Annotated in this window: 109 protein-coding genes, 1 pseudogene and 1 riboswitch (2 of these 111 running past the window's edge); of the genes and pseudogenes, 41 read left to right on the forward strand and 69 right to left on the reverse strand. The window is 47.3% G+C overall.

What is annotated here, in order from left to right; translation table 11 throughout:
* Positions 1-252 carry the 5' end (the start) of a TetR/AcrR family transcriptional regulator gene (locus PBN151_RS02030; RefSeq protein WP_072727430.1) on the reverse strand. Its footprint begins 330 nt before the window's first position, so the window shows 252 of its 582 coding nt (coding positions 1-252); it begins with the start codon at positions 250-252; its stop codon lies off the left edge, out of view.
* Positions 253-448: 196 nt separating this feature from the next.
* Here PBN151_RS02030 and PBN151_RS02035 point away from each other — a divergent pair, with 196 nt between their 5' ends.
* Entirely contained in the window at positions 449-1,558 is a 1,110-nt protein-coding gene (locus tag PBN151_RS02035; RefSeq protein WP_072727752.1) for an MGDG synthase family glycosyltransferase, read from the forward strand.
* A gap of 41 nt (positions 1,559-1,599) precedes the next feature.
* Positions 1,600-1,974 carry a hypothetical protein gene (locus tag PBN151_RS02040; protein ID WP_028531632.1) on the forward strand — a complete coding sequence of 125 codons (375 nt, stop codon included), beginning with the start codon at positions 1,600-1,602 and terminating at the stop codon, positions 1,972-1,974.
* A 166-nt stretch (positions 1,975-2,140) separates the two neighbouring features.
* Here the strand turns inward: PBN151_RS02040 and PBN151_RS02045 are convergent, their stop codons facing one another.
* The 18 genes from PBN151_RS02045 to PBN151_RS02125 all read right to left on the reverse strand — a co-directional run bounded on the left by PBN151_RS02045 (position 2,141) and on the right by PBN151_RS02125 (position 15,836).
* Positions 2,141-2,974, reverse strand: a complete 834-nt coding sequence (locus PBN151_RS02045) for a C40 family peptidase (protein ID WP_072727431.1) — start codon at positions 2,972-2,974, stop codon at positions 2,141-2,143.
* Between the two features lie 421 nt (positions 2,975-3,395).
* Entirely contained in the window at positions 3,396-4,304 is a 909-nt protein-coding gene (locus PBN151_RS02050; RefSeq protein ID WP_083544806.1) for a cation diffusion facilitator family transporter, read from the reverse strand.
* A 400-nt stretch (positions 4,305-4,704) separates the two neighbouring features.
* Entirely contained in the window at positions 4,705-5,421 is a 717-nt protein-coding gene (locus tag PBN151_RS02055; RefSeq protein ID WP_072727432.1) for an N-acetylmuramoyl-L-alanine amidase, read from the reverse strand.
* Positions 5,405-5,824 carry a phage holin family protein gene (locus PBN151_RS02060; RefSeq protein WP_072727433.1) on the reverse strand — a complete coding sequence of 140 codons (420 nt, stop codon included), beginning with the start codon at positions 5,822-5,824 and terminating at the stop codon, positions 5,405-5,407. The genes PBN151_RS02055 and PBN151_RS02060 overlap by 17 nt, the downstream gene beginning before the upstream one ends.
* 67 nt (positions 5,825-5,891) lie before the next feature.
* Positions 5,892-7,133, reverse strand: coding sequence for a pyocin knob domain-containing protein (locus PBN151_RS30945; protein ID WP_072727434.1), 1,242 nt, complete (start codon positions 7,131-7,133; stop codon positions 5,892-5,894).
* A 55-nt stretch (positions 7,134-7,188) separates the two neighbouring features.
* Positions 7,189-7,827: a hypothetical protein gene (locus PBN151_RS02070; protein WP_072727435.1), complete on the reverse strand. Its 639-nt coding sequence runs from the start codon at positions 7,825-7,827 to the stop codon at positions 7,189-7,191.
* Positions 7,820-9,004, reverse strand: coding sequence for a baseplate J/gp47 family protein (locus PBN151_RS02075; protein WP_072727436.1), 1,185 nt, complete (start codon positions 9,002-9,004; stop codon positions 7,820-7,822). The genes PBN151_RS02070 and PBN151_RS02075 overlap by 8 nt, the downstream gene beginning before the upstream one ends.
* Positions 8,976-9,344: a DUF2634 domain-containing protein gene (locus tag PBN151_RS02080; protein WP_072727437.1), complete on the reverse strand. Its 369-nt coding sequence runs from the start codon at positions 9,342-9,344 to the stop codon at positions 8,976-8,978. Before PBN151_RS02080 ends, PBN151_RS02075 begins: the two co-directional genes overlap by 29 nt.
* On the reverse strand, positions 9,341-9,613 hold the full coding sequence (locus PBN151_RS02085; protein WP_072727438.1) for a hypothetical protein: 273 nt from the start codon (positions 9,611-9,613) through the stop codon (positions 9,341-9,343). Before PBN151_RS02085 ends, PBN151_RS02080 begins: the two co-directional genes overlap by 4 nt.
* Before the next feature lie 100 nt (positions 9,614-9,713).
* Positions 9,714-10,511, reverse strand: coding sequence for a phage protein (locus PBN151_RS02090; protein WP_072727439.1), 798 nt, complete (start codon positions 10,509-10,511; stop codon positions 9,714-9,716).
* Positions 10,495-10,815: a phage baseplate plug family protein gene (locus PBN151_RS02095; protein WP_072727440.1), complete on the reverse strand. Its 321-nt coding sequence runs from the start codon at positions 10,813-10,815 to the stop codon at positions 10,495-10,497. The genes PBN151_RS02090 and PBN151_RS02095 overlap by 17 nt, the downstream gene beginning before the upstream one ends.
* Before the next feature lie 30 nt (positions 10,816-10,845).
* A complete protein-coding gene (locus PBN151_RS02100; RefSeq protein ID WP_227774300.1) occupies positions 10,846-11,436 on the reverse strand; it encodes a LysM peptidoglycan-binding domain-containing protein in 591 nt (196 codons plus the stop codon).
* A 70-nt stretch (positions 11,437-11,506) separates the two neighbouring features.
* Positions 11,507-13,393 (reverse strand): hypothetical protein, encoded by a 1,887-nt coding sequence (locus tag PBN151_RS02105; RefSeq protein ID WP_072727441.1) that lies wholly within the window; start codon positions 13,391-13,393, stop codon positions 11,507-11,509.
* A 4-nt stretch (positions 13,394-13,397) separates the two neighbouring features.
* Positions 13,398-13,616 carry a hypothetical protein gene (locus PBN151_RS30580; RefSeq protein WP_139070713.1) on the reverse strand — a complete coding sequence of 73 codons (219 nt, stop codon included), beginning with the start codon at positions 13,614-13,616 and terminating at the stop codon, positions 13,398-13,400.
* Positions 13,558-13,842 (reverse strand): hypothetical protein, encoded by a 285-nt coding sequence (locus PBN151_RS02110; RefSeq protein ID WP_005542653.1) that lies wholly within the window; start codon positions 13,840-13,842, stop codon positions 13,558-13,560. The genes PBN151_RS30580 and PBN151_RS02110 overlap by 59 nt, the downstream gene beginning before the upstream one ends.
* A 60-nt stretch (positions 13,843-13,902) precedes the next feature.
* Positions 13,903-14,307, reverse strand: coding sequence for a phage structural protein (locus tag PBN151_RS02115; protein ID WP_021254393.1), 405 nt, complete (start codon positions 14,305-14,307; stop codon positions 13,903-13,905).
* Between the two features lie 62 nt (positions 14,308-14,369).
* Entirely contained in the window at positions 14,370-15,368 is a 999-nt protein-coding gene (locus PBN151_RS02120) for a DUF3383 family protein (RefSeq protein WP_072727442.1), read from the reverse strand.
* A gap of 6 nt (positions 15,369-15,374) precedes the next feature.
* On the reverse strand, positions 15,375-15,836 hold the full coding sequence (locus PBN151_RS02125) for a hypothetical protein (RefSeq protein WP_021254395.1): 462 nt from the start codon (positions 15,834-15,836) through the stop codon (positions 15,375-15,377).
* Positions 15,837-16,191: 355 nt separating this feature from the next.
* On the opposite strand from PBN151_RS02125, the gene PBN151_RS02130 reads away from it, so the two are divergent.
* The 3 genes from PBN151_RS02130 (at position 16,192) to PBN151_RS32410 (ending at position 23,481) form a co-directional block, all read left to right on the forward strand.
* Complete coding sequence (locus tag PBN151_RS02130; RefSeq protein ID WP_021259509.1) at positions 16,192-16,656, forward strand: ArpU family phage packaging/lysis transcriptional regulator; 465 nt, start codon at positions 16,192-16,194, stop codon at positions 16,654-16,656.
* Positions 16,657-16,834: 178 nt separating this feature from the next.
* Positions 16,835-18,019 carry an MFS transporter gene (locus PBN151_RS02135; RefSeq protein WP_072727754.1) on the forward strand — a complete coding sequence of 395 codons (1,185 nt, stop codon included), beginning with the start codon at positions 16,835-16,837 and terminating at the stop codon, positions 18,017-18,019.
* A gap of 359 nt (positions 18,020-18,378) precedes the next feature.
* Positions 18,379-23,481 (forward strand): S8 family serine peptidase, encoded by a 5,103-nt coding sequence (locus PBN151_RS32410; protein WP_175560583.1) that lies wholly within the window; start codon positions 18,379-18,381, stop codon positions 23,479-23,481.
* Between the two features lie 107 nt (positions 23,482-23,588).
* Here PBN151_RS32410 and PBN151_RS02145 read toward each other — a convergent pair whose 3' ends face one another.
* Positions 23,589-24,353, reverse strand: coding sequence for a TrmB family transcriptional regulator (locus tag PBN151_RS02145; protein ID WP_021259512.1), 765 nt, complete (start codon positions 24,351-24,353; stop codon positions 23,589-23,591).
* Positions 24,354-24,703: 350 nt separating this feature from the next.
* Here PBN151_RS02145 and PBN151_RS02150 point away from each other — a divergent pair, with 350 nt between their 5' ends.
* Together PBN151_RS02150 and PBN151_RS02160 are read left to right on the forward strand one after the other, a co-directional pair.
* Positions 24,704-26,740: a peptidoglycan D,D-transpeptidase FtsI family protein gene (locus PBN151_RS02150; protein ID WP_227774302.1), complete on the forward strand. Its 2,037-nt coding sequence runs from the start codon at positions 24,704-24,706 to the stop codon at positions 26,738-26,740.
* A gap of 260 nt (positions 26,741-27,000) precedes the next feature.
* A complete protein-coding gene (locus tag PBN151_RS02160; protein ID WP_072727446.1) occupies positions 27,001-28,227 on the forward strand; it encodes an MFS transporter in 1,227 nt (408 codons plus the stop codon).
* A 110-nt stretch (positions 28,228-28,337) separates the two neighbouring features.
* Here PBN151_RS02160 and PBN151_RS02165 read toward each other — a convergent pair whose 3' ends face one another.
* The 4 genes from PBN151_RS02165 to PBN151_RS02175 are packed head-to-tail and all read right to left on the reverse strand — an operon-like array spanning position 28,338 to position 31,305.
* A complete protein-coding gene (locus tag PBN151_RS02165) occupies positions 28,338-29,009 on the reverse strand; it encodes a response regulator transcription factor (RefSeq protein WP_072727447.1) in 672 nt (223 codons plus the stop codon).
* Entirely contained in the window at positions 29,006-29,224 is a 219-nt protein-coding gene (locus tag PBN151_RS30585) for a hypothetical protein (protein WP_139295253.1), read from the reverse strand. Before PBN151_RS30585 ends, PBN151_RS02165 begins: the two co-directional genes overlap by 4 nt.
* Complete coding sequence (locus tag PBN151_RS02170) at positions 29,193-30,647, reverse strand: sensor histidine kinase (protein ID WP_072727448.1); 1,455 nt, start codon at positions 30,645-30,647, stop codon at positions 29,193-29,195. Before PBN151_RS02170 ends, PBN151_RS30585 begins: the two co-directional genes overlap by 32 nt.
* Complete coding sequence (locus tag PBN151_RS02175; RefSeq protein ID WP_175560600.1) at positions 30,640-31,305, reverse strand: response regulator transcription factor; 666 nt, start codon at positions 31,303-31,305, stop codon at positions 30,640-30,642. The genes PBN151_RS02170 and PBN151_RS02175 overlap by 8 nt, the downstream gene beginning before the upstream one ends.
* A 161-nt stretch (positions 31,306-31,466) precedes the next feature.
* Between PBN151_RS02175 and PBN151_RS02180 the strand changes: the two genes are divergently transcribed.
* The 3 genes from PBN151_RS02180 to PBN151_RS02190 all read left to right on the forward strand — a co-directional run bounded on the left by PBN151_RS02180 (position 31,467) and on the right by PBN151_RS02190 (position 34,773).
* On the forward strand, positions 31,467-32,441 hold the full coding sequence (locus PBN151_RS02180; RefSeq protein ID WP_072727450.1) for a hypothetical protein: 975 nt from the start codon (positions 31,467-31,469) through the stop codon (positions 32,439-32,441).
* Between the two features lie 217 nt (positions 32,442-32,658).
* Entirely contained in the window at positions 32,659-34,083 is a 1,425-nt protein-coding gene (locus PBN151_RS02185; RefSeq protein WP_072727451.1) for an ABC transporter permease, read from the forward strand.
* A 12-nt stretch (positions 34,084-34,095) separates the two neighbouring features.
* Positions 34,096-34,773, forward strand: coding sequence for an ABC transporter ATP-binding protein (locus tag PBN151_RS02190; RefSeq protein ID WP_072727452.1), 678 nt, complete (start codon positions 34,096-34,098; stop codon positions 34,771-34,773).
* Positions 34,774-35,085: 312 nt separating this feature from the next.
* On the opposite strand, the gene PBN151_RS02195 is transcribed toward PBN151_RS02190, so the two are convergent.
* From PBN151_RS02195 to PBN151_RS02250, 12 genes are all read right to left on the reverse strand, one after another.
* Positions 35,086-35,490 carry an Imm7 family immunity protein gene (locus PBN151_RS02195; protein WP_072727453.1) on the reverse strand — a complete coding sequence of 135 codons (405 nt, stop codon included), beginning with the start codon at positions 35,488-35,490 and terminating at the stop codon, positions 35,086-35,088.
* A 14-nt stretch (positions 35,491-35,504) separates the two neighbouring features.
* Positions 35,505-36,533 (reverse strand): restriction endonuclease fold toxin, encoded by a 1,029-nt coding sequence (locus tag PBN151_RS31710; RefSeq protein ID WP_227774303.1) that lies wholly within the window; start codon positions 36,531-36,533, stop codon positions 35,505-35,507.
* Between the two features lie 291 nt (positions 36,534-36,824).
* On the reverse strand, positions 36,825-37,424 hold the full coding sequence (locus PBN151_RS02205; RefSeq protein ID WP_072727455.1) for a hypothetical protein: 600 nt from the start codon (positions 37,422-37,424) through the stop codon (positions 36,825-36,827).
* An 11-nt stretch (positions 37,425-37,435) separates the two neighbouring features.
* A complete protein-coding gene (locus PBN151_RS02210; protein ID WP_175560584.1) occupies positions 37,436-38,416 on the reverse strand; it encodes a hypothetical protein in 981 nt (326 codons plus the stop codon).
* A gap of 107 nt (positions 38,417-38,523) precedes the next feature.
* Positions 38,524-38,763, reverse strand: coding sequence for a hypothetical protein (locus PBN151_RS02215; RefSeq protein WP_072727457.1), 240 nt, complete (start codon positions 38,761-38,763; stop codon positions 38,524-38,526).
* Between the two features lie 16 nt (positions 38,764-38,779).
* Entirely contained in the window at positions 38,780-41,854 is a 3,075-nt protein-coding gene (locus tag PBN151_RS02220; RefSeq protein WP_072727458.1) for a contractile injection system protein, VgrG/Pvc8 family, read from the reverse strand.
* Positions 41,855-41,929: 75 nt separating this feature from the next.
* Positions 41,930-42,358, reverse strand: a complete 429-nt coding sequence (locus PBN151_RS02225; RefSeq protein ID WP_227774304.1) for a DUF4280 domain-containing protein — start codon at positions 42,356-42,358, stop codon at positions 41,930-41,932.
* A gap of 75 nt (positions 42,359-42,433) precedes the next feature.
* Positions 42,434-42,955 (reverse strand): hypothetical protein, encoded by a 522-nt coding sequence (locus PBN151_RS02230; RefSeq protein WP_072727460.1) that lies wholly within the window; start codon positions 42,953-42,955, stop codon positions 42,434-42,436.
* Positions 42,952-44,139, reverse strand: a complete 1,188-nt coding sequence (locus PBN151_RS02235; RefSeq protein WP_072727461.1) for a pentapeptide repeat-containing protein — start codon at positions 44,137-44,139, stop codon at positions 42,952-42,954. The genes PBN151_RS02230 and PBN151_RS02235 overlap by 4 nt, the downstream gene beginning before the upstream one ends.
* 22 nt (positions 44,140-44,161) lie before the next feature.
* Positions 44,162-45,577 (reverse strand): phage baseplate assembly protein V, encoded by a 1,416-nt coding sequence (locus PBN151_RS02240; protein ID WP_072727462.1) that lies wholly within the window; start codon positions 45,575-45,577, stop codon positions 44,162-44,164.
* Positions 45,561-46,247 (reverse strand): hypothetical protein, encoded by a 687-nt coding sequence (locus PBN151_RS02245; RefSeq protein WP_072727463.1) that lies wholly within the window; start codon positions 46,245-46,247, stop codon positions 45,561-45,563. The genes PBN151_RS02240 and PBN151_RS02245 overlap by 17 nt, the downstream gene beginning before the upstream one ends.
* Positions 46,248-46,721: 474 nt before the next feature.
* Complete coding sequence (locus PBN151_RS02250; RefSeq protein ID WP_072727464.1) at positions 46,722-48,347, reverse strand: ABC-F family ATP-binding cassette domain-containing protein; 1,626 nt, start codon at positions 48,345-48,347, stop codon at positions 46,722-46,724.
* Positions 48,348-49,334: 987 nt separating this feature from the next.
* Here PBN151_RS02250 and rsgA point away from each other — a divergent pair.
* Positions 49,335-50,462 (forward strand): ribosome small subunit-dependent GTPase A, encoded by a 1,128-nt coding sequence (gene rsgA / locus PBN151_RS02255; protein WP_072727755.1) that lies wholly within the window; start codon positions 49,335-49,337, stop codon positions 50,460-50,462.
* Positions 50,463-50,722: 260 nt separating this feature from the next.
* Here rsgA and PBN151_RS02260 read toward each other — a convergent pair whose 3' ends face one another.
* The gene (locus PBN151_RS02260) at positions 50,723-51,808 is read right to left on the reverse strand and encodes an MBL fold metallo-hydrolase (RefSeq protein WP_072727465.1); all 1,086 of its coding nucleotides are present in this window, start codon (positions 51,806-51,808) and stop codon (positions 50,723-50,725) included.
* Between the two features lie 458 nt (positions 51,809-52,266).
* On the opposite strand from PBN151_RS02260, the gene PBN151_RS02265 reads away from it, so the two are divergent.
* The 7 genes from PBN151_RS02265 (at position 52,267) to PBN151_RS02295 (ending at position 58,360) form a co-directional block, all read left to right on the forward strand.
* Positions 52,267-53,412 (forward strand): virulence factor, encoded by a 1,146-nt coding sequence (locus PBN151_RS02265; RefSeq protein WP_072727466.1) that lies wholly within the window; start codon positions 52,267-52,269, stop codon positions 53,410-53,412.
* A 299-nt stretch (positions 53,413-53,711) separates the two neighbouring features.
* A complete protein-coding gene (locus PBN151_RS02270; RefSeq protein WP_065293918.1) occupies positions 53,712-54,104 on the forward strand; it encodes a GntR family transcriptional regulator in 393 nt (130 codons plus the stop codon).
* A complete protein-coding gene (locus PBN151_RS02275) occupies positions 54,101-54,802 on the forward strand; it encodes an ABC transporter ATP-binding protein (RefSeq protein WP_072727467.1) in 702 nt (233 codons plus the stop codon). The genes PBN151_RS02270 and PBN151_RS02275 overlap by 4 nt, the downstream gene beginning before the upstream one ends.
* Positions 54,803-54,817: 15 nt before the next feature.
* A complete protein-coding gene (locus PBN151_RS02280; RefSeq protein ID WP_072727468.1) occupies positions 54,818-55,564 on the forward strand; it encodes an ABC transporter permease subunit in 747 nt (248 codons plus the stop codon).
* Positions 55,565-55,584: 20 nt separating this feature from the next.
* Positions 55,585-56,508, forward strand: a complete 924-nt coding sequence (locus tag PBN151_RS02285; protein WP_072727469.1) for an ABC transporter ATP-binding protein — start codon at positions 55,585-55,587, stop codon at positions 56,506-56,508.
* Between the two features lie 57 nt (positions 56,509-56,565).
* Positions 56,566-57,717 carry an ABC transporter permease gene (locus PBN151_RS02290; protein ID WP_072727470.1) on the forward strand — a complete coding sequence of 384 codons (1,152 nt, stop codon included), beginning with the start codon at positions 56,566-56,568 and terminating at the stop codon, positions 57,715-57,717.
* Positions 57,718-58,087: 370 nt separating this feature from the next.
* The gene (locus PBN151_RS02295; protein WP_139170627.1) at positions 58,088-58,360 is read left to right on the forward strand and encodes a hypothetical protein; all 273 of its coding nucleotides are present in this window, start codon (positions 58,088-58,090) and stop codon (positions 58,358-58,360) included.
* Between the two features lie 31 nt (positions 58,361-58,391).
* Here PBN151_RS02295 and PBN151_RS02300 read toward each other — a convergent pair whose 3' ends face one another.
* Positions 58,392-59,678 carry a Gfo/Idh/MocA family protein gene (locus PBN151_RS02300; protein WP_072727472.1) on the reverse strand — a complete coding sequence of 429 codons (1,287 nt, stop codon included), beginning with the start codon at positions 59,676-59,678 and terminating at the stop codon, positions 58,392-58,394.
* A gap of 310 nt (positions 59,679-59,988) precedes the next feature.
* Positions 59,989-60,180: riboswitch (Lysine riboswitch) on the forward strand.
* Between the two features lie 110 nt (positions 60,181-60,290).
* Between PBN151_RS02300 and PBN151_RS02305 the strand changes: the two genes are divergently transcribed.
* Entirely contained in the window at positions 60,291-61,739 is a 1,449-nt protein-coding gene (locus PBN151_RS02305; RefSeq protein ID WP_072727473.1) for an amino acid permease, read from the forward strand.
* A 208-nt stretch (positions 61,740-61,947) separates the two neighbouring features.
* Here the strand turns inward: PBN151_RS02305 and PBN151_RS02310 are convergent, their stop codons facing one another.
* The 4 genes from PBN151_RS02310 to PBN151_RS02325 form a co-directional block, all read right to left on the reverse strand.
* Positions 61,948-63,054 carry a transglutaminase domain-containing protein gene (locus tag PBN151_RS02310; RefSeq protein WP_227774305.1) on the reverse strand — a complete coding sequence of 369 codons (1,107 nt, stop codon included), beginning with the start codon at positions 63,052-63,054 and terminating at the stop codon, positions 61,948-61,950.
* A 434-nt stretch (positions 63,055-63,488) separates the two neighbouring features.
* Positions 63,489-64,394 carry an alpha/beta hydrolase gene (locus PBN151_RS02315; RefSeq protein ID WP_072727475.1) on the reverse strand — a complete coding sequence of 302 codons (906 nt, stop codon included), beginning with the start codon at positions 64,392-64,394 and terminating at the stop codon, positions 63,489-63,491.
* A gap of 114 nt (positions 64,395-64,508) precedes the next feature.
* Complete coding sequence (locus PBN151_RS02320; protein WP_072727476.1) at positions 64,509-65,189, reverse strand: bifunctional 4-hydroxy-2-oxoglutarate aldolase/2-dehydro-3-deoxy-phosphogluconate aldolase; 681 nt, start codon at positions 65,187-65,189, stop codon at positions 64,509-64,511.
* Positions 65,190-65,240: 51 nt separating this feature from the next.
* Positions 65,241-66,215 (reverse strand): ROK family protein, encoded by a 975-nt coding sequence (locus PBN151_RS02325; RefSeq protein WP_083544867.1) that lies wholly within the window; start codon positions 66,213-66,215, stop codon positions 65,241-65,243.
* 402 nt (positions 66,216-66,617) lie between these two features.
* Between PBN151_RS02325 and PBN151_RS02330 the strand changes: the two genes are divergently transcribed.
* A complete protein-coding gene (locus PBN151_RS02330) occupies positions 66,618-66,827 on the forward strand; it encodes a hypothetical protein (protein ID WP_021254746.1) in 210 nt (69 codons plus the stop codon).
* Positions 66,828-67,010: 183 nt separating this feature from the next.
* Here the strand turns inward: PBN151_RS02330 and PBN151_RS02335 are convergent, their stop codons facing one another.
* The 3 genes from PBN151_RS02335 to PBN151_RS02345 form a co-directional block, all read right to left on the reverse strand.
* Positions 67,011-67,703, reverse strand: coding sequence for a YkyA family protein (locus PBN151_RS02335; RefSeq protein ID WP_072727478.1), 693 nt, complete (start codon positions 67,701-67,703; stop codon positions 67,011-67,013).
* Between the two features lie 23 nt (positions 67,704-67,726).
* Positions 67,727-68,587 carry a polysaccharide deacetylase family protein gene (locus PBN151_RS02340; RefSeq protein ID WP_021254750.1) on the reverse strand — a complete coding sequence of 287 codons (861 nt, stop codon included), beginning with the start codon at positions 68,585-68,587 and terminating at the stop codon, positions 67,727-67,729.
* 391 nt (positions 68,588-68,978) lie between these two features.
* Positions 68,979-71,126 carry a DNA topoisomerase III gene (locus PBN151_RS02345; protein ID WP_072727479.1) on the reverse strand — a complete coding sequence of 716 codons (2,148 nt, stop codon included), beginning with the start codon at positions 71,124-71,126 and terminating at the stop codon, positions 68,979-68,981.
* Between the two features lie 101 nt (positions 71,127-71,227).
* Between PBN151_RS02345 and PBN151_RS02350 the strand changes: the two genes are divergently transcribed.
* From PBN151_RS02350 to serS, 5 genes are all read left to right on the forward strand, one after another.
* Entirely contained in the window at positions 71,228-71,992 is a 765-nt protein-coding gene (locus PBN151_RS02350; protein ID WP_227774308.1) for a TraX family protein, read from the forward strand.
* A gap of 98 nt (positions 71,993-72,090) precedes the next feature.
* The gene (locus tag PBN151_RS02355; RefSeq protein ID WP_072727481.1) at positions 72,091-72,816 is read left to right on the forward strand and encodes a TraX family protein; all 726 of its coding nucleotides are present in this window, start codon (positions 72,091-72,093) and stop codon (positions 72,814-72,816) included.
* Between the two features lie 422 nt (positions 72,817-73,238).
* Complete coding sequence (locus PBN151_RS02360; protein ID WP_021254754.1) at positions 73,239-73,718, forward strand: glutathione peroxidase; 480 nt, start codon at positions 73,239-73,241, stop codon at positions 73,716-73,718.
* 21 nt (positions 73,719-73,739) lie between these two features.
* On the forward strand, positions 73,740-74,216 hold the full coding sequence (locus PBN151_RS02365; RefSeq protein WP_083544813.1) for a MarR family winged helix-turn-helix transcriptional regulator: 477 nt from the start codon (positions 73,740-73,742) through the stop codon (positions 74,214-74,216).
* A gap of 321 nt (positions 74,217-74,537) precedes the next feature.
* The gene (gene serS / locus PBN151_RS02370) at positions 74,538-75,821 is read left to right on the forward strand and encodes a serine--tRNA ligase (protein WP_072727482.1); all 1,284 of its coding nucleotides are present in this window, start codon (positions 74,538-74,540) and stop codon (positions 75,819-75,821) included.
* Positions 75,822-75,873: 52 nt separating this feature from the next.
* On the opposite strand, the gene PBN151_RS02375 is transcribed toward serS, so the two are convergent.
* The 3 genes from PBN151_RS02375 to PBN151_RS02385 all read right to left on the reverse strand — a co-directional run bounded on the left by PBN151_RS02375 (position 75,874) and on the right by PBN151_RS02385 (position 78,367).
* The gene (locus PBN151_RS02375) at positions 75,874-76,392 is read right to left on the reverse strand and encodes a VanZ family protein (RefSeq protein ID WP_072727483.1); all 519 of its coding nucleotides are present in this window, start codon (positions 76,390-76,392) and stop codon (positions 75,874-75,876) included.
* A gap of 13 nt (positions 76,393-76,405) precedes the next feature.
* The gene (locus tag PBN151_RS02380) at positions 76,406-77,371 is read right to left on the reverse strand and encodes a copper amine oxidase N-terminal domain-containing protein (RefSeq protein WP_072727484.1); all 966 of its coding nucleotides are present in this window, start codon (positions 77,369-77,371) and stop codon (positions 76,406-76,408) included.
* Positions 77,372-77,701: 330 nt separating this feature from the next.
* Entirely contained in the window at positions 77,702-78,367 is a 666-nt protein-coding gene (locus PBN151_RS02385) for a tetratricopeptide repeat protein (protein WP_072727485.1), read from the reverse strand.
* A 166-nt stretch (positions 78,368-78,533) separates the two neighbouring features.
* Here PBN151_RS02385 and maa point away from each other — a divergent pair, with 166 nt between their 5' ends.
* On the forward strand, positions 78,534-79,100 hold the full coding sequence (gene maa, locus PBN151_RS02390) for a maltose O-acetyltransferase (RefSeq protein WP_021254760.1): 567 nt from the start codon (positions 78,534-78,536) through the stop codon (positions 79,098-79,100).
* Positions 79,101-79,276: 176 nt separating this feature from the next.
* Here the strand turns inward: maa and PBN151_RS02395 are convergent, their stop codons facing one another.
* Positions 79,277-80,236: an MraY family glycosyltransferase gene (locus PBN151_RS02395; RefSeq protein WP_072727486.1), complete on the reverse strand. Its 960-nt coding sequence runs from the start codon at positions 80,234-80,236 to the stop codon at positions 79,277-79,279.
* A 252-nt stretch (positions 80,237-80,488) separates the two neighbouring features.
* Between PBN151_RS02395 and PBN151_RS02400 the strand changes: the two genes are divergently transcribed.
* Both PBN151_RS02400 and PBN151_RS02405 read left to right on the forward strand, forming a co-directional pair.
* Positions 80,489-81,409, forward strand: coding sequence for an aldo/keto reductase (locus tag PBN151_RS02400; RefSeq protein ID WP_072727487.1), 921 nt, complete (start codon positions 80,489-80,491; stop codon positions 81,407-81,409).
* Between the two features lie 267 nt (positions 81,410-81,676).
* Positions 81,677-82,303, forward strand: a complete 627-nt coding sequence (locus PBN151_RS02405) for a nitroreductase family protein (RefSeq protein ID WP_072727488.1) — start codon at positions 81,677-81,679, stop codon at positions 82,301-82,303.
* A 147-nt stretch (positions 82,304-82,450) separates the two neighbouring features.
* Here PBN151_RS02405 and pstA read toward each other — a convergent pair whose 3' ends face one another.
* The 7 genes from pstA to PBN151_RS02440 all read right to left on the reverse strand — a co-directional run bounded on the left by pstA (position 82,451) and on the right by PBN151_RS02440 (position 89,088).
* Positions 82,451-83,332 (reverse strand): phosphate ABC transporter permease PstA, encoded by an 882-nt coding sequence (pstA, locus tag PBN151_RS02410; protein WP_072727489.1) that lies wholly within the window; start codon positions 83,330-83,332, stop codon positions 82,451-82,453.
* Positions 83,329-84,282, reverse strand: a complete 954-nt coding sequence (gene pstC, locus PBN151_RS02415) for a phosphate ABC transporter permease subunit PstC (protein WP_065292828.1) — start codon at positions 84,280-84,282, stop codon at positions 83,329-83,331. The genes pstA and pstC overlap by 4 nt, the downstream gene beginning before the upstream one ends.
* An 82-nt stretch (positions 84,283-84,364) precedes the next feature.
* Entirely contained in the window at positions 84,365-85,228 is an 864-nt protein-coding gene (locus PBN151_RS02420) for a phosphate ABC transporter substrate-binding protein (protein ID WP_072727490.1), read from the reverse strand.
* 26 nt (positions 85,229-85,254) lie between these two features.
* Positions 85,255-86,697, reverse strand: coding sequence for a stalk domain-containing protein (locus PBN151_RS02425; RefSeq protein ID WP_072727491.1), 1,443 nt, complete (start codon positions 86,695-86,697; stop codon positions 85,255-85,257).
* A gap of 287 nt (positions 86,698-86,984) precedes the next feature.
* Positions 86,985-87,698, reverse strand: coding sequence for a methyltransferase domain-containing protein (locus PBN151_RS02430; protein ID WP_175560585.1), 714 nt, complete (start codon positions 87,696-87,698; stop codon positions 86,985-86,987).
* Between the two features lie 26 nt (positions 87,699-87,724).
* Entirely contained in the window at positions 87,725-88,354 is a 630-nt protein-coding gene (locus PBN151_RS02435) for an HXXEE domain-containing protein (protein ID WP_072727492.1), read from the reverse strand.
* A 128-nt stretch (positions 88,355-88,482) separates the two neighbouring features.
* Positions 88,483-89,088 (reverse strand): TetR/AcrR family transcriptional regulator, encoded by a 606-nt coding sequence (locus PBN151_RS02440; protein ID WP_072727493.1) that lies wholly within the window; start codon positions 89,086-89,088, stop codon positions 88,483-88,485.
* A gap of 244 nt (positions 89,089-89,332) precedes the next feature.
* Between PBN151_RS02440 and PBN151_RS02445 the strand changes: the two genes are divergently transcribed.
* From PBN151_RS02445 to PBN151_RS02455, 3 genes are all read left to right on the forward strand, one after another.
* On the forward strand, positions 89,333-90,091 hold the full coding sequence (locus tag PBN151_RS02445; protein ID WP_072727494.1) for a DeoR/GlpR family DNA-binding transcription regulator: 759 nt from the start codon (positions 89,333-89,335) through the stop codon (positions 90,089-90,091).
* Positions 90,092-90,113: 22 nt separating this feature from the next.
* Positions 90,114-91,388, forward strand: a complete 1,275-nt coding sequence (locus tag PBN151_RS32470) for an NUDIX hydrolase N-terminal domain-containing protein (protein WP_072727495.1) — start codon at positions 90,114-90,116, stop codon at positions 91,386-91,388.
* Positions 91,389-91,478: 90 nt separating this feature from the next.
* On the forward strand, positions 91,479-92,057 hold the full coding sequence (locus PBN151_RS02455; RefSeq protein WP_021254773.1) for a thymidine kinase: 579 nt from the start codon (positions 91,479-91,481) through the stop codon (positions 92,055-92,057).
* Between the two features lie 78 nt (positions 92,058-92,135).
* On the opposite strand, the gene PBN151_RS02460 is transcribed toward PBN151_RS02455, so the two are convergent.
* Positions 92,136-93,167 carry a polysaccharide biosynthesis protein gene (locus PBN151_RS02460; RefSeq protein ID WP_072727496.1) on the reverse strand — a complete coding sequence of 344 codons (1,032 nt, stop codon included), beginning with the start codon at positions 93,165-93,167 and terminating at the stop codon, positions 92,136-92,138.
* 572 nt (positions 93,168-93,739) lie between these two features.
* On the opposite strand from PBN151_RS02460, the gene pepV reads away from it, so the two are divergent.
* Positions 93,740-95,170 (forward strand): dipeptidase PepV, encoded by a 1,431-nt coding sequence (pepV, locus tag PBN151_RS02465; RefSeq protein ID WP_072727497.1) that lies wholly within the window; start codon positions 93,740-93,742, stop codon positions 95,168-95,170.
* A 68-nt stretch (positions 95,171-95,238) separates the two neighbouring features.
* Here pepV and PBN151_RS02470 read toward each other — a convergent pair whose 3' ends face one another.
* Complete coding sequence (locus PBN151_RS02470) at positions 95,239-95,604, reverse strand: YybH family protein (RefSeq protein ID WP_021254776.1); 366 nt, start codon at positions 95,602-95,604, stop codon at positions 95,239-95,241.
* A 135-nt stretch (positions 95,605-95,739) separates the two neighbouring features.
* A complete protein-coding gene (locus tag PBN151_RS02475) occupies positions 95,740-97,203 on the reverse strand; it encodes a PAS domain S-box protein (protein WP_072727498.1) in 1,464 nt (487 codons plus the stop codon).
* 595 nt (positions 97,204-97,798) lie between these two features.
* Between PBN151_RS02475 and PBN151_RS32620 the strand changes: the two are divergent.
* A pseudogene (locus tag PBN151_RS32620) lies at positions 97,799-98,146 on the forward strand (transposase); the annotation flags it as partial.
* 13 nt (positions 98,147-98,159) lie between these two features.
* Here the strand turns inward: PBN151_RS32620 and PBN151_RS02480 are convergent.
* Genes PBN151_RS02480 through PBN151_RS02495 form a run of 4 tightly spaced genes read right to left on the reverse strand, consistent with a single transcriptional unit; the run spans position 98,160 to position 102,028 of the window.
* A complete protein-coding gene (locus PBN151_RS02480) occupies positions 98,160-98,912 on the reverse strand; it encodes an iron ABC transporter ATP-binding protein (RefSeq protein ID WP_021254779.1) in 753 nt (250 codons plus the stop codon).
* Positions 98,909-99,973, reverse strand: a complete 1,065-nt coding sequence (locus PBN151_RS02485) for an iron chelate uptake ABC transporter family permease subunit (RefSeq protein ID WP_072727499.1) — start codon at positions 99,971-99,973, stop codon at positions 98,909-98,911. The genes PBN151_RS02480 and PBN151_RS02485 overlap by 4 nt, the downstream gene beginning before the upstream one ends.
* Positions 99,970-100,980: an ABC transporter permease gene (locus tag PBN151_RS02490; RefSeq protein WP_370510394.1), complete on the reverse strand. Its 1,011-nt coding sequence runs from the start codon at positions 100,978-100,980 to the stop codon at positions 99,970-99,972. The genes PBN151_RS02485 and PBN151_RS02490 overlap by 4 nt, the downstream gene beginning before the upstream one ends.
* A gap of 34 nt (positions 100,981-101,014) precedes the next feature.
* Positions 101,015-102,028, reverse strand: coding sequence for a siderophore ABC transporter substrate-binding protein (locus tag PBN151_RS02495; protein WP_072727500.1), 1,014 nt, complete (start codon positions 102,026-102,028; stop codon positions 101,015-101,017).
* 467 nt (positions 102,029-102,495) lie between these two features.
* Here PBN151_RS02495 and PBN151_RS02500 point away from each other — a divergent pair, with 467 nt between their 5' ends.
* Positions 102,496-103,128 carry an endonuclease/exonuclease/phosphatase family protein gene (locus PBN151_RS02500; protein ID WP_072727501.1) on the forward strand — a complete coding sequence of 211 codons (633 nt, stop codon included), beginning with the start codon at positions 102,496-102,498 and terminating at the stop codon, positions 103,126-103,128.
* 211 nt (positions 103,129-103,339) lie between these two features.
* On the opposite strand, the gene PBN151_RS02505 is transcribed toward PBN151_RS02500, so the two are convergent.
* From PBN151_RS02505 to PBN151_RS02525, 5 genes are all read right to left on the reverse strand, one after another.
* The gene (locus tag PBN151_RS02505; protein WP_072727502.1) at positions 103,340-104,074 is read right to left on the reverse strand and encodes a MerR family transcriptional regulator; all 735 of its coding nucleotides are present in this window, start codon (positions 104,072-104,074) and stop codon (positions 103,340-103,342) included.
* A 19-nt stretch (positions 104,075-104,093) separates the two neighbouring features.
* Entirely contained in the window at positions 104,094-104,408 is a 315-nt protein-coding gene (locus tag PBN151_RS02510; protein WP_072727503.1) for a DUF4870 domain-containing protein, read from the reverse strand.
* A 509-nt stretch (positions 104,409-104,917) separates the two neighbouring features.
* The gene (locus tag PBN151_RS02515) at positions 104,918-105,757 is read right to left on the reverse strand and encodes a DNA alkylation repair protein (RefSeq protein WP_072727504.1); all 840 of its coding nucleotides are present in this window, start codon (positions 105,755-105,757) and stop codon (positions 104,918-104,920) included.
* A gap of 215 nt (positions 105,758-105,972) precedes the next feature.
* Complete coding sequence (locus PBN151_RS02520; RefSeq protein ID WP_065292812.1) at positions 105,973-106,902, reverse strand: manganese-dependent inorganic pyrophosphatase; 930 nt, start codon at positions 106,900-106,902, stop codon at positions 105,973-105,975.
* A gap of 117 nt (positions 106,903-107,019) precedes the next feature.
* The gene (locus tag PBN151_RS02525; protein WP_072727505.1) at positions 107,020-107,652 is read right to left on the reverse strand and encodes an NAD(P)-dependent oxidoreductase; all 633 of its coding nucleotides are present in this window, start codon (positions 107,650-107,652) and stop codon (positions 107,020-107,022) included.
* A gap of 251 nt (positions 107,653-107,903) precedes the next feature.
* On the opposite strand from PBN151_RS02525, the gene PBN151_RS02530 reads away from it, so the two are divergent.
* From PBN151_RS02530 to PBN151_RS02560, 7 genes are all read left to right on the forward strand, one after another.
* The gene (locus PBN151_RS02530) at positions 107,904-108,998 is read left to right on the forward strand and encodes an ABC transporter substrate-binding protein (protein WP_072727506.1); all 1,095 of its coding nucleotides are present in this window, start codon (positions 107,904-107,906) and stop codon (positions 108,996-108,998) included.
* Positions 108,988-109,848, forward strand: a complete 861-nt coding sequence (locus tag PBN151_RS02535; protein WP_072727507.1) for an alkaline phosphatase family protein — start codon at positions 108,988-108,990, stop codon at positions 109,846-109,848. The genes PBN151_RS02530 and PBN151_RS02535 overlap by 11 nt, the downstream gene beginning before the upstream one ends.
* 331 nt (positions 109,849-110,179) lie before the next feature.
* Positions 110,180-111,025, forward strand: a complete 846-nt coding sequence (locus PBN151_RS02540; protein WP_072727508.1) for an ABC transporter permease — start codon at positions 110,180-110,182, stop codon at positions 111,023-111,025.
* On the forward strand, positions 111,022-111,879 hold the full coding sequence (locus PBN151_RS02545) for an ABC transporter permease (RefSeq protein WP_072727509.1): 858 nt from the start codon (positions 111,022-111,024) through the stop codon (positions 111,877-111,879). The genes PBN151_RS02540 and PBN151_RS02545 overlap by 4 nt, the downstream gene beginning before the upstream one ends.
* Positions 111,880-112,896 carry an ABC transporter ATP-binding protein gene (locus PBN151_RS02550; protein WP_072727510.1) on the forward strand — a complete coding sequence of 339 codons (1,017 nt, stop codon included), beginning with the start codon at positions 111,880-111,882 and terminating at the stop codon, positions 112,894-112,896.
* A complete protein-coding gene (locus PBN151_RS02555; RefSeq protein ID WP_065290123.1) occupies positions 112,880-113,665 on the forward strand; it encodes a DeoR/GlpR family DNA-binding transcription regulator in 786 nt (261 codons plus the stop codon). The genes PBN151_RS02550 and PBN151_RS02555 overlap by 17 nt, the downstream gene beginning before the upstream one ends.
* Before the next feature lie 51 nt (positions 113,666-113,716).
* A complete protein-coding gene (locus PBN151_RS02560) occupies positions 113,717-114,769 on the forward strand; it encodes a histidinol phosphate phosphatase domain-containing protein (RefSeq protein ID WP_227774310.1) in 1,053 nt (350 codons plus the stop codon).
* Between the two features lie 91 nt (positions 114,770-114,860).
* Here the strand turns inward: PBN151_RS02560 and PBN151_RS02565 are convergent, their stop codons facing one another.
* On the reverse strand, positions 114,861-115,343 hold the 3' portion of the coding sequence (locus PBN151_RS02565; protein WP_072727512.1) for a MerR family transcriptional regulator. It continues 444 nt past the right edge of the window; 483 of the gene's 927 nt are visible here — the last part of the coding sequence; the start codon falls outside the window, past its right edge; it ends in the stop codon at positions 114,861-114,863.

Here is a 115,343-nt window from a genome sequence, read left to right on the forward strand (position 1 = left end):
CACACGATACAGCTTATCAATAAACGGTCTATCCTCTGTGATTTCCCGATCCGCGATCTCTTTCATCTCGTGGATGAGCTGCTGCAAAATCTCATCGAACAGCTCCTCTTTGTTCGTAAAGAACGTATAAATCGTTCCTTTGCCTACCTTGGCAATCTTCGCTACTTGATCCATCGTCGTCGCTTTGTACCCGAACAGAGCAAAGGATTGCGCTGCCGCTTCCACGATTTGTTTTCGGCGGTCTACGGTCACATCCCCCGCCTCCTTTCTCCTGGCGCACATTTGACTGAATGACCAATTAGAAATTATGGTCATATGCCGTTACCTGAACCTTATCATACCTGCCTGTGAATTTCAACTAAACCAAGGAAAATGACCGCTCAGTTTCGCCGTAATTGGCTGATGCTTCCTTTCAACTTTCAGGTTATAATGGAATATGGGTGAGAACATGCGAAAAAAGAGAATCATCCTTCTATCTGAAGGATTCGGTACAGGCCATACGCAAGCAGCCTATGCCCTATCAGTCGGACTGCGCCAGCTGGAGCCCGATGTCCAAACACGCGTCATCGAGCTGGGCAAGTTCTTGAATCCGACGGTCGGGCCGCTAATCTTCGCTGCTTATCGGAAGACGGTAAGCTCACAGCCGAAGCTGGTTGGACTCTTGTATCGAAAAAAATATAAAAAATCGCTGAACCGCGTCACACAGCTCGCATTGCATCGCATTTTCTACACACAAGCTTCTCATGTGCTCGATCAATTGCGTCCTGATGCGATTGTGTGCACTCATCCATTTCCGAATATCATCGTATCGCGCCTGAAGCGCTCTGGTCTTTATCTTCCATTATATACATTGATTACGGACTACGATGCGCATGGTACGTGGATGAACCCAGAAGTTACAAAATACCTCGTCTCCGCACCAGAAGTACGGAACAAGCTCCTGGAACGCGGGATTGATGATAGCCGCATTGTTGTCACTGGCATTCCTGTTCATCCGAAGTTCTGGGAGCGCTGTCCTCAATCGGAAGCGCAGCAGGAGCTTGGATTGCGTCCGCTTCCGACCGTCATGATTATGGGCGGCGGCTGGGGATTGTCGCTGAATGAGGATTTGCTCCAGTACATGACGACATGGCGCGAACATGTCCAGCTTCTGTTCTGCATGGGCAGCAATCAGAAGGCAATCGCTCGGATGGAACAGGATCCATTGTTCCAGCATCCGAACATACATATATTCGGCTACACGCAAGAGGTGTCGCGTCTGATGGATGCTTCCGATTTACTGGTAACGAAGCCTGGGGGAATGACTTGTACAGAAGGAATGATGAAGGGCATCCCTATGCTCTTCTATGATCCAATCCCTGGACAAGAGGAAGAGAACTGTGAATATTTCATGGAGCATGGTATGGGTGAGAAGATTGAATCCTCGGATACCATTGCACGTTGGTTCAACGAATTACAGCACCACTATGACCGGCTGCGCGAGAAGCGGCAGCTTGGCGCTCTTGCTATGACGGATCCTGAGGCCTGTGCCCGAACCGTGTTGCAATTGCTGCAATAATCATCTACGATTAGGATCTTAGCCAAGGAGTTGATTGCAACATGCTGTTTACTGGAGTAGGCTTCGTCGGATACGCCCTTATCACGCTTGCTCTTCTCATGAGAGCACTCGGCTGGATTACAGGAGCGTTCCTATTCGCTGCCATCATTATTGCCGGTTTCTTCTGTTTCGGTATCGTTGAGAACCGCTTAGGCCTCAGACATCGGATGGTGCGGTATGTCGATTACGCCCCACTCATGGTGCTTGTCATTGCCTATGTTCTCTATCAGGATAATATTGTACGCTACACAACTACTGCTCTACTGCTTCCAATAAGCTTGCTTAGCTCATGGGCTGCAGTTGCCATGGCGAAGACGAAGAAATATCGCACAAGACCGAAGATCGATGAACAACAAGGGCCTCCAAAATATCAATAACTAGGAACCGCCGTGTTCCATTTTAATGGATGTGGGACGGAACATGCATCAGCACGCTTGAATTCCTCTTCCTACGAACAAGTAAGGGCTATCTACCAACAGCTTTCCCTGTTGAATAGATAGCCCTTTTTGATGCGTGCATATGCAGTATGCTCGATGAACGCTTCTATTTTACTACGCTTCCTCCATACAGGAAACGATGTTCCCAGCTAGTGTTGCTCACCGTGTCGATCCGTACGCCGCCTGAAGCTTTGGAATATGTATGAATGATTTTGCCATTGCCCAAGTAAATGCCGACATGTGTAATTCGCTCTTTTGATTTATTCACATTTTTATAACTGGATGCACTGGATCCCTTATAGGACATGAAGAACATCAAGTCTCCACGCTGCAGTTGGCTGATACTCTTCTTCACGCCGCCTTTATCCTTAATATAAGTACCTTGCTTGCGGGAATCTGTCGGCAGTACGATGCCTAATGCTTCCTTATAGACTTGGCGTACAAAGTCGGAGCAATCGAATGTTTTAGTTGTATTCCGATCCGATCCAAATTCATATGGCGTGCCCATGTATTTCTTCGCTACTTTCTCCACTTTGTCCATCTTCGCAGCCTTACTTGATGGAGCAGAAGTCGTAGGTTTATTATTTGAACTTCCTGAAGAGTTAGATCCAGATGCATTCCCTACTCGTATGTATTTACTCTGTGAGCTTACATAGCCCGTGTTGCCTTTGGTATCCTTCACTTTGTACCAACTGCTGTTGGGCTTGTCCAAAATTGTAACGGATTCGCCTGTCTTCACCAATCGAATGATTGAGGATGAAGTACTCGGCTTCGTTCTCAAATTGACGGACTGAACAATCTCTCCGCGATTCTGGTTGGAGCTCGTTACAGATGCAGCTTGTACATTGCTAGTTGCTGCAGGTGCCGCATGCAATGACGGCAATATCATCTGCCCTGCCATTGTGAACATCATTATGCCTAACAGTAATTTCTTCTTCATAGAAATCCTCCTCTAAGTTGTTGTTACATTACTGTAATCGTGAACCGAATGTGAGTTGATGTTCATATGAACAAGATGTCAATTGTTTCTATAATTAAGTGGTTATTCTATTTCTGTAATGACATCCCATTTCCCCTACGCCTAATTATATAGAGTCTTCTTCGTCGGTTTCTATCGGCCTATCCTCTTAAAAAAGACAAAGTTGTAACTTTTTCTATAGGCCTTTGTGCCTAATAATTGGTAGATTAATGGGCTATTTACCATATTCAATCAGTTTTTCCATCTCTATTACTACTCTTTCGAAGCTTATTTATGTGATCTGCTCCGTCTGTCCGTTTTACTAGAAACACAAAAAAACGTGCCCTGAGGACGGATGATACCGTCACTCGCGGGCACGCTGGTCGCGTTCTATGATCATACATTACACCAATTGCTGATGAATTGTTTTGCTTGTATCTGTATCCATTGGCTCCACATGCACATGTACATGAGTAATATTATGCTTGCGCTTCATACGCTGCTCAATATCGTCACAAATATGATGTCCTTCAATGAGGCTTAGCTTCGGATCAACCTGTACGACCACATCAACGAGAACCAGACTTCCATGCAGGCGCGCCTTCACTTCCTTAATCTTGCGCACGCCTTCTGTACTCTCTACCGTCTTGCGCAGGCGATCCAGCTGCGCTTCATCGAATCCGTCCGTCAATGTATGAGTTGCTTCTCGGAAAATATCCCATGCTGTCTTGCATATAATGAAGCCTACCGTTAAGGCGGCAAGCGGATCGAGCCAGCTAATGCCGAGCTGAGCACCGAAAATACCAACTGCTGCGCCAATACTTACAAATGCATCTGACCGGTTATCCTGTGCTGCCGCCATAAGCGCCTGATTACGAATGCGCTCTGCCAGCCGCTTATTATATGAGTACACCGCGTACATCACGATCGCACAGCCAAGCGCTACCCAACCCGTAAGCGGGTTCGGGGTTGTCGACTCGCCATGGAACAATGCTTGTACCGTGGATATGATCACTTGAATCCCGACTGTCGCCATAATAAAGGAAGCAATTAGAGCAGCGATTGTCTCCGCCCGCAAATGACCGTAAGGATGGTCATGATCCGGCGGCTTCTGCGAAATTCGCAGTCCGACAAGTACAGCAAGCGATGCGACGATATCGGTCAAGTTATTCCATCCATCTGCTTGCAGCGCCTTCGATTGGTAGAATAAGCCGATAGCTAGCTTGAATGCGGATAGGGCGATATAGGCAGCAATGCTGATCCATGCTCCTTTTTCCCCTTGTTTCATATCTGCATATATGTCCGCGCTCACGCTGACCCCTCCCTGACTCCTTATTACCAGGCATATTTTGGAATATGCCGTTCCAACCCGGAATCCTATCTTACCTCACCGATCCCGTGTGGGTCTACAGAAACAGTGTTGCCCCTTCTTACAACAATTGAACCGGCAACAACCTGTTGGAACCGGCAAGAAAAGTTGAGTCCACTAAGGAAAGTTGTTCGGCGGCAACAATGTCACATTATGTTAGATTGTGCAGTCAGGAGGGGAAATATTCTTGATTGTGAGAAGAGCGTGAACAGGGGATAAAGTTTTGAGGGGTACGGTGTCTGTATGCTGCACAAACACAACAAGTTTCGCATCCCCCATTCTGAAAATTGAATCGAGCTTGGCCACGAATCGGTTATACAGCCATTATCGGCTACTTTACTTTCTATTTTGCCCGAACGACAACTTGCCTCTTCACCGCTTCCCATTGCACGCTCATTCCACTACGTTCCACAGCCTCGCGCACTGGGATATAAACCTTATTGTCGATCAAGTACCCTTGCGAACTTCCTTCGGGTGCACCTTCCCAGATGACCTTCACTCGCTCGGCACGCAGCTGCTGTTCGGTAGTCGGATTGGGCGATGGCGGCTTCGTACCACTAGTGTCGCCTGACATCGCTTCCTTAGCCTGCACCACCATGTCCATAAATTGTTGCCAATGGGGCAGCAGTCGGGACGGACAAGCCTTCCCGCTCCAATGTTTGTGCGGCATAATGCGTTCCAGTGCAATGCCATACTTGCTAGACAAGATGGCAAGCAGTTCAGCAGCATTGCGCCATGCGGCCTGCTCGTCGAGCCCTGCGTACATACATACTTCGATGCCAATGGACAACGCATTGCCAGGGCCTGTCCCATCCCCAGCATGCCATCCCTGCTCATGATCTCGCAAATGCTGATACACACTCTTATCATCCACCGTATAGTGCCAGCTCTTTTTCGCCCCACCACTACCGTTCAACAAATATCTCGAATGCGCTTCTGCTGTCGCCCCCGCATCCGTATTGTCCGTATTGTGCACGGTAAGATACATCGGCTTCATGGCAAGGTTCGGTTTATTCGCCCTTCCGTCTGGAATCAGGCGCTGCTTAATGTCGATGCTCATCATGAATTCCCCCTTTTCCCTTCAACACTTCCACCGCCTGCTTAATAACCGGCGGCAGCGGTACGCCTAGACGTCCGCCATTTTCAATAATCGACAACAGTTCATTTGCCATATAAAAAAAGACCGTCGCATCTCTGAGTAGATGCTGCCCTCCAAGCACCACATCCACCTGATGCGCGATCGATACGATTACGAAAATAAACACCTTGCGTGCAATGCCTATAAGTCCTACACTGCTACGCAGCTTTCCTTCAGTTCCAGCAGCCATAATGCCAGTGACGTAATCCGCCACGGTCATGATAAGCAGCACTTGCAGCAGCATCGGCCAGCCGCCAAATAGCAGTGCCGTCAATCCTCCACTGGCCGCAATGCTTGATTTTAGCAGTACGTCCCATCTTTCCATGTCAATCCCCCTCTCAAATTGAAATAGCCCTCATGTAAACATGAGAGCTATTATCGAAAAGTAACTCTTAATAATACACCAATGTTCCGATTGCAGACGCCTTTAATGTAGCGCTATATGAGTACTTATACGGCTTTCGAAAAGAAAACTCAGCCACAATTGAGACAGGGCCATTTATGTCAAACGTACTTTTAAAATCTAGCCACTTTCCCTTAGGCCATTCTGAATTAGGATCATTATAAATATATTCTGTCGCCTTGTACGATCTTCCAATAATAATAGGGTGATCATTACTTTCGTACCGTCGTGTCCTAGAATAGGCCGCACTAATAATTTGTTCCTCTACTCCATGTTGATCCTTAAACAATATACGAACGCCCGCTTGATTGTAGTCAGCATTAAGATCTGGTTCATTTTCGACGTGTAACCCCCCAGAAAAAGCCAGGAAAGACTTCATATTCACCGTAGCTATTGTGGTTTGCCAAGTATCTACTTGCCAATCTTCTTGTACTGTACGAGAGTTAGAACGCTGAAAATCTATAGGTTGTATGATCGGTGGAGTCTCAGTTTTAATCTGTCCAATTTTAGTTGCAAGCGTTGCAAAATCATCATTTGCGGATGCCGGTACTCCCTTGGCGTTGAGGGCACCCGCGATGTTATTTTTCGCGTCAACGCCAGATTGAAAAAGGTCTAGTGACCAAGCTCCCCATGAGCCGTTTCTCTTAGCTCTCGTATAATAGCTATTTCTATTAAAACAATATGCATTTTGTACGCACCAAAGTTCATTGTGGCGAATATGTTCAACATAGTGCCATTCATTAGTTGGTGCCCCAACCATATCGGCCCCCATATACCACCCCGTAGGTAAATCTGTATTCAAGTCTGTTACAACCTTAGCATTAACCCCTTCGGTAACTTGATGTTTTTGCCAAGGCCTGCTGTCCGTATATGCTTTTACATTCGACTCAGCCTGATTCGCCTTAGCTTGAGCACCTTCTGGCGTCTCCTTTGCATTCCATGCATTACGTTCGGCTGCAGTGATATGCATTGTAACATCACCCGCATGTGTACCTAATCCCCCTACTGTTTGATCTGTGTAATCCTTTGCATCCTTCAGTATCTTAGTTACATCTGTCTTTTCCGCTGCCTTCTCCTGCACTTCCTTCAACGCTTCGTATGTCTTATTCATTTGCCAGTTCAACCAAGCAGCGGGAGGCTTGTCTTGGACTTTCCAGCCTTCGTCCAGTTTACTTTGCGGGGGCTTGACCCCTTTTTCCTTCCATTCTGGAAGCTCTTTTTCGAACGTCATAATATCGTCACCTCATTTATCATTCGTAATCCTTCTACTCTATCGAACCATCACTCTACACTGGTAGCACATAGTCATTCCCCGGGACATAAAGATCGCCCAGCGTGCCGCCTACGGTCATGGCGTCATCGGCAAGACCGTGCTCGGATTGTTCTAGCTCATCGTAGGCAGATGCCAGCTCGAAGGAGCCCGTTAGGCCTACCTGTGTCACGCGGACGCCAGCGGCGACGAGGCTCTCGACAAGAGAAACGAATTGCGAAGGGCTTAGCCCAACGCCATTCAGCTTCTCGTACGGCACCTCGGTAACTTGAATCGCCGCGGGCTCCGGTTGAATCGGGTCGTCGTACTGCTCGGCGATGCGGAACTCATCCGGTGCTGCTCGAAGAGCTAGAGCGAGCACCTCAATGACGGAATCCAAGCTGCCGCTTGAATTCATGCGGGCCAGCTTGGAGCGCAGGAGCAGTCGATATACCTCGTCGGTCGCTTGACCACGCGCTTGTCCCAGATTGCCGCCGATTTCATCCAGTGCTGCTCCTTCTGCCTTTTCAATGCTTTTCCATTCCGATATTCGCTGAATCGTACTGCTTAACTCGTTCATCTGCTTCAGCCATACATTCACAAGCTGAGCGAAGCAGCTGCCTTCTTTCGCGATGACATCCGGCAGCAGCTCCATTACCTCTGGCAGCTTAAACATAGGTCACCGCCACCTTTATCCGCTCAGGTGCCACACGAGCCACTTCATATAGCGGAATGTTCACGTTGCCGCTGACGAATTCGCCATCGCCGAGCTTCACCTTCAGCTCGAGCACTTCCTCGACGCCAGCCACATTCTGAATGGACGCCAGCAGACGACTGTACACGATACGAGATCCCTGCGGAAGCCCTGTGTAATCCTGCTGATCCGCGCCAACGCCGCCGATATACTGTGCAATCGCCGTGACGATGTCCTCCTTCCCACGAGAAGAAAATGACGAAGTTGCCTTGATTTCGGCCTCAATATGGGCATCGAGCAGCTTCATGCGGCTGAAGCGCACATCATGCTCACCACCGCTGACATCGTGCACTTTTACAGTTTTCGTTCCGTCTGTGCCGATACCCGCTGCTTTTTTCTCAAAAATGGTCTGCGCGATCCGCTCATCCTGACCCCCATACACGTACGTACGAATCGACTTCGCTGGAATGCCTTCTTCGTTCGTCTGCATTGTATCGTTCACTCGTACAGCCGCTGATTTTACATCTGGAATTTGCAGCAGGGCAGATACAATTGCGTCCACGGTTGCCGCATGACTGCCATCTCGCGCAGTACGCAAACGGTCGCGGAACTCGACGTCATTTTCCCGTTCACGCCCCTCAGCCATACTGGCTGGGTTCGTAATGCTCGTAATTTCCTTCACGGAAGTAAGTATTTCTGTAATGGAATCAGCAGGTACGTTACCGATAATGCCTGGTACAGTCGCCACCACAGCCACTTCTCCCTTGCCCGAATCGTCCAATACGCAATCATCCACCGTCATGAACCACACACCTGATTTCGTACCCACTTGTAGTCCTGCTGGAACGATAAACTTCGGAACGCCTGTCAGCTTGATATTCCCATAAGCCGCCTGCTCCAGCTTGCGGCGCAGCCCATAGAATACCGCCAATGCATCAAGCTGCACTCCTGTTGCATATTGAATGTATGACTCGTGGTATACCTGCTCGACATCTTCCCACAGCACAGACAAATGCCATGCAAAGAGCTGCATCATCATGCCTAGCGGAGATGTCTCCGATGTGTTGATGTCTTGTCCGAGCTGCTTGCCTAAATCCTCAACCATTTCTTCATAAATTTCGTGATAGGTTTTACGCTTCAATCCCGCTGCCGTCAGCATAGATAAGCTCAACCTCCTCTCCTTCAGAGCTTGTCATGACTAGGCGTACTTGATCTGTACGCGAGTGCTTGTCTCTTGTCACTTCTACATCCTCGACCGATTGAATGCGCGGTTCATCCATGAGGCAGCGCATAATCGCCTCGCGAATGGTATCCTCATCTACCTGCTTGCCAACCATTCGCTCATGATCCAAGCCCATATCCGGCGCAAAAAAATACTCGCCCAAGCGAGTACCCAACCGAATGCGAACCGCTTGCGTTAATTCCTCACGCCCATCGATCCAAGCAATTTGTCCATCTGATAATTGAAGATCTCCGTCTTGAAGCGCCCACGTCCTCATCCTTCAGCCACCTTTCCGACAATGACGCCGCCACCTTTGCTGGCCTCTGTAAATACAACCAGTACACGGCTCCCACTTTCGATCACGATGTCTTGTGCCTGTTCTAAAATCGGAAGCTGATATCGAATAAGTCCAGCCTCGCCTTCCAGCTCCACATCAGCCGTGCCCGATCCCATGCTCACAATCGTACCCAGCTGCGCTCCTGCTGTTCCCGAGATTCGATGATCCATCCAGGCTTCCAGTGCACTGACCGCTCGATTCGCGCCCATAGCGTCACCTCCTTGTCGCTTAATCGCATCATCATTGCATTTCATTTCTGGGCACACTCACGCTAATCTCCGTTATTCCTTTTGCAAATGCAATGAAAGGTTAAATCTTAACCAAATCCACTTCCGTCACGAATTGATCCATTGAAATGGTGTGTTTGCCCCGCTTCACCCGATATACACCGTCAAAATCCTCACTAACGAGCCGAAGCTGTGCATCTGCATGCAGCCGATAATTCAAGAGGGACGTCACACGCACACCCTTAACCTTGTCCTCTTCATACGATTGCGGACTGTCAATTAACCCGCTGTCAGCGGATAAGCGAACGATTCCTGTTACCTCTAATCCTGCTCCTGCAAGAGGCTTGAAATACAACTTGCCTTGCCGCGTAAATACTTCCGTATTGCATTCACGAGCTGCCCGGCGTATCGACGCAACTGGATCGCCTTTCGCAACGAATCCCTTCATATAAGCATGATTAGAACCGAGCTGCACGGCTCCATGCGGAATTTGCGCCCGACTTAACAGATCATGAATAATTTCGCTAGCCTTCGTGCCCGGCCGATACGTATGTGCCATTTCATATAAGGAAACTGTCAAATCGTCCTTCACTTGAATCGTCGTCACCCGATCCATCTGCTCCCGCTTCGTTCGCACCTCTACAATGTTGCCCTGAAGCACAGTGCCGAGATCCTTGCCGTAACCCGCATTGACAATGACTCGCATCCCCGTGCGAATGTTCGCCAGCGTATGCTTGGACAAATTGTACAGCTCTACGGTGGATTCATTCGGTTCATTGTTATCATCAAAATCTACGTGAACATTCATTGTCAGATCACCGTAGCTGAATCGATAACCACCAATCAAAATCTCGCACCCGCGATTAAATAAGTATTCCATCGTCATCCCCCAAATGCAGGTGAACAGACTGTCCAAGTGTATCCCACGTAATCTGTTCTTCCGGATTATCCCCATACGGGACGATGAGCTCAAGCGGGAACTCCCGCGTCTCCATGCTGACGAACAGCGGCATTCCCCATACCAACTTTACGCCTAGCGCCAATGGAGTATCCCCTTCCGATAAATCCACGGTAAAATAATCATGGGTAAAGTTGTAGCGTATTTCGAACGTATAGGTTCGATCGCCCAAATCCATATCAAATGAGTAAGGAACAAGATCTTTGTCGATCCCGATGATCGCCATCCTTCTCCTCCTTTCTGAAGCTTCCTTGCCTTACCGATCCTGCATGTATTGTTTTCCACCCCCGCCCCCACCTGAGGGCATGGTTTTTTTCTTTTTCTTTTTGGAAAGGCCAAGCAGAAGTTTCGCTCCCTCTACAAATGGCTTGGCGGTACGCTCAATGACATTATTAGCTATCCGAATCATGCTTTCAGGAATCCCGAAGTACCTAGCGATATCCATTAGCGACTGGCCAGGGCGCGCTGTATGCGTCTCCGGCACCGGACGATAGGAAGTATTTCGCTTACCTGAGCGACTCTTCGGCTTCACAGCTGCCTTCTTCTTCGGTGGCAGTTTGCTGTACGCTGGCTGGACAATGTTGACCTGCTTCAATGACATGGTGAAAGTCATGCCATTAGCAATCGAGTTGTTATGAGCGGTTCGCAAGCTAGTGATGACACAATTCAGCATCATATTGCGCCCTGTGTATTGGAGCAGCTTCCCCTCGTTCATTGCCTTTACCAAACGCTGCTTATAATTGGAGGCCTGGGGGCCTATTAGCAATCCTTGCAGAACTAAGCTTGTTGTTTCCTTCCGGATGTGATCCGTAATGGTACCGCCCTTTTCCACATTGTGACTGCTCACCTGCACTGAATACTCAGGTTCCTCTGAAATGACGAACAGTTCCACGCCGCCTAATTTGCTTTTTCGCGTATTAATGGGACATCATTCCTCCTTCCGCCACCTGAGGCCTTGGGATAGGCTTAGGCTTCGGCAGTTTGTCCGCAATGCCCCGCTCTAATGCTCGGAATGAGGCGTCGTACTGCTCGCGGGCGATCCGCTTGATCTCTTCAATCATGCGGTTGTCAATATAGCCGTTCACGTTCAGGTTCATCGTGACATTGCTGTTCGTGCTGACTTCCATGCTGCCACTAGCAGTAGGCCCAGGCATATTGGGTGTCTGATGTTGAGGCATAGATGCAATTGAGGATATCGCTCCAGTCGGTGAACCCTCAACTATCGGTTGCATGCCCTCACCATTAGGGGAATACGATTGTATATTTGATTGTCCCGTCGAGGCTGCAAGCGCATGGTTTTTAGCCATATAGGATCTCACCATCATCTTTGCAGCTGATTTTGACTTGTCATCCTCTTCTGATTCCTTGTCTGGGTTCTCCTCGTCATTCGGGAGTAGGAACTTCTCCGCTGCCCATAAGCCTGCATCTACGGCTAATCCGCCTAGAAATCCAACGGGATTAAAGCGCAGAAACCTTGTTGCCTTGCTGACTGTACGAGCTCCCTTCAACAACTTGCCCAACCAGCCGACCTTCTTCGTTGCAGAGGCAGCCTTACTCACATCTGACGCGGTCGAAGCCGCTTTAGCAGCATCCGCCATTGGCCCAACTGTTGATTGAACAGATTGAACCGTTTCAGCTGTTGCCTGAACGACGTTCGAGGAATCATCCGCAGTGGACTCAGACTTTTCCCCACCTCCATCTTCATCCTTCTTGCCGCCAAAAAGACCCATAGCAAGACCAGCTCCCCCAGCTAAGAAACCTCCCCATTTGCCGAGTTTTTTCGCCCTCCCTAATATACCTGCCCCTCGCCTATTTTTTGGCGTTGGGCTTGGTTTAGTATTATCAACCTTTGTATCCTTTGGCGAAGGAGCTTGACCTTCCCCATTCGATCCGGCAGCTGCATTCGCTAAATCCCGCCGGGCATTTGAGGTAGGTTTCGGTGAGGATTTCTGGTCTGCATCCGTACCCGTATTCGTTGGAGGACTCTTGCTATCATTGGGCTTGGCATTATTAGGGGGAGAATTTTTATCCTTATTCGAGCCACTTGCCGCAGACTTCAAAGAATCAGCTGTATTCTCTTTTTCTTTGCCCTTATTGGATGGATTGCCCTTGTCTTTGGCTTCCCCTTCATTTTTAGTACCGTTAGCAGCTTTTCCAAGATCTTTCTGCGGATCATCTTTTCCTCCGCTAGAACTTTCAGACTCCCCATCAGATTTGGAGCCGCCCCGTTTCTTCTTAATTTTCTCGTACATTTCTTTGCCAAACTTTATATTGTCTGAAAAATCTCTAAGATTTGTAAACTCACTATTTACATCCTTAAATAATTTGTAAGCATCGCCTATATAATCAAGCCAAGTCTTGGGTTTTTCCTCCTTCTTGTCAGAACTGCAATTACACAGAGCAAAAGCAAGAGCAACAGCTGGCTTCTGCGAGAGCGAAGCGGGTAACTGCTGGGCAATAGACGAAGCAAGCTCATTCGTATTCTCAATCACAACCCTGTTTGAAGATGATGAGTTTCCATTTGTTGCTATCGTTATCAATGGTGAAACACCGAGTGAAGCTACCTGCCTCTGTAAGGAAACGAACATCGTGTTCAATTTGGAAAACGTAATGCTATCAGACGTAGCAGTAGGAAAGGTAAGTCCTCCTATCTTCGGCGTCTTCTGTCTTGCATTCCGCTTCATCTCCGCGGTCTGTTCCTTAATGCTGTCCGTCAATATGCGGGAGACGACGCCCATCTCATCGAGCTTCCCGTTCATGGTGCGCAGTTCGCGGTGAATATTTTTGGAGATCCGATCATCCATTGGGTTAACCCCCTCCTTTCCCGTACATCCATTCCACAGCGGCGGCGGCTTCGCATAATTCCTCAATGCTCATGCCGCTCGCTTCTGCATACGTAATGCCGCCCCGGCTGTTCAGGACGACACGCCAGAACAATTGCCGGAGCGGATTGCGGGAGATGGATTGCTTATACGTCGGATGATTCGGATTCCAAGGGTGTATCGACCATGCCCAAGAAGCGCGCACACTCCAGCCAGAGCGGCGTCATCAGATCGGTCTTCTCTTCAAGACCCTCCCAGCTTAGGCGTGGAGACACGATGACATGTTGGAGGAAAAAGTCCATCGACGCTTCCAGCTTCCATCCCCCGTCTGCCTTCAATGCTGCGTCATACAATCGCATGAGCGCCCGCGCGCCCGGATGCTGCAGCACATATTCCTCAGTTTCAATCGTTACTGTCTTTTGCTTACTCACAAGTAGCCACCCTTTCCGAATCCGTTTTATTGAAATTTAGCTCCTAAATTTTTAACTTCACTATTCTGTTTGATGCATATAATCGAGAACTTGGATTTCAAATTCACGATCCTCAAGCTCTGAGCCGTACGAAGCAGCCGGCAGCTTCTTGATGATAGCCTGATTACCGCTAATTGTTTCTCCTGGCTTGTTATTGGACTTTACCATAATTTTGAATAATTTCTTCTCGTTCCCTAATCGATATAAGAGCGGCAATTGCGGCGACGTTGACATCACCGTCAGCTTAATCGTGCCGAGCGGATTGTTCTTATAGGCAATCGCTACCTCGCCGCGCGCGCCAACATGCGTTACCGTCTGCTCCTCATCCTTTTCACAAGTGACGAAAGTATTCTCGCCAAATCCCGTAATGTGTTCTTCGTTAATAATTACAGATACTTGCTTTGCATCATAAATACCGATACTCATAGATAAGCACCATCCTTTAATAGAAAATGTTGTGTATGATGTTCGTAATCAATTGTGATTCATTAGAAGCGGATAACACCGTTCACCTTCACCTGATGTACCGCGCCCGCGATCTCGAACCAGAACGAGCCGCCGCGATATTCGCGGTTCGCGCGATCGCTAGGATTTACCTCACTGCGAGACAGGAAGGACGTACCGAACAACGGCTCGCCGCTGTCGGCTGTCGCGATGATGCCCATACGGGAAGATTCCAACAGCACGTTAATCACTGCACTCTCGATTTGGACAATCCCTGCATCGGTGTACGGAATTTTGCTCGATTGATTGAGCAAATTCTGAATTTGCATTTCCATGCGGGCACGCACATAATCACGCGCCATAATGACATCGATATATTCACCGGACAGCGTCTTGCCTTCCGAAGTTCGAGCCTCGCCCTGCTTGTTCACGTACGTAATTGCGCCGCTGTCGTGAATTTCCATCAATTCGCCAGCTGTTACCTTCATCGCGTCGATGCCTGTGCACTTCTTGAACTTCCACGTCACAGAGCCCACTTCCGCAGAACCAACCGAACCTACGAGCGCGGCTTCTGGATATACCGCGGCATCCGTGTGATAGAACACGACCGTACGCGTATAAGCCTTGGACTTCAGCGCTTGAAGCTTCGTCTTATCAGCAGTACGTGTAAAGAACAGACGGTAATCTTCCTTCTCAATCTCTGCCGCCAACGCCTCAACTACAGCATCGCTATTATCAGAGGAGAGCAGGTAGTACCAGCCGTTATCGACTACAGAACGAAGGCGAGCTGCCGGTTCCTCCTTCTCATCGCAAGCTGTAATCGCAATGCGAGCTGGCGAGCGGTCGCCTTGTCCAAAGAGCGCCTCCGCCATTTTGTATTCCGCTGTCGTATCCGCGAAATCATCCTTGACCGCCTTGAGATCCCCGTATTCTTTATAGGCAGAGCCTCCGGCTTTTTTCCCGATAATAAGCGGCATTCCGAAGGACAACCGACCTGTAGGCTTTTGTAAATCAATCGTTACTTGCACGTCTTGAATTGACATGAACAATCACTCCTTCTTTTCGTTTCGTTGTAATTCCACTTTTTCGATGAATGTAAAGTTTCGCTCGAAGCGATCCTTCATCCGAAGCCTAATGCGGAGACCTAGTCCGGCAGTCGGCTCCGTCTTCCACTGCGCTGGCCCCATATGCACCTGCACGGCTGGGATTGTCGTCAAGCACTCCAATCCTTCCGTCCACTGCCAGCCGAGCAAATCCCGGCAGCGTTCCACCATATCCATGCGATCCTTGGAGCGAATGAGAAGAAGCCATTCCATCTCAACAACCTTCTCAATCATCCCCTGTGACTCCGCATGATGCGGCGAGCAATCGATGTAGGGCTCAGCCACGTCGTACGCGATAAGCGGCTCGGTCTGATCCGCCTTCAGGCCGTCCAAGGGAACAACCGGCATGTTCAATGCCTTCCCCATGGGCACGAGCCATCGTTCTACAATGTCGCGATATACAATCAATCCACATCACCTCCCTTCATCTACTGGGAAAATTGCTAATCTTGCATCCTGCTCATTTGCTAATCGGCCATCCTAATAGAGCGTCATGCTGCTTGCTTTAAAATAGCGAAGGCAGCTTCCTTTCTGCTCACGATGTCCACGTTAATAGTATAAAATGGCGAACACCTGTTTGGTTTAAACTCGTTTTATAGTTTCTTTTTGATTTGTTTTTAATTATTTATAGGAACAAATGTTCTTGTTTTTGTGGTATAATGGGAATACCTGCCCACGGTGTTCCATTTCGATGCTGGACCCAATAGATAAATAGGAAGTACACAACCTCGAGTATGAATGGAAACAAAGGAGGCCTTGCCTAATGGTAATGGGATTCATGGACATGCCAGAGCATGAAGCGATGGATGCGAAGCAAGCAAAAGCACGAATTGATGAGGTATTTGCCAAATACAGAATGTGCAAGGTTATGAAGTTCGCAGTTCGCGAGGCGCGGATTACAACGAATTATGAAGCGAGAGAAAATGGCGCGACGAACCGGGTCGGCGATCCGACTGCCGCAGTAGCGGTCTATAATACAGATAAAGCGAGCGAATGTCTGGCGTTTTGCGAGCTGATTGAGTCCATCGTGCACGAATTGGAGCCGGACGAGCAGCTGCTCATCCGCGAGCGATATATGAAGGAAGCTCGTATGACGGATACGAAGGTGTATAATTTCCGATTCGATCCCCCGATCAGCGCCGTAACCTACGGACATATCCGCAAGCGCGCATTCGCCAAGCTGCTGAATGCCTTCCAGTACGCCTTTCGTTCGACCAAGACATCATAATGCATAGAGATATACTGAACGTAAACAAGCCGACCAGGATGCCATCATCTTAGGTCGGCTTGTTCGCATCTTGCTAGAGTGAATGGATACGACATCTGACAGGCAGGAATACTTTTCTGTTGCACATTCGCATTTAGGTTACTATAATGGTAGTAACTTTTTATTCAATCAGAAAGGAATGTCTCTCTTGAACTTTCGTGTATATATTTTGGCAGTAGCCGCATTCGTTGTCGGCACGGTAGAGCTTATTATCGGGGGAATTCTCGATCAGATAGCCGCGGACTTGAACATTTCCGTCAGTGCAGCCGGGCAGCTGATTACGATCTTCTCGATTGCCTTCGCGATATCGGCACCAATATTAATGAATCTCACAGCCAAATTTGAGCGCAAAAAACTGTATATTGTCTTTTTGTTCATCTTCCTAATCTCGAATCTTATCGTGGCTTTCAGCTCGAATTATGCAACATTGCTCGCAGCCAGAGCCTTGTCTGCATCCAGCGGTTCGCTGCTTATTGTTTTGTCCATCACGATTGCCTCGAAGCTCGTCCAGCCGGAATATAAAGGGCGCGCCATTGGCGTCATCTACATGGGCATCAGCGGATCACTCGTCTTAGGCGTTCCTATTGGGATGGTTATCGGAAATGCATACGGATGGCGAGCGCCGTTCCTGCTAGTTGTGGGACTGACTGCAATTGCAATCCTAGGGATTTATGCCTTCTTATTGAAGGTTCCCCCTTCCGAGGTTACGACCCTGCGTGCACAGTTCGCTTCATTGAAGAATGCGAAGCTCGTCAGCGGTCATCTTATTTCGTACTTGATGCTGACAGGGCATTTGACCCTCTATGCATATCTGACTCCTTATTTACAGGAGACGTTCCAGCTCAGTCCAGGCATGACCAGCATTGTGTACTTCTTGTTCGGTTTGGCAGCCGTATCTGGCGGAGGGCTTGGCGGCTTGATGGCGGATAAATGGGGAACAAAACGCTCCATTTTGTTGATTGTATCAAGCTTCGCGGTGATCATGTTTGTCCTGCCGCTGACGGCACAAGTATCGTTCTACGTCTTCTTGATTGCGATGGTGATTTGGAGTGCGCTTAGCTGGGCATTGTCCCCGGCGCAGCAAAGCTATCTCATGCAGACTGCTCCCGATACAGCTGACATCCAGCTCAGCCTGAACTCATCGGTGCTTCATCTTGGTATTGCGAGTGGTTCTGTCGTTGGCGGACTTGTCATTGAACAGAGCTCTGTAGCCAATAATGCATGGGTCGGCTGCCTGTTCGTCCTGCTGGCGCTGGGAAGTGCCATGTTCTCCCTGACTCGTTCTTCCCGAGTTAAGGCCAATACAGCCGCTGCAGCTGAATAAATGAAGCAAGCCGAAGGCAGTTGATATGATACAAATTCCACGCTCTGGAATTGTAAATCCATGGGGTTCAAATTTGGTGAATCACTTGGTTAATTGCATGCGAATTTATATTCATTGCAGGCGGATATTAACCCCAAAAAACGACACTCTACTCCGAAAATTGGTATAGAGTGTCGTTTTTTATTTTTCATTTTAGGAAATTTGATTTCAGTTACATTTCATTAACATGAAAACGTTGACACGATACAAATTGTATCATATATTCTAAGTGAACCGCCATCATTTTCAGAATATGTAAGGAGGTGTAAATAACCCGAGAAATGCTATCTATCATTTTGAGAAAAGGAGTGCACAGCCGATTGAAAAATTTACGTTTATTTGTAAGTCGTTTGCTAGTAGTCGTATTGACGCTATTTTCCCTACTCTTTCCGATTTCCGCATACGCATTTGATTCACAAGCACAATTGACAGGCCAGACACTGAGTCCTGAAGTGCGTGCAAAAATGCAGCAGATTGTTGATCAGAATAAATTTACAGAAGGTCAAGAGCCTGTACTCCATCCCGATTTGCAAAACCTTACTGACGACAAGGAAATTTCAGTTATCGTCCAATTATCCGAAGCCCCAGTAGCTCTAGCGAAGGGTATGAGTATGCTTGAGGGCAAATCATTTACTGCAGCCTCAGAACAGAACACGAAACAAAAGATCAATAAACAGCAACAAAGCTTTGTCAGCCAATTAAGTAGCAAGAGTATCAACGCTAACGTGGGCTTTACATACAATTATGCATTTAATGGGGTCTCCCTTAAAGTAAAAGCAAGTCAAGTGGAACAGTTACTTAAGATGAAAGGTGTACAAATGGTAGAGCCTGACGTGGAAGTTCACGCTCTGGGGGTAGAGTCCTCAAAACTGCCGGATAGTGAAATCCATCCGAACATGAACACGAGTAATCCATTCCTTGAAGTTCCATCTGTATGGGCCTTAGGCTATACAGGCCAAGGAGTTAAAGTAGGCGTTATAGACACCGGAATTGATTATACTCATCCAGATTTAAAAGACGTTTATAAAGGCGGACATAACTTTATTACGCAAGTAGTAGACGGTTCCGATACGGGATACGCTCGCACTAGAGGAGACGATCCGTATGAAACTACGCCGTTGGATCACCCTGATAATAGACCGTGGATTCACCCTACTACTGGGAATCCATTTAATACCTCACATGGCACCCATGTTGCCGGGACGATTGCAGCTCAAGGCCAAAATCCTTTTGGCATAAAGGGACTTGCCCCTTCCGTTGAATTGTATGCTTATCGCGTGCTGGGCGCGTATGGAAGCGGCTCGAATTCAGGGGTTATCGCAGGTATTGATAAAGCCGTCGAAGAGAAAATGGACATTATCAATCTATCTTTGGGCGGATCTACCAATAGCCAAGTTGCTTCTGACGCGATCGCCATCAACAATGCAGTTCTAGCAGGTACGACAGCAGTCCTTTCTACAGGGAACTCAGGTCCAAATAGAGGGACGATCGGCAGTCCGGGCACGGCAGCCTTCGCGATATCGGTGGGCAACTCTACTGTTCCGGAAAAAACGATGGCCGGAAAGGCTACTGTAACTCTAGACAAAGCGGGAACGGTCACACCATATATCATGAATTTGATGGCATGGAAATTCGGCACAGACCCGAAAACCATTTTGACCGGAACGTATAATGTCGTCGCAATCCCTGGCCTTGGTAAAGTGACGGATTACGCGGGTCTGAATGTTGCAGGTAAAGTCGCTCTCGTTGCCCGCGGTGATATTGCCTTCGTGGATAAAATAGCGGCAGCAAAAAGTGCAGGTGCCGTAGCGGTTATTGTTCACAACTCTGCGGGCGGAACGAATACTCCAGGACCGTCAGGCGCCTTTGTGGGAGATTCCTTCGCGTCCATCCCAACGTTTGATATGTCCTACACGGACGGCAGCGCACTGCGAACAGCTCTTGCGGGCGACTCAGGTACCGTCACCTTCGGAGAATTCTCCACCGGTACGACTTTAAGTGACGATATCAATAATTCAAGTTCGCGCGGACCTGCCAATCCGGTCTTTGATATTAAACCGGACGTGGTGGCTCCAGGAACTAACATCATGTCATCGGTTCCTGCCTATGGCAAAGATCATCTCGATAATCAAGGACAGCCTCTGCCTGACTACCCTGACTATTCCGAATCCTACGACCGTTATACAGGAACGAGTATGGCGGCTCCGCACGTAGCGGGGGTTGCGGCTTTGCTTAAATCGCAGCATCCGGATTGGACTCCGTTCGATATTAAAGTCGCGATTTCGAATACAGCCAAGCAACTGGATGTAACGAAATACGACGTCTTCTCTCAAGGTCCGGGACGTATTCAGCCGCTTAAAGCAGCGACGACTGAAGCGCTTGCGTATGAATTGGATAAAACCACTTTCTCCAATAAGACTTATGACTACTCCAAGGGCACAATCACCTTCGGCAATGTATCTCCGAATACGAACAATCCAACAACGGTATCACGGTCTATTCTTGTTAAAAATGTAACGGGAAGCCCAAGCGACTATACGGTATCCGTCCAAACGACGAAAGCGGCGACAGGTACGCTTGCGAGCTCAAACGTGACAGTCGACAAGTCCAGCTTTACGTTAAACGATGAACAAAATTTGACCGTGACGCTAAATGTTCCGAAAGGGACTGGAGCAAACGGTAACGAAATGCTGGGTTACTTAAAGATTACAAACGGTAAGACAAATCTAATTCTTCCCTTCGCGGCGAATTTCGCCCCACCGACGGGATTGAAGACCTTTACGATCGACAGCAACCATATCTCTCCGAACGGGGATGGTAAGCTGGACAGCACAACTGTGAGATATGAATTCCACGATAGGCAAGGAACTTCATACATTCAACTTTATGATCTGAACAATATGAGCGGCGGATATTACGGAGACGGTACTATCGGATGGATTATGAACGGCAGCGTGACAACGGGAGCAAAGGCGTTAACCTTTAACGGTAAGTATCATCAATGGGGTCAGCCGGGAACGACGCTGAACACAGCTGTTCCGGAAGGCGCCTATGCCATGGAGATTGTAGGGCAATCCTCTTCAACAGGAGCAGTGACAGGGGATTGGATTCCCGTGTATGTCAAGACGAGCACGCCAAAATTCGTTTCTCCCGACAGTTTACATGTTACGGGTTCGAATGTGCAGTTCTCCGGCTCGATCGACGATTCATACGTGAAATTCGGACCAGTCGTTGAAGAAGAATTGGGCTTGGCCTACAACGTTAACGACAACTTGCATGTGAAATACGAACTATTGGACAGCGACGACAACTTGATTTCCTCGCAACCTGTAAAGCTCGATCAAAATGGCAAGTTCGATATCACGTTAAGCGGTTTAACGACCGGAGCGAATAAGCTGAAATTGCTCGTAGACGACGCGGCAGGTAATCATGCGGAGAAAGTCGTTACGATTACTAGCGCAGATCCTGTGTTAAGCGGAATTAAAGTACAGCCAGAGGCTTTAACCTTAGCTGTCGGTTCCACTGCGGATCTTACAGTAACGGCTCAATATGTTGACGCGGACGGCAAGCCATTCCCGGTAAGTGTTAGTGACGTTACGTATGGGGCCACCTATACCGATTACGATCTGAGTGTTATAGACGTTGTCTATGGTAAAGTAACGGCGCTAGGAGAAGGCAGTACGACGATAACGGTAGCTTATGAAGGGAAATCGGCTTCAGTACCCGTCACTGTCACTACGACCCCAGTCGATCCTGTATTAACGTCGATTTCGGTATCGCCGGACAGCGCAGCTCTAAAAGTTGGGAAGGATGCTCAACTTGCGGTCACCGCGATGTATAGCGACGGAAGCAAGAAAGACGTTACAAGCGAGGCAGATTATCGTACAGCAAACCCAAGCATTGCTGCGGTAAGCGATACCGGCAAGGTGACAGCCGTTGGAAAAGGTGAAACGACAGTAACCGTAGCTTACGAAGGTAAAACCTACGCGGTACCTGTTACCGTTACAGAAGAAACGACAACCCCAGTCAAAGTAACGTCGATTTCGGTATCGTCGGACAGCGTAGATCTTAAAGTTGGGAAGGATGCTCAGCTTACGGTCACCGCGGCGTATACCGATGGAAGCAAGAAAGACGTAACAAAGGATGCAAAGTATAGCGTTCCTGGTACGAACATTGTTACAGTAAGCAATACCGGCAAGGTGACAGCCGTTGGAGCAGGGAAAACGACGATCACTGTATCTTACGAAGGCAAATCTCATGAGGTATCAGTCACCGTAACCAAGGATTCTAGCACAACGACACCGACTTCTCCAAGCTCGCCATCGACTTACACACCAAGCCCACCATCGACTCCAGCACCAATAGGCAAGAAAGTAAAAGCAGGCACGCTCACTACGACGAAAAACGTTAAGGGTGCGACTATCGCAACGATAAGCGTATCGAGTGAGGCCTTGATCGCTCAGCTGAAAGATTCGAAAGCGACTGACGCCACGCTGGACCTTACCGATATTGGCTTCAACGACTACAGCAGTGCGAATGTAATCTTTAATAAAGCAACGGCTGACAAACTACTGGCATCCGGCAAAGGATTGATCCTTACCGGCAATGGATTTACCATCCGAATTCCTGCGGATGCATTGGCTGATTTTATTGGTACAAATGGATTTAAAGGAAGCTTATCGGCAAAAGATTCTGACAATGGTGAAGTTAACATCCATTCGGCAAATCAAACAACCGTCGTATCGCAGATCGTCACGATCGGCAACGATACAGGAAAATTGAGTCATCCGATTAAGATCGAGCTTAAGCCGGCTAACAAAGTAATTGATTTGCAAAAAGTTGGCGTTTACCAGCAAGATGAAAACGGTAAATGGGTATATGTGGGTTACAATGCCGTGCATCAGCCGGGGAATATTCAACTTACAACCTCTACGCTCGGCACCTTCGAGCTGATGGAGATTCACATTTCATTCGACGATATTCAGACCCATTGGGCAAAACATGAAATCGAAGTTATTGCGGCTCAACACGTAACCAAAGGGAAAAGCGAATCCAAATTCGTTCCGAACGATACGATAACGCGTGCAGAATTCGTGGCGCACTTGGATCGTATTCTTGGCCAAGAGAAAGAATGGAGTCATTACGTTGCGATGGCAGGGGCAAATGATATTCTAGGTCGCGAAGAAATGGTCGTACGAATGGTCAATGCGATGAATGTCGATCTGAAGGGTGAGAAAGCGCAATTAAACTTCAAAGATAAGGATCGGATTTCGGCGAGCGCCCAAGCCGCTGTAGCTTATGCTGTGGATAAAGGGTTGATCAATGGCATGTCTAACAACACGTTCGCTCCTGATCAAAGCTCTACTCGCGCACAAGTGGCTTCTATTCTCTATCGTTTGATGAAACTCTCGGGCAAAATTTAATTTCAATAAGTAATCAGTTCCATAGGATGAAAAAAAGCAGACCTCTTCGGAGGCCTGCTTTTTACTTCCTTTCACTTGAGGCTCTTCATGCAACAGTTTAACCCTCTTTAATAACGAAGCCGCATCAGCAGTGACTTCATTTCCTCGTCCGCCATGAGCTCTGCATTATATTTTTGTGAAATTCTCGCCAAGGCAACATCATGGTAAAAGAACTCAATAAAGAATTTTACGAATGGCTGCGCCCCGGTGCGCATTGCCTGCCATTCCCCTTGCTCCATCCCCGCGAACATAATTTGGGATGAGTCGGCTGCAACCAGCATGAATCTCTCCAGCGTATGATGCTCTTCCGTCGGCGATAACGTATTCAGCTTCGACACTCGGGCTTTCGGCACATCTGTCCCCGTTACAAATGCCTCCACTCGTACGCCTTCCCGCTCCTTCTTCTCCAGCAGCGGCACATATTTCCGAAATTCATCGCTCCACATCGAGACGATAATCGTGTCCTGCGCCTCTTCAATCAGATGCTGGCAATACGCCATGATCGAAGCTTCCGATTTCAAGCTCCACACATGATTGTCCGCTGCGATTTTGCGCTCATTCATTTGCTTCAACTGTTCAATGCTCTGTTCGAATTCCTTGGACAGCTTCTCGATAACAACCTGAAGCGGCAGCGCCAAATAGGTCTTTTTCTTTTCGGATATGGAATCCGATATTAATCCCTTATCAATAAGACGCGACAGCACCTCATATATTTTCGCCTTCGGCACGCCTGAGTGCTTGACCACACTCGTTGCATCCATAGGGCCGTCTCCTGCCACCAACGTCTCGTATACTTTGCTCTCATATTGTGAAAAACCGAATTTCTGAAGCATAGCTCCTCCTTCTCTATCCTGCAGCCGTATCGGAACTTGTCCGCATCATGATGATGTTAGGATTATCTTACTCCAGCCGATTCAAAATGAAAAGTCGAGCATGAAGCGAAGCCGAAGCACACTTGCATTATTTTGTAATATTTTTCAAGAAACTATCGCAACCGTTGCTGCATCTAATAAGTGTACAAGTCTGCCTTTTCTCATATGGAGTCTGAATTGGATGATTAAAAGAGCTTGTAACTATATGAATATATGATCAATTTTAATAAAATCGAGGTGTACTTGTATCAAAGGAATGACGAACCTGGTAAACGGAATATGATACGCAGATGCAGAAAGGAAATAGTGCTTTGAATCTATCTAAGGAAACTCACGCAAACAAACACAAATCAGACAATGAACGCAAATTTTCTGTCCGTTTGACTGGATTTTTCTTTATTATATTCGCCTTATTCGCCATACTTATTATACGCTTGGCGTTGCTGCAATTCGTAGATGGCCCTGCCCTCAAGCAAAAAGAAACTTCATTGGGCTACCGGACTACAGCTATCGCACCGATTCGCGGGATCATCTATGATGCTAGCAATCACAAGATCGCTTATTCCACATCGACACAATCACTTTACTTTAACGTGAACAAAAACTACAAGAATAAAGAAAACATGGCGGAAGCCAAGAAGCTCGCTGAAAAGCTCGCCGAGAGATTTAAAAGCAATACCAAGACGGGAGAGGAACAATCGGTCGAGGACATAGTGAAGCGTATGGATTTGAATGCCAATGTTAATCCCGTATATGTCCCCCGCTTGATCAAAACGGATTTATCCTCGAAGGATATTGCTTACTTTTTGGAGCATAAGTCCGAATATAAAGATCTTGAGATTATAGAAGACAGCGTCAGGAACTATGATCAGGATACAGTCGCGGTGCAAACAATCGGCTATCTGAAAAAGTTCAGAGGGGTCAGAGAGTCCTACGATTATTATAAGGAGATATACGAAAATAGAAATTCCCGGCACGAGGAGCTCAGATACCTCGATTATGAGGATGTCGGTGTTGACGGGCTGGAGTTCATGTACCAGGAAGGGCTCCGCGGCAAAAACGGACTCAAGAAATTCCCGGTTAACGTAGCGGGACGAATTATGGGCCCCATGGAATTGACCAAGCCTGAGCGGGGCAACAATCTTCACCTGACCATTCATAAAAGCATTCAGATGAAAACAGAAGCTGCGATTATGCAGACGCTGCAGAAAATACGAAACTCCTCCAATCCCGTAGAGCAAGCGCCTAACGCACGTACGGGCTATGCCGTCGCCATGGAAGTGAAGACGGGCAATGTCGTCGCCATGGCCAGTATGCCGGACTATGACAGCAACGTATGGAAGAACGGCTCCATCAGCGTTGAGGATTACGAAAAAAATAAATCCTTTATGAATAACGGCACGATAAAAGCAGCCTACGGCCCATACGACGAAAAAGAAATGAACAAGCACCCGAACTCTATCGTGTACCTTGGCTCTACAATCAAGCCGTTGTCCGTCCTTATCGGTTTGAAGGAAAAGCTGTTCGGCGTGTACGATGATTATCCTGACATCGGCTATGCCGAAATCGGACTCGAAAAAAGGAAAATCCGGAATGCGAACAACAAGTCGCATGGTCGCATCGATGCCGCAAAAGCGCTGGAATTCTCCTCCAATGCCTTTATGATCGATTTGATCGGCAAACGTTTATATTCCCGAACGGATGTGAACGGACTGAAGACATGGGACAAATATATGGAAATGTTCGGACTTGGTGTAAAGACCGGCAGCGGACTGCCTGGAGAGATAGCCGGCCTAAAGGACTACATGAGCGAAGCCGTGCGCGCCAGCGCGCAATCCGCTCTTGCATACGCCTCGTTCGGCCAGCAGGGCAAGTATACAACGCTTCAGCTCGCCCAGTATGCGGCTACGCTGGCTTCGCATGGCAAGCGAATGAAGCCGCAGTTCGTCAGCAAAATTACGGATCCGGACGGAAAGGTAGTAAAAGAGTTTAAGCCGGAGATGCTGAACGAAGCAAAGTTCGATAAAGCCTATTGGGACTTGATTGAGCTTGGCATGAGCCGAGTGAAGGTACAGGGATTTGAAGGGTTCAATTACGACTATTATCGGAAAACGGGAACATCCGAACAGGAAGTCGCAAAAGGCATCATAGTAGAAAATGGAGTGTTCATTGCGTACGCTCCCGCGCAAAATCCGACCTTGGCAGTCGCGGTGGTCGTTCCGGAAGGCAATTACGGGGCTTATAGCGCAGCGCCAATCGCGCGAGCGATATTCGATGCGTACGACGAGGCTGTTGGGCTTACGGGCACGCCGCGCCACACTTCTACAGATCAGCAATTTAAAAATTAAATGACAAGCGATGGCCTTCGATTAAATGGGGGTCATCGCTTTTTTGATTAGGCTAAGACTCACTAGCTGAATAACCTTGCCTATTTTTCGTGAATTTATATAACCAAAATTAGCTTTATTTGTTATGATAAAGTCCATACTGATGAATGGTATCACATCAGAGAGCAAGTTGCGCCTTATTGAAGCTTGTTCTAAAGCTCGCATGTGACCTTCTGAACAAACTATATCCAAACACATATCAAGTGGAGGCAGAGACTGAAATGAATACGGCGAAAACGTTGGATAAGCCGAAGCAGCGCAAGCTGCTATGGAGTGCCGGAATGAGCTGGATGTTCGACGCGATGGATATCGGCATCATCTCCTTTATCGCGGCGGCACTCGCAGCCGAATGGAGCTTAACCCCGCAGCAGACGGGACTCTTTACAAGCATTAATTCGATTGGCATGGCAGTAGGCGCGCTGCTCGCAGGAGCATTAGCGGACAAATACGGCCGTAAGTCGGTTCTGCTCTGGACGCTGGTCATCTTCTCGATTGCCAGCGGATTATCCGCAGCAGCAACGAGCTTCACGATGCTGTGCATATTGCGCTTCATCGCCGGAGCGGGTCTAGGTGGCGAACTGCCCGTCGCGTCAACCCTTGTCTCTGAATCCGTTCCTGCCAAGGAACGTGGACGTGCCGTTGTCCTGTTGGAAAGCTTCTGGGCAGCGGGCTGGATTGCTTCTGCACTGATTGCTTACTTCGTGATTCCTACATACGGATGGCAAGCGGCATTTCTAATCTGTGCCGTTCCAGCACTATACGCACTTTACTTGAGAAAGGCAATTCAAGATCCGCCGCGCTTTACTCAGCAGGCGAAGCAATCAGAACAGCAGAAGCTGTCGTTCCGCGAGCGCTTTGTCGCAGTATGGTCTGGGCCGCACCGCCGCTCTACGATTATGCTGTGGGTATTGTGGTTTACCGTGGTCTTCTCCTATTATGGCATGTTCCTCTGGCTGCCTTCTGTTATGATGCTGAAGGGCTTCAGCTTGGTCAAAAGCTTCGAATACGTGCTCATCATGACACTCGCACAGCTGCCCGGATACTTCACCGCCGCTTACCTCATCGAGAAGTTCGGGCGCAAGTTCGTCCTCGTCTTGTACTTGCTGCTTACCGCAGGCAGTGCAGCTTGGTTCGGCAGTGCGACAACGGAAGGCATGCTGATTGCAGCCGGAATTTGCTTATCGTTCTTCAACCTTGGAGCATGGGGAGGCATGTACGCGTATACGCCCGAACTGTACCCGACCAGAGTTCGCTCAACTGGCGTTGGTCTTGCCGCATCCTTCGGCAGAGTTGGCGGCATTATCGCTCCGTACCTAGTCGGCATGCTCGTCGCTCGCCAAGTTGCGATTAGTGCGATCTTCTGGCTGTTCTTCGTCACCATTGTAATCGGTGCGGTTGCCGTCCTCTGGCTTGGTACGGAAACGAAGGGTAAGGAGCTGGAAGAGTAAGATAGCAAACTTATTACACGCAATAAAATAGCGACAGCACCAGTCCTCTCCTGATCGTAGAGAGACGCTGGTGCTGTTTTTTTCATAGCAGCTTCTTAACCCAATACCCGTCATTTATCAACCTCAAATTTATATCCAACCCGCACGACCGTTGTAATATGCTTAGCTTTATCCCCCAGCTTGTATCGGAGGTTGCGAATATGTGTGTTCAGCGCCTTGTCGCCTCCGCCTTGCTCATATCCCCATATCGTTGTAATGAGCGTGTCTCGAGTAATTACTTGCTCCTTATGTTCCATAAGACTCAACAAGATCGTATATTCCGTATGAGTTAAATTGATTGGCTTCCCTTCAATTGACACCTTGTGGGCAGACTTATTCATATGAATGCCGCACAAGATAATATCGTCTTGCTGCTCGTCCTGACTCGCAGACTTCAGCAATCTCCTAGCTCGTGCCATGAGAACCGCAGGCTTGAAGGGTTTCGTTACATAGTCGTCAGCGCCCAAGTCAAAGCCAAGGAGTGTATCCTCCTCATCACTACTTGCCGTAACTAAAATAATAGGAACCTTGGACACATCACGGATACGGCGGCATACATCCCAACTATCCAGTTCCGGAAGCATGACATCCAGTATCACAAGGTCGATATCCTGCTCTGCAAATAGTTCCAACCCTTGCCGTCCATCCTCTGCTGTGTAAGCAATGTATCTATCCTGCTTGAAATCATGAGCCATTGATTCCCGCAGGAGCTCATCACCTTCGATAATTAATACCTTTTTCATCGCGTGATTCCCGTCCTATTACCCATCTTATCCGCTCTAATCCCTGCATCCATCATGCCCAAGGCAATTCCCGCATATACGCCAAGTGCTGCCAATACGTCTATTCTGACCCCTGTTTGCGTTACTCGCTCTCTTTTCATCATACCCTGCACGGCCATTTTATTGCCCGCCCCTTGTAAACGCTCACTGTCGTGATTTCGGAATGACAGCTGCAAATTGTACGCCCTGCTCGATGTTGTGCATGGAGTACGAGATGCCCAGAGCATCAAAAATTTGCTTAACAATATATAATCCCAGTCCACTGCCCCCTGTGTTGCGATTTCTCGACTTTTCAACTCGATAGAAAGGTTCGAAAATCTGCTGCATGTCCTCTTCCTTAATGTTCACGCCCGTATTGATGACTTGAAATTGAGTGCTGCCTTCCTGCACATCCTGGGTTAGCTGAATGCATACTTTTTCTCCCTGCGGAGAATACATAATCGCATTATGGATGATATTTTTGCACGCTTTTTCCAGCATTAAACGATCCGTCTGGATCGTTACATTGGAAGCAATATGCTTCATAAGCTGAATCTCCCGCTGAGCCGCAAAATATTCAAGATCCGCAGTTATTTTATCCACGAGCTGCGAAAGATTGACTTCTTCCAGCTGCAGCTTGAATGTATCGCGCTCCAACTTCGACATGCTTAAAATCTCACGAACCAACTGCTCCATTCCCTCGACAATCTGATGATTTTTCTGCAAATATTGATCGCGATCACGATATGGACCGATATGATAAATCATTCCTTCCAGATACCCTTTCATCACAGTAAGAGGGGTTTTTAGTTCATGCGCTGCAATCGCGAAAAATTCCCTCCGTTTTGTTTCCGCTTCTCTTTCTTTTTCGATATCGCTTTTTAACTGCCGGTTCGCATTGTGCAATTCTTGCATCGTTTGCTGCAGATTCACGGACAGTTCATTTAGGCTGGTGGATAACTCCCCTAATTCATCCGTAGAACGAACCTCGATTGGTTCGGAGAAATCCAAGTTCGCCATCTTCTGCGCACCTTGATTAATGTACAGAAGCGGCTTCGTAATAAACCTCGAATACAAGTAAGCACTGCCTATGCCAATCACAATAACGATAACGCTTAAATAAGGGAGAAAAAGCGCCAACACCTGTGAGGCCTCATCTATTGGTTGAAAGGTAGCGGACACGACGAGCGTTAGATTCGCATCCAAAAACCGAATGGGCACGGCGACATCAAAGGAGTTTGAATTCACGATTGGTTTTGCTCTTTCGACTCTCACTTCCGTCGATAGTGAATATGAATAACCTTTGCGAACCGCAGAAAAAAAAGGAGAGTAAATGATGGCTCCTTCTTTATTTTGAAGATAGACGATTGCGTTATTTTTTTTGGAGAAGTCATCAAGAAGAAGCACGCCATATTGCAAATCAAGATCCTTCGATTTCGTTATGATTTCTTCGATTCCTGTCTGAAGCTGATTCGTCTTGTATTGCTCATAAAAGGTAGGGAGAAAGAAGTACAGCGATACATAAATTAGGACGGCAAAGGCTAACAGAATAAGGGACGTAGTCACGAAAAGCTTATAGGTAATGCGCTTCATCTTCAGCATGTCCAACCATTTACTCATCAATTTTGTAACCGATCCCCTTTACCGTTTTAATGTAAGGTATATCTAACTTCTTTCTAATATTTTTGATATGCGTATCGATGACCCTCGTCTCTCCATAATAATCGTACCCCCATACTTTCTCGACGATGCTTTCTCGGGTAAGCACTTTTTTCTCATTTTGAACAAGCAGCTGTACGATTTCAAATTCTTTGGTCGTTAATGGGATTTCAACTTCGTTGACGTATACTTTATAGGCATCGCAATCTACTTGAACCTCCTTGAACACCAGTCTATTATTCGTTCCTTGATCCTTGCTTCTTCTTAGTACGGCTTCGACTCTCCGTATCAATACATGAAAGGAAAAAGGCTTCGTAATATAATCGTCGATTCCAAGATCGAAGCCTTTTAATTGATCCTGTTCTTCCTCTAAAGCAGTTAGCAAAATGATGGGAACATTGGACTCACTCCTAATCATCTTGGCAACTTCGAATCCATTCAGGTTAGGCATCATGACATCCAATAGAATTAAATCGAAGGATTGTTTATTGAATTGTTTCATGCCCTCTATTCCATCGGATGCTACTTCAACGCTATAGTGTTGGGTCATCAAAAACTGTTTGATTAGCTCCCGAATCTCTTGATCATCTTCTACCACAAGAATCTGATAGTTCATTATGATATCACCTCTTGAATTAGTATAGCCGTGCTATCTGGAGTTTATATGGAGAGACCGAAAAATCCCCACCAAAACTCTACATGATCTTCATAGCAACTCCAGATAAGGGTCCTACAATGAGGTCGTAAACAAAAATACATTCACGAAGGAGATTGACAATTATGAAAAAGACACTCGCTACAACTGCTTTAGGAGCTGTACTCACACTCACCTCTTTGGGATCCGCATTCGCTGCCGAGGTTCCTGCACAATCTATCGGGAATGGACAACTGACAACGGCTGTTACGGTAACGGCAGCAAGTAATCTCGATGAAGCAACTCAAAGCAAGGTGAAAGCTATTTTCGATCAAATGCAGAAAGGAACGCTTACGAAAGAACAAGCCAAATCTCAGCTGAAAGAACTTGGTGTCGATGTGGATTTTGATTTCAACGCGGCTCATGACGGCATCAAGTTCAAGGGCAAAGTGACTTCCGTTAGCTTCGATGAAGCTACCAACGAAAAAGCAAAAGCCATTCTTGACCAAGCTCAAGCTGGTACACTCACGAAAGAGCAAGCTAAATCTCAGCTGCAAGAGCTCGGCATCGACTTGGATGTGGATTTCAGCAAAACAACTCATCGCGTTACGGTAAAGATGGATGAGTCAAAATTCGGTAACCTTGACGATGCTGCCAAGGAAAAGGCAAAAGCTATTCTTGAGCAAGCCCAAGCCGGCTCCCTTACAAAAGAACAGGTGAAAGCTCAGCTGCAAGAGCTTGGCATTGACATGGATGTGAATTTCAGTAAAGCAGCTCATGGCGTTATGGTAAAGATGGATGAGTCAAAATTCGGTAACCTTGACGATGCTGCCAAGGAAAAGGCAAAAGCTATTCTTGAGCAAGTGAGAACAGGAGAGCTTAGCAAAGAGCAGGCTAGATCACAGCTGCAAGAACTTGGCATCGAATTAAATATGGATTTCAGCCCGGCTCACAACATGAAGAAAGAAACAAAAGCAATTCACTTCGATGATGCTACCCAACAAAAGGTAAAAGCCCTCTTTGATCAATCAAAAGCAGGTACAATCACGAAGGAGCAAATGAAAAAACAACTCGATGAAGTTCTTGGTGTCCAAACCCTTGATATCCATGTAGAAAAATAATCAAAAAAAATCCTGGTTCTCAAGCTACGTAGAGATGTCCAAAAGATAAACACGACCCGTGAGATTGCTATTCGGCAGCCTCACGGGTTTTGTATGTTAACATTAAACTCTTTTCCAGATAAGACCTCCACGATCTCTAGATAAAATCCTTGCTGGCTCCATCTAGACTCCAGATGAGTCCTTTACATTAAAAATATGAAAAAGGAGGTTACCATTTATGAATTTTATCAAACGTGCATGTTTAAGTGTACAAGCAAGAAAGGGTAAGTCCTTGATCTTATTCGCCGTTTTTTTAGTGCTTACTAATTTAGTATTAGCGGGATTCGCCATACAGAATGTCACAAAGACAGCGAATGATCTAGCCAGGAAAAAGTTAGGAGTGGATGTGACACTAGGATTAGATGGAGAAAAGTTTCAAAAGTACGTACAAAAACAGAGACTTGAGAATCCAAATGAAAGAATACATCGTCCGGAAATCTCTACAGAGGAAGCAGATAAGTTAGCCGAATCTCCATATGTAAAAGAGTTCAACTATGTAAAAGACAGTCAAGGCGTAGCCGATGGCTATACCCCCATTAATGCCGATCAAGGAGATAACGCGGTAGGCGGTTCCGTAGGCGGAAGCCAAGGGAACATTAAAATGCCAAACACGCTCATTCAAGGCGTTCGAATTTCTGATTTGCTAAAAGAATTTGCGGACGAAACGAATAAAATTATCGATGGCCGTTCCATAACACCGGAGGACAAGGATCAGAAAGTAGCCCTCGTCGAAAAACAATTAGCTGAACAAAACAATCTGCAAGTTGGCGATCAGTTAAAGATTCAAGCACAAGATGAAACATCGACAATAGATTTAGAGATTATCGGAATTTACGAAATGTCCACGATAGACAGTAACATGGAATCGGCACCGCCGCTGTTTCATCCGTCGAACAAAGTATATGTCTCGTACGGATCGTTAAAAGAATTTTCAGAAAATAAGGAAACGAAAGGGAGCCCCATTGATCAAGCCATATATTACTTGAATGATCCGAACCATATTGGGGATTTCAAAGCAGAAGGCAAGAAAACAGGCATTGACTTCGATCTATTTAAGCTCGATGCCCATGATGCATTATATCGCAAAATGGTGGGCCCGATTGAAAACGTAGCATCCACTTCGAAATGGATCATATACCTGGTCTCTTTTGCAGGAGCCATTATCTTAGGTCTTATTATTACGTTGGCCATAAAGGAGCGAAGGAAGGAATTGGGGATTCTGCTCGCGATTGGCGAGAAAAAAGGGAAATTAATCGGACAACTATTAGTAGAAGTATTGTGTATCGCTGCCCTAGCATTCAGCCTCTCTGTCTTTACAGGCGGGACCGTGTCTCAAAAAATGGGGGATAGTCTATTGCAGAATGAAGTTGCTTCTTATGAAGGGGATCAGCAGGCAGAAAATAATCCCGGATTCTCGTTTGGAATGATTCCTGACCAAGGTCAGGATGTGGAGCCAATTCATGATATTGATGTGCGAGTAACCTCCGAAGATATGTTGAAGTTAGGTGTGTTGGGTCTAGTCATCGCAATCTTATCAACCATTCTCCCAGCATTATCGATTCTTCAATTGAACCCAAAAGATATTTTATTAAAACATGAATAGAGGGGGATCTATATGGACGCTATATTGCAGTTCCAAAATCTAAACTACCATTATAAAAGCAATAATAAAAAATACACGATTTTAGATAACGTCAATTTTTCGTTTCAAGCCGGTCACTTTTATACGATTTTAGGACCATCGGGATCAGGAAAAACAACGACTCTTAGTTTAGCAAGCGGATTAGATATTCCTAGGAGCGGGTCTGTCTTATTCAAAGGAACAGATATACGGAAGATAGGGCTTGATTCCTATCGAAACAAACATGTCTCGATTATCTTTCAATCCTACAACCTTATTACGTATATGACAGCGCTTCAAAATGTAGTAACAGCCATGGAGATAACGGGAATCGATGTGGAAGACAAAAAGGAAAGAGCGCTTGAATTATTAAAAAAGGTAGGGTTAACAGAAATAGAAGCCAAAAGAAAGGTATTGCAGCTTAGCGGTGGACAACAGCAGCGCGTGGCGATTGCCCGTGCCCTATCTTGCAACGTGGATTTATTGATTGCCGATGAGCCTACCGGAAATCTAGATCAAGCAACTGCCTTTGACATTATCGAGTTATTCAAAGAGCTTGCCCATAAAGAAAATAAATGCATCATAGTCGTCACCCACTCTCCAGACGTGGCTAGACAATCAGATACAGCGGTATTTCTTGAACAAAAAGATTTAATAATCAAACATATGTAGTGATACATTTTGAAAACGAAAGGAATGAGAAAGATGTGGAAAAGAGTAATTTAATTTCGACTAGTGAAAACGAATGTTTCTTATTGATTAGGGTTTGTCAAAACGTAAAGATGAACTTCCTATATGGGGAGTTCATTTTTACACAAACAATTTTACATAGCCCAACATTATTATTTTCATAGAAAAAGCCTATTCCTTCTCTTCTTTGTTCGAGTTGGAATAAGCTTTTGAAAGTTTATCAAATGGTTGTCAGTTTTTAAATGTTTAGTTTATATTATACAATCTTAATTGTTAAGACAACACTATCTATTATTAATCCTCGTAATCATCTTCAATTCTAGGTATGAATGGGGATAGGAAGGGATCGCTATGCTCCATTACTTCTCCTCGAATTAATGTGTAGACCTTGAACTCATTGAAAAATTCTGCATCATCACTATCTCTTATATACAAAACTCCATAAGAGCCTGGAGCCAACACTCCCAACTTTCTTAATACGTCAATTGGACTATGTTTTATCACAGGTTTGTGATTATTAAGACCAGCTATCCAAACTTGAAAATCACCATTTACCCCTCTTATATCTAAAACACCAGAAGGCCACTCTAACTCATCGAAATACTTCTGAATTTCTTGAATTATTAACAAGTACTTTTCATCATCATCCTCAAATGAGGAACTCTCTCTGATGGTTGCCCATCCGTGATATTCGTACATGCCTATTCATCCTCTCATGGTTTTAAGGGCTTTGTATCAATAATTATTTCCACTCCGTATCTTGCAGCATACTCATTGAGTTGCCGCAGTACTCTATTATCGGGTTCTCCTTCAAAATGAAAATACGCTTTCCTGCCTGTCTCGTTAGCAGCTTCTATTGTGGCTTTTGCCTGTTTTCTGAATTGCTTATCTAAACTTTTCAATGGTGGCTTGGTTTGCGCAACATACTGATCGCTAATTGTATCAAATTCGCGTCCATTAGGATCATTCTTGAATTTAACTCTGGACTCACCATCTAGTTTTTTAGCCAACATATCGGCTGCTTCATCTTCTTTAGGAACCTTTACTAGTTCTCCTGAATATTGCCCATTAGCTTTTGGTGTCCCCTCATCGGCTGAATTCTTATTTTTTCCCGATGCAGATCCCGACGCTGAATTCTCCGGCTCGGTCCCAGGATAGTATTTCCGAACCTCGATCTGATTCTTCGTCGGCTCAAGAGGCTTCTGCGTAGACGATTTATAGTTTACATTTGGCCCATCATACGCCAGCTTATTCTTAGGCAATTGCCCAACAGACTTTTGTAAGGCTTCAAATCTTTCATTGATAAACGTCGTTGCTTGACCCCAGTTTACCTTAATTCCCTTAATATTGCTTCCTTTCGATATTCCTTGCGGCTTGATTGGCGGTTGTGGATTACGACTGCGGACAGCTCTAGCGCCAATAGCACCAGCTAATGCGTCAACCCCTTCACTCGTATGCTCCACGACAAAGAAGTAGTTCTGAGTCGCTATATCTGTGTCATCCTTGAATCTTTCATATATGAGCTTTGCGATATCATTTTTCTGCTCTGGTGTTAAATGCTGATCTTCCCATGCATTATATTGTTTTATATCAATTATTTGATGGTCAAATAAGACAGGATCAATATCTTGAACTCGAAAACGATTAGGCTCCCATCTATCGATGGAACTGTAGAAATCCAGCGCCTTCGATAAATTACGATTTGCTACTCGGACATCTTGCGGGATCTTGCTCGCCGCCATCTCCATCCCTTTGTTGAGAGCAGTCAGCAAGAATTGGACTAATATTTCTTTGGTCTCTGGGTTTCTCCAGCCCCTCTCATCGGTGAATACTTTGCCAAGCAGTATCTGTGCGGAATCAATAATATTTTTATAAAAAAAGCCTATTCCTTCTCTTCTTTGTTCGAGTTGGAATAAGCCTTCTAAGATTATTAAGTATGTTTGTCTATAATGGTGGTTTGTTGGTTGTAATGTAAAATTTCACAACAAATTTGCAAACCTAATATTTAACAGTTATTTTATTAAGCAGTTGAACTACTCACTCTTAATAGCGCTTCTCCCAGATCCAAAATACTCTTGAAAAAAACCGAAGTCAAACAATTTCCCCTGAAATTTCATTTGTTCATAATCTACTTTTTTTAACTTAGCTTGTTCTATGCTGCTGCTATTCATGAAATCAAATGGAACAGTCTCTGCTATATCAAATTTTAATGTTATTTTAGGCTTACATTCAGTTACAATCATTAAGGATATGTAACAATTATCAAGAAAAGACAGCTTCCCACCGCATTTACATACAATATCACCTTTATCAATTGTATATGGCCAACTATGATACTGCTCACGACCCTCGAGGAGATTACCTTCAATTATTTTGAAATCTGCACCCTTCACCCCTTCAATTTCAACCCTCATTTTCCCAAACACAAAAAGTGAATCATCTTCTATATTAAGGCCCTGATTTTGTATTTGATCTTTAAAATCATAAATATTAATAACAGTATTAATAAGCTCAAATTCATATATTCCTCTGATATCACTCGGAAAATTCAAAAAAATTGTCGGTGTAAATTCTCCATCACCATCCACAATTGCATCAAATTCTTCATTACTTATGTCTAGAGTAAGAACCATTCACTATAACCTCACTTTTTTATAAAGGTATACTGATCTAACATTGGCGATTTAATATTTTCACCATCTGTAGTTAAATAACTACCATCATTGGGTATTTCCCGTCTTTCGCCCTTTATTTTCAACCCTTTATCGTCTAATGTTCGCACCAGTTTATTCATATTAGAGCGCGACCCAGTAATAATAATTTCCCCATTTCTTGATAAAACCCTTGTTACTTCAGTATTCAATGGATCATAGCCATATGGGTTCTCTATAATGATTTTACTCTGGCTCCCTGTCTTAATATTAGTTAATTTTGTTGCATCTCCGTAATGCACACCAGAAGCCTTAGGGTCTATATCAATATTGTATGCACCTTCTGTAGGTTTGCCTCGTGCCCCAATATTTAGTGTTCCATTTTCATCAGCGGGTTTTTGCAAATATTGGTTTGAGCTTTTACTCGTCCCCTCACCGCTTGAATTCTTATTTTTGCCCGACGCAGATCCCGACGCTGAATTCTCCGGTTCGGTTCCAGAATAATATTTCCGCACTTCGATCTGATTCTTCGTCGGCTCAAGAGGTTTCTGCGTAGACGATTTATAGTTCACATTTGGCCCATCATACGCCAGCTTATTCTTAGGCAATTGTCCAACAGACCTTTGTAAAGCTTCAAGTCTATCATTGATAAACGTCGTCGCTTGACCCCAGTTTACCTTAATTCCCTTAATATTGCTTCCTTTCGATATTCCTTGCGGCTTGATTGGCGGTTGTGAATTACGACTGCGGACAGCTCTAGCGCCAATAGCACCAGCTAGTGCGTCAACCCCTTCACTGGTATGCTCCACGACATAGAAATAGTTCTGAGTCGCTAAATCTGTGTCATCCTTGAATCTTTCATATATGAGCTTCGCGATTTCATTTTTCTGCTCTGGTGTTAAATGCTGATCTTCCCATGCATTATATTGTTTTATAAATTTACACAAAAAAATCCTATTCCATCTCTTCTTCAAGCTGGAATAGGATTTTGACAGTTTTTTAAGTATTTTGTCAAGATGTTTTGTGATTTGTTATATTGGACGATCTTGTTATTAGGGCTCTAAATTAAAGAAATTATCCATTACAATTCCGGGTCTAGTATATATCTCTTTTTCAATTTGTTTTGTTCATCAAAAACATAAATAGTTTCACAATTTGGACAACGCCATACACTGTTTCTTGGGTTAGGTAAATCTATAATATCTTTAATATCAGTTGTGATTTCATCCCATTCACGATCCGTGTAAGCCCAAATAGTTACATCATCTGGTGATTGGCTATTTGAAAGTACATATCCACACTTACATTGAAAAGATGCCATTTTAGCTTATCCCCTTTTATTTATTTTTAATATCAGATCCGTCATTTAACCAAATCTCTACATTTCCTTTTCCCCCTGTCTTTCTATTAATTATTTCTATAATCTGTTTTGCATCTTCAGTTGTGTATCCAATCTTCCTACCATCTATAACAACATTTTCTCCTTGTCTATTTATTGCCTCCACAGCCTTTTTAGATGTGGTATTTATATTTTTGCTATTAGCTGTCTTGGCCTCTACAATCAATCCATTCACATTGAAGTCAGCACCTGGAATTAAGTTTCCATCTGTCCCTTTAACATCTGCTAACTTTTCTACATTTTTACCCCCTTGCAGCCATTTATCGGCAATCTTAAATTCGTCAGCGTTCTTAAATTCTTTTACACCCGAGATATTTCCTTTCCATTTCTCAGGACTAATAACTCCTTCACGTGCTCTTTGCATTAATGTATTTTTTTCAAACTCACTTAGATGATTAAAAGACTTTATTATTTCCTTTTGTCTTTGGGAAAGGCTTGCTGAAGCATCTTTCCCCGTCCCATTGCCGCTTGAGTTCTTATTTTTTCCCGATGTAGATTCTGTTGCTGTATTCTCCGGGTTGCTCCCCTGATAATATTTCCGAACCTCGATCTGATTCTTCGTCGGCTCAAGAGGCTTCTGCGTAGACGATTTATAGTTCACATCTGGTCCATCGTACGCCAGCTTATTCTTAGGCAATTGCCCAACAGACCTTTGTAAAGCTTCAAGTCTATCATTGATAAACGTCGTCGCTTGACCCCAGTTTACCTTAATTCCCTTAATATTGCTTCCTTTCGATATTCCTTGCGGCTTGATTGGCAGTTGTGGATTACGACTGCGGGCAGCTCTAGCGCCAATAGCACCAGCTAGTGCATCAACCCCTTCACTGGTACGCTCCACGACAAAGAAGTAGTTCTGAGTCGCTATATCTGTGTCATCCTTGAATCTTTCATATATGAGCTTCGCGATATCATTTTTCTGCTGTGGTGTTAAATGCTGATCTTCCCATGCATTATATTGTTTTATATCAATTATTTGATGGTCGAATAAGACAGGATCAATATCTTGAACTCGAAAACGATTAGGCAAATCCCATCTATCGATGGAACTGTAGAAATCCAGCGCCTTCGATAAATTACGATTTGCTACTCGGACATCTTGCGGGATCTTGCTCGCCGCCATCTCCATCCCTTTGTTGAGAGTCAGCAAGAATCGTACTAATGATTCTTTGGTCTCCGGGTTTCTCCAGCCTCTCGCATCGGTGAATACTTTGCCAAGCAGTATCGCAAACTCCCTTTGCATTTCCAGCTGAACCATTTCTTCCTCACTGAGCAGGCCTGTTGCCGTCCCCCCGCCTCCGCCTGACGGCAACCCGATCCGGAAGCCGCTGGAAGAGGACATCATGCCGAGAACACTTAGTGTCGAGCCTACTAGCGAGCCAACCACTCCCGCTACCGGAATCATGCCCAGCAGACTGAGCGCCGCACCTGCCAGCAACCCGATTTGAGCCCCAGTAACGCCTTGCGATTCGGCTGCCGCCATCTTCGCAGCTTGCCCGGCCTCATAGACTTCCACCGTCATCAGCGGTGGCTCCGGCACTGGTGTAAGCGGGGTCACATGCACCGGCGACCTCGCAGTGCCTTCCTGATGCAGAAGATCTGAGCGAATATCCGAATCGCCGTCCAAAATAAGACTGCTCTCGCCTCCGCGCAAATAGAGCGAATGCCCTGCTTTCATGCTTACTTGCTGGCCTGCCTTGACCATAATGTCCCGGCCGCTTATTGCAAGACTATTCGTGCTATGAATATGTACGCCGTTGCCTTCATTCAAGCGGATATTCAAGCCGCCGCCCGCTTCCAGCTTCAATTCAGTACTTCCCATGCTGATCCGCTTGCCACGCTTGCTGCTCCATACTTTCTCATCGGGTTTATCAACGTCAGCATGCTGACGCAGTGAGCCCCGTACTACGGCTTCTGCCTCATGTGCCGAAGGCAAATATAACTGCGCTCGATCTCCCGGCTCCGGCATCCAATACAAGCCGCTGTTTCCCTCAGCTGCGTAGCTTGTTACATACGGGAACCAACAGCCTTCCGAAACAGCATCCTTGCCATCCATATCCAACCGCAGCCTTACCCGATCCCGCTGCACCCCGATAACAATCCCGCTGAGCACAGCGCCTGTCGCCTGCCAATTCTCTGTACGCTGACAGATAACATCTTCCTCGGCACAAAGTTGATAGGTGTGCAATAGAAGCCCGCTCTTCATCTCGCTTACGATTTCGGTTACAACCGTCTTTAGGCCGCTTGGCAGGCTAACGCGATCACCCAGAACGAAGCATCTTCCGCTCTCTAGCGAATACACGGTTGAGGACGACGAACCGAACCCATTCCCGAATAGCAACTTCTGCTCTTCATGCCCCAGCAAAGAACGAAAGCTCTTTCGAACCCGATACGGCTCTTGTTCATCCAGCCTCCAATGCTTTCCGGACGGTAAGCCGAAGAACAGCTTCGGAGATTCTGCGGTAATTTCCGGCACTAACACCGTGCCAAGCCGTGAGGCCATCCGCTTCAAAAACGACCAGTCCGTCTCCTCATATTGTAAGGTAAAAGATCCCAACGTGCTACCTTCGCTTGCTGTATCGATTGAATCCGAACGCGCATAGTCCTTCAGTACTCGTTCCAGGACATCCTCATAAGTCGTATGCTCCGGCTGGAATGAACGGCTCTTAGGTCGTACATCCAGCTCATAGCTCCAGGAAATCGCTTCTAAAGTCAAGACATATACACTGCGCTCCGCCTGTATGGTACGAGTCATCACCTGACCACAAAACAACGTTCGGACTACGGAACCGTCATCTCCTAGCTGTTCTACCTTTACGGACTTGCCATAATCATACGCCTCAATATCCCGATCGCCACGCTCCTCCGCCAGCAGGGCGCGCATATGCAGCCGGGCATGCTCATTCACTCGCTTCTCGATTCGCAGCTCATGGATTCGCTGTATATCATGCGCCCACACCACACGGATATGACCGTAGCCTGCCGCATTTTCTGCGCTTAGCATACTCTTCTCCAACTTCTCCCCTCCTTGCATGATTTGATTACTGGAAACGGGAATGTATTGTTCTATCGTCTATGCGCGTATTCCCCATCAATCCAGTTCCTGTCCGTCGTCCTCAATGCGAATGACACCGCCATAAAGGCATTGGTGCGTACAACCACTAAGCAAAGCTGGTTGTCCCGCCACATGAACATCATGTTTGCCGTTCAACCAAGGAATGGTCATAACCGGAATGCAGGGAGCTTTCTTCACCCCATAAATATCAACCAAATTACTGCTCTGTACGGCCGGATTCATCGAACAAGAACAATTGCCAAAAGAAGAGATGTTCACGCCCGGCACGAAATCCCCAACGTTCATCTGAGCCTTGCCCTTCACGTATGTACCGTGGCATTCCGGCATTGTGAGCCGGGTCGGCTGAGTGCCGAAGCTGCAGCTAAGAATAGCACCGGCGACAACATAGCTACCTTTGCGCCCTTTTCCCGGTTGAACGCGGATATCCTTCTGTTGCTTCCCCAATCGCTCTAATCCCCTTTCTTTCATTCTGAGATCATGCTCAAGCAGAGTCGTTTCCTACACCGCTTAAACGAACTCTCACTCTTGATCCATTTCAACCTCAGCAAAATGAACCCCATATACATCCCGCCGAAGCAGACTCTCGGCAAGCGCCAGATTGGCGATCCATACTCTCTCGCGAATTCCATCCACCTGGAACAGTGGCCGATAGTTGTGCTTTCCTTCCAACACAAGCCGCTTCAAGCCCCCATCCTTGTGGAATTCGCTATCAGGCGAGAGGCAGCATAGGCGAGGCAGCGACGTCATCCAATAGACTTCCTGCCGTTCCCTTTTCATATCAGTCAAAATAACAGGACGCCAACGCAATTCAGGCATGTACAGCTCTATCAACCGCTTAACGCAATCCGATAACAAGGGCATGGACCGATCCAAATAATCGACATATTCGACGGCATTCCGTTCCCGTATCGGGAAGACAAGCGGCTGCTCTTCCACGCCGGCTTCTTCCTCTAGTCGGCTCACGATTCCGGGCGTCATCATATTCGGCTCTGCCCGATTCGCAATCCGTTCATCCGCAACAAGTCTGAATAACCGATTCATGGCCGTCCTCCCATTTCCCGCGATAGCAGGCGGTGATCCTCATCATCCCAATGTGCATCATTCCAGTTGACCTCCGTTACATCCGCGTCTTGAAAATCAGCTCCCGTCAAATCCGCCTTATCGAAGCGCGCCCCCTTGAGATTTGCTCCGCGGAAGACGGCATTCTTCAGCGTGGCTCCAGTGAACACTGCGCCAGGGAGGTTGGCTCGGGTAAAATCAGCACCCGTCAAGTTGGCCTTAGCGAATTGAACCCCTTCAAATATGGGTGAAAATCCGTCGAATGGCAGCACGCCCCGCTTGCCCTGGACGCCCCGGAACACCGCCAACGGCATGGAGCACCCGCTATAGTTCGCACCGCTAATAAGACTATAGGCAAAGTTGGCGCCATCCAACCGGCATTCCTGCCACAGCGTACCGATCAGAACGCCATCAAGAAAACGGCTGTTCGACAAGCAGCAGTCTCGAAATGCGCTGTACCGAAGATCAATCCCCGCCCAATCTCCCTCCGACAAATCCATAGCGTGAAAAGCTTCATATGCGTAATCCTCTTCATTTCCCTCTCGCAGCCATGACCGCACTTCCTCTGCAGCGCGCTTGCTCAAGTCCAGCCGGAACACGCCCTCGCTTTGATCCAAATATTCTCCTACCCGAACCTCGAATACTTCTGCCTTCTCCACAGCTTGGAACTCCGGCGATTGGGAAGCTTCCTGCATCGCCAGCCGAATCAGGCTGACCACGACGCGGTGTATGTGAACGGCCTCGCGCAGACGAATGCGCTCCAGATGTGCGGAATGAACGGCCCCCTTATATTCGCGGCTGGCCAGCTTCAATCTGTCTGCCAGCAAATCCAAGTAGCGATAAGCCCACAAGCCGCCATAGTAGCCTTCAACCGGTTCGGCGTCGAACAGCCACGAGCTGTCGGACGCTTGTACGAGATAGCGAGCTCGTCCCTGCGCAATGTCCGTTCTCAGCATAGAGTAGGTGATGAATCCAAGGCTTCCTTTTTTCCCGGAGAGCTGCTGTTCACGAATGACCTTGCACCATTGCCGGAAGCCATCGACAAATTCTTGCACCCATTCTTGCTTGGCTTCATCCCATTCTTGTCCGATTGCAGCGAGCATCTCGCTCCTCTCGCGAGGTACTGCTTCCTGAATGAAATGGGCTAACGCTGCTTCGCTGTTCATGACAACCTCCTCTTCCGCATGCTTAGTTCGACTTCACTTTGCTGCCCGTTAAGCGCGCCTGACGTCCCAAATGAAGCTGGCTGCCCTTGCAGCTCATATTCATTTCACTGCCTGCAGACAACACCATCTTGCGTCCGGCATTCATGGAGATATCCCCATCCGCAGTGATGCTGACTCCTTTGCTGCTGGCAATGTGAATGCCCTCATCATCGTTCAGTTGAATATAAATGGCGCCATCCTTCCCGGTAATGACGATTTCATCCGGAGCAAGCCTGATTTCTTTGCCGGATGGTGTACGGAATATTTTCACATCGGGATTGCTTAGCTTATTGCGTCCGCTCGGTTCAGCATTCTGGCGTACCGCACCGCCAGCGATGCCCTCCTCTTCCTTCTTTCCAGGGAAATAAACGGCTACTGGATCGCCTATCTCCGGCATGACGTACCATCCGGTGCTGCCTTCCGCCGAATAAGCGGTCGAATATCGGAACCAGCGCGCTTCCTCTTTCTTTTGCTCATGATCACATTCAAAGTGAACTTTCACCTTGTCCCCTGCCACATCAATCACTTTTCCGCGAATGGATGCACCGATCAAGCGCTCATGGCTATACTCCCTCTGCCGCAATCCTTTGTGAGAGCAGAGCACATACCGATGCTTCAGCATGCCGCCTTGCATCGTCGTCTGCGCTTCACGCACAAAGAGACTTTCTCCTTGAAATTGAATATGACTGCCTAAGTCGAATACCTCATCCGTTTCGATGTCATAGGTAATAAAATCGTTTTCTCCGACAGACGCGGCTTCATTTTCTACGAAATATCGGAACGGCGCCATTCGCTTGCTAACGGTATAATTCATTTGCTCCAACCGAATCACTCTTGAACCATCTGGAATACCGAAATAGAATTTGGGTTCATGGAATTGAGCTGCCGGAACTAGACTGGTATGGTATCGAGAGGCCATTCTCCGTAAAAACGCCCAATCCGTCTCCTCATACTGCAAAGCTATTCGCTGCAGCTTAGCCCCAGCAGTTGCTTCATCCATCACGTCAAGTCCCGGGTATTCCTTGCCTATCTGTTCAAGAAGTTGAGGAATCGTCATCTTTACATTCTGGAAAGATCTCGTCTTGGTCTTCACATCCATGACGTAGGTATGGGATATCGCCTCCACTTCCAAATAGTGAACGCCCTGCACGACTTGGATTTCGATAGAAAGTGCGATTCCCCGGAACAGTGGTTTGCTCCCACCGTCCGTATCCATTTGATTCAATTCAATAGAGGTGTCCGTATCGGTCATATCCACATAAAGCTTGCTCTTTTCCTCGGACACAATCCCCGTGAAGCGCAGCCGCGCATGCTCGTTGAGCTGCTTCGTCAGGGTCAGTTCCTGCAGGTGGACTAATTGGTATGGATGAATGCTCAAATTCTCATAAGTAAGACTCACTTCGTTTCTCCCCTTTCTCACTGCCGAGGGTTTGTATCGCCCGCATCATCGCATGGGCCACTGGCTTCCAGTTCCGCATGTCCATTGCACTGCATGAGAAAGAAACGAGTAGCGCGCTTCCTTCCAGCTCCTTGAACATCATGTAATAGTACAGCGTCCCGTCTAATACGGAAGCGGTGAATTCACAGTACCCTGCGCGCTCCCCTTCATCAGAATCCATCATGCCTTCATCGATCCAGGAACGGATAGGCTGTACCAAGCGAATCATGCGAGCCATCGTCTCCGTATAAACAGCAAGCCCCTCTTCTTCAAGCGGATCTTCTGTGAGGTTGATCGTTAAGTTCACGGTACCTTCATTGTTCGTATAAATTAGGAATGGACGATATACCGAAGGATATTTGATCGCAGCCTCCTGCTGAGTCATGAGGCGCCAAGTTTTCGGCATCCTTACGTGAAGCTTGCCCGCCAGCAAAGTCCGATCCGTTAGCGGAATCATTTGTCCGTTGACGCTTATTAGCGGATGATTGAGATCGATAGACTCTCGCTTAACGTTACCCCCTCTTTTGCTGCCTTCTCCCCCATCTTCTTCCCTCATCTCGCCGTCACGTTCCTGTCGTTCTTCCTCCAGTTCCATTCTCATAGCCAAAATTTTTTCATCCAAATGCTGCACCAAGCCTACCCCCTTTATCCCTATACTCCGAGTTCTTTCTGAAGTCCTAGGCTTTAGCATCAGAATAGGCGGAACAACCCACCTTATTTAGATATATTTTCCTATTATATTATAACGGCAAGAATACAATCTGATTTGATAGAAATGGAAAAAATAGATGTTAATATTTCTAAAGATGCAAATAAGAGAGGATGTCTGATTGTACAGGTACAACAATATTTAGGGGGAAAACGGGGCAAAGCGAGGAAAACGAGTGCTGCACATTTGGGCAACTTCAAGCCTGATTCGTGCACATCCAGTAGAAAGGATCGAATTCGGGAACGAACCAACGCTCCTTGCTCTATCCTGCTTTCAAGAAAGAGGCAGTTTATCGCTAAAGCAAAAAACTAATCCATGGGACAGCCTTTAAACATACAAAAAGAGGTTTGAACAGCCATTTGGCTACTCAAACCTCTTGCTTCTATTCAGATGCTATTAGCTCTCTTCTGGATACAGCTTCTTGCGCAGCTCTTTCACTTCTTCATTCTCGAGATATTCATCGTACGTGCATACACGATCGATGATGCCATTCGGCGTAATCTCGATAATGCGGTTCGCAATCGTCTCAATGAACTGATGGTCATGGGACGTGAACAGCATTGTGCCGTCGAAGTCAGTCAAGCCGTTGTTGAGCGCTGTGATGGACTCGAGATCCAAGTGGTTCGTCGGTTCATCAAGCAACAGCACGTTCGCGCCGCTCATCATCATCTTGGAGAGCATGCAGCGAACCTTCTCTCCCCCGGACAATACGCTTGCCTTCTTCAATGCTTCTTCCCCGGAGAAGAGCATGCGGCCCAAGAAGCCGCGAAGGAATGTCTCGTCTTGATCCTTGGAGTATTGGCGCAGCCAGTCAACCAAGGTATCCTCAACCCCATCGAAGTATGCGGAGTTGTCTTTCGGGAAGTAAGCTTGTGTCGTCGTAACGCCCCAGCTGAATGTTCCTGCATCAGGCTCAATCTCACCCATCAGAACTTGCATCAACGTTGTCTTCGCCAATCCATTCGGACCAACGAGTGCGATCTTGTCGCCTTTATTCACAACAAGGTGTAGATTTTCGAATACTTTTTCGCCTTCCACTGTCTTCGTCAAGCCTTCGATCGTCAGCAATTGCTTGCCCGCTTCACGCTCAGGCTTGAAGTTGATGAACGGATATTTACGGTTCGATGGACGAATGTCGTCGAGCGTAATCTTATCGAGCATCTTCTTACGTGAAGTCGCCTGCTTCGACTTGGACGCGTTCGCGCTGAAGCGCTGAATGAAGGCTTGAAGTTCCTTGATCTTCTCTTCCTTCTTCTTGTTCTGATCGCGCATCATCGTTTGCGCCAATTGGCTGGACTGGTACCAGAAATCATAGTTACCTGAGTACAGCTGAATTTTTCCGAAGTCGATATCTGCAATGTGCGTACATACCTTGTTCAGGAAGTGACGATCGTGAGATACGACGATAACTGTGCCTTCATAATCCATCAGGAAGCTCTCGAGCCAGTTGATCGATTCGAGATCCAAGTGGTTGGTAGGCTCATCGAGCAGCAAGATGTTCGGTCTGCCGAACAATGCTTGTGCAAGCAATACGCGTACCTTCTGGTTGCCGTCAAGCTCAGACATCAGCTTATCATGAAGATCTCTAGTGATTCCAAGACCGATAAGCATCTCGCCTGCGCTCGATTCAGCTTCCCAGCCGTCGAGCTCAGCGAATTCGCCTTCCAGCTCGCCTGCGCGCATGCCGTCTTCTTCCGTGAAGTCTGCCTTCGCATAGAGGGCATCCTTCTCTTTCATAATGGAATACAAGCGCTCATGACCCATAATTACTGTATCGAGAACCTTGAATTCTTCATATGCATAATGATCCTGCTTCAAGACCGATAGACGGTCTCCAGGAGTAATGTTTACTTGACCATTTGTCTGTTCAACTTCACCAGACAATATTTTAAGAAATGTCGATTTGCCCGCACCGTTCGCGCCAATCAAGCCGTAGCAGTTCCCTGGTGTAAACTTAATGTTCACGTCCTCGAAAAGCGCTCGTTTCCCGTAGCGGAGCGTAACGCCGGTTGTACTAATCATGGCATTCCCGTCCTTTGCCTATTATTGGTTTCAAACTGTTATTATAGCATAAGGATCAGTATAATGCGACGATTGAACATTTTTACCATGATCTTTGGAGAGTTACACATATCCAATCCGGCATTTTATGTATATAATATTTCCATCTTTATCAAAATGAAGGTGTCCCCTATTCCTTGCGAATGACGGAGACACCCCATTATTAAAGTGGTTCACAAGGGCTTCGTGATAAGAAAAACTCTTATCGAAGAAATTCCAAGAGGTGCGACCGCGGTCTAAGGTATGTTTTTTTCCATTCCAGAAAGCCGCTTTGCTTAACTCAGCACGCATGCCTCTGGAATGATCAAAAGCGCCCGTTTTGAACTACCTCAAGTCGATTTTCAGCACCGAGAAGGTTGCTTGAAATCGAAGAAGGAAGCGCGGAGTGTAGGCGGGACTACATGAGCACTGGACTTCGAGATTGAATGCAAGATTCGAAGCCGAGATGCTCCCTGTACAGCTTCGTGATAAGAAAACTCTTATCGAAGAAATTCCAAGAGGTGCGACCGCGGCATAAGGTATGTTTTTTCCATTCCAGAAAGCCGCCTTGCTTAACACAGCATGCAAGCCTCTGGAATGATCAAAATCGACCGTAAGAAGAAAGCGAGGGATGTTATATGGTAAACAGCATTGTATATAACGTTCGGGAGGAACATTTCAGCGCCTAGCGCATCGTACAATTCATGAAATACCAGTAAGCTGTTAACGACGCTAGTGTCGACTGAAACGTCTGTCTCTCCCGAACTTGACCGTGCCGCAATGTCGTTCATGCGCAGGTAAGACCAAGTTCACTATGAAGCGGCTGCACGCCGCATAACAAGGGAGAATTCAGATTTGACTACAAATAATCAAAATTCAAGCAACCATAATGAAGGTAAGCATGATTCACATCTATTATCAGATACTTGCGCCGTGCAAGAAACCATAATTGAAAGCAACACATTGAGCATGGAAGAACAATTGGATCGTACTGAGCAAGATTTGCAGGATCTTGGCTTCGATGAAGCGTGGTCAAGCACTTGGGAGTCTTGGATGCAAGAGCTTCAAGAGTCTACCGCACGCCGATACGCAAGCCAGCTAGTTCCTGCACGCGTAGCGCTGGCACATAAGCATCTGTATCGCGTCGTTAGCGCGGAGGGAGAATGGCTGGCCGAGCTGTCTGGACAGGCACGGGCCGGAATGGCACTGCTCAGTGATTGGCCGACAGTCGGCGATTGGGTGGCCGTGGCACCTAGACAAGCAGAAGGACGAGCTACGATTGTGGGCGTACTGCCTCGCCGCAGCACCTTCGGACGCAAGGTAGCGGGAGGTCGCCGCGACACTCAAATCGTCGCAGCGAACGCAGACATTGCGCTGCTCGTTACGTCGATGTCACGCGACTTCGAGCCGCGTCGCTTAGAGCGATATGCCGCCCTTGCATGGGATAGCGGCGCCATGCCGGCCGTTGTGCTGACAAAGGCTGATGAGGCGGACGACCCAGAGCTGTTCGAGGCACAAGCGATGCAAGCCGTTCCTGGCGTCGACGTGTACCGGGTATCCGCAATGACCGGTGAAGGCATGGACGAATTGCGCGCACGCATTGCCCCGGGCATGACCGTCGTGCTCGTCGGCTCTTCTGGCGTTGGCAAGTCCACGCTGGCGAATGCACTTACGGGTACCGAGCAAATGCTGACACAAGCTGCTCGCTCAGATGATGACCGCGGCCGCCACACTACGACGCATCGCGAGCTTCTCCGTCTGCAGGGCGGGGCATGGCTCATTGATACGCCGGGCATGAGAGAAGTCGGCATGACCGCTATTGATAGTGAAGGCTTGTCGAATACCTTCGAGGATATTGAAAGCCTTGCAGAGCAATGCCGATTTAGCGACTGCAAGCATGAGCGAGAACCTGGATGTGCTGTACGTGAGGCTATTCATACAGGCGAGCTGGATTCCAGCAGACTACGCGGCTATCAAAAGCTCCAACGTGAAATTGCATACATGCGTCGTTCGGAGAATGCGCAGCTTGCCCGGCAACACGTACAGAACAACAAAAAACTGTCGAAGTTGAGCAGCCGACCGAACAAGCGTAAATAAATGCGAGCCTATACCATCCGATATCTCTAACACGAACGGGGGCTATCCCAGACGCTACTATTAAATTCGGGTGCCCCACATTCGTATGAGACATCTTTAAGAAAGACGCCTCCATCCCCACTTCTTCCGTGGAGTTGGAGGCGTCTTTGCATTTCTTATGAGTCTGACCCATTAGTTTCTAACTTTTTGGGACAGCCCTTATATACGTTATTCCGCTTTTACTTTTTCATGTGTATCTTTGTGTATGCCTCGCATGGAGCTTATTGCGACTTCATTCGTGCCTTAGGTGACGCAGCTTGAGCATGTTGAATGGATTGACCAAATGCTTCTGCATAGCTCCACAATTCACCGTGCGCTAAAATATGAATTCGCTCGCGCGCAATTCCCCGCTTCACCCGATCCGCTTCCAGCCGATCAAGTGCCTCCCGCGGTGTATCGTCAGCCAGCTTAAACGCTCCATAATGCATCGGGATCATCACTTTTGCCTTCACATCTTCAAATGCCTGCAATGCTTCCTCTGGGGTAACATGCTGCTGCGACATGAACCATTCCGGCTCGTATGCGCCAATCGGCAATAGGGCTACATCAATGTGAAAGCGCTGGCCGATAAGCTCAAACCCTCGGAAATATCCGCTATCGCCCGCAAAGTATATCGTCTCACCTATGGTCTCCTGACTCGATTGATTCGCTGGAGAGCCTTCGCCTGTTGGCGTGCCGGCTGAATCCGAACCTCCGGATGTCTTTTTCGCTTGTGCAACGTGCTCAATAACATAGCCGCCCCAATGGGAACGATTCATATCTATCAACGTCCGACGCGTCCAGTGCTGTGCCGGTACAAACGTAATTTTCACCCGATCCGCCACGGTTATATGCTCCCACCAGGCTAGTTCATGTATAATGGAAAATCCTTTGCGTCTAAGCTTACTAAGCAGCCCGTCAGGTACAATCAGCATCGTGTTCGGCCCTACCAATCGCCGTAATGACCGTATATGCAGATGATCGTAATGAGAATGCGAGATGAGAACAACATCGACTGGGGGCATTTCCTCAATCGGAATACCTGGCGGAGCAAGCCTAGCTTGTGTCGCCATTCTTGCAGCCCATACCGGATCTGTGACAATGTTTAATCCACCTATTTGTAACAGGAAGGTCGAATGACCGATCCACGTTATCGTTGTCTCTGTTCGATTAGCGTTCAAACGAGCAATATCCGGCTTTACATTTGGTACGACATAGGAATAATCCTTCGTCTTTAATCGTTCTTTGCGCTCTGCTTGCCAACGCCGAAATTGATTCCATGCTTTAACCGTTGTCACATCGTCCATATTGACGTAATAGCGCTTCATAAGCACCACCTCATTTGCGAAAAATTCGGATCGAATGACAAGGGCTGCCCTGCTCCCTTGCAAAACGGGACGAATGACAAATACTGTCTCCTAATCTTTAGCATACCAGAACCTTGTCTCCATCACCAATTCGACTTCAGCTTCCTAACTGCGCGCCATCTGATGGCTGCCATCTTTAACACCTATCTCAATTCTTAATATCTTTCCATTTGAATGACGCCATTCACAGCTGCTGACGTCCTTCCATCCTATGCATGCTTTTCTGCTTTGGTCGAATCCCTCATTACTATGTATTACACAAAATGAGATGATCCAACCACCTTGCAGACTGCAGCCTAATCCCCTTCACCGAGCAATAATGAAATGCCTGACAGCTGCAAGCATGTTGCCTTCATTGTTCCCCACTCTCCGATAAGATACAATAGAAGCAAACCACACGCCAACGGAGGTGTATGTCAATGAACTTAATCACAATTGAACCGACGCCAAGTCCGAATTCCATGAAGCTCCACTTGGACGAAACATTGCCTGCCGGCATTCGCCGTACCTATTCAGAAGACAATCGACGCTCTGCTCCCCCGCTGATCGCTAGCTTGCTCGACATCGAGGGCGTGAAGAGCGTATTCCATACCGCTGATTTTATCGCGCTAGACCGCTTCCCGAACGCAGACTGGGCTCGTATCCTTGATGAGGTTCGCGGCCTGTTCGGACAATCGCAAGCAGAGAGCACCCAAGAGGAGGATCTGGCTTCTTGGACATCATTCGGTGAGGCACAGGTATATGTGCAATACTTCCGCAGCATCCCGATGCAAATTCGAGTGCAGGCAAATGGACAAGAAGAGCGCGTCGGTCTCTCCGATCGCTTTGTTCGTGCAGTAACGGAAGTAGCGAGCGCCACCCTAATCAAGGAACGCAAGCTCAGCGACTACGGAATTCGTTACGGAGAGCTTGCGGACATTGCACGCGAGGTTGAGCAGGAACTGGAGGCTGCCTACACCGAAGAACGTGTAGCTTCCCTTGTGCAGCAAGCCATCGCGAAGGGCCGCACAGACGAGCCATTTATTGAAGAGCGCCGGGAATGGTCAGAAGAAGAACTGAAGCAGCATCTGAATAATCCAGATTGGCGTGTTCGTTACGCAGCTCTGGATCGAATGGAACCGACGCCAGAACGGCTGGAACTCATTGCGAAGGCGCTTCATGATGAGCAGAGCCAGATGCGCCGCCTTGCTGTCGTGTATTTAGGAGAAATCAAAACCGATGAATGTATGCCGCTTCTCATTGAAGCGCTCAAGGACACTTCCGTTAGTGTTCGCCGTACAGCCGGAGATACGCTATCCGATATCGGTGATCCGATTGCGATCGAGCCGATGATCGAAGCTCTCCAAGATAAGAATAAGCTCGTGCGCTGGCGCGCAGCCCGCTTCCTCTATGAAGCTGGCGATGACCGTGCGCTGACAGCACTTGAGCACGCCGCTCAAGATCCCGAATTCGAGGTTGCCTTGCAAGCACGCATGGCAATTGAACGCATCCGTTCCGGTGAAGAAGCTGTCGGAACAGTCTGGCAGCAAATGGCCCGTCTGCGCGGGCAAGGCGATCAATCGTAAAAGGAAAACCAATAGAAAGAGCAGCAGTCCATGCGCAAGCAATGGGACGCTGCTCTTTTTTACGATCCTTTTTCATTTTGTAGAACTATCCATTTGATGCGCACCTATCTAAATTGCATGACACCATCTGTGTTTTTCGTGTCTATTCAACGTTCCCCACTATCATCAGAGCCGCCCTCGACGCAAGAAATCATCAGATCATAAATTTATTTCTATTTTTTTCATTTTTCCTATTGTATTAAGTGTATCAAGTGATATAATACACTGTATACAAATGATACACCAAAGGAGGGAGCTCATTGAATGACGTGATGGTTGGCGGAATGCGATTCACGTTGGACTTAAGCAAACCACTCTACGAACAAGTACTTAATCAAATCCGAAGCTCCATCGCGAAAGGAGAAATCGCATTGGGTGAGAAAATTCCTTCGGTAAGGGAACTTGCGCAATCGCTCAAAATCACACCGAATACGGTCATGCGCGCTTACCAAGAGCTCGAACGGGATCAGCTCACAGAGACACGCCGAGGACAAGGAACGTTTATTACGTCGAACGCCGAGGCTGTGGTGAGTATACGAACCTCTTTGGCGGAAGAGGCGATACAGGAGTTTTTAACGAAAATGTACAGCATAGGATATACACTGGACGATATTCAACACCTATTAAATCATGAGGGAGGAAAGGAAGTATGAGTCAGTCCACAGCGATACGAGTCGAGAATATTACGAAACGCTACGGGAAGAAGCTCGCCCTCCACGACTTTTCTCTTGAAGTCCCAACAGGTAAGGTTGTCGGAATTCTAGGAGCGAATGGTGCAGGCAAGTCCACCTTGTTCCGTATGATCGCAGGCATGGTTCAACCAGAGCAAGGAACGGTTGAGGTGCTCGGGCGCAAGCCAAGCTGGGAGACGAACAAGGACATCGCTTATTTGCCTGACCGGGCGCGCTGGTTCGAAAAACATTCGGTCAAACAAGCACTGGATTGGGCAGAGCACCTATGGCCTGGCTTCGACCGGAAGCGGGCAGAGGAACTCATCTCCTTCATGAAATTACAGTCCGATATGCCTGTGCAGGGCATGTCCAAGGGACAAGAAGCAAGGCTTATGCTAAGCATGTGTATGGCACGGAATGTTCCTCTCCTCGTGCTGGATGAACCGTTCTCCGGTATCGATCTCATATCGCGAGAACGCATTATTTCAGCGATCATCGATAACTTGGCAGAACGTGAGCAGACCGTGTTAATCAGTACACATGAAATACACGAGGCGGAAAGCTTGTTCGACTATGTGGTTTTCATGGATAACGGTCAAGTGGTGCTGGAGGGCGACGTCGAGCAACTGCGCAGTGAACAAGGCTCGATGGAATCCGTCTACCGCACCCTATACCGCTAAGAGAGGAGAATACGGATGAATACAAGCACCTTTTTATTTTTAGTGAAAGATGAATTCCGCCGCAGAAACTCGGCCAAACACTCGAACAAATGGTGGATGTTCTATGTTGCAGCAGGCATCCTCATCGGACTCATTTTTGCAGCTGTATTTGCCGACAATCTTGATCCATATTCGATCATGTTTATGTCCTTCGGCTTCCCGTACATTACATTCATCATTGCATTTGGCATCGTTATACGGGAATGGAAAAACGGTACTGCCGGATGGTGGCTGACACTCCCTTATCCAAGGCGATCGCTTATCCTATCAAAGTATGCAGCTAGCATTTGTACAGCAGTTATCATGCATATTATCTTCTGGGTCGGCGCCCAGCTGTTCGTTGCCTATGCGTTAATCTTAAAAGGAAACTTCGATTTTCACAGTCTCGCCGCCTTCATGCAGACATCAGCGATCTGGTACGGCGTAATCATGATGGTCATTCCGTTCATGGCAGCTTTCGGTACGCTTACAGGAGTGGTCAGTCGTTCTCGCTTGAAGCCGTTAACGCCGATGCTGTGGATCATATACGGTCTTTCGGGGAATTCCCTGTTCTGGATCTTGGAATCACCACATATCAACAAGCTCCAACTTGCGCAGAATCCGAATGAGATATTTACCGTTCAGTCTCATGAATTCGGGTGGATTGCGCTCGGCATTATTCTCTTGTCTGGAATTCTCATAAGCGCAGCAACCGTTCTGATGAACAAACAAGTGGAGGGTTAACTCAAGGAGGTTCAATGAAGATGGCATTGGCTATTGATGTATCGAATTTGCATAAAAAGTATGGAAATCACACCGCACTGAACAGTATTTCATTCCAAGTCCGTCCGGGAATATGCTTCGGCCTGCTTGGCCCGAACGGAGCTGGCAAATCGACGACGATGAAGATCATCTCCGGCATTCTCCAACCGAATAGTGGTGCGCTACGTGTATTTGGGATAGATGCCGTTAAAGAAGCCGCCAAGGTGCGGAACATAATCGGCTATGTCCCCCAAGGCATCACCTTGTATGAGAAGCTCAGTGCGTACGATAATTTGAAGTTTTTTGGAGAAATGTATGGCTTAAGAGGAAGCCAGTTGAAGGAACGCATCTCAACCGTACTAACACAGGTCGGGCTTCTGGATCGCGCTAAGGATGCCGTTGGCACCTTCTCTGGCGGCATGATGCGCCGCGTGAACATCGCTGCTGCACTCCTCCACCGTCCGAAACTGCTTGTGCTGGATGAACCTACAGTCGGCATTGACCCACAATCGCGCAATCATATCTTCGAGATGATTCGCAAGCTGAAGCAAGAAGGGGTATCCATCATCTACTCGACTCACTATATGGAAGAAGTCGAAACACTCTGCGAGGAACTCGCCATCATCGACCACGGCTCGGTCATTGCCCAAGGCGTCCTGCATGAACTGCTCATGCAGCATGGCACGAATTCCGTATATGTCGAAACGGATAAGCAGACTGCAATTTCCTTCGATTCGATTCCTGGCAAAGTGACTGCCCATGAAGAGGGCTGGATTATTGATACCGACGATACGCTGACAACGATGAACCGCGTATCTGAACTTTGCCTGCAGCAGCAAGTGAAGGTTACTCGTCTCGAAATCGTGCAGCCTTCATTAGAAACGGTGTTCTTGAACTTAACCGGTACATCCCTGCGGGATGCGTAATAGGCGCTTTGGAGCGCTAAGAATTCGCAAGAGTACGATTCAAGGAGGAGAATTCGAATGATTACCAGCTTCACACGCAAGGAAATCCAATTGCTGCTTAAGGAAAAGGGTACCTTCTTCTGGCTCATCCTTATGCCTATCATCTTCATCGTGGTGTTTGCCTCTGTGTTCGGCAATATGGGGAATTCCAGCATCACGTTAAATTATGTCGATCAGGATCAGTCTCCTGCTTCGAAAGCGATTGTTTCATCGTTAGCCAAGGTGCAAGGTTTTCAACTGAAGGAAGACACAGAGCGCACACTTGATCAACAAATTACAAGTATACGTGATGGCAAGCAATCTTCCCTCCTGCTCATTCCGCAAGGATTTGAAGCAAGCATAAAGTCAGGCAAAAGCCCTGCTGAAATGACACTCTATCGCGACGAGAACGACAACACCTCAACGGCTCCAATCAAAGCCGTGCTTGGACGAATCGTCGATGAGCAGCGTCAGGTAAGCGCTGCGGAGCAGCTTGCAGCCAAAGGAATTCAGGGCGAAGAGATGAAGCAAATCTTCACCCCGCCATTCGTAGTTAAGGAGCAGATGGAGAACGTTGTTCCTGTTGATATGGTTAGTCAAGTCGTTCCTGGTTATACCGTTATGTTCGTGTTCTTCATTATTATCTCGATGGTTCGCCGCTTCATTCGGGACAAAGAAAGCGGGATGACGGCGCGCCTGTGCAGCACACCAATGAAGCCGCTCAACTATTTAGTCGGCATGTGGGTTCCTTATATTATCGTTGTTCTCTTCCAAAGCGCGGTACTGCTGGCGTTCGGACACTTCGTTTATGGCATGCAGCTCGGTGATGTGCTCGCTATCGCATTAGTCGTCGCAGCACTTGGTATCTGTGTAACGGGTCTTGGCCTCTTCATCTCCCTTATCGCTAAGGGCGAGAATCAAGGGCTTGCCATTACCCAATTGATCGCGCTTGGCGGTGCGATGATTGGCGGACTGTGGTTCCCGCATGAAATGATGCCGAAGTTCATGCAGACGATCGGCCAATTGCTTCCTCAATATTGGGCGCAGGATGCACTGAAGCGCATCATTTCCCACGGCGCTCATGTACAGGATGTGTGGCTGAATGCAGTCATTCTGCTCGGTATCGGAATCGCTGCACTTGTACTCGCATGGGTACAATACCCACGCTTTATGAAGCAGTCGATCGGTTAAGTTTAGGTCAAATCGCGGGACAATCCTGAATTACTCGTAATAGCTTTTCCACTTATACAACAGCCCTATAAAGGCTGATTCTGTTAGGTACAGAGTACAGAGTCAGCCTTTTTATTGCCTCGAATACATCGGCATTACTGTCCATTATGGTATAATATATTCCATATGATAGGAGGTGCATTCATATTCTGACTCGAATAACACTCCTTCCCCTTGCCCTTCTCATTTAACAACAATGAAAGGTAGGTCTGTCATGATACATCTACGACGAAGATTCATTTCCATTATGCTACTCGGATGCATACTCCCTGCACTAGTCGGATGCACGAAAGAGACCACCATTTATAAGGCAGCAAGCCTGGATTGGGACGTGCAGCTTTCTCAACCAACAGATACGGAATCATTTACGCTGGATATGAAGTATCATGGACCAGAACAGCATATACAGGATTTATCATTCCGTCTCACAAATCCGGATTTTGAACGTTCTGATTCTATATCTGATCTTAACTCTTCACATTATGCCGCACATTACGAATACCGGATTAAAGGGTTAAAACAACTTCAAGAACCTATTCGTATTCGACTAGAATGGGATCATCAACAAGAAACTCTTACATTAGAAAAAGCTCTCCGTGAGTAACCCGGAGAGCTTCTGACATTTACAAATAGAATTAGTTCATTGCAGGCTCTGCTTCGCTTGCCAATTGCTCACGGACGAACTCTTCAATAGAGATAGTACGCTTCTCTATGCGCGCCTTCTCCGCCGCAAATGACATCATATGGCTTTGAACAGATATATCAGCGGATGTACGTCCTTGCAATGCACCGTCCGCTTCTACCAGCCTCAGGAAGTCCTTCACGAGACCTTGGTCACCGCCGCCATGTCCAACATGTCCGCCTGGTGCTTGCAGGCTGAGCAGCTCTCTAAAGCCATTTTTGAAATGAATGATTTCAATCTCATTCTTCTCCATGTGAGCACGAATTTCCCCAGTCGTTCCCATCAACTTCAACGTACGACCGGAGTCGTAAGTGAACGCCGTCATAGTGAATACCGCGGTTACCTCGTTCGCGAATTCCATGTTCACCACTTGATGGTCAACCACATCATTGTCGCAGTGGTATACGCAGCGGCCATATGGGCCTACCTTCAAGGCCTGAAGGCGAGATTCATAGCTCATATCATCCGCAATAACCGATGTCGGCCAGCCTATATCATCCGTCAAATACCACTTCGGCGCATAGTATGGGCACTCATCAGCGACAGGGCACCCATCCAAACAGCGCTTCGTTGCGCCTTCCGGCGCACCTTCTGGGCGGAAGTGCGACAATGTGCCGAAGGAAGAAATATGGGTACACTCGGCACCAGCAAGCCACAACAGGATGTCCATATCATGACAGGACTTTTGCAGAATCATTGGAGAGGACTGTGCCGAATTGCTCCAATTGCCGCGCACGAAGCTGTGCGCCTGATGCCAGTAAGCAACATTTTCATTATGCTGTATGGACATAAGGCGGCCGATTCTTCCCTCTTCCAACATCTGCTTGAGTGTAGCGAAGAAATTCGTGTAACGCAGTACATGACAGATTGAGAAGACAAGGCCTCTCTTCTTCGCTTCCTGCCCCATCTTAATACACTCTACTGGCTCTGGAGACATGGGCTTCTCCAGCATCACATGATAGCCTGCTCCTAGCGCTGCCATCGTAGGTTCATAGTGCATCTTATCTTGTGTACAAATAAACACAGCGTCAGCAAGCTTCGGCTGAGAGAATAATTCTTCCCAAGAGGAAAATTGGCGTTCTGCAGGAATGCCGTGCTTATCGGCAATACGCTGACGGCGGGCTGCACTCGGATCTGCCACAGCGACAACTTCCATCTCATACGAACGGCCAATCGCATAATCCGTATAGATTTCCCCGCGTTGACCGGCTCCAAGCAATGCTACAGTAACCTTCTTCATTTCCCATGCCTCCCTAAATGTCTGTCTCTATTGGTTCGTATTTGCTTCGTATAGATGTTTCCCAACTTGCACTCTCTTTTCATCCATCTTATACCATGCAAGAAACCGCTTGCAAGGAGTAAAATTCCTTTTTTAAAAATATTTTTGGATGATTCAGCTCAAATGTTTAAATTCGTACACAAACTTCATGGATCAGATTTCTACTTTTTAACATTGAACTTACCGCTTCGTTTCATTTATACTTAGCAAATATAAGTAACAATGATGGCTTGGCCATCTTCATAGTGCAACAAATCCTCATCCTATTCCACGATGAGGTAGAGGTTGCGGTTGTTAAGAGTACATTCGCGGAGGCTGGAAGAAGCCAATGATTCGAATGGGAAGGAATAACCGCCGAAGTTCGCGTAACCCGCTTCCGGGACGCGTGCTGGGGTCGCTGTCGAATAGGCACGACACTGTCATACGCAGATTACCCGTCTACGCATGATGCGCTATCTTTAAGGAAGGGTATGATGGGGACGGTCAAACCGTTTGAACGTATACGCTTCAGCGGTTTTTTTATGTTCTCCGCTCCTTTCCGGCAATACTAAGATTAGAACAGGAGTGAGCAACATGAGTAAGCAACACAACGAGCAAGGGCTTCGCAGAAGCCTGAAGACACGCCATCTCACCATGATTGCGCTTGGCGGCTCCATTGGTACTGGATTGTTCCTTGCCAGCGGCGGCGCTATTGCACAGGCTGGTCCTGGAGGTGCGCTTCTCGCTTATGCTGCAGTCGGCATCATGGTATATTTCTTAATGACAAGTCTTGGCGAGCTGGCGACCTACATGCCGGATTCCGGCTCATTCAGCACATATGCTTCGCGATTTGTAGATCCTGCATTCGGATTTGCGCTTGGCTGGAACTTCTGGTTCAACTGGGCAATCACGATCGCATCGGAGTTAGTCGCAGCTACGCTTATCATTAAATATTGGTTCCCGAACAGCAACTCTTTCATATGGAGCTTCCTGTTCTTAAGCATCATCTTCTTATTGAATTTCATCTCCGTTAAAGGGTATGGAGAGTCTGAATATTGGTTCGCAATAATTAAAATCTCGACCGTCATCATCTTCCTAGTTACTGGCGTATTGATGATATTCGGCATCATCGGCGGAGAACGTATCGGATTCGAGAACTTCCATATCGGAGATGCGCCATTCCATGGCGGATTCTTTGCGATTCTTGGTGTATTTATGGTTGCTGGGTACTCGTTCCAAGGTACGGAGCTTGTCGGTGTTGCCGCCGGCGAAAGCGAAAATCCAAGCGAGAGTGTACCGCGAGCGATTCGCCAAGTATTCTGGCGCATTTTGCTTTTCTATGTTCTGGCGATATTCGTTATCGCAATGATCATTCCATATACACATCCAAGCTTGCTATCGAGCGAGGTTAATAATATTAATGCGAGCCCATTCACGCTCGTATTCGAAAAGGCCGGCTTCGCATTCGCCGCTTCAGTTATGAATGCAGTCATCTTGTCCTCCGTGCTGTCCGCGGGTAACTCTGGCATGTACGCCTCAACACGCGTGCTCTGGGTGCTTGCGAAGGAAGGCAAGGCGCCGAAGTTCCTTGGCAAGCTGAACAAGCGCGGCGTACCGGTCAATGCGCTTATTATGACCAGCATCATCGGCATGATGGCATTCCTAGCCAGCTTTTTCGGAGATGGGATTGTCTATACGTGGCTGCTGAGTGCATCCGGCATGTGTGGATTCATTGCTTGGCTAGGCATTGCAGTCAGTCATTACCGATTCCGACGAGCATTCAACAAGCAAGGCCATGACCTGAAGGAGCTGCCTTATCGTGCCCGCTTCTTCCCGTTCGGCCCGATATTCGCCTTCGTGCTCTGTATGTTCGTCGTGCTTGGCCAGAATTATCAAGCCTTCCTCGGAGAAGCGATCGACTGGCAAGGGCTGTTGATGACCTACATTGGTCTTCCGCTCTTCCTGATCATATGGTTCGGCTACAAGTTCAAGCATCGGACGAAGGTCATTCCACTTGAAGAATGCAAGTTCGATCATAAATAATCAATCTCTATATTGTCTATGAAGTAAATAAAATAAGGCCCTGCTTCACGCATTTAGTTGCGTAAAGCAGGGCCTTTGTTACGTGGTTCCATCGCTTTTTCCGGGTAGTGGAACTCCTGTATTCATTCCTCTGGATTCATTCGTGATGTGAATTCCTAATGTGAGTTCCGAATTCCCACACCAGCTCTTATGCTGATGTTCTGTCCCCTTATTTCTGAAGCTGAATATCGACAAGTAGGTCATCACTGTTATTCAACGTCGATACTCTGTATTCGAACGGAGTAGACAATCCTAGCTTGTCCATCATATCATGCAGGTCAGCACGCAGCTCCAGCTCGTTGCCTATATAGCGAATCTGGAACTGCACCCGGTTCGCCTTCTGTGCAGACCGATAGCGTTCTACTAGTCCCTTCACGTCCTTGACCTGCCGTTCTGGAAGCAGTACATCCGGACTCCAACCGTGCTCCAACTCAGTAACGAATGAGCGCAGGCTCTTATCCGTCCCTTGGCGCATCTGATTCAAGACATGCTCATAAGGGTCGTTCGCCTTCGGAAGCTCCGTACTTTCCTCCCAATCATGATCGGTTCTCATCTCCGCATCGGTGCGCATATAGTACGTGTAGCGCACTTGCTTGCCTCGATCCGGAAGCGGGTCGTCCCATGTCGCATCAACATGATACCATTTTCCATCCAGTTCAATCAGGTTCCAAGCATGGAGCAATCCGCCCGCCTTACCCTCGACAACCTTGGATGGAATGTTCGCCTCTTCCAGCATAGCCTGCATGAGCAGCGCATATCCTTGGCATACGGTTGTACCTTCCGTTAGCGCCTCATAGGCAGTAAATTTCGTCATACCCTCGTCATAGGTCACGTGACTGACAATATAATCATGAATTGCTTTTACTTTGAGATGAGGGGATTGTCCTAGACTCGTTATATTTCTTACGATTTCCTTGGCTTGCTCCCTTACATATTGTGACTGTTCGTACGTCTCACGGTAGTCCACATACACATTGACGACTGCAGAATCCGTACTACCTTTCCATTGATAGGAGTACTTGCTGATGTTATACCGAATGAACGGATCCGAGTATAATGCTGCCGACAAGGACTTTCCTGCCATCTCTGTTAAGGATTTCGTGTCACCTTCGTATCGAAATGAAATGGCCGCTTCTCTGCGAGTGAATTGCTCGCTCAGCCATTGTTTCATCTCTGATTGACTATGCAGCGTTATCATAGATGAGCGCGCCTCTACCGTAGGCCATAAAGCGAAGCCAACCATGATTCCTAACAGAACACTTCCCAACATCAGCATTCGGAATATAGAGACTCTAGGGAATCGAATCCATCTCCTCGCTCGCCTCTGCCTCGCTCGTTGTAGGCGCGATGGAGTCTGTGAATCGATGTACATGCCTTCACCACCTTCGCAACAGCGGAGAACATCCGCCTATGTGTGCTAGGTAGCGTAACATAGCGCTATCGCAAATACTGTCTAGTTATAGCATGCCCATCGCAAGTGTGGATTCGCTGCCTTTCTGTCGTGCTCGACATGCTGCGGCAGCAAGAGCCGGGAATTGCATCGTATTCCGAAGGATTGTAGCGATTCGAACATGAGGAATATGACGAGGGGTAGCGAACCGATGCAGCATTTGCCTATAAAAAATATAAAAAAGTTATTCTCAGTAACGAAAACATACAAGCCCACCTCTCCCCAGAAGGTCAAGCCTTAGAGGGAAGAGATGGGCTTGCTTATCCCGATATATCCAATTGACGCCTGAAGAATGAGATCACTTCCGCCCAGAAGCGCGAATCGGTCTCCGAACAGCTATGCCCATTCGTATCAACAAAGAGATGCGATTGCTCATACGGTAAGCGTTCAACAAGCTGCTCAAGCTCACTAGGGGGAATAAATCCATCTAGTCGAGAATGAACCATATAAACGGGGATCCTACCTGCCGTCCGCACATGATGGTCGGCTAAGATTTGACCTACATCCAAGCCGTCGTATACTGCAACCGGAATGCGGGAGCGATAAAGCCATATACGCGGTATGACCACCGCTAGCGGGAATGAAGGCAGCTTGCGCCGTTTAAGCTCAGCTTCCACCAGGGACAGCGGGCGGGACGGCATGGAATCCGTTACAATTGCCCTTACGTTCAGCCCTTCCTCAAGAGCCAATACCGCTCCGAAGCCGCCTAAGGAGTGACCGAGGACTGCAATCCGATCCGGATCTACATCCTGCCGTTGACGTACGTAGCGGACTGCGGCCAGCATATCATCACGGAATAACAACGCCGATGGTGCCTTTACGGCCCCGCTCTCTCCGTGACTTGTCACGTCATAGACCAATACATTGAAACCTGCATCAACCAGCGGGATCGCATACCTCATCACCCTCGCTCGGTTCGATCCCCATCCGTGCGAGATAACGATAACCGGCGCCCGCTTCGCAGGGGAGTTCCCTTTGCCCCATATGAACCACCCTTGCAGGGATGCAGTCCCTTCGAACACCACTCGTTCGAAGGGGCGTTCCGGTTCCTTATGTATCGGAATCGGACGCGGGGACTGACTCTTCACCGCAAGCATCCAAGTACCGCTTGCGGCACTGCCGGCAAGCACGAGTGTGCCTATTCCATAGGTCCACAGCATAGCCATAGGATTCGCCTCTCTTTACACCACTACCGTAGAATTGATTCTAATTAAGATCTATGTATATCATTCACGCAATTGCATGATTTCACACCCGTTCCACGCTCTATGGATTTCTGGTCATCGCCGAACGGGATCAAGCTTGCGAACCGCCTCAACGAACTGTATTGCATTTGCAGTGAGGGCTTCATCATTGCCCGAATTCATATATTCCTTGGGAAGAAGCTTGGAACCAAGTCCGAATGCGGACGCTCCTGCAGTTCCGTATGCGGATATCGTATGCAAGTCAACTCCTCCCGCTGCAATGATCGGAATGTGATTAAGAGGACCTCGGATCTCTCGGATATATTCGGGTCCCAATGTACCAAGCGGGAACAGCTTGACGGCTTTCGCCCCTGCCTTCCACGCCCGTACAATCTCAGTTGGCGTCAGAACTCCAGGCCATACATCGATTCCACGCTCAGCTGCATATGCGATGACTTCCTCATCCAAATTCGGAGAGATGAGGAACTGCGCTCCGCATTCCAATGCTTCACGAGCCGAGGCCAAATCAATCACTGTGCCTGCACCGATATAGGCCCGTCCTGCAAATCTCTCACGCCAATGGGAGATAATCGCTGTGGCTTGCTCTGTATTCATCGTCACTTCCATGAATCGAATGCCCCCTGCCACCAACGCCTCTGCCGCTCTATTAGCATGTTCTCCTGTATAGCCGCGGAATATTGCGACAATGCGCTCTTGAAGCATTCGCTCGGTGATATCAGCACCGTAGGGGAAATTCTGAATATCTCGATCCGACATCGTCACTCGTTCCTCCCGATTCTCTTCTCTCTCTTCTCTTTCTAGTTGATCTTATACCGACACGTGTCCGAGCTTCTCTGCACGGCTTTTCGCAAAGGCTGCACTTCCAATAACGCCTCCGTCATCAATCAGCTCGCCCTGGCGTATCGTCAAACGCTCCAAATAACCGTGATATACATAACGCTTCAAGGTGTCTCGTACAGGCTTCATAATACGTTCGCCCGCGAGTGCACCGCCGCCGCCGATTACAATCATATCCGGGCTGAGCAGTGAGATGGAATACGCCAAGCCCTTGCCCAGCACCTGTCCTGTATGCGTCATTATCTCGATTGCGAGCTCATCGCCCTTATCGTAAGCTTGCGAGACGTGAGTTGCGGTCAGTTCACCGCGCTCATATGGTGTGCGCAGCAAGCTCTCGCGCCCCTGCTCAAGCGCTTCCTTCGCTTGTCGCGCAATGCCCGTGGCGGATACAACCGTCTCTAGGCAGCCCGTCAAGCCGCAACCGCATGGCGTCGTCTCGCCATCAATCGCTACATGCCCCAATTCGCCTGCCATGAAGCCACTACCATAGTGAAGCTCTCCATTGACAACCGTCGCAGCCGCAAGCCCCGTACCAATCGTTATCCCGTGTACAACTCCTGCACCGCGTCCTGCACCGCTCATCGCCTCACCAAATACATACATACGCACATCATTATCAATAAAGACTGGTACGCCTACCTTAGCGCCAAGTCGACCAGATACATCTACGTTGTCCCACTTCAAGTTGGATGCAAACACACATACGCCGCGCACTGGATCAATGAAGCCCGGAATGCCAGCTCCAACCGCTATAAGAAGACTGCGATCCACCCCTGCCGTGACGAACAGTTCATCAACCATATCAGACATTTTATTCAATACATGCTCTACACCAAGATCAACCTCTGTCGGCCGCTTTACCTTGGCTATCAGCTCATATTGCTCATTGACCAACCCACATACAATGTTCGTCCCGCCCAGATCAATCCCAACCATATACTGCACCATTGATTGCTCTCCTCGCCTTCCCATTCTTTCTATTTGTTATTTTGTAACTGCTTACATCACTAAATATACTCATATGTCGTATTTCGATTATAGCATGATGCCTTCCATCATTTGTGTGAAGATATCCTTTCATTTAATCATGGTTCACACGTATATGATCACATCGTACAATCCGTGATTCAAACCTGTCAATGCTCGCTTGCATCTCCTTCCATCGTCATAATTTTGCCTTAAAATCGCCTTAATATTGGAAACGAAATGACAGACGAGCGGCTGTGAAATCGATATAATAGAAACTGTGATCCTTATCACACTGCCAGGTAGGAAGACCAATGATTCAGGTTAGACGATCGATAACTGTCTTGCTTGATGGCAACGCTTATAAAGAGGTGTATATCCATGACGTATGTAGATATCAGTTCAATCTCGCCACAATTGTTCGTAACGATCCTATTTTTCCTGCTCATCGTCTGTCCGCTGCTTAGTCTTGGCGTTGTGCGCTTATTCCAGCAGCGAATCAAGGTAGGGATAACGTATATTGCATCGGCGCTTGTCTCTTACGTTATCTTTCTCATTGTGGCAGACTTCGTACACCGAACATGGAGCTAGAGACAGAGCTCATTCCATGTGTTTACCTGTTCGAATTCGGCGCTCTTACACCATACAAAAAGACCGTTCCAAAGCAGTCTACCTGCTTCGGAACGGTCTTTTCTTTTTTACTATTCGGATGATTCTCCTATAACGTTAGCCCGCTTCTTGCTGACACGGTATGTCCGGCTCACTTCGTATAACTTACGAATTCGCGCCTTCGCCTTCTTTCTTCTCTGTGCCAGTTACTTGCATTCCTGCCTCTTTGTAGAATTCAGACTTCTTCGTATTGAACGATTTCGTATAGTCATTGAACTGGATCTTCAACTGCTCAACCTGGCGATAAGCCTCATTGCGATCAGATACAGCCTTCGTTATTGTCTTCAGCTTCGTATCCTTCTGCTTCAGCTCGTTATACAAGGCTTGCTCTTGCTGAATCCATTTCCCATACTTCTCGTACATGGAAGTGAAGGTTTCGTAGCGCTTCACATAAGCGTTATATGCCTCTGTTGCTTGCTTCTTCAAGCCTTCTTCCTTCAAATTGCTGATTGCGCCGTCGAGCTCGCCCATCTTCTTGCGAGCGTCGTCCAGCATGCTCTTCAGTTGATCCATTGCCTGTGTCCGCTCTTCAAGCGACTTGCTCGAATTGTCGATCAGCGTCTGTACATTGCGATTGTCCTGCTTGCCCTGAGACAGGATGTTGTTGTATTGCTTGCTGTCCTTCGCTTCCAGCGTGCTTAGCGTCTTCACCGCTTCAGCAACGTCCACTTCCGCTGCGGATGCTTTCTCGAAGCCTTCAAATATTTGTGTCGTCGGTGCAGCGCCGCATCCAGTCAAGCCAATAAGCAGAACGGATGCCAACGCGACAGCGGCGGTTAGCTTTTTCCAACTAGCCAATGTGTTAACCTCCTATCCCTATGCTACAATCGTTTGTCGTGATGGAAATTGCATACGAAATGCGCATTCGGGTCGTACACTTCGAACTCGTAGCCCTTGCTTTGAATGTAATCAATAATGGCTGGCAATGCATCTAAGGTCTGCTGACGATCATGAAGCAAAATAACTTCAACATCTTCCGTCAGACCTGCCTTTACTTGCTCTAGTACTCGATTTGGTTGACCGATATATTTCCAATCCCAGGAATCGAGCGTCCAATCCCACATTTTAAACCCTGCATCTGCGATATCCTTACGGAATGACTCACCAATTTGCGGAGCACTGCCATATGGGGCACGAATCATCGTAGGCTTGAAGCCTGTCAATTCTTCAACGATTCCCTGCGCTTCCTTGAATTCATTAATGAAGTTCTGGGAGCCGCCGCTCTTGTACAACTTCGCATAATCATGTGTCATACTGTGAAGTCCTGGGTAATGTCCATCTTTCATCATGCGCTTCACGGCATCCGGGTATTGTCTCATGTTATCGCCAAGCATAAAATAAGTAGCTTTAATATTATGCTTATCCAATAAGTCCATCATATCATTGGAATATTTGCTCGGCCCGTCGTCAAATGTCAAGTAAGCGACCTTGCGCGTTAAGCCGTTATACTCCTTCGGTGATTCCTTCTCTTGCGATACTTGTGCTGCTGTTCCAAATGGAACGACTTCTGTCACGATCAATTCGCTGCCAGATGCTGAGTCTGATCCGAGCAAGCTCTTCGCTCCAGCGTATATTCCGACGCCGACGGCGACAAGAAGCATGAGCAATACGGTGCGTCCAATTAACTTTTTGCGTTTTTTACGGCGACGGTTGCCGGCCGACACCACACCTCGATCCATCATTATCCTTATCCACTTCCTTCTAGCGACTTGTTTCGACAACTACTATAATATAAATCTACCATTAGGGCATTACAGAAACATTACAACTCACTATATTTTATCAAAAAATAGAGACAATGTTGTTACCATTTCAAGAAAATGGTTACAAGACTATGAAAAAGTTAACAAAAAGGCCCTCTGACCACGAAGAATCGGTACAGAGGGCCTATCTATGACAATGAAGCATATGCTCATATAGGCCATACGACCCTCCTAAGCCGCTTCATTTTACAAGTATGATGTCGCTGTTTACGGTTCAACACCATTTGCTATTGTTTGACTCAATTCGAAGTCCCACAGTAAGCACAATGATCTCTATTATCTATTTACTGCTCTTGATGCTCTTGCAGCTTTACTTCTCCTCCTGCTTCGCCATCGCTGCCTTCAGCAGATCACCTAGACTGTTTCCAATTGGCTCCTGCTTCTCGTATTTCTTAATCAAATTCCTTGTCTCATGCTTGCGCGCCTTGCCCCCGCCCTCTTCCAGCTTCTCTGTAATGTTGCATGCGAGACATTGTACATACTTGCCTGCCTTGCCGATCTTGAACTCCATCTTCTTATGACACTGCGGACAACGGCGATTCGATAGCTGCTTCTCGTCAGAGCGCTTATATTCGCAAGACTTGCTGGAACAGATAAGACGTGTTCCACGTTTCGACTTCCGTTCCATCAGACGCGAGCCGCATTCCGGACAATGACGGTTCGTCAAATTATGCGGTTTGTACTCGGCGCTGCTCGTCTTCACTTCCTTGACCAACTGCTCGGTCATATCCCGAATCTGATTCATGAACGATGATGTGCGCGCTTCGCCGCGGGCAATGCGCTCCAATTCCCGTTCCCAACGTGCAGTAAGCTCCGGTGAACGCAGCTGTTCAGAGGTAAGGCGAATCAACTGCTCTCCCTTGCCAGTCGGTTGAAGTGAAGCTCCTTGGCGCTCAATTGTATCCGAAGATACCAGCTTCTCAATAATATCCGCACGAGTTGCTGGCGTACCAAGACCGTGCTTCTCCATCTGTGTCAGCAATGTCGCTTCCGTATAGCGTGCCGGCGGCTTGGTGCGGTCTCTGCGCGTCATGACCCGCTTGACTGCAAGCTTCTCCCCTTGCGTCAAGCTCGGGAGACGCTGATCCTTATTCCACGCCGATTGATTGTCGTGCTCTTGCTCCTCATTCGAGGACGCATCGTCCCAATCGCCTTCATAGGCTTGGCGCCAGCCGCTGTCCAGCATCGTGCGGCCCTTTGCATATAGTCGTTCGCCGCCAATCTCGATGGTAACTGCAACTTGCTCGTACTTCGCTGCAGGCAGGAACAGTGCCAGATAACGCCGCGCGATCAGGTCGTACAGCTTGCGCTCATCTGTAGACAACGCTGACAACCGCAGCGGCTCATCAGTTGGAATGATCGCATGGTGATCCGTTACCTTGCTGTCGTCCACAATACGCTTCGTAACAGACAGACTGCCGCGCATGAGTGACTTCGCAACCGCAGCATATGGACCGATCGCCATCGCGCTCAATCGCTCCTTCAATGTACCGACCATATCTGAGGACAAGTACCGGCTGTCCGTTCGCGGATACGTGACGAGTTTATGCTGCTCATACAGACGCTGCAGTACATTCGAGGTTTGCTTGGCTGAGAATCCATAACGGCGGTTCGCATCCCGCTGCAGTTCCGTTAGGTCATAAGCAAGCGGGTGCGGCTCACTCTTCGTAGACTTCTTCAGTTCCGTCACGACCGCTTGCCGACCATTCTGCAGCTTAGCTGCTGTTGCCTGCGCCGACTGTTCGTTGAAGATGCGGCCATCTCCATTCGCACCGCGCCATACCGCTTCGAAACCGCCGCAATCGACGTGAATGGTGTCATACTCTTCAGAGCGGAAATTCTTGATCTCCTGTTCGCGCGACATCATCATCGCAAGCGTTGGCGTCTGTACACGCCCTGCGGATAATGGAGTCTCGAACTTGCAGGTTAAGGCGCGAGTCACATTCAAGCCGATCAGCCAATCCGCCTCTGCACGGCAGCGAGCAGACTCATACAGCCGATCGAATTGATTGCCTGGCTTCAGCTGGCGGAATCCTTCCTTAATCGCCTTATCCGTCTGCGACGAGATCCATAGGCGGCGGAACGGCTTGTTCCACTTCACCATTTCCATGACCCAGCGCGCCAAGAGTTCTCCTTCCCGGGCGGCATCTGTCGCAACGATCAGTTCCTTAATATCCTGTCGCTTACACAGCTGCTGAACAACCTTAAATTGATGAGACGACTCCCGCAGCACCTTTAGCTTCATCTTCTGCGGGATCATCGGTAAGTCTTCTAGATTCCATGTCTGATACTTCTTATCATAGTCTTCTGGCTCCGCCAATCCAACCAAATGGCCTAATGCCCATGTGACAACATAGTCAGGCCCTTCAAAATATTGTTTATGAGACGTGCGGCATCCAAGCACTCGGGCAATCTCACGACCGACCGACGGCTTCTCTGCAAGTACGAGTGATTTCATACATCCATTCCTTCCCTTCATTCTGCTGCCCCTATTATAGCATGACCTTCAACCGACTTCTGGCTTCTGATATGATAAGGGTGTTGTGTTTAGCAATTTGCATGGCATATGTAGAGAAAGGAGAAACTAAAGTTATGTCGTTCAACGCCTTTCAGCTGAAGCTGCTTGCAGCCATGCTCATGACATTGGATCATATACAGGCATACTTTCCGAACTCCGTACCTCTCGCTTTTCATTGGCTCGGCCGCATATCAGCCCCCATCTTTTTCTTCCTGCTTATCGAAGGCTATACATACACCCGCAATCGGAAGCGTTATATGCTCCGTCTTGCTGCTGGAGCTGCCAGCATGGCTATCGGAAGCACATTGCTCCTCCAGTTGCTGCCCGGCGGCTCGATCCCGAACAATATTTTTCTATCAATGCTCGGGGCGCTAGTCCTACTGGCATCCTATGAATGGTCGCTGCGTTCCGAATCCGGTGCTGCAGGATGGATGCTCTGTTGTGCGGTAGCCGCTGCTATGGTTGTTGGCGTCGAATTCAGCTGGCTAGCCGTATCCATGACCCTCGTGTTCTATTTGTTCCGTGGATGCAAGCGTGCGATGGCAATTGCATATATCGCCTCGTCTCTCGTGTTCACAGTTGGGCTCGATTTGTTCGATATGTTCATTTACGGTGGGACAGCGATGTGGGTCAATGAATATAACTTGTGGACCTATTCACAGTGGATGATGGTATTCGCCATTATTCCCATTGGGCTATACAATCAGCGCCGCGGGTATCAGTCCATGTGGGCCAAATATGGATTCTATTTGTATTACCCGCTCCATATCTGGATCCTGTATGCAGGCAGTATTATGTTTGAATGAAGGAAATCTATGAGCCAACGCTGACTAGCTCCCATTCTACAGCGAATTAAGCTGGCATCTACGAACAACAACATCAGAATAGAATTGGAGGATTCAATGTGCGTTTGGATGGTTTCAAATTAAAACTCCTCGGCATGACGCTTATGCTACTTGACCATATGAAGCAGTTTCTGCCGGATATGCCTATATGGTTCGGATGGCTTGGCCGCATTGTCGCTCCGATCTTCTTCTACTTCATTGTAGAAGGCTTCTTCCACACACGGAACCGAGGCAAATACATGCTCCGCTTATTTACATGGGCGGTCATTACCAAGCTTGGCAGCACACTGCTTACGCTCTCCCTGCCAAGTGAGTCTGTCAGCATCATGAACAATATCTTCTTATCCCTACTGCTGGCGCTTCTTCTTCTAACTGCTATCGAATGGACGAAACAGTCTCGCAACTATGCGCTAGGAACCTTGTACATCATTCTTGCTATTATGGGCGGATCAATTACAGAAGCATCCATACTTGGTGTGGCCATGACAATGATCTTCTACCTGTTCCGCGAGCGCAAGAGACTGATGGCATTCGCATACGTAGTCGTAATGCTGCTTATCTCCCTAGAGCTCGGATCGCTCGGCGTCCCAACTGAAGAAGTATTCTCCTATGACAATTTATTTGTCCTGAACTACCAGTGGATGATGATATTCGCAATTATCCCGATACTGCTCTACAACGGAGCACGTGGTTATCATGCCAAGTGGTCCAAGTATATGTTCTATGTATTCTATCCAGCGCATATTTGGATTCTATATACAATCGGAATGCTCATTCGAGGATAAAGGGAGTGGGCTATCTCCTCCATAGTTATTGAACAGCATGGAGCGGGACTGCCCTGTTTCTGTTGAACGCTATTGGATGGGATAGAACGGACAGGTAACGTTAAGATCTTTCACCTAAATACGACAGCAACCTTCCATTTGGATCGCCTTTGAAAGCACAGCTATCTTGTGTGCAGTTGTTGCGGATGTACAATCAGAGGTACCACCACCCTTATTAGATTGCACACAATTTAATTTTGCAAAATACAATTGCATCTATTCGTGTTCCATGCTATAACTATTACAACAACTATGCCACATCCCTTCCCTCACAGCTGTCACATGTTTGGCGTGACCGATTTGAAGGAATGAAGCGTGTATGTACGTGTAAACTGCCATTCATCATTTCATCTCAATGATGACAACAAAGGAGAGAACGAATAATGACTACGGTATATGATTATTCCGTTAAGAAGCCTAATGGAGAAGTAACATCGTTGGATAGCTATGAAGGTCATGTGATCCTTATCGTCAATACTGCCAGCAAATGCGGCTTCACCCCTCAATTTACTGAGCTTCAGCAATTGTATGATCAGTATAAGGACAAAGGGTTGGTCGTTCTCGGGTTCCCTTGTGACCAGTTCGGCAATCAAGAGTTTGGAGACATGAAGGAGACGATGGAGTTCTGCCAATTGAATTATGGCGTCAACTTCCCTATGTTTGCGAAGGTAGATGTGAAGGGCGACAATGCAGAACCACTGTTCCAACACTTGGTGACAGAGAAAAAGGGGCTGCTGGGAAGCACTGACATTAAGTGGAACTTCACGAAGTTTCTCATCGACCGCAAGGGCATTGTCGTGAAGCGATATGCACCGCAGACGTCCCCATCTAAGCTGAAGGAAGATATAGAAGCCTTGCTGTAAGGCACAACAGGAGATGAAACCATGACTTCAAAGCCGGACAACACCATGCAGCCTAGCGACATGCTCAAGCTGGATCAACAGCTCTGCTTCGCCATCTACGCAGCATCCAAGGAAGTAACGAAGCTCTATCGGCCTATGCTGGAGAAGCTGGAGCTAACTTATCCACAATACATTACACTGCTCGCACTTTGGGAACAGGACAATGTCACCGTTAAGGAGCTTGGTCAGCGACTGTTCCTCGACTCAGGAACATTGACACCTATGCTCAAGCGGATGGAGCAGCAGCAGTTGATTGAGCGGAAGCGGGGCGCACAGGACGAGCGGCAAGTATTCATTACCTTAACGAATAAGGGACGTGACTTGAAGTCAGCTGCCAGCTGCATTCCAGTGGAGCTCGTCAGCAAGGCGGCTGGCGCCGATATTCCAGCTGACAGCTTGATGCGCAATCTTCAGGAGCTTACCGCTTATCTGCAAGCTATCAACCATACGGGCGAATAGTGCGTTGACTTTTGGGAAAGATGCTATATAATGATATCAACAAATTAGATACGGTTATTCGCCAATGAAGAGCATCCAACTCGGAGGCGTTCTCGTCAAGGCGTCGGCTTGCCCGGAGTGCCCTAAGTGAACCGGTACCGCCCGTTACCGCGGAACCAAGAGGATCCTCAGCATGCTTCCGGTGTGCTGTCTGCTTACTTGCAGCGCTGAAGATCAAGTTGGGTGGCACCGCGAGCTAGCGCTCCTCGTCCCAATCGGATGAGGAGCGCTATTTGTATTTCTATTCGTACCACATCACTCGCGGTAAAGGAGACGGTTCACATGCTAGATATGAAATGGGTTCGCAATCATCCAGAAGAGGTGCAGCTGGCAGCTCGGCAAAAAGGAATAGACTTCAATGTTCAGGAACTGCTTGCAGGCGATCAGCTTCGCCGAGAGCTGCTGCAGAACACGGATGCCTTGCGACAGGAGCGCAATACCCTGACCTCTCGGATCGCAGCAGCGATGCGTCTAGGAGAACAGCAGAACGAAGTTGACACATGGAAGGCGCAAGTACGCCAATGCAACGACAAGCTCGCACAATTCGAAGCGAAGCTAACTGAGACTGAGCAGCAGTTCAATCGCCTACAGCTTCTGGTGCCGAACATCACATCTGCGGATACCCCGGTCGGCGCTTCGGATGAGGATAATATAGAGGTGCGACAGGTCGGGGAAATCCCCAGCTTCGAATTCCCACTGCTTGATCATGTCGAGCTTGGCGAGCAGCTAGGTCTTATCGATCTTCGCCGTGGGGTTAAGGTGGCAGGCTCTCGCGGCTACTATCTGAAAAATGCTGGACTGCTTCTTCATCGTGCTGTACAGCAGCTCGCACTCGACCTGCTCATGGATCATGGGTTCACTGTGATGGATGTTCCACTTATGGTTCGTCAGGACGCGCTCGTCGGTACCGGATTCTTCCCGCTTGGCGAGGATCAATGCTATGCCCTGCCGGAGGATGGCCTGTGGCTTGTCGGCACATCGGAAGTAAGCCTCGTCTCCTATTATAGCAACGAAATTGTAGACGTCACCGAGCCGATTCGCATGGCTGGCGTATCTGCCTGCTTCCGGCGCGAAGTAGGCTCCGCGGGCCGAGATGTTCGCGGCCTATACCGCGTCCATCAATTTGCAAAGGTTGAGCAAGTCATCATAGCACCGAATGATGCCGAGATGTCGAATCAGCTGTTGGAGGAAATGGTAGGCTACTCGGAAGCCATCCTGCAAGCGTTGGAGCTTCCTTACCGTGTAATGGCGGTATGTACCGGGGATATGTCGCAGAAGACGCATAAGCAATATGATATCGAGACATGGATGCCGTCACGTCATCAATTTGGAGAGACACATTCTGCTTCGAACTTGCTTGATTTCCAAGCTCGCCGCTGCAACATTCGCTATCGCGACGAAGCGGGAGATCTCCAATATTGCCATACGCTGAACAATACAGCGGTAGCCAGCCCACGCATTCTTATCCCACTACTGGAGAATCACCAGCAGGCTGATGGAACCATTCGCATTCCAAAAGCCCTGCAGCCGTATATGCGTGGTATGGAAGTAATCAAGCCGCAATAAATTACAAGAAGGCCGCTGGAGATCATACCTCCAGCGGCCATGCTTCCTTGCCTTATGGGAAATGCAGTCCTCTTCCCTTCCCCTTGCGGCGGCTGAACAAGCCTGCGATGAGGAACAATAAGACGACGAGCACAACCCCAATCGAGTCTACCGCGACGTCAATCGCATGTCCGGTTCGATTCGGGACGAAGCTCTGATGCCACTCATCGGATGCTGCATATGCAACAGAAATGACGGCGCCAATGACAATAGCCATCCAACGTTCCCATCTCATAGCGAGCAATGTTCGAATGACAAGAAAAGCTAATATCGCATATTCCGCTACATGTGCTCCCTTGCGAATGAAAAACTCCACAAAATCATAAGGCTGCTTCCATGTCACCAAACCGCCATCATACGTAAACTCAATATGCGGCAGCCACTGCTCCAGTATCGACAGCGGCAGCCAGGCCGCGAGTGTCGGCCGTAGATCCTGATCCGCATACGTCTGGGAAGACTTATAGAAAATAAAAGCCATCCATGCTACTGTGGTAAGCAGCCACCATACCATTTGCTTATTCCGTACCTTCATGTGTACTCCTTCCTTACATGCGCTCCTCCAAGAGAGGTCGCACATCCGTCCGCTTCTCTCCTCGAATAGACATTACTGCGTCGGCATTTGATCGCAGCTTCATCTTCACCTCGAACTTGCCAAGCTCCGTCGAACGGCCTTGCGCGTCTATTTTACCATACGTAACGAAATCCTCTACGGGGAAGGAATGACGGAAGTATACCATCGCTGAGCCGAAGTCTGGCTTGCTTCCGATTTCTTCAATAACCTTATCCGCAGTCGTACCCGTTCTCCCCTGCCATATGACCTCGGCCAATCCATCCTCTGAAATCGTAATGATGCTTGTAACATCCTTAATATGATAGCGGTAGCGAAGCGCCTCCCCTTCTGGGAACACAATATTCGCCTCGAAACCTTCTGACCGCGGCTTGATCTCCCGGTTCGGATAGACAAGCGGCAGACGCAGCGCTTCCTGTCGGGCTGTTTCCAGGTCTCCCGCCCGTATCAACTCGTCACGCTTCACCCGCTCCGGTGTGCGAATGATGGCGGCCCTCTTCTTCACATCCCATTTGACCTTGCCACCGAGCGCTTCACTAATGAATCGCAGCGGCACATAAGTATGGCCCTCTATTATTCGAACAGGGGCATCAAGCGCCACCTTTTTCCCATTTACCCAAGCGATAGGCTGTTCTGCAACCAGCTTAATCGTACGTGATTTATCGGCAGAGTATACCCATACCGTTTTGGCAGCTGAATCCCATTTGTAGGTGATATCCTGCATGCCTTTATTGCCATCCTGAATGAAATAGCTATAATCATCAAATGCAAACAGCGGAACGACGATATGCTGCTGATCCCATCGCCACTCCGTTATATCGTATCCATTGAAGTACACCTTCGTCTGCTGCTTAGCGGATGGTGCTGCTTGTTCGGCCTGTGCCTGCATTGAGGAACCGAACCATACCAACATGCTTATCATGATGAGCAGCCACTTTCTCATATTCGTTCCGCTCCTTTCACAATCTTTACTTTCCTTAGGGATTCTACTTCTTTAGACATATCCCTGCTAGAAAAAGTTTCAAATTTCGACGAAAGACGAGTATAATGAGGCTCCAATCATTACTATGTTAGCAATATTTAATGTCTTGCAAGGAAACATGCAAATGAACAATCACTGTTCAATTTCTTCTGATGACCTAGCAATGATAGTATGCTCATGTCCTTCGAACGAAATCTGCATAGCACATCGCCAAAAAAGCTCTGTCATTCGACAGAGCTAGTTCGAACATAATTTGTTATTCATACCACTATCGTTCATGTGCCATGCTTGCTATTTCTTCATTGCACATCGCAGCATCCATTTGCGTTCCTTGCGCTTCATATATCGAGGCAGTCCCCGGTAAATATGGATGCCCTCTTCCCATGCCTTCTTCGCATCTTCCTTCTGCCCCATCTGCTCATACAACACACCAAGCCGATAGTAAGCTTCGCAAGAGGAAGCGTGAATATCTTGAAAAGACTGCAAGTAAGCTACAGCCTTCGCCTTATCCGAATTGGAATATATCGCAGCGAGCCGCAAATAGGGCTGCCCGTATTTGACTCGGGGATTCAATTCTAATGCGCGAACAATAGCTGCTTCTCCCAACTCATTGTCCCCTGTATGTAAATAGCAGGTTCCTAGATCATCCCAATACTCTGCTGATTGCTCCATTCGCTCCTGCAATGGTTCGAGATATTCGCGCGCTTCACGATAGCGTTTGCGTTCCATCAGCAGCCTTGCTAGTTCATGCTTGGATGACACATCATGGGGATTCGCCACCAGCTGCTGCCGGAGCTTCGAAGTCCGACTCCATCTCTTAAGCGGTTGGAAGATACTCGGGGATAATCCAATGAACTGCCGATCAACGAAGTATACAATCATTAGCAATACGATGATCGCAAGAAATGGATTGCCAAGCAGCCAAGTAAGCATTCCGAAGGCTAGTAATTTACTCAACGTTGTTTCACACCCTCTACTAAGGATGCAACTATCATACCATATTTTGGGGTACCAAAAATAGAATAGATTCTCTTCCTTGCAAATGATGCTGTCTCCATCGATAATAACGGTATTACACAACACCCCCTGCTTATTACAGGGATATGGAGAGGAGCTACACATGATGACCATACGTACAGAGAAAGAAAAAATGATAGCAGGCGACATGTATATGGCCGCAGATGAAGAGCTAGTTAGAGATCGTGAACAAGCGAGACGCCTAACCCGCATGTACAACCAAACGATCGAAACAGACTATAGCGAACGAACAGAAATACTTCAAAAGTTATTCGGTGCCGTTGGTGAAGGCGCATACATTGAACCTACCTTCCGCTGCGATTATGGCTATAACATTTATCTTGGCAAAGGATTCTATGCGAACTTCGACTGTGTAATGCTGGATGTATGCGAGATTCACATTGGGGACAACTGCTTCCTCGCACCAGGCGTTCATATCTATACTGCGACTCACCCATTGGATCCCATGGAGCGAATCTCTGGCGTTGAATTCGGCAAGCCAGTTACAATTGGAGATCGCGTATGGATTGGCGGTCGCGCGGTCATTAATCCAGGCGTCAATATCGGCAATAATGTTGTTGTAGCATCCGGTGCAGTGGTTACGAAGGATGTACCGGACAACGTTGTCGTTGCTGGCAACCCTGCACGAATTATTAAGCATATTGAAGTCTAGCATGATGATAGAACAGGTCCCGAACCAGTAAAGGTCGAGGCCTTCATTGCTTTGTAATAGGACATACGGACGCTCCGATAAAAGATATATCCACCTTACCAGCAACCCATTTGCTAAAATCGCAAAAAGAGCCTCTCCTGAACGGAAAGGCTCTCTGTCATCATGTATGAATTATCTTATACCTGAAGCAGCGTCAAAATAATGGACGTTAATCCGAAGCACAGATTAACTAAGCACAACACGGCCACAACCTGCTTCTGATTCAGACCGCCTGCCAGCAGCCGGTAATGAGCTTGTGTAGCATCGGCTTTGTAAACAGGCTGGCCATTCAGCATCCGACGAATGACAACGAATACGTTATCAAGAATCGGAACCCCTAAAGCCAAAATCGGAATGAACAAGGACAATACGGTCGCCTGCTTGAAGGCACCATCCAAGGCAATTACGCCGAGAATAAAACCTAAGAACGTCGCACCTGCATCCCCCATAAACACCTTCGCCGGCGGCTTGTTAAATCGTAAATAGCCAATAGATGCTCCCACGAGAATAATGGCCATCATCGCAGATACATTCTGTCCTTGCGCAAGTGCTACTGCGAACAAAGTTCCACCTGATATCGCCGTTAATCCACCTGCCAGACCATCCATTCCATCCGTGAAGTTAATCACGGTTGTCACACCGAAGATCCACATAACGGTCAAAATGCACTGCAGCCATGCTGGCAAGTTTACAAATTCATGCGTGAATGGGTTCGTAAAGCCTTCGAAGGTGATCCCTGATAGATACACGATAACTGCCGCGCATATTTGTACGAGCAGCTTCGGCAGTGCTGGGAACTCCTTGCCATGCGTCTTGTACCAGTCATCAACGGTGCCGATTGCCAGAATCAACAACCCGCCGCTAATAATCGCGATGGACTCGATCGCAGAATTCCGGACAAAAATAACATAGGATACAATAAATGCGATAAATATGGCAATGCTCGCCGTAAGCGGGATCGGCTCCCGATGAATTTTCCGTTCATTGTCCGGCATGGGCTTGTCCACAAAATCAATGCGGAATGCAAGCTTGCGCAGTGGAGGTATCAAAAACATCACGATACATGAAGAGATCAGAAAAGCTAATAAATAATACATACCTTCCTCCTGTAATCATGCGTTAATCAGACATAATCAGTAATCTTACTGAATCAAACTTTGCAACTATAACTCATATTATCATGAATAATAGCGGATATTGAAATTAAATTTTTTTTATCTAGGTCCTGTCACACCGAAGCCTCCCGTTTATAGGCTTGGCACAGCTTCCTATGCTATCATTACGGTAAGCAGCATACACATCAACCATAAAGTCAATAGGTGAACAATATAGAAAGGTGTGAGTCTTCTATGCAATATCGCAAACTGGGCAAGACAGGAATGAAGGTGTCGGTGATTGGCGTAGGTACTTGGCAATTCGGCGGGGAATGGGGACATGATTATACCCAATCAGAAGTTGATCGTATCCTACATAAAGCGAAAGATCTTGGCATTAACTTCATTGACACGGCTGAATGCTACGGAGACCACTTGTCTGAATCATTCATTGGGGATTACTTGAGCCGGGACAACCGCGAGGATTGGGTCGTGGCAACGAAGTTCGGCCATCATTTCCATTCCCACATGAACCGGACGAATCAGTATGGCGCGCCAGAGGTGCTGAAGCAGCTTGATGATTCCTTGCGTGCACTCAAGACCGAGTACATCGATTTATACCAATTCCATTCGGGCGATGACGAGGCGTTCAACAATGACGCGCTCTGGACCATGCTGGACAAGCAGAAGGAAGCGGGTAAAATTCGCCATATCGGTCTATCCTTGAACAAAAGCAACAGTATGCATCAGACTACCAATGCAGCCGATATAGGCGCAAGCGTCATTCAAGTCGTCTATAACCGACTTGATCGAGGCCCCGAGCAGGATGTGTTCCCTTCCTGCACTCAGCAGAACCTGGGCGTTCTTGCACGTGTTCCACTCGCTAGCGGCTTGTTAAGCGGCAAATACAAGCCAGGCACATCCTTCGCCGACAATGATGTGCGGCATCGCCATGAGCAGCAGTTCATTGATGACCGTCTGCAGCAAGCCGAGCACATTCGCCAGTCCGAGGTACCTGAAGGAGTAAGCTTAGCAGAGTGGGCGCTCGCTTGGTGCTTGCGTCATGATGCGGTTACAAGCGTCATTCCAGGCTGCAAGAACGAAGCCCAAGTCGAGGCCAATGCGAGAGCTGCACGACTCGTATCTGCGGATCATCCGCAGCTCTGGCAGAACTAATATTGTCAATATCCTGTACCATCCGCATCTGGGAACCGTGCAGCATCAGCGACGAGGGGCATGCATGCCTCTCGTTTTTTTATGCATTAAAATGTGCCTCTCTTCGCTTTTTACAGCTTGCCGATTTTCAGGCAGTTCGTCAGTTCAACAAAATGTGTGATCATTTTAATATTTTTTCGTAAATTACTTACTTTATTATAGTTAATGTGATATGATCTTTTCACTACCAATTAAAACGGATGATAAATAGACCAGGAGATGATACATATGCACGATGTAGAAACGATCGTTAAACAAAGACGTTCCGCGAACAAGTTCTTGAAGGATGTCGAAATCTCGGAAAAGGAACTTACCGAAATGTTCTCGCTCACGAAGTTCGCTCCATCCGCCTTCAATCTGCAACATACACATTATGTGGCAGTTACGGATAAAGACAAAATGAATATGCTGTACGAGGCTGCATTCAAACAATATAAAGTGTTGACCGCATCGGCTGTCATAGTTGTACTCGGTGATTTGGATGCCTATAAGCATGTTGCCGCCATGAATGAGGGGCTGCTCAATCTTGGTGTCATCAGCCAACAGGAATACGATCAAATCGTAAGCAGTACGACGGACTTCTATCTTAATCGCGGGGAGTCCTTCCGTCACGAAGATGCCGTACGCAATGCCAGCCTCTCTGCCATGCAGTTCATGCTGATTGCCAAGGAAAAGGGCTGGGACACTTGCCCGATGATTGGCTATGATCCGGATAAGGTTCGCAGTGCGCTCAACGTCCCTGATCATCTCGTCCCCGTTATGATGCTCACCATTGGCAAGGAGGATACGTCCAGCCAGCGTCCACGCGGATATCGCAAGCCTGTTCACGAATTCGTTACGTTCCAATCTTTCTAAGCTCCTTAATCCATAATGAAGAAAGCTTCCCGAAACAAGCCGTCTCGGGAAGCTTTTTTAGGTTTGCGATTGTTGTGGACGACCAGCACGATAACAATCCCATGCAGGAGAGCCTATTGGCTCTTCCACATGGGATGATGAATGGACTTACTTTTTCAATTTGCGATTATTGAACCAGAGTGGAATGCGGAACACGAGATTGATGAATAAAACGACGAAGACGAGCACCGCTGCTGCCTTATCGGCAATCTGACTAGCATCCTCTACAATTGCCTCGGATTGTACATACCAGAGATGAACGGCAAGTGTTTCGCCCGGGGAGAACAGATTGAAGTCCCACATCTCTCCGGAAGTACTCAAGCCCGCCGTAAGAATAATAACCGCTGATTCACCGAATGCACGACCTGCTACCAAGCATATGCCCGTAATAATCGCTTGAAGTGCTACGGGTAGAACGACTGTACGAATCGTCTGGAACTTCGTTGTGCCAAGTGCATAGGCTGCATTGCGCAGCTCAGCCGGCACATCGCGAATCGCTTCTTCCGTAACGCGGCACAGCATAGGCAGGTTAAGGAATGCCAAGCTTACTGCCCCGCCTAGTATCGTGAGTCCAACCTGGAAGTACTCTGCAAAGATAGCAAGTCCGAGCAAGCCGAACACGATCGAAGGAACGGATGATAAGGATTCCACGCACATGCGAAGCCCTTCTGTAAAGCGATTTGCAGGCGCATACTCCGCCATATAGATACCCGCCCCAACTCCAATTGGCACAGAGATTAGCAAGGACAAGATCAAGATGTAGAACGAGTTGAACAATACTGTGCCGATCCCGCCCCCCGCATCCATCTCTTCCGGAACCTTCATTAAGAATTCCAAGGTGATGCCAGGCAGCCCCTTGCTCAATATGGTGAACAGCAGCCAGAAGATCAGCATCAGCACCGCTATTCCTAACGCATAGAACAGCCCTGTAGCCGCCTGATTGTACAGCTTGGCGCGATTGTTTTGGCCGCTTGCTGTGAACGAACTCATGCGCGAGCGCCCCCTCTCTTGCTAATGAAACGAATAACGACAATCAGCAGGAAGGAGATGAGCAGAAGCAGGAATGCCATCATATGAAGCGCGTAGTTCCATGTAGAATCGAACTCCACGTTCGAGATTTGCATGACGATGTTGCTCGTAAGAACCGCTGTTGGCGTGAATAACGAATCGGCAAGCTGTGCCGTATTCCCGATAACCATAACAACGGCCATCGTTTCTCCAATTGCACGGGTCATACCCAGAATAATTGCTGCAACAATCCCCCGCTTCGCAGCCGGGAGTACAACTCTCATAATGACCTGCAAGCGGGTGGAGCCTAACGCATAAGCCGCTTCCCGATATTTCTTCGGTACGGCTGCAATCGCTTCGTCACTGACCCGGCATATTGTCGGTAATATCATAAGAGATAGAACGAGCGCGGCTGCCAGCAAGCCGTCTCCCAAGTTCTCCCCTGTCCATTCACGAATAAGTGGTATTAAAACTGTCAACCCAAGATAACCATATACAATGGAAGGAATCCCAACCAGCAAGTCGAGCACTGGTCGTACGAACCTTTTGAACCACATTGGAGAGATCTCCACAAGCAGAACGGCCATGCCAACAGAAATCGGAACGGCAATCACCAGGGTTAGCCCTGTTAATAGTAGTGTGTTAATGATAAATGCACCGGCCCCGAATTTCCCATCTTCCGGCGTCCAATCAAGTGATAAGAAGAAATCTGACAGCGAAATGTCGCGGAAGGTCAAAATTCCCGTCTTGCCAATGAAGAAAATGACCAGTCCGAGCACAACACATAAAGCTAAAATGCACAGCAGGAATAAGTACTGGAACAGGCGGTTCGTAAATCGTACCCGTGCATAACGATCGAACCGGCTTTTCTTGGATGTAGTTAGGATATTGGCTCCGGCTACCGGCGCCAGCTCTTGAACAGGCGTGCTCATTCTCGTTCCCCCATAGAACAACCAGCCCCCGACTTCCTGAGGGCTGGCCGTGAATGAAATCTCTTACAGCGAATCGTTCAACTTACTTCATTGCGGAAATTGGAATGAATTTCAATTTTTTCAACGAACCTTGTTGGAACTTCGCACTTTGAATGTATTCGATGAATTCTTTCGTAGCGCCTGTTGGTTGGCCTTTTGTCATGTAGTAGCCATATGCCCATACAGGGTACTTGCCATTGATTACGTTGTCTGAGGAAGCTTCTACGCCGTTGAATTTAACAGCTTTCACATCGCTGTTCACGTATACAAGGTCGATGTAGCCGATTGCGTTAGGCGTTGTTGCAACAGCTGTCTTCATGTCGCCGCTGGAACCAACTTCTTTGTAGTTGTCCTTCTTCTTCGTAATGTCGCCGCCATCCAATGCTTTCAATTGGTAGTTAACGCGCGTACCGGAACCGAAGGAACGAGTGATAACTACGATATCCGCGTTATCGCCGCCAACATCTTTCCAGTTCGTAATTTTGCCGGAGTATATGCCTTTCAACTGTTCAGTTGTCAGGTTGTCTACCTTTACGTTTTTGTTCACGATTGTCGCGAATGGAATTACCGCTACTTTGTGAGCCACTTGACCTTCGAATGCTTTGAATCCTGGAACGTCCATGCTTGCATCCCAGTCGCATGCGCCGATTTCAGCGATGCCTTTCTTAACAGCTTGTGGACCAGTGATAGAGCCTTTACCGGAAGCTGCAACTTTCACTTTTGGATGCAGCTTCTGGAACTCCTTCGCTGCTTGCAATGTCATTGGCAGCAATGCCGTTGAACCATTAATTGTTACTTTGCCTTTCAATTCGTCCTTAGCCAGAGCTGTAGACGCTCCTCCAAAAGCTGAAGATACAAGGAATAAAGATGCGAGAATTGCCAAAGATGCGATTTTTAATTTTCTCATTGTTAATGCTCTCCCTTCGGAACTGTTTATTTCGTTAACGTAACCGCTTGATTATTAGCTACCAATTTCACTTGTCCATCCTCGATAACCGCAACTTGAGAACCGTCTGCGGAAGGGAATACTTCAGTAATCGAACCTTCAGTTGTATACAGCTTCGACTTGGAGCCATCTGCCTTCACCACATAGATGCTCGACTTGCCGTCTTTCTCTGTTGCAGCGATAATCAATTGGCCCTTCGCAGAAATAACAGCAACGGATACATCTACATCAGCTACGAGATCCGATACCTTCTTCTCCTTCGCTTGAACAACCTTCAATACGCTGTTCTCAACCTTACCCTCTGTATCACCGCTCACATAGACAGCTCTTCCGTCTGTCAGCAGGTTCGGATACAGCTTGTTGTCCGACGTAGTTGTCAACTGAACCGGCTTCGCATCCTTCGCAGTCAGATCCAGTGTGAACAACTGGGAGCCTGCTCCGGAGAAGTCGATGGATAAGGAGTCTTCTGTGCTATCCTTGTCATTTTTCGCTACGCCTGTAATGTTAACTGCGTACAGAACCGTCTTGTCATCAGCCGACAGGCGGATGTCCGACTTATTTTCTACTTTATCAGCCAACACGCTTGTAATCTTGCCGCTGTCTACGTTCACGTAAGCGATTTTCTCTTGCTTGTCCCCTTGTACAAAGTACACTTTTTTACCGTCTGCGGACCATGTCAGATCGGTCTTTACGGAAGTATCTTTACCAATTGCTTGTGCAGTTCCAAGGCTCAGATCCATCAAGTACAATTGACTGGACTCATTCGTAAATACGCCCCACTTCAGGTCAGGCGATACTGCTGTGTTTGCTGCGTTCTCGTTAGAAGTCAAAGCATCGTATATCCGGTATGTAGAATTCCATTTATACAATTGAACCGTTCCATCAGATTCGCGAGCAGCTATCACTTCACCGTTGCTGTTCATGCGCGGGGAGCTGAAATCTCCCTCGAGAGGCTTCACACTAACAACATCCAGCTTGCTGCCGGAACCAGATACTTCTCCGCCAAGTGCTTCAACAAGTGCGTTAAGCTCCACGTAGATCACACCTTTTTGCTCTAACGGTGCAACTGAGAAGTTCTTCGTAGCGCCATCAACTTCATAAGCGCCCGAGTTCACTCGAACCGTAATCGTCTGCGCTGGGTTGCCACCAACGAGTGTAATTCCGCTCTTGCTTTCTTGGATATCTGCGCCAAAAATATTGGCGATGTCGCGAACGGAGTACAATACCGTTCCTTTGACATTCAGTGTGCGAATATTGCTGCTTACACCATCAATCCCGATTGACAGATTGGATGCTTTTGCTGCTTCCTTCGTCACTGCTGCGATGCTTACTTGCCCTTTGTTTGCTTCCGCTGCGCTAACAGCACTAGTAGAAATGATCGTAGATAGTGCGAGCGACGTTGCGATGACCGTTAACATGTTACGATTCATGTCTTCACCCTTTTCTCATGGCAATAGGTATTGCAATAGGCTTCTGGAAGTATTTTCACATACGAATGTTAACGGGAATCGTGAGTAATATTTCGGAATTGTAAATTTTCGGATTTACGCAAACAAAAAAAAGCAGCCCTGATTACCCAAGGCCGCCTGCTCCGAATTCTCACGTTTTTCGTTCACTCTACATACATTGCCTGCAGTTCGCTTACTCTGCCAGATTTACACCTAATCCCTTATTCATTAATCCATTGATAGAACCATATCTCGAGTTCATCGTGTCACTACTTCTTCTTGATGTACAGCATTGTATTGCCGCCGCGCATGAATTCATAAGGAACCGTACGTTCCTGTACCTCACAGCCAAGATTCTTGGTCTGCTCGATCACGATGTCTACTTGAGGTGGCCGCTTCCCTGCCAAGTCAATCAACGGGAAAATTCGTACTTCCTCCTTCGCTACACGAAGCAGCTCAACGAGCGTATTGCGGTGAAACGCTTCATCCAGCCGATCTCCGTACATGAAGAGGAAATGTGCGGAGAGAACCACATCAAACTCTCCGTCCTCGAAAGGGAGAGACGGAAGAGTCGCATGAACATACCGATGCGGTTCTTCCCGTCGATGTACTGAGCAGTCCCGCAATGCTTGCAGTCGATGGGCTCGCAAGCCATCGATATCACCGAAGAACCCCCACTCGTATTGTTCAGCAGCATGCGCCATCTGCTCCATCGCATGCGCTACATCCTGTATTCCCTTCCGCTGCAAATCATCAGCAGCATATTCATATGCGATGTCGCATGCCATAACATCAATCCCCTGACGAACTGCCGCTGCGGTGAAGGAACAAGCCCCTGATGGGCAGTCTAATATGCGCTTCCCTTGCAGATCTTCGATGTTCAAATCGAACATGCTGATATATTCATCGTAGGTTCGCCCGATAAATACGATACGCTCCAAATCAAGCTTCATAGCTCTGTCACTCTGTTCAATCCCTGGCATCTTCATCTCTCCCACCTTTTATTCATTTACATCTGCTTGGAATAGGGGCCTAATTGTTTGCCCGTAAAGCGATATGGGGAGTTCGGATTCTTGAGCCACATATTCCCCTTAACGATCAAGACATATACGGCAGCAAGGAAGTAAACCGTCCCAATGATCCAATCAGATGTATGGACAATTCCTGTCGTTGTAATATGAAAAACATACCAGCACCCGACAGGGATGTGCAAGACTAACACAGAGAAGAGTCCGGGATTGTAGAGAGATCCTGCCTTACTATTTGCGAAAATACCATGCCAGATTAATTGAAAGAACCCCATGAACATGGGAGCGAGACCAAGCCATATCACTTCAGGGAACAAGACGGGCAGCAAATAAAACCCATAGGCAATAATCAGGTTAATAATCATAGCCGAATGCGGGTTCAGCGGATAATTGTGAGGATGCTTGCTCTTGAATAGAACTGCATTGAACAAGCCCCCGAAGTATCCGGGCCACCGATATTCTTCGAATTGGTGAACCAGAATTGCCACGAAGCTCAACCACAGCATCACCGTGATGTCAGGAATCGCAGTTCCTCTTACCAACAAATAGATACACACCATGACAGCAACAACCATTCCAAGATCCTGCCAATACTTTCTGAGAACATCCATCTCGATTGCCTCCTATTCGCAGGGACACAGCCTCTGCATGTGTAATGGACTTCATCATCATTGCAAGGTTGCTAGGTTCAAGAACGAGTTACTTCAGGAATGGCATCATTCGAGCAAATGCAAAAAATTCATGATTGTAATCTTGAATCTCGATGGAAATAGCGTGCAAACAACAAGTCAATCTGTGCTTCGACAGACGCAACTGCCACTCCCGTACCGGATTCAAGCAGAGGCTTCATTAAAACAGGGAGAAACACGGCACCGAATAGCTGCATCATCATCATTGTTAATCCTTCATGATTGTCCTCGCGCGTAATCTCTTGAATTGTACGCTGAACTTTGTCAAAGCCGACAGCTTGCAGAAATTGTCCATACTCTTGCTGAGAGGCAAACATGGCAGAGCCAGCAGTAATTGTACGTGAGATAATCGCTGGATATTGTTGAATGACCTGTACATATTGAATCAGGAACAAGCGCAGTCGTTGCAGAGGCTCTATGCTGCGATCATCAAGAATGTTGAACGAGCTGCGGAAGCCCGATAACAATATTTTAATCGCCTCATTGATCAGAGCATCCTTCGATCCGAAGTAGTAGTTGATTAGTGCGATGTTCGTGTTGGAGCGCGACGCTACTTTGCGAATCGTAATCTGCTCAAATTCTTCCTCCTTGATCATATCCAGGGTCGCATTCAAGATCTTCTCCTTCGTCTCTAGCGACTTATCAGGTTGCTTCATTCCTAATCCCTCCCGCACATAATTTAAACAGTGATTTAAACAATGTTTAAATCATCGTTTAACCATATACTACCACTCCTGTTTTATCCAATCAACCCTAATTTGATCCAGTTCCACATTCGCGTCTTCAGATGCGTGTCCCCGTTGCATATCTACGTTTTTCACATAAAATAGCGCGAAATACTTACATGTACTTGAAATATCACTTACATATACTTAAAATCAGAAGTATGAGGTGGAGAATATGTACCAAGAAGAGCGCCTTCTGCGCATATTAACGCATTTAGAAGAGCAAGACACGATGACTGTCGGAGAAATCTGCGCGATGTTCGACATTTCCAGAGATACGGCAAGGCGTGACATCGTGAAGCTGACAGAAAGCGGTGCCGTAACACGTACCCATGGAGGAATTACGCTCCCCCGGCTGGAACAGAAGATTGAAGCCTACGCTGCTCGACTGCATAATGAACCAGACGGCAAGATGCGCATCGGACGCCATGCCGCTAAGCTTGTTCAAGATCACGACATGATCTTTCTGGACGTATCGACCACAGTGCAGTGCATCATACCGCATCTAAAGCCTGCTCACGCAACCGCCGTGACCCATTCGATTGATAATGCTTGTATTTTGGCTGAGCAAGCCACGATACAGACCCATCTATTAGGAGGCATCGTGCAGCCGAAGACAAGACATTTATCTGGCTACTCGACACTAGGCAAGCTGCGTGATTTTCAATTCGATAAGGCGTTCTTAGGCGCAGCAGGCATCTCGGAAGCAGGCATTTATTATCATTATGAAGAAGACATATATATGAAGAGAGAAATTGTTAGCCGTTCAAGACAGACAATCGTACTTGCGGATTATACGAAGCTCGGACATACCCATTACTATCGGGGGCTATCCTTGTCCGACATCGATATTCTCATTACGAACCAGCCACTGTCGCCTGAGCTAGCCAATGCGATGAAGGCCAATCATGTGCAAGTGATCATAATCTCTTAACCCATCAAGGAGGATGAATGCAATGATACGAGCCGTTTTGTTTGACTTTGACGGGACACTAGCTGATACCCTTCCATTAACACTTCATGTGTTTCAAGAAATATTCAAACGATATGACAATCGAATGGTATCGAAGGAGCAAATTATTGCGATGTTCGGCCCGACGGAAGAAGGCATATTGACTGCAAATATGAAATATAGAGGTCTATTGCCTTCCGCCATCGAAGAATATTTTGAAATGTACCGCAATTGGCATCCCAGCCTTGTACATGCTTCACCAGCAATTATTCAGATGCTGCAGCATTTGAAGGAGCATGGCATATCGATCGGCATTATTACAGGCAAAGGGCGGCGAGCGTATGAGATTTCCAGTGAAGCGCTCGGCTTGACTAAGTATGTGGATATCGCCATCACAGGCGATGAAGTAACGAGGCCGAAGCCCGATCCTGAAGGCATTCACGCGGCGCTGGACGCATTACATATTCGCGCCGACGAAGCGATTTGGATCGGTGACAGCAACGCTGATATTCAAGCCGGCCTTGCCGCTAACGTGCATACGATAGGAGCTAAATGGTTCGATACTGTTCAGTCGGCCACATTCGAGACAGCTCCACATGACATCTACTCGAAGCCGGCAGAGCTTATCGAACTGATCGAACAGTCGGTAGAAAACCCAGCTCTCGATTGGAGACAGCTGCATTGGGCCAAGCGGATACAAGCTCTCGCACAGATCGGCTTAACGTACACAGAAAACGCTTACGACCGCGAGCGGTATGAAGAATTGCGCGACATTAGTATCGATATGATGGCTAACTGCACTGAAGCAGATAAGGAACAAATCCGGCTATCCTTCGCAAGCGATACAGGTTACGCAACGCCGAAGGTAGATGTCCGGGGTGTCATCTTCCGTGATGGAGAGCTTCTGCTCGTCAAGGAAAAGGCCGATGGAGCATGGTCTCTTCCCGGCGGATGGGCAGATATCGGCTTCTCTCCATCTGAGGTTGTTGTGAAGGAAATCCAAGAGGAATCCGGCTTCCAAGCAAGAGCCATCCGACTGCTTGCCGTGCTAGATAAGCGGTTCCACCAGCACCCGCCTGAACCGTTTCATGTGTATAAATTATTCATCCTGTGTGACATTATCGGAGGGGAGGCTGCCAGCGGCACAGAAACGAGCGAGGTAGGCTTCTTCCCCGAACATGCGCTGCCGACATTGTCGGCTGAACGCAATACGGAAGCGCAGCTGCGCTTAATGTTCCAGTTGTACCATCATCCCGAACAATCCGTAATCCTGGACTAAGCAGCATATCCATTCTCTGTTCCTGTACCTGAGACGCTTCCTATGCTATTCTATAATCTCATCAACAAAGAATGGAACGGAGTGGCGAAGTTGGCTCAGTTATATTTTCGATACGGCGCAATGAATAGTGGGAAATCCATTGAAATATTGAAGGTTGCCCATAATTATGAAGAGCAGGAGAAGTCCGTATTGATCTTCACCCCTGCTGTAGATGATCGGGACGAGAGCGGTTATATATCTTCTCGCATTGGTCTGCGCCGCAAGGCAATTTCGATCCATGAAGACACTGATTTATTTGAGATCGTACAGCATCATGAAGGACCCATTTCCTGCGTGCTGATTGATGAAGTCCAATTTTTGGATCATGCTCAAATTATGCAGCTTACCCGCATCGTCGATGAACTCGATATTCCTGTTATGGGCTTCGGATTGAAGAATGACTTCCGAAATGAGCTATTTGAGGGCAGCCGTTATATGCTGCTGTATGCGGATAAAATAGAGGAAATGAAAACGATATGCTGGTTCTGTGAACGCAAAGCAACGATGAATCTGCGTGTTGACGCCAATAACCGTCCTCTCTATACGGGAGAGCAAATCGTAATCGGCGGTAACGATACGTACTATCCGGTATGCCGGAAGTGCCATAAAAATCCGCCATTGCAATCCTAGAAACTTATAACGCCCTTGAAGCCACATGCTTCAGGGGCGTTCTCGTGCTATACATAAAAAACCTTCCATGTCGCTTGATTAGTCCCGCGAGCCTTGAGCTTGCTTGGATACGTGCACCTCATACAACAATCCGCTATCGAACAGCAATTCACGTATCTCTTCCTTCGTCATTGCCCCCTCTGCAGATGTGTATTCCCCCACAGCCATAGAAGGATACGACGCATAATGCTCATGCAGTCTCGGCAAGCCTAATAGAGGAAGAACGATCAAATAAGAATCATCCGCCTTCACGGTATGTCGGCTCTCACTTTCCGAGATGAGAATATCATGAATCTTCCCTTTGCCACTCGACGCTGAACCTGTAAAAATAAGCCGTACATCTCCCCCGCCACACATTTCTATAAATACCTCAGCCATATGCACTAGAGCGCATGACGGTATCTTCGTCGTGTACAGCTCGCCGCCAATTCCAGATTGCAGCGCCTTCAGCAATAAGGCGACGGCCTGCTCCATCGGCGTGAAGAAACAGGTCTTCCCCCGATCCATCATACTAACAAGCTTCTTATTCTTGATCTGATCCAGCAGTACATGAGGTACACTCCCGTGTGTTCCTAGAACATTGCTGCTGCGAACAGCGATAAATCTCGTGGATTCGCTCACGATGTTGGCGTTTATTATTACATTCTCACCCATCGCCTTCGTCATTCCATAGCAGCTCGTAGGCTCCACGGCTTGATCCGTCGATGCAAATATAACTGCCTTAACCTGATTCGCAATAGCGGCCTCAATCACATATTGTGTGCCAACCACATTCGTCTTCAACGCTTCTTGCGGGTGCTCCTCACAAAAGGATACATGTGTGAGCGCAGCGAGATGGAAGATATAATCGACCCCTTGGCATGCCTGATGGAGGGAGTCTTGATCGCGCACATCGCCAATCCAGAACGCCAGTCTTGCATCCTCAAACTTGCGGCTCATAATGAACTGGCTCGTCTCATTGCGCGAATATACGATAATTCGAGCAGGACGATGCAGCAATAATTGTTCAACGAGGGCGTAGCCCAATGAACCGGTTCCGCCTGTTACTAGAATCGTAGCATTAGCTAACACGCCGTTCCCTCCTATAGATATAGGTTGCTGGTGCAAAATGAAGATTATACTACTTATAAAATGCACCCATAGATAGAAGGGTTTGGACAAACGATAGGTAGGCATCGAAAATAGGCCGCCTTACCCCTCGCACCGATTGAACACTGTTCTTATCCCACTGCTTCACTTGACGCACAATAGTCGACATGTGATCGATCCATTCCATATAACGGTTCGCCGCCTCTACCTCTATCCCTTAAAGTGAGAGATAAATCGAGCGGATCTTGCGTGATATCTGTACAAACAGCAGCGCTACTGGTTGAGCTGAACGATAGTCTGGAAGGACGGCTGGACTTCGATATTCGCCCATCCACCACAGAGCCCTCAGCACCTATATAAACACCCGTGAACATATTCTGGGGGATACTGCACCCTACAATCTCTGCGATTCGCCAGCTCCCTGTATGTTGTTACTGGACTTCACCTGTTATAATTATGCCAAGGCGGCAATCATATGTTCATGGATGAGCGTCGCATATACACGACCACTATTAACACATGTTCAATTTTCAATACAAAAGGAGTGCGGCTTGATGAACTGGATGGAAGAAGTATTAAAGCGCAAGGACGATCTGCTGCAGGATCTGAAGGGATTGCTCAGCATCGAAAGTGTGAAGGATGCCAGCACGAGCGAACCTGGCAAGCCTATGGGGCAAAATGTAGCTCGCGCGCTTGATTATGTGCTGGACATGTCCCGTCGCGACGGATACCGTGTAACGAACCTGGACGGATATGTAGGCTACGCCGAATATGGCGAATCGACGAGTGGCGAATATGTCGCAGCACTATGCCATGTTGACGTCGTCCCTGCAACCGGACATTGGACAACCCCGCCATTCTCCCCTGACATTCGTGAGGGCAAGCTGTTCGCGCGTGGCGCCATTGATGATAAAGGGCCTACACTTGCAGCTTATTACGGCTTAAAGATTGTGAAAGAACTCGGCTTGCCATTGAAGCACAATGTGCGCGTTATCTTCGGTGCAGATGAAGAGAGCGGGATGGAATGCATGAAGACCTATACGAAGCGTGAGAAAATGCCGCTATACGGCTTCGCTCCAGATGCCGACTTCCCCATTACACATGCGGAGAAGGGTCAAATCAATACCCGCTTCCTGCTGAAGCCAGACGATTCTGCTTCCGGGCGTCAAGAGGGGCAGCTAGAGCTCGTATCCTTCCATGGCGGCGGTGTTGAGAATATGGTGCCGGAATCTGCAACAGCAACGATCTCTGGCGAATCAACTGCTCTTACAGAATTGGCAGCCAAGTTCGAGAGCTATTACACAGAGCAGCAATTGAAAGGTTCATCCGAAGTGAATGGCAATCAAATGACGCTCAGCCTCAAAGGGAAATCCGCCCATGGCATGGAGCCTCATCAAGGCATCAATGCTGCACTGAAGCTGTTCGGATTTTTGCGTTCGTACTCCTTCCAAGCCGATGCTGACCGCTACATTCGCTGCGTCGATGCTTATTTGACGGACGATCACTTGGGCAGCAAGCTGGGCATTGCGTATGAGGATGACATTACAGGGCCATTAACCGTCAATGCAGGTATTTTCGAATTCGGAGCGGACAAGCAGCCATTCTTCCATCTGAACATTCGCTTCCCAGTCACACAGGATCTACCGACGATTCTGGATACATTGGCAGCGAAGATGGATGCATTCGGCTTCCTCGTAGAGGAGCCTGACTTGAAGGAGCCGCATCATGTCGATGCAGAGCATCCAATGATCAAGGTGCTGCAGAAGATTTATGCGGAGGAAACACAGCTTGAGCCTACCTTGCTGACAACAGGCGGCGGTACATACGCTGCATTCATGGAATATGGAGTCGCATTCGGCGCCTTATTCCCAGGAAGAGAAGAGATGGCTCACCGCGTAGACGAATACATCGAGATCGAGGATTTGTTGAAAGCAACTGCGATTTATGCCCGCGCCATTTATGAATTGGCGAACTTGGACGCATAACAATAACAGAGGTGTCATCCTGCTGAATACCATCAGCGGATGACACCTTTTCTACGTAAAAGACATTCTTATTTCAGTGCACTCAAATGTTCATGCACAAGCTTCCATTCGCCACTGGTTTGCTTGAACACATTGGTCGCTCTTCCGCTCCCTGCTGCCTGCTTCCCTTGATAAAGGCCGCTCCACTGATACGTGTACAAACAGACAGCCGTCTGTCCGTCCACGGCGATCCACTCCACATCTGTCGCACAATAGACTTCATCCTGAATCACGTCCCACGCATGTTCGAAATACGCCCTAATCTCAGCCATCGTTGAGCAGGTACGATCCGAGAACCAGTACACTGCACCATCATCCAAACATGCTTGCACATTTGTGAATTGATGCGTATTTGTCGCTTCGATGTAACGTTCCAATGCTTGCTTATAGCCCATTGAACTGTTCCCCTCCCCATTCATCTTATCCCATTATTTTCAACAACCAACTCGCTGGAATCAATCCAAAATTCTTCATGGAAGGGGTTCACCACCGTATACGAATGGAACGAAATAGTCAGATAAGCTGAGCTGTTACACAGCGTCTTCCCCATCCTTGACTTGGACAAGCGGTAATCGAATGATGAATGTGGTTCCTACACCAATCACACTATCCACCTCAATGGAGCCGCCATGCTTATCAATAATATTGTAGCTCACCATCAGTCCTAGCCCTGTCCCCGTATCCTTCGTCGTATAGAAAGGCTGACCCAGTCTGCTCACTTTATCTGCTGGAATCCCACAGCCTTCATCCTGTATGGATATAGCCGCATAGTCGCCCTCCAGCTTGGCTCGTACATAAATGCTGCCTCCCCCTGACATCGCTTCGATTGCGTTTTTGATCAAATTAATGAACACCTGCTTAATCTGATTCGGTTCACAATCCACCCAAAGCGCCTCTTCCGATAAATCGGTTACAATATTGCTGTTCTTCAAAGTGGATTGCACACTCATAAAGGCGATGATTTGTTCCATGAGATGGATCAGATCTGTCCTTCGACTATTGACCACATTTGGCTTCGCGAGAATGAGCAGCTCATTGGCAATTACTTCGATGCTCTTCAGCTCGGATTCCACGATATCGAAATACTGCTCCTTATCTGTCTTCATCGTACGCATCAGCTTCAGGAAGCCGTTAATCGACGTCAGTGGATTCCGAATTTCATGCGCAATGCCGGCAGCAAGCTGCCCCACGATGGACAACTTCTCGGACTGCAGCATTCGCTCCTCTTCCTTGCTCCGATCGGTTATATCTTGATAGACCCCTATAGTCGCCTTCTCCCCATGAAATGTCGTGGGCAGCGAGAAACCTTCAACCCGCTTCATCTCTCCGTTTGCACATCGGATATCATATTTTACTGGCCCGAGCTTAATACCCTCCCGATACTTGCGTCTTCGCTCATACACAAGGTTGTGATTCGTAGGCTCAACAATATCAAGCACTGGCTTGCCAAGAATGCCGACTGCTTCATCCGCACAAATTAAATTAATCGAGGCACGGTTCATATAATGTATAATTCCATTATGCGTCACGATGACAGCGAGGGGCAGCATTTCCAATAACGATTGGAAGGAATCCTCCTTCTCCCTCAGGATCGCTTCCGTCTGCAGATGCACTCGTTCTGTCTGTTTGCATACCGTAATATTTTGAAATTGAGAAAAAAAGAAAAGCGGCTTGCCGCTCTTATCCAGGACAAGCGATACGGTAAGCAGCATCCATATCACTTCTCCTAACTTGCCTATGTAACGTTTCTCAATATGAAAAGACGAAATCTGTCTGTCCAGCAGCTGCTGAATATGTAGGATACTCTCTTCCAGATCGTCTGGATGGGTAATATGCTGATAGTCCAGAGAGAGCAATTCACTTTCTGTATAGCCGATCATATCGCATAAGGCTTGATTTGCATTCATAAATCGTCCTTCCAGCGAGACGATCGCCATCCCGATCGATGCATTGTTAAAAGCTAAATCGAACATATCAATTTGCTCCAAATGCATGTAAATCTCCCCTCCAATTCATCACAAACCCACATTTACCCATTTATCATTATAAATCGCTCTTCCTATCATCATCAATTAAAATCTTGCCAAATTCCCACAATCGGCGCAAAGAGGTACCGGCTCACCTGCATCAATATAAACTGGTACCCATAAAGCGAGTGGATCAGTGCGCAGATTGTTGGAAGATAGCCTACGAGAAGGACGGAATCAAGGGACTAGCGACTTGCGCAAGAACCAAAGGCGTAAAAAAGGATGACCCCTGAACGATACAGGAATCATCCCTTAAGTGTGGCTTAACTTTTGTTACGGCTCCAACAGGTCGTATTTCGTTTTGAGTGCAACAATTAAAAAGGCTCATGTCAGTTTCGTGTAAAATGGGAGTTATCATACACCCATTCATACAGAAGAACAAACATGAGCTACACCCATCTTAGCATAATTGAACGTAGTAAATTAGAAGCTCTGCACAAGAAGTCGAGTGCGGCAGCTTAGAACAGAGATGCGAAGCACAGTCAGCTCAACAAGCTTATCGTTACAGCAGGGCATCCTGTGTTCCCGTCAGCAAATATACTCCTGAGCTTGCAAGCGATAAACCTTCGGTCACTGGGAGTTGGACACCGTTGTCTCCAGCCGTGGCAAAAATAAGGCCTGTGTAGACGCTTTCATTTAGCGCAAGACTCGTCACTTCATGGCCTTGAAAATACCTGATCGCACCGCCTAGATGGTGGCAGCCAAGTCAATATCCTCAGGCTGCCTTTCAAACTGTTACTGTGGATCGTAGGGAAGGGTTTCTTGTTATGCCAAGCTTGAGACCGTTCATCCCTAAAAGTTTACTTTGCAGATCCATGGCTTCAATGAGAACGGCAATCGCCCTTGTAAATGTCTAGGTTGGATACCTGCTAACGAAGCTTTCATGAATGAGCTGTCGCACATTGCTTGACAATCCCGTCTAACTAATAAACCGCAATTGGCCCATAGGGACCATCAATAATTTCTATTTTCGTTTCAAAAATATCTGTCAAAACCTCTGGATCCATAACCTCTTCTACTGTTCCAAAAGCGGCAATTTGTCCATCCTTCATTGCACAAATTCGATCAGAATATTTGGCTGCAAAATTAATATCATGCATAACAGTCAGAATTGTTCTTCCAAATTCATTAGCAGCAAGCCTCAAATGCTCCATCATTTGAACAGAACGAGCAACATCAAGATTGTTCAGCGGCTCGTCCAAAAGTACATATTCAGTCTCTTGGCACAGAACCATTGCTACATATGCCCGCTGCCTTTGACCACCAGAAAGCTCATCTAAATATCTATTTTCTAGATCAGTCAATCCTAAAAAATCGATATATTTAGAAATAATAGCCTCATCCTCTTTCGTTAATCTTCCCTTGGAATAAGGAAAACGTCCAAATCCAACTAGTTGTCTAATCGTAAGCCTCGTTACAAAATGATTTTCTTGACGCAAAATCGTTAAAATCTTTGCTAAGTCTTTTGATTTAGATTCAGTAACATCCATATTTGCTACCTTAATTTGGCCTTCATCCAAATCCAAAAGTCTTCCAATCATCAACAGTGTCGTAGACTTTCCAGCACCATTTGGTCCAATTAATGAAGTGAGACCCGCTTTTGGTATTTCAATATTCAAAGGCCCTATTTTCACCTTGTCCGAATACAATTTTCTAACATTATCAATCTTTATCATAGAGCCCTCTTCCTTAAAACTGCAATTAAGAATATGATTCCACCAAATAATTCAATAATAACGGAAACGACGCCTTGGGCATTGAATACATGATACATTAAGAAGTATGCACCGGTTATTATCAAAAACCCTATAGCAAGAGACATTGGAAAAACATATCTATGATCATAGGTTGGCGCTGCTTGATAAGTCAAAGTTGCAACTAAAAATCCATAGAAAGTAAGTGGTCCAATCAAAGCCGTTGAAATTGACATCAAAATAGAAACTAATATAAGGGTATAAATGATACTCGATTGATGCTTAACTCCAAAAGAAGTAGAGACATCCTTTCCAAGTGACAATACATTTAGATTCTTAGAATGAGCAAGAATTAACATTGCTACAATGATTACTATAGGAATTACAATAGGAAAATAGGCAGCGTCTGCATGATTAACAGAACCAAACAATCTAGCCTGTAAAATATCAAACTCAGAAGGCGAAAGAAGTCTTCTCATAAAAGAAGACACAGATCTTAGCCCAGTCCCGATAATAATTCCAACCAAAAGCATAAGCTGCAAGTTCCCGTACTTTCCAGACAGCAACCACCCATAAAGGATCAAACTCATCATGACCATAACAATAACTTGAATGATAAAAGGTACAATACCAGTAAAATTCACCAATGCACCAACACCAAAGAAAAATATGGTGCTCGTATGTATGGTTGAGTATAGTGATTCAAAGCCTAAAAGTGAAGGGGTAATAATTCTATTATTCGTAATCGATTGAAAAGCAACAGTGGATAAACTCTGACAAATGGCAGCAATAATCATGGCAACAAGAGCTACCATCCTTCTTTTAGCAACTGGGATAAAAGAAGGTGAATCTATCGGAACTGGATTGTTATAAACTAAAAGTCCATATGAAGAAAGGAGGCCCAAAACAAGTAATGTTATGAGCAATATCCAATAACGTTTTTCTTCTTGCTTAGAACGAAAAGCTCTAGCTGATCTATTTTTATTATGAAGGCTAGAATCGATAACGACATTGTCGTTATTTCTATATTCCAATGCGTTCATCTTAGCCTCCTTGGTTTTCTTTGTCTCAACAAAATAGCAATAAATACGACTGCACCCATTATTCCGAGTATTAAAGATACAGGTACTTCAAAAGGCATGATAATTGTTCGAGAAATGATGTCACAAACCGTTATTGTACCCATTCCTATCACACATACCCAAGGCAAATTACTTCTAAGATCGTCTCCCCTAAACATGGAAACAATATTGGGGACAATTAATCCTAAAAAAGGTAAGTTTCCGATAACTGCTGCAACAATTCCAACTGCTAAAGAAATAAGACCCGTACCCAAAAGAACGACTCTATTGTAATTGACTCCAAGACTTGTTGCAACATCTTCCCCTAGTCCAGCTAAAGTCAGTCTATTCGCATACATAAAAATAAGAAACGTAACGACAACAATGATCCATAAATATTCATATCTTCCAATTTGGACTGCCGCAAAAGAGCCTACAAACCAAGATTCAATACTTTGCGTACTTTGAAAAAGGAGTCCAATAAAAGTGGAAACTGCAGAAATGACAGCTCCAAGCATCAACCCAATAATTGGGACAATTAAAGACGAACGAAGTTTCACTCTTCTTAAAAATAAAAAGAAAATCATAGTTCCTATAAAAGAAAAAACAATTGCACCAGTCATTCTTAGAACTAACGTTGGTGCAGGAAATAATAAGTAGACAACAAGAAGTCCCAAACCCGCCCATTCAATAGTTCCTGTTGTGGTAGGCTCAACTAAACGATTCTGTGTAATAAGTTGCATAACGAGTCCTGCCATGGCCATGGCAGCCCCAGTAAGCATTAATGCCGCTGTTCTTGGAACACGAGTAATGAAAAACATCTCCATTCCATCCTCTTGTCCGCGTATATCATAAACTCCGGTAAATAGAGATATAATTCCTAAAATAATAACAACGATAATCGCAAATATAAAGGGTTTTGTCCATAACTTGTTATGGTTATAAAGCCGGGGTTGAGAATTATTCTCAACCCCAGAAATTTTTTGTATTGTCTTTTTCAGCACGATGTTATGCTCCTTTAGACTACTTAGCTAAAGTACTTGCCATGTTTTTAAAGATCTCAATGAAAGTTTGGATTGATTCATTTGTATAAGTGTCATTTGGTGCAAATATAATCTGTCCTTTAGAAACAGCAGTTACTTTTTGAAGAGCAGGTGAATTATTAATCACATCTTTTGCGGGAACAGCTTCACTTTCAGAAGATATTGCAGCATCACGATCTAGTACGAAAATCCAATCCGGATTACTTTTTGCAATAGCTTCAACAGAAATCTCATCACCTTTATGACCTGATGTAGCATTTGCAATTTCTAAAGCTGGTTTCCATCCAAACATTTCAAACATAGGTCCCCAAACACGTCCAAAACGTGGAGCTGAAAAGCCAATATTCCCACCAGAAACTTCAACACCCATAACTGTAGCCGTTCCGTTATAGGCAGACTTAGCGTCTTCGATAGATTTATCAAAATCAGCTACCAATTGTTTAGCTTCTTCATTTTTATCAAAAATTTGTCCTAAAATAATTGTGGAATCCTTAAGTCCTTTTACTAAGTTATCCCCAGGCTTATCAGCTTTCTCAGAAACATCAAAATTCAGATCAATAACGACTGCATTCGGCACTAATTTTTTAATCGATTCATAATGGTTAGCAAATCGTTGACCGACAATGACAAGTTCAGGGTTTGCAGCAGCGATAATTTCAAGATTTGGTTCACGGTGATTCCCAATGTTTTGAACTGCTTCATCTTTTACATACGGTGATTCCTTAGGCATTACATCCTTTGGAGCAGCTGCTAATTTAATGTTCCAATCAGCCAAAGTTTCAAAAGTTCTGCTATCCAGAGCAATTACATTTTTAGGGTTTACAGGAACAGTAACCTTTCCATGAGCATCAGTAATTTCAACCGTTGAAGCTTTAGCAGCTTGGTTTTCTTGCCCAGTTGTTTCCGTTTTTCCATTTCCATTACTTGAAGTTGAGCAAGCTGCCAACATTACAACAAAAATTGCTAAAAAAACAGTTACTTTAAATTTTCCCATTTTCCATACTCTCCCCTTATATAATCTTAATAGTCAAACGGATTATTGAATTGATGAAATTATTATCTATGTATGTTTTTATGCGTGACTTAAATTATGATTATCTCTATTTCACTATGGTGCACAGCGACAATATAAAAACAGTATCGATAATGATTATCAATTGCAACACTATACTTAGTATATCAATTCAAAATATATTGTCAATTATTTATTGCCAGCTTACATAAATTTATGGAACACCAGGCTATATAAGCCCAGTTAATCACAGAAGATTGTCCCACGAAAAAGCTATGACCAATAAGGGACAAATCATAACACTGCCAAGGGAATTTCTTATATGATTATAGAAGCTGTTATTAATCTAGCGATAACGATTGCTGCCGCCTGCCTGTGTGTTATATTCGTTTTTGCAAAAGTAATTTATCAAAGAGTCGTCATGATTGGCGTAATTAAGGGGTGAGATCATGTCCACATCGCAGATTGCGTTGTCGGTCATGTCGTACAACATACGACATGGTGAAGGAATGGATCACATGTATGCTGCGAACCGCATCGTGGAAGTGATTCGTGCGTCTGGAGCAGACATCATCGGTTTGCAAGAGGTCGACCGTTATTATTCAGCTCGAAGTAATTACGAGGATACCATCGCGGTGCTCGCTGAACAGATCCTTTCACATCAGCATTACCCACTCAGCAGCGATGAGAGTGAACAGCGCGGTCTGCTTGCAGCTGTTCTTGATGTAGACGGAATAAATCTACATTTCTACACTACACATTTGGGATTAGCACAATCGGAACGGGTCGAACAAGTGAAGGAGATAATCAACATCGTCGCGAGCCATACAATGGAACCGTGCATCATTACGGGAGATTTCAATGCACATCCAGACTCTGTTGAAGTTGCTAGCATGTCTCCAGCATTCTGCAGCGCTTTCGCAGATCAGCATGATGCCTTCGCCTTCCCTGCAGGCAATGCTGTCGAGACGCTCGATTACATATTCGTCAATCATCAATCGGGAAATATCGAAGATAGAACGGTTATTCATTCTTCACTTGCATCGGATCATTATCCGATTGCAGCCAAGCTGCTGCTATAGCACCGAACCTTTATATGATTCATATCGCTCATCCACCGAACAACAAGAGGCTGCTCCAGAGATAGAATCTCATTGAGAGCAGCCCCATTTAACGATAGGCCCGATGAGTGACAATCCCGGGGCTCCATAGGAATGGAAATATCCCTGCGTTCTCTTAAAGCGTTTGTTGCAAAGATCCAGTTCGCCGCCAAGCCTAATGTATCCATTACCTCTATTGCGTACAAGACATCACTTGGAATGCTTCGATTAGAAATACCTGTTCTTCCTCTGTAAATGGAATGAGGATGTTTGATTGATCCGTTGGTGCATCTGCCTGCGCCACCGATGCAGGGCTTATTTTCGCAACGGTATACTCGTACAGCTCCATAAATCGCTTCATGAAACGCTGTGCTTCCCCCGAATCTGGACTTACCTGGCTTGCAACCAGCTGTTTCAATTCCGTGAGCAATGCAAAATACTTTCGATCCAGTTCTGCCCGTTCTTCATTGCGAAAATTATAGATCAGATTGCCCTCTAGGTTGTGCGACTCTATGTGCTCTTCTTCCCATAGAATCGAATGCACGATGAAGCAGAACAACCGCAAATCAATGATAGGATGATTCGAAATGATCGTCCCCATATGATCCAATTGATCTATCATGAGCTGAATCCGCTCCTGCTCCGCTATAAGCTCCTTTTTCTTGAACGCAATCACGCTGCGAATATGCGCTTGTTCTGCCTGCTGCATGTCCAATAAATCGGCAATGTCTTTAAGGGAAAAACCGATGAACTTCAGCGCCTGAATTTGCTGCAAGCGGCTGAGATCATCTGCATTGTACAGTCTATGTCCACCTTCTTTGTAATCACTCGGTGTTAACAGCCCAAGCTTGTCATAATATCTAAGCGTTCGATCGGAAACTCCGGTACGAGCAGCCAGCTGCCCAATTGTCAGCATGTCGGTTGTCATGAGTAGGCCTCGTTTCTGACTAAGGTTTGATGTATGGAATGGCAGGATAACGATATGATTTTTTTCTAGCAATCCTTATCATCGCATATAAAATGATCACCGTTTCAACAAGTAAGACTATGTACTTGAACCATGGCGGCAGTGCATAGCTCACAATAAAGAACGGCAAAATGGTTAAATGAAAATTCAATGCTGTGCGGCTAGCATCACGATAATACGATTCTGTCCTTATTGTCACGAGGAACATTACAAGAGGTGGCAGGACGCCAAGAATTAATGAGATGGCCAGCATGAATTGGACGATTGCAATTTCTTTGCGTGTTGGTTTGTTCATCGATTGTCACCTTTCTACTTGAATTTCTCAAGTACTAGCATAAAAGGTGACGCGAGTAGAGGTTCAACCCCTTGCCTATAAGCGGTATGACAAAGCAACATTACGGTCATTGAGTCCTTCTGGACTCATGGAATTAATTTATCTATAACTGATAGGCTCATATTAAAAACGCCGACTGGGGGGAAAAGCATAAAGAGAGAGTTCTTGATGCTAGAACGATGGAAGACGAAAAGCTCTAAATAAAACAAAGAGTTACGCAAAAAGAGGGAGGGATACAAGAAAAACTGTACAGACCGAACAAAGAAAAATTCAGAGGAAGCTTCGGAGATAGATTGATAAGGGGGAAACTGAATCGAAAACGGAAATGCGAATCGAGCGAGTACCTAGAGATTCGAAATAGTCGCGAAAGAATGGGGAAGCGGATCAAAATAAAATATCCGCTGAAGAAGCTGCCAGCGGATACGATATGACATCGGTAAAGTCGACCAAGCTGCTGCTGTTCCGGTCTGCTATACCTGCTTCTGCAAGGTTCGCTGAGCCTTGCTTACAATTCGCGCTGTTGCCTTTGAGTCAGACTCATTCGTCCAGCGCTCGCACAGCTCCCTTACCCAGTCCGGATTCGTCTTGCTCGCATCATTCAGCCAGTTGCCAACCGAATCCTGCACATACTTCGCCGGATCAGATCTGAGAGGCTCTAGCAGCGGAAGCGCCTGCCAAGGGCTCTGCTTCAATGCCTCAATATGCTTCGTCCACACGCCTCGTGGACGCGTCGCTTCCGTAGCGAATCTCCGTACATTGGCATCCGTATCAGATGTCCAAGTGGATAAGATGGATATGGCCCCCGACAAATTCGACTCGATATGAGCGCGCACAGCCATCCATGCAATCTCCCTAACGCCGAAATGAGAGTCAGCCGCAAATCGGTGAATACGTGACAATGCTTCGTCGATAGACATGGAGTCATCACCGCCTGCCATGTAAGCCCCCCAGCATCGAACGGAATCCGAGCGATGTTCGGCGATCGCCATAAACGGCTTGGAATCTGTAACGGGCGGATCCTCGGTGCTGCAAAATTCATAGAGTCGCTGCCCAATAAGCCGTATCGCCTTCATGCCGCGTATACTATCCATTTCCTTTAATTCTAGAAGCAAATCGGGAAGCTTCTTCTCTAATCCGACTTCGGGCAATACATGTTCCAGCAAAGTTATATGATCTACAGCCAGCCACTCTGTTAAATTCACACTTTCTAACCTTCCTGAATGTAATAGCTGCTGGACTTCAACCGGAATATTCGCTTCTTTCGTTGCACCTTTTCGCTGCATAATCGTATCTGGGATAGAACAATCCATTTCAATTTCCTCCTTTACATCAAGACGAGGTAAATCTGGCTCATCATCATAGAGAACATATCCCTTACGTATTCTACAAATGGAAATGGGTCCCTCTATCCTGTTCCCTTCCCTCTGCTCTCTAACCTCCTCCAATAAAAAACGACCGTTTCCCATCAGGGAAACAGCCGTTGTATAACAGATGAAATCATCTGCTTCATATAGGATGACATCAATTACTTGCTAAGCGTATCTGTCAGTACAGGCACGATTTGCTTCTTACGGGAAACAACGCCCTTCAGCAATGCCGTATTGTTTTCCAACGTAACATTGTACGCTTTCTCAACTGCTTCTGTCTTGGAACCAAGTGCCAGCGCCACAGAGTCACTGTTCAAGATATCTGTTACCACGAATACGAAGAGGTCAAGACCTTTCGTTGCAATAATGTCGTTCAAAGCCGCTTCCACTTCAGCTTGACGGGACAGTACATCGTTCACGTCTACTGCGTTTACTTGTGCAATTTCAACCTTGGAGCTGCCCATGGAGAATTCTTTCGCATCAAGAGAAATCAACTCAGCAATTGTTTTCTGGCTCAAGTCAGCACCAGCTTTGAGCATGTCCAATCCGTACTTCTCAACGTCTACACCAGCGATTTCAGCCAACTCGCGAGCAGCTGCTACATCTTGCTCCGTGCAAGTTGGGGATTTGAACAGCAAGGAATCCGAGATGATTGCAGAAAGCATCAAGCCAGCGATGTTTTTGCTGATCGTTTTGCCGTTTTCTTTGTACATTTTGTTCAAGATCGTCGCTGTGCAGCCTACAGGCTCAGCACGGTAGTACAATGGACCGCTTGTCTCAAAGTTCGCAATGCGGTGGTGGTCGATAACTTCAAGCACTTCCACTTGTTCGATATCGTTTGCACTTTGCTGACGCTCGTTATGGTCAACAAGAATAACCCCTTTTACTTCATTCGCTACCGTCTCTACCAGACGAGGCGCTTCTGCTTGGAAGGTATCCAAAGCAAATTGTGTTTCTCCGTTCACACTGCCAAGACGAACGGGTTCAACGTTGAAGCCCAATTGTGTTTTCAAGTCTGCATATGCGATTGCGGAGCAAATCGTATCGGTGTCTGGATTTTTATGTCCGAAAATAAGTACCTTTTCCATTTCGCTAACTCCCTTTTTACACGAGATTTGTAGTGAGAAGAGTATAACGTAGATCGTCTTCCTCATTCAAGATTATACCGCAAATGTTGGTAAAATCCCATTCCATTAGTAGGAATATTATTGTGAAATAAACGGTGTTGAGCGCAGAAAAGCAGTGTCTTGCACTTGATCTACGAGAAACCGTGCAACATGGGTATTTGATATTTTCGTACCCGGCATATCATATCGGTCAACCTTTACTGGCTTCATGACATCGCGTTCATGCACAAACGGCAATCGCACAAGCGTCCAATCTAGATCGCTATCCCGAAGCACGCCGAGCTCCCGCTGCCTGTCCCGAATAAAGTCCCCATAAAGTAAGCGAAATAAGCGTGCACCCATTCGGTTCATCCAGGACTTGCGATCCCCTTCAATATCAAGCGATCCTCCTGCAACCCCAATGTACCTTCGAATACCTGCTTCCTTCATGGTTTTCAACAAGCGCAGCGTCACTTCACTATAGATTGGCTTGTCCCGCATTGGCTGACCAAATGCATTAACTACAGCATTACTGCCTGCCAGGAGAGAACGAATTGCAGTTTCGTCCGATACGTTTCCTTCTATTATAATGGCGTGCGGTGACTTCAATTGGACTCGCTCTGGACGACGAGCTAGAATGCGAACCGTATATCCTTGTTCAATTGCTGTCGCAGCCACATGCTTCCCTACTGTACCTGTTCCTCCTACGATCGCAATCGTTTGCCTAGACAATATCCTTCTCCCCCATTCTTAGAAATGCCAATATTCTTTGATACGTGTCCACCCATAAAACGATCCATATTTTTCATATAAGTGCATACTTCCCCCACCATGTCATTCTGACGCCGAGAACTTGTTTCGGTTCTGCCTTTACAATACCTTATCACCCGCTTGATGTTGGTTTAACTTTGTTTGTTTATGATTAGAGACGTAAACAGAAGGAAAACAAAACGAAAACTAAATGAAAAAGGAGTCATGAACTCATGCGAACTCATCGTTTCATGAAATGGACAGCAACCGTACTTGCTTCCGCATTTTTGCTTGCAGGCTGCTCATCTGGACAAGCTGCGAACGAAGCAGTCGACGCTTCCAAGCTGACCTTGGATCAAATTGTGGAAAAGGCCAAACAAGAAGGGCAAGTCAACTCGGTCGGCATGCCTGACACTTGGGCGAACTGGGTGCAAACGTGGAACGATTTAGGAACGAAATATAGCTTGAAACATACGGATACAGATATGTCCAGTGCTGAAGAACTGGCGAAGTTCGAGTCGGAGAAAGACGACGCAACCGCTGATATCGGCGACGTCGGTATCGCATTCGGACCGCTTGCGAAGCAAAAAGGTCTAACACTGCCATACAAAACATCTTACTGGAACGACATTCCGGACTGGGCTAAAGATGATGAAGGACACTGGCTGCTGGGCTACACGGGTACATTGTCCATCATTACAGATAAGAACAAAGTGGCAAACCCGCCGAAATCTTGGGCAGACATTAAAAATGGAACATTCAAAGTCGCTGTTGGCGACGTGATGAAGGCAAACCAGGCGCAATTCGCAGTTCTTGCTGCTGCTTACGCATTCGGCGGTGACGAGAAGAACATTCAACCGGGCATCGACTTCTTCGCAGAGCTGGCGAAACAAGGCCGTCTCGCTTCCAATGATGCAGGTCTTGCGAACTTGGAAAAGGGCGAAGTCGAAGTTGGATTCCTGTGGGACTTCAACGCACTAGGCTACCGTGACAAAATCGACAAGAACCGCTTCGAAGTTGTCATCCCGCAGGAAGCTTCTGCAACAAGCGGCTATGCAACGGTTATTAACAAGTACTCGAAGCATCCGCATGCAGCGATGCTGGCACGTGAATACATTTTGTCCGATGAAGGACAATCCAACTTGGCTCGTGGCTATGCTCGTCCAATCCGCTCCAACGCGAAGCTGGCTGTCGATGCAAAGGCATTGCTTCTCCCGGATGAAATGTACAAAAACGCACAGCCTGTGAAAGATTTGAAGGCATGGGAAGAAACAACGAAGCAGCTTCCACAGCTGTGGCAGGAGCAGGTACTCATTCATGTCAAATAACATCACGAACCGCTCGCCCAATCACAATAAGCTCATCTTCATCATGTTGGATGGCCTGCGCTATGACACCGCCGTCACGCAGATGGGGTATATACATCACTTGGTGGAATACGGCAAGGCAGCGCGCTACAAAGTGCGCTCCGAGCTGCCAAGCCTGTCTCGCCCGCTCTATGAGGTGCTGATGACCGGAACTCCGGTATGGCGCCACGAGATTGCAACGAACCAGACTGTGCGGTTATCGCACGAGCGCAGTCTGTTCCACTTAACTCGGGAACAAGGACTTACGAACGCGACTGCTTCTTACTATTGGGTAAGCGAGCTGTATAACTCAGCTCCATTCCACCCAGCTGTTGATCGCATTCAGCTCGATACAGACAAGCCGATTCAGCATGGCATCTTCTACTTCGAAGATCACTATCCTGACTCGCACTTGTTCGCTGATGCGAACTTCTTGCTCACGCAATATGCTCCAGACTTCTTGTACGTCCATTCGATGAACATTGATGATGACGGACATAAGTTCAGTGGGGATTCGGCGCAATACCGCAACCGGGCACTGGCGGCGGACATTATTCTTGCAAGCGTGCTGCCAGCTTGGATGGAGGCAGGCTATCAGATTATTGTTACGGCTGACCATGGCATGAACAATGATGGCAATCACGGCGGAACGACAGACGCCGAACGCCATGTTCCACTGTTTGTCATTAGCAATCTGGTGACCCCTGGCGTCTATGAACAGGAAGTACCTCAATTGCAGTTGGCGCCGCTCGCCTGCCGCTTGCTCGGCATTGCCCCATCAGAAGCGATGCAGCCGCTATCTATGTTGGAGTTCAGGCTGGCGTCTCCGTAAGGGGACGCCTTTTGTTCGCCGGTTCGCTTTTGATCACGAAGTAAATCAGGAGGTAACTCGACATCGAATCTTGCACTCACTCTCGAACTCCGCTGCTCATGTAGTCTCGCCTACACTCCGCTGCTCGTTCTTCGAGTTTATGCAACCTTCTCGGTGCTGAAAAGCGAACTTTTGATCATTCTAGAAAGATTACGTGCAGTGTGGCACGAAGGCTTTCTAGAATGGAAAAAAACATACCTTTAGACGCGGTCGCTCATCATGAGTTACCTCGATAGGAGTTTTTTATCACGAAGCAAATCAGGATGTAACATTACAGGAAAGGAGTACGCGCATGAAACGGATTAACAGCATGCTGTACATCACGATTATCCCGCTGCTTATCTTTGTGGCGCTATTCATGTTCGTCCCGCTCTTCACGATGATTTCGGGAAGCTTTCAAGAGGATGGCGGCGGGGCATTTACATTCAATCGATACAAAGAAATTTTTACGAACCCCTATTACTGGAAGGCATTTGAGAACAGTATTCTCATCTCCCTGCTGTCCAGCCTTATAGGTATCATTGCCGCCGTATTTGCAACGTATGCCATTACCCGCTTTCCGAAGCGCGTACAAGAGCGGCTGCTTGTCATTACGAACCTGACATCGAACTTCGCAGGCATCCCGCTCGCCTTCGCCTTCATCGTCCTGCTTGGCAACAGCGGACTGTTCACGCTGCTGTTCCGCCAATTCGGCATTGACATGACGGCATCATTCAATCTGTATTCATGGTCGGGATTGACCGTTATTTATGTGTATTTCCAGCTTCCGCTGGCCATTATGCTGCTCTATCCGATGTACCATGCGATTCAAGACAACTGGAAGGAAGCCGCTTCCCTGCTGGGCGCATCGCCCTTTCAATTTTGGAAGCGTATCGGTCTGGCTGTACTTCTGCCGGGGATCGCGGGCACATTCAGTATTTTGTTCGCGAATGCCATGGGTGCATATGCCTCAGCTTATGCCTTGACAGGAAGCAACTATAACCTTGTCCCCGTACGTATTGGCGCACTCGTATCTGGGGACATCTTCGCTCGTCCCGAGCTCGGCAGCGCCTTGGGCGTACTGCTCGGCTTGACGCTGCTTGCAGCCATGCTCGTCAATGAATGGCTGACGCGCAGAGTTCGGAGGGATCTGCTATGAAACGATTGGCTCATTCTCTGCCAATGCTCGCCTTTGCAGCGGTATTGCTCTATTTGTTCATTCCGGTCATCGCTACCATGCTCTATTCCTTGGCGACATCATGGAATCAAACCATTCTACCCGAAGGCTTAACATTGAAATGGTTCGGCGAGCTGTTCCAGGATACACGCTTCATGCAGGCATTCGGTCGTTCCCTGCTGCTCAGCAGCGTCGCTACCGTAACAGCGGTCATCGTCATTGTGCCGGCTACGTTCGCGATTTCCTTGTACGCACCGAAGCTAGAGCGCTGGGTTCAGACGCTCGTCATGCTTACCTATGCCGTTCCTGGCGTTATTATGGCTGTCGGCTTGATTCGCGCCTACTCTGGCAAAGGCTTCTCCATGATTATCATCGTCTTCGGTGCTTATGTCATCGGCATGCTGCCGTTCATGTATCAAGGGACGCGCAACAGCTTGCGCGCTGTTCAGGCAGGATCATTGATGGAAGCTGCTGAGTTACTAGGAGCCAGCCGCATGAAGGCATTCCTGCGCGTGATTGTTCCGAACATTATGCCGGGCATTCTTGTATCCGCACTCCTCTCCTTCTCGATTCTATTCGGAGAGTTCGTGCTCATTAATATTCTCGTCGGAGGACGCTTCGAGACCATGCAGCTCTTCCTGTACGCACAGCTGAACAAGAGCGGCCATATCGCGAGCGCCATTACCGTAACCTACTTCATTCTGATGGCCATATTGAGCGCGTGGATCGTGAAGCTGACGGGCCGTACTTCCAAGCCAGTCGCAGAGCCTGAAGAAGACATCGTGAGCAGCAGCATTCCGACTACCCAAGCAGCAATGAGCAGGGAGGCTTCTTAAATGAGCTACGTACAGATGAATCAAGTAATCAAGACGTTCCATAAACAAAAGGTGCTGAACAGCATTGATCTTCATATTCAAAAAGGCGAACTGGTGACACTCCTCGGCCCAAGCGGCTGCGGCAAAAGCACATTGCTTCGCATCCTGTCTGGACTGACTCCGCTCGATGGAGGGACGATTCACATTGATGGTAAAGATGTGACAGGGATCGAACCGAAGGATCGGGAGATCGGCATGGTGTTCCAGTCCTATGCGCTGTTCCCCAATATGACGGTAACCGACAACATTGCCTTCGGCTTGACGATGAAGAAGATGCCGCGTGATGCGATTCGCCAGGCAGTTGGCGAAATGATTGAGCTCACCGGGCTTCAAGGCAAGGAGAAGTCTTTCCCCCGTGAGCTCTCTGGTGGGCAGCAGCAGCGTGTCGCACTTGCCCGCTCGCTTGTTACGAAGCCAAAGGTATTGCTGCTGGACGAGCCGCTTAGTGCGCTTGACGCGCAAATTCGTAAAAACCTGCAGCAGCAGCTGCGCTCCATTCAACGTGAATTGAACATGACAACAGTACTTGTCACGCATGACCAAGAAGAAGCGATGGCCGTTAGCGACCATATATACATCATGAATGCAGGCAATATCGCGCAGCATGGCTCTCCGCAGGAGATTTATACGCAGCCAAGCAGCGAGTTCGTCGCAAGATTCATTGGCAGCTATAACGTATGGAATGCCGAAGCCTTGGGGCAAATTGTACCGGACTACTCGCTTGCAGACAGCAAGCTGTATGCCATTCGACCAGAGACGTTCTGCGAGCAGCCGCTCGTTGGCGGCATGGCCGTAACAGGAACGGTACGCAATGTGACCATGCTTGGCAATATTACGCGGATGGAACTAACGGTTCAGGGTCAGCATGTCGTCGTCGATCAGATTCATCGCAATTCCGATTGGGTGAGCGTCGGCTCTACCACGACGGTATACCTCCATCCGAAGGACGTGATTCCGCTTCATGATGCTACTGCCTGAAGAACGTAGACAGCATATTTTAGAACAGCTGAATCGACATGGCAAAATTCAAGTTGCTTCCCTCGCCAGCGTGTTAACGGTTACGCCCGAGACCATTCGCAGGGATCTCGACGAGTTGGAAGCAAAGCAGATGCTTAAGCGCGTGTACGGAGGCGCGGTTGCGTATTCGCATGTGAAGATTGAACCTCATTTTGATAAAAAACGAAGCATCGAGCAGTCGGCAAAGAAAGCAATCGGGGAAGCTGCAGCCGCGCTCATTCAAGACGGAGATACGATCGTGGTCGATGTAGGCACGACGACTGTTGAGCTTGTTCGCGCTATACGCGGTGTCGTCGGCGTTACGATCGTGACGAATTCTATTCCTGCTGCCGAACTGCTCATGGAACGGCTGGAAGCCAAACGATTTGACGGCAAAGTCATCGTACTCGGGGGAGTTACGCATCCAGAGCAGAAATCGATTGCAGGCGCCTTAACCTGTGAACTGCTTACACGCTTCCACTTCGATAAGGCATTCATCTCCTGCGCAGGAATGACACCAGCGGGAATCAGTGATTACGACATGGAGGAATCGATCTGCTCCACCTTAATGATTGAGCAATCCGAGCAGGCATATGTGCTTGGAGATTGTACCAAGCTCGGGGAGACACAGCTGTGCCGCATCTGTGACATGAGCAAGGTCACCGCCATCATATGCGATGCACCAATGCCGGATAAATGGAAGCGCAGCGGATTGCAAGTAGGTTGGATTACGACGGCTTGCGAGCCATAAGAACATAGCGAAGTTATATGTCGAAGTAACACATCACTTCATACATCACGAATGAGCCACTATGACATAGGATGGGATGCGATCATTATGCTGTATTATGTAGACTACCATATGCATTTGGAGGAAGGCCCTTATTCGTTCCGCTGGCTTGATCGTACGAATCAAGCATTCGATCACTTCCATCCAATTGCTGAACCACTCCATTCCCGTGCATGGCTCGAAGCGAGTTATGCGCGTATGCATACAAGACTGCAGCGAGGAGCTTATGACGAATCATGGCTCGATCTCTATTTGCAAGAAGCGCTGCGCAAAGGACTGCGGGAGGTCGGAATCGTAGATCATCTCTATCGGTTTCGAGAGACGCTCCCCTACTTCGAACGTCACCTCGATATCGGAGACTCCCCGCTTGGTCGCCTTCAGCATACATGGCTGCATCAAGTATGCACCGAGCGGATGGAGGATTTCGCAGCTGCCATTCAGGCTGCGAAGTCGAGATGGGCCGCACAGGGTGTCGAGCTCCGTCTCGGATTAGAGGCGGATTATTTTGCAGGTGGAGAGAAGGACCTAGAATCATTCATTGCGATGGCGGATTGGGACTACGTGATCGGGTCGATTCACTATGTGGATGGATGGGGATTCGATAATCCCGAGACTCAGTTCCGCTTCGATCAGGTTGATCTGCGTGAACTGTACGGACGCTTTTTCGATGATGTCGAACGAATGATTAACAGCGGTCTGTTCGATATTGCCGCCCATTTGGACAATTTGAAAGTATTTAATTATCGCCCATCAGAAGAGCTGCTTCTCCCATACTACGAGCGAATCGCGCAAGCATTGAAACGGACAAATACAGCTACAGAGGTAAATGCAGGACTGTTCTACCGCTACCCGGTCAAGGAGGTGTGTCCGAGTTCCTCCTTTATTGATGTACTGCTTCGACATGATGTCCCCTTTACCCTGTCATCGGATTCTCACTTTCCAGACGACGTCGGCAAATACGTGGCGGACAATACCCTTATGCTTCAGCAGCGCGGTCTAGCCGAAATTGCCACATTCCATCAACGCAAACGCATCATGCGACCGCTCGCAACTTCGACTTCTTAATAAAGAAAACGCAAAGCGAGCTGCCCTCTCTCCTATCCCATGAAAATACACAATCCCCGGCGCAACGACTGCACCGGGGATTTCATGTTTATTATTTTATTTTCTTTCGAACCGGCTCGAATAGCTGCAGCCAATAAGCATTGCTGCTTCCCGCAGGGTTGTCATTTCGTATGTGCTCCTCCAGGCAGAATCTTACCTTCAAATCAGGTTCATAGTCTGGATGCTCGTTCAATTTCTCCATCAATAATTGCCACGATCCCGTAATATCATCCGTACTCACCATCATGGCATATACCCCGCCGGAGAACCTTACCTCCGCCAAATGACTTGGTATATCGATATTTTCGGGAAGGGAGGCATATGCACCATAACCGTAAACGTTCGATTCAACGTCAGGGAGTGGTTCTTCATTTTTTCCAAATAGCCGTGCCGTACCTTGCAGCTCAGCTTGCACGAGCCAGTCCGCTAATGATTCGATCGCTTCTTCTTCTGGAGATGCGCTGACGACAACATGGCTGACCATTCTCATTGATGGAAGGGTTACGAATTTGATTGATGCTGGAGAATAACTCCA

It is taken from the genome of Paenibacillus sp. NAIST15-1 (assembly GCF_001894745.1).
In the GTDB taxonomy this organism is placed as follows: Bacteria; Bacillota; Bacilli; order Paenibacillales; family Paenibacillaceae; genus Paenibacillus_B; species Paenibacillus_B suaedae.

What these genes read in the sequence shown, in the direction of transcription:
- PBN151_RS02145 (WP_021259512.1), bottom strand. Translation starts at nt 24,353, where the DNA reads ATGCTTCAGAAATTCGGTTTTTCACAATATGAGAGCAAAGTATACGAG.
- PBN151_RS02130 (WP_021259509.1), top strand. Translation starts at nt 16,192, where the DNA reads ATGGTAATGGGATTCATGGACATGCCAGAGCATGAAGCGATGGATGCG.
- PBN151_RS02230 (WP_072727460.1), bottom strand. Translation starts at nt 42,955, where the DNA reads ATGAATCGGTTATTCAGACTTGTTGCGGATGAACGGATTGCGAATCGG.
- PBN151_RS02105 (WP_072727441.1), bottom strand. Translation starts at nt 13,393, where the DNA reads ATGGATGATCGGATCTCCAAAAATATTCACCGCGAACTGCGCACCATG.
- PBN151_RS02195 (WP_072727453.1), bottom strand. Translation starts at nt 35,490, where the DNA reads ATGTACGAATATCACGGATGGGCAACCATCAGAGAGAGTTCCTCATTT.
- PBN151_RS02535 (WP_072727507.1), top strand. Translation starts at nt 108,988, where the DNA reads ATGTCAAATAACATCACGAACCGCTCGCCCAATCACAATAAGCTCATC.
- PBN151_RS02315 (WP_072727475.1), bottom strand. Translation starts at nt 64,394, where the DNA reads ATGGCTATGCTGTGGACCTATGGAATAGGCACACTCGTGCTTGCCGGC.
- PBN151_RS02320 (WP_072727476.1), bottom strand. Translation starts at nt 65,189, where the DNA reads ATGTCGGATCGAGATATTCAGAATTTCCCCTACGGTGCTGATATCACC.
- PBN151_RS02180 (WP_072727450.1), top strand. Translation starts at nt 31,467, where the DNA reads ATGAAAAAGACACTCGCTACAACTGCTTTAGGAGCTGTACTCACACTC.
- PBN151_RS02165 (WP_072727447.1), bottom strand. Translation starts at nt 29,009, where the DNA reads ATGAAAAAGGTATTAATTATCGAAGGTGATGAGCTCCTGCGGGAATCA.
- PBN151_RS02495 (WP_072727500.1), bottom strand. Translation starts at nt 102,028, where the DNA reads ATGGGAAAATTTAAAGTAACTGTTTTTTTAGCAATTTTTGTTGTAATG.
- maa (WP_021254760.1), top strand. Translation starts at nt 78,534, where the DNA reads ATGACCATACGTACAGAGAAAGAAAAAATGATAGCAGGCGACATGTAT.
- PBN151_RS02400 (WP_072727487.1), top strand. Translation starts at nt 80,489, where the DNA reads ATGCAATATCGCAAACTGGGCAAGACAGGAATGAAGGTGTCGGTGATT.
- PBN151_RS30945 (WP_072727434.1), bottom strand. Translation starts at nt 7,133, where the DNA reads ATGACGTTCGAAAAAGAGCTTCCAGAATGGAAGGAAAAAGGGGTCAAG.
- pstC (WP_065292828.1), bottom strand. Translation starts at nt 84,282, where the DNA reads ATGAGCACGCCTGTTCAAGAGCTGGCGCCGGTAGCCGGAGCCAATATC.
- PBN151_RS02405 (WP_072727488.1), top strand. Translation starts at nt 81,677, where the DNA reads ATGCACGATGTAGAAACGATCGTTAAACAAAGACGTTCCGCGAACAAG.
- PBN151_RS02420 (WP_072727490.1), bottom strand. Translation starts at nt 85,228, where the DNA reads ATGAGAAAATTAAAAATCGCATCTTTGGCAATTCTCGCATCTTTATTC.
- PBN151_RS02380 (WP_072727484.1), bottom strand. Translation starts at nt 77,371, where the DNA reads ATGAGAAAGTGGCTGCTCATCATGATAAGCATGTTGGTATGGTTCGGT.
- PBN151_RS02055 (WP_072727432.1), bottom strand. Translation starts at nt 5,421, where the DNA reads ATGAGCATCGACATTAAGCAGCGCCTGATTCCAGACGGAAGGGCGAAT.
- PBN151_RS02260 (WP_072727465.1), bottom strand. Translation starts at nt 51,808, where the DNA reads ATGAAGCGCTATTACGTCAATATGGACGATGTGACAACGGTTAAAGCA.
- PBN151_RS02510 (WP_072727503.1), bottom strand. Translation starts at nt 104,408, where the DNA reads ATGAACAAACCAACACGCAAAGAAATTGCAATCGTCCAATTCATGCTG.
- PBN151_RS02310 (WP_227774305.1), bottom strand. Translation starts at nt 63,054, where the DNA reads ATGCTGATGTTGGGAAGTGTTCTGTTAGGAATCATGGTTGGCTTCGCT.
- pstA (WP_072727489.1), bottom strand. Translation starts at nt 83,332, where the DNA reads ATGAGTTCGTTCACAGCAAGCGGCCAAAACAATCGCGCCAAGCTGTAC.
- PBN151_RS02190 (WP_072727452.1), top strand. Translation starts at nt 34,096, where the DNA reads ATGGACGCTATATTGCAGTTCCAAAATCTAAACTACCATTATAAAAGC.
- PBN151_RS02090 (WP_072727439.1), bottom strand. Translation starts at nt 10,511, where the DNA reads ATGGAATACTTATTTAATCGCGGGTGCGAGATTTTGATTGGTGGTTAT.
- PBN151_RS02475 (WP_072727498.1), bottom strand. Translation starts at nt 97,203, where the DNA reads ATGCATTTGGAGCAAATTGATATGTTCGATTTAGCTTTTAACAATGCA.
- PBN151_RS02330 (WP_021254746.1), top strand. Translation starts at nt 66,618, where the DNA reads ATGACGTATGTAGATATCAGTTCAATCTCGCCACAATTGTTCGTAACG.
- PBN151_RS02215 (WP_072727457.1), bottom strand. Translation starts at nt 38,763, where the DNA reads ATGGCATCTTTTCAATGTAAGTGTGGATATGTACTTTCAAATAGCCAA.
- PBN151_RS02425 (WP_072727491.1), bottom strand. Translation starts at nt 86,697, where the DNA reads ATGAATCGTAACATGTTAACGGTCATCGCAACGTCGCTCGCACTATCT.
- PBN151_RS02365 (WP_083544813.1), top strand. Translation starts at nt 73,740, where the DNA reads ATGACTTCAAAGCCGGACAACACCATGCAGCCTAGCGACATGCTCAAG.
- PBN151_RS02250 (WP_072727464.1), bottom strand. Translation starts at nt 48,347, where the DNA reads ATGATTAGTACAACCGGCGTTACGCTCCGCTACGGGAAACGAGCGCTT.
- PBN151_RS02040 (WP_028531632.1), top strand. Translation starts at nt 1,600, where the DNA reads ATGCTGTTTACTGGAGTAGGCTTCGTCGGATACGCCCTTATCACGCTT.
- PBN151_RS02170 (WP_072727448.1), bottom strand. Translation starts at nt 30,647, where the DNA reads ATGAGTAAATGGTTGGACATGCTGAAGATGAAGCGCATTACCTATAAG.
- PBN151_RS02500 (WP_072727501.1), top strand. Translation starts at nt 102,496, where the DNA reads ATGTCCACATCGCAGATTGCGTTGTCGGTCATGTCGTACAACATACGA.
- PBN151_RS02085 (WP_072727438.1), bottom strand. Translation starts at nt 9,613, where the DNA reads ATGGGCGCGAATCGAGCGGTCAGTGCACTGGAAGCCTGGATGGATCAT.
- rsgA (WP_072727755.1), top strand. Translation starts at nt 49,335, where the DNA reads ATGGAAGAACAATTGGATCGTACTGAGCAAGATTTGCAGGATCTTGGC.
- PBN151_RS02550 (WP_072727510.1), top strand. Translation starts at nt 111,880, where the DNA reads ATGAGCTACGTACAGATGAATCAAGTAATCAAGACGTTCCATAAACAA.
- PBN151_RS02360 (WP_021254754.1), top strand. Translation starts at nt 73,239, where the DNA reads ATGACTACGGTATATGATTATTCCGTTAAGAAGCCTAATGGAGAAGTA.
- PBN151_RS02395 (WP_072727486.1), bottom strand. Translation starts at nt 80,236, where the DNA reads ATGTATTATTTATTAGCTTTTCTGATCTCTTCATGTATCGTGATGTTT.
- PBN151_RS02520 (WP_065292812.1), bottom strand. Translation starts at nt 106,902, where the DNA reads ATGGAAAAGGTACTTATTTTCGGACATAAAAATCCAGACACCGATACG.
- PBN151_RS02265 (WP_072727466.1), top strand. Translation starts at nt 52,267, where the DNA reads ATGAACTTAATCACAATTGAACCGACGCCAAGTCCGAATTCCATGAAG.
- PBN151_RS02485 (WP_072727499.1), bottom strand. Translation starts at nt 99,973, where the DNA reads ATGAACGCATTGGAATATAGAAATAACGACAATGTCGTTATCGATTCT.
- PBN151_RS02160 (WP_072727446.1), top strand. Translation starts at nt 27,001, where the DNA reads ATGAATACGGCGAAAACGTTGGATAAGCCGAAGCAGCGCAAGCTGCTA.
- PBN151_RS02120 (WP_072727442.1), bottom strand. Translation starts at nt 15,368, where the DNA reads ATGTCAATTCAAGACGTGCAAGTAACGATTGATTTACAAAAGCCTACA.
- PBN151_RS02070 (WP_072727435.1), bottom strand. Translation starts at nt 7,827, where the DNA reads ATGTTTAAGCTGCCAGAGGTAATGGAGCTGCTGCCGGATGTCATCGCG.
- PBN151_RS32470 (WP_072727495.1), top strand. Translation starts at nt 90,114, where the DNA reads ATGATACGAGCCGTTTTGTTTGACTTTGACGGGACACTAGCTGATACC.
- PBN151_RS02470 (WP_021254776.1), bottom strand. Translation starts at nt 95,604, where the DNA reads ATGGGCTATAAGCAAGCATTGGAACGTTACATCGAAGCGACAAATACG.
- PBN151_RS02555 (WP_065290123.1), top strand. Translation starts at nt 112,880, where the DNA reads ATGATGCTACTGCCTGAAGAACGTAGACAGCATATTTTAGAACAGCTG.
- PBN151_RS02300 (WP_072727472.1), bottom strand. Translation starts at nt 59,678, where the DNA reads ATGAAGAAGGTTACTGTAGCATTGCTTGGAGCCGGTCAACGCGGGGAA.
- PBN151_RS02560 (WP_227774310.1), top strand. Translation starts at nt 113,717, where the DNA reads ATGAGCCACTATGACATAGGATGGGATGCGATCATTATGCTGTATTAT.
- PBN151_RS02440 (WP_072727493.1), bottom strand. Translation starts at nt 89,088, where the DNA reads ATGAAGCAACCTGATAAGTCGCTAGAGACGAAGGAGAAGATCTTGAAT.
- PBN151_RS02235 (WP_072727461.1), bottom strand. Translation starts at nt 44,139, where the DNA reads ATGAACAGCGAAGCAGCGTTAGCCCATTTCATTCAGGAAGCAGTACCT.
- PBN151_RS02035 (WP_072727752.1), top strand. Translation starts at nt 449, where the DNA reads ATGCGAAAAAAGAGAATCATCCTTCTATCTGAAGGATTCGGTACAGGC.
- PBN151_RS02290 (WP_072727470.1), top strand. Translation starts at nt 56,566, where the DNA reads ATGATTACCAGCTTCACACGCAAGGAAATCCAATTGCTGCTTAAGGAA.
- PBN151_RS02545 (WP_072727509.1), top strand. Translation starts at nt 111,022, where the DNA reads ATGAAACGATTGGCTCATTCTCTGCCAATGCTCGCCTTTGCAGCGGTA.
- PBN151_RS02305 (WP_072727473.1), top strand. Translation starts at nt 60,291, where the DNA reads ATGAGTAAGCAACACAACGAGCAAGGGCTTCGCAGAAGCCTGAAGACA.
- PBN151_RS02135 (WP_072727754.1), top strand. Translation starts at nt 16,835, where the DNA reads ATGTCTCTCTTGAACTTTCGTGTATATATTTTGGCAGTAGCCGCATTC.
- PBN151_RS02205 (WP_072727455.1), bottom strand. Translation starts at nt 37,424, where the DNA reads ATGGTTCTTACTCTAGACATAAGTAATGAAGAATTTGATGCAATTGTG.
- PBN151_RS02095 (WP_072727440.1), bottom strand. Translation starts at nt 10,815, where the DNA reads ATGGCGATCATCGGGATCGACAAAGATCTTGTTCCTTACTCATTTGAT.
- PBN151_RS02540 (WP_072727508.1), top strand. Translation starts at nt 110,180, where the DNA reads ATGAAACGGATTAACAGCATGCTGTACATCACGATTATCCCGCTGCTT.
- PBN151_RS02445 (WP_072727494.1), top strand. Translation starts at nt 89,333, where the DNA reads ATGTACCAAGAAGAGCGCCTTCTGCGCATATTAACGCATTTAGAAGAG.
- PBN151_RS02530 (WP_072727506.1), top strand. Translation starts at nt 107,904, where the DNA reads ATGCGAACTCATCGTTTCATGAAATGGACAGCAACCGTACTTGCTTCC.
- PBN151_RS02045 (WP_072727431.1), bottom strand. Translation starts at nt 2,974, where the DNA reads ATGAAGAAGAAATTACTGTTAGGCATAATGATGTTCACAATGGCAGGG.
- PBN151_RS02430 (WP_175560585.1), bottom strand. Translation starts at nt 87,698, where the DNA reads ATGCCAGGGATTGAACAGAGTGACAGAGCTATGAAGCTTGATTTGGAG.
- PBN151_RS02280 (WP_072727468.1), top strand. Translation starts at nt 54,818, where the DNA reads ATGAATACAAGCACCTTTTTATTTTTAGTGAAAGATGAATTCCGCCGC.
- serS (WP_072727482.1), top strand. Translation starts at nt 74,538, where the DNA reads ATGCTAGATATGAAATGGGTTCGCAATCATCCAGAAGAGGTGCAGCTG.
- PBN151_RS02075 (WP_072727436.1), bottom strand. Translation starts at nt 9,004, where the DNA reads ATGCTGACGGCAGCGGGATTGAAGCGTAAAACCTATCACGAAATTTAT.
- PBN151_RS02275 (WP_072727467.1), top strand. Translation starts at nt 54,101, where the DNA reads ATGAGTCAGTCCACAGCGATACGAGTCGAGAATATTACGAAACGCTAC.
- PBN151_RS02340 (WP_021254750.1), bottom strand. Translation starts at nt 68,587, where the DNA reads ATGATGGATCGAGGTGTGGTGTCGGCCGGCAACCGTCGCCGTAAAAAA.
- PBN151_RS02435 (WP_072727492.1), bottom strand. Translation starts at nt 88,354, where the DNA reads ATGGATGTTCTCAGAAAGTATTGGCAGGATCTTGGAATGGTTGTTGCT.
- PBN151_RS02345 (WP_072727479.1), bottom strand. Translation starts at nt 71,126, where the DNA reads ATGAAATCACTCGTACTTGCAGAGAAGCCGTCGGTCGGTCGTGAGATT.
- PBN151_RS02480 (WP_021254779.1), bottom strand. Translation starts at nt 98,912, where the DNA reads ATGATAAAGATTGATAATGTTAGAAAATTGTATTCGGACAAGGTGAAA.
- PBN151_RS02080 (WP_072727437.1), bottom strand. Translation starts at nt 9,344, where the DNA reads ATGAGGACGTGGGCGCTTCAAGACGGAGATCTTCAATTATCAGATGGA.
- PBN151_RS02515 (WP_072727504.1), bottom strand. Translation starts at nt 105,757, where the DNA reads ATGGATTGTTCTATCCCAGATACGATTATGCAGCGAAAAGGTGCAACG.
- PBN151_RS02505 (WP_072727502.1), bottom strand. Translation starts at nt 104,074, where the DNA reads ATGACAACCGACATGCTGACAATTGGGCAGCTGGCTGCTCGTACCGGA.
- pepV (WP_072727497.1), top strand. Translation starts at nt 93,740, where the DNA reads ATGAACTGGATGGAAGAAGTATTAAAGCGCAAGGACGATCTGCTGCAG.
- PBN151_RS02375 (WP_072727483.1), bottom strand. Translation starts at nt 76,392, where the DNA reads ATGAAGGTACGGAATAAGCAAATGGTATGGTGGCTGCTTACCACAGTA.
- PBN151_RS02350 (WP_227774308.1), top strand. Translation starts at nt 71,228, where the DNA reads ATGGCATATGTAGAGAAAGGAGAAACTAAAGTTATGTCGTTCAACGCC.
- PBN151_RS31710 (WP_227774303.1), bottom strand. Translation starts at nt 36,533, where the DNA reads ATGGCGGCGAGCAAGATCCCGCAAGATGTCCGAGTAGCAAATCGTAAT.
- PBN151_RS02285 (WP_072727469.1), top strand. Translation starts at nt 55,585, where the DNA reads ATGGCATTGGCTATTGATGTATCGAATTTGCATAAAAAGTATGGAAAT.
- PBN151_RS02060 (WP_072727433.1), bottom strand. Translation starts at nt 5,824, where the DNA reads ATGGAAAGATGGGACGTACTGCTAAAATCAAGCATTGCGGCCAGTGGA.
- PBN151_RS02185 (WP_072727451.1), top strand. Translation starts at nt 32,659, where the DNA reads ATGAATTTTATCAAACGTGCATGTTTAAGTGTACAAGCAAGAAAGGGT.
- PBN151_RS02115 (WP_021254393.1), bottom strand. Translation starts at nt 14,307, where the DNA reads ATGAGTATCGGTATTTATGATGCAAAGCAAGTATCTGTAATTATTAAC.